This is a genomic window from Terrabacter tumescens (genome assembly GCF_014646815.1).
In the GTDB taxonomy this organism is placed as follows: Bacteria; Actinomycetota; Actinomycetes; order Actinomycetales; family Dermatophilaceae; genus Terrabacter; species Terrabacter tumescens.
Map to the genome: position 1 here is coordinate 180,394 of NZ_BMNZ01000005.1, position 115,343 is coordinate 295,736.

Here is a 115,343-nt window from a genome sequence, read left to right on the forward strand (position 1 = left end):
CGGTTTCCTCGTTCCTTGAGGGCCCTCTGGCCATTGGCAGCGGACTGCGTTTTGTCCCTTTTGCGACCGGTTGATAGCAGGCGAGCCGCTCCCCCAGCAGTTGGAGAGCCTTTCGCTTCTCGTCCAGCGATGTGTGCGCGTAGATCATCATCGTCACGTCGATGGCGCTGTGGCCCACGATCTCCTGGACGGTGTCGCTGCGACTCGCTCGGTCAGTACAAGCGCACGCAGGTGTGCCTCAGGTCGTGAAACCGAGGCAGCGGCTCGGGCAGGACCGTGCGCACCCGATACCAGCTGCGGCGCAGGTTGTCCGGCTCCATCGGGGTGCCCGCCTTTGAGGCGAACACCATGTCCGAGTCGTGCCATTCGGGACCGGCCGCCACCCGTTCCTTCCCTGGGAGATCTTGTGCGCCTTGGCTGCATCCAACGGCTTCTTCGCCTCGTCAGGGTTCAGCCCATGGCCGACGACCCGCTTGTTCACCTCGCGCAGCGCCTCGGACTCGCTCGCGCTCTTTGCCGGGACCGACGCGCCGGCAGATCGGCGCTCGTCGATCGTCAGCCACCGCTTCAGGCACGAAGGCGAGATGCCGAAGTCCTTCGCGACCTGGGCTACGGAGGCATCCGACTCCCTGCAGACCCGGATCACGTCCTCGCGGAACCCGTTGGGGAACGCCTCGGGCATGGTGCACATCCTTCCAGCGCCGAGACACATCGACGCAGATCAGACGTCACCTATCCGTTCAGCAGACCCCAGATAACGGCCATTGGATGGCGCACCGCCATGGCCGAAAAGCGGCGTGCATTGTGTCGATGTATCCCAACCAGCCGGTGAGGCTCCGTGCATCGCGGCCTGGCTCCCGACATGCTTCTCGTGTCCGGCCTGCGCGTTCTTGCGACGCGAGGGTACGAGGAGCGCAGAACTTGGTGCGACGACATGGAGGATTCGATTGTCTGACGAGGAGATTTGGTCCAGCGCCGACGCGCGGCCCAGAGCCACCAACGATGCCCGCCGGGCCAGACGCCCCTTGCTCGGCCTCCTTCTGCTGCCGGTAGTCCTGCTTCTCGCCGGATGTTCCGGTCAGGGCGGTGCAGAGAGCCAGAACGCCGTGGACGCCGCACTGCGTTTCGCGACCGCAGTGCAAGGCGATGCGGGCACGGCGTGCGACCTCCTGGCGCCCGGGACGCGTCAGGAGCTTGAGGACCAGGACGGCCCCTGTCCCACCGCGCTGCCGGACCAGAACCTGCCACGGGCGTCGGGCCCCGGCGAGGCAGAGGTGTACGGCAAGGACGCCATCGTCCGGCTGAGCGGCGACACCATCTTCCTCGCGCGATTCGACGAGGGCTGGCGGGTCACCGCTGCTGGCTGCGTGGATGCCGGCAAGGACAAGCCGTACAGCTGCAGCGTGAAGGGAAACTGACCGTGCGCACCGTCTTCGTCGGCCTGCTGCTCTTCGTCGCGGTGGGCCTGGCCTACTGCATCACCATCGGGGCGATGAGCCGATGACGCGCTTCGTCAAGGAGAGCTCGCTCACCCTCGTCTTCTTCGTGCTGCTCCTCGCCGCGCTGGTCGGGCAGGCCTTCACCGGGCAGGCGTTCTACAACGAGTCCGCCACGGCCGCGAGCCTGCCCACCCTGAGCATCGGCGAGTACGTCACGTCGTCCCAGTTCACCGTCGACGTGGCCGAGAACTGGCAGTCCGAGTACCTGCAGTTCCTCCTGTTCATCCTGCTCACCGTCTGGCTGGTGCAGAAGGGATCGCCGGAGTCCAAGCCGCTGGATAGCGTCGGCCGTGAGAGCGACGAGGACCAGAAGGTCGGGGCGCATGCCACCGACGCGTCGCCCGCGTGGGCCAAGGCCGGCGGTTGGCGCACACGCCTCTACTCTCGCTCGCTAGGGGTCGTCATGGGCGCGATCTTCGTCCTGTCGTGGCTGGCCCAGCTCATCGCCGGACGCAGCGCGTACGACGCAGACCAATTGCAGAACCTCCAGGAGCCGCTCAGCTTGGGCGAATACCTCGCCGCGCCGGACTTCTGGAACCGGACCTTCCAAAACTGGCAGTCCGAGCTCCTCGCGGTCGCCAGCATGGTTGTCCTCAGCATCTACCTGCGCGAGCGTGGCTCACCCGAGTCCAAGCCGGTGGGAGAGTCCCACATCTCGACGGGCGTCGAGAACTGAGGCGCCGAGCCTGCTTTCACGTCAGGCACGCGGGGGGCCGAGCATCGTCCTTGAGTCCTCGAGCCGGCCCTTCGACGTGCGTCGTGCCACCGCAGCTCGTTGGCGACATTCACCGAGCGGGGTGTCGAATGCGCCCGTGTCAATGACGGTCTCGGACAGGGCGGCGACCTTGATGTTGCGGTTCTGGCTCTCCCTGACCAGGAGATCCCAAGCCGCGTCCAGCGACAGTTGCCTGGTGGTCATGATGATCCCGAGCGCAACGCCGATGTGTCGGCTCGTCCGCAGCGCGGCCTTGAAGTTGTCGACATCGTCCTGACGACGCAGAGCCCGCACGGTGGCCGTTGCCGTGGCGCCGAAGAGCGTCATGAGCGACTCGTGCTCGGACGTGAACGCGTGGGGCCGCGCTGCAAACACGTTGAGTGACGCGTGGCCTCCGTCGTCGACCGGCATGATGTAGCTCAGAAGGCTGCGGATATCTGTTTCGGCCACCAGTCTCGGCCCCAGACGGGCCCAACGTGGGTCTCTGCCGAGGTCATCGACGCGTACGGTGACACCGCCGCGCAGCGCGTCGAGGATGGGCCCTTCCTGCTCCTGGTCCCGAATCATGTCCACCATGGCCGGGACGCCGCTGGTCGCGGCGATGGTGGTGATGCGTCCATGGTGGTCGCTGGCGATGGATGCATGGTCTGCACGCAAGAGCTTGGCGGCGAGGTCACAGATCAGTTCTGGGGTGTGGACGCCTTGCACGCTGTGTTCCTGCAGGACCCGGGCAGCGTCGGCGAACTCCTCGATGGTCTGCCAATTCTGATCCAGGGCGCTCGGCATGGGTGTTCACCTCCCAGCGTGTCCGGGCCGTCCTTCGACTTCGATCCTCTCGCTGCCATTATCGCGAAAATCGTCCCCACATGACAGTCACAATGGCTCGCTGCGCGGAGCCGGCGACCACGAACCCGGGCCCTATGAGGTAGATCGTCTGCGCCGTGAACTGGGGGCGGGACTTCGGCACGAGGTACCCCGGCCGCGAGCCCTCCTATCGCGGAGGCCGCCATGAGCAGCTCGAACCAGGCCTCGGGCACGTGCAGTCGGTCACGCGCGAAGAGGACCTTGGTCGAAAAAGCGATGTTGCATACGAAGTTGAACACCGCCATGCCAACGGTGAGGCGCCGCAGTTCCGCGTGGCGGCCGAGATGGCTGAGCCCTTCTCGCACAGAGCGGAGCACGGGAGCGTGCGCGGCTGTGTCCACGGGGGGCGTCATCGGCCCGAGTCCAACCAGCAGCGCGGCGGAGATGAGGAACGCGAGAGCATGGCCGAAGCAGCCCAGCCGGGCGTGAGGGAGCAACGCTCCATCCGGGGCGAATGACACGGATTCCCACCTTCTCGACCACAGGCGGGGTGCACTCTGGACGTGAGGCCTGATTCAACGAGGCCCTTCGCCAGCTCGTACCGCGGGGGACCGAGGAGGCGAGTGCTGTGCTGCACCCCAACGGAGTCGACGCGACCACCGGCGAGCACCTGCTGCCACCGTTGGTGGAGCAGGACGTGGCTGACGCCTTCGGATCCGCCCCCCTCGACCACGCCTCCATGGCGGCGCTGACGGCCCACCACCGACGCACGACCGAGGACCACCTCGCCCCCAAGCACGGCGTCGACGGCTCGGACCTGAGTCTTGCCGGGTGGGGCGTCATCGCGAGCGAGCACGCCGACCCCGCAGTCCTCGTCGCGCTCCGCCCGCTGCTCGAGCACCGACGCGAGCAGGCCGCGTCGGCTCGGGAGCACCGCTTCCGTGAGCTCACCGGTGCGGACGGCTACCGACAGGACGAGACGAAGCAGGAGTTCCAGACCCGCTTCGGCGCCGGGCCCGGGCCCGTCGACCCGGACGTCCTGCCCTACCACCTTCTCATCGTCGGTGGCCCGGACGAGGTGCCGTTCTCGTTCCAGTACCAGCTGGACGTCCAGCACTCCGTGGGCCGCGTCTCCTTCGCGACGACCTCGGAGTATGCCGTCTACGCGAGGAACGTCGTCGCCGCCGACCGTGCCGCCGGCCGTGACAGACACGACGGTCCCGTCGACGTCTGCCTCTTCGCCCCGCGCCACGACGACGACGCGGCCACCGGGCTGTCCGAGCAGCACCTCGCCCGGCCACTCGCGCACGCCCTGGACGAGGAGGCGCAGCTCTTCCGCGTGTCGCGGCTGCTCGGCGGCGATGCCACCAAGGTGGGGCTGGTGTCGGCCCTGTCGGGGACCCGTGCACCGGGGCTTCTCTTCACCGCGTCCCACGGCCTCGGCTTCCCCAGCGGTCACCCGCTGCAGACCGAGACCCAAGGCGCACTGGTCTGCCAGGAATGGGACGGACCCGGTCACGGGCCCCTCGCCGCGGGCGAGTGGTTCGGAGCGACGGACGTGAGGGCCCTGGACGCGGACCTGACCGGGATGGTCGCCGTCGTCTTCGCCTGCTTCGGCGCCGGGACCCCCCGTGAGAACGACTTCGGACGCGCGCAGTTCAGTGCCGGCCCGCTGGCGCCCGCGCCCTTCGTGGCCGCCCTCCCCCGGGCCATGCTCGGACGTGAGGGGGGAGCGCTCGCCGTCGTGGGTCATGTGGACCGGGCGTGGGCGTACTCGTTCATGTGGCCCGGCGTCGGCGCCCAGACCGAGGTGTTCCACAGCACCCTGCGTGCGCTCGCGTCCGGTGAGCTGCTGGGCACCGCCCTCGAGTTCATGGGCGACCGCCCCGCGGAGGTCGCGACCGAGCTGGCCCAGACCATCGAGCTGCGCGACCTCGGCAAACGCATCGACCCGGCCACCCTCGCGGCGCTCTGGACAGCCTACTCCGACACCCGCAACTACGTCGTCCTCGGCGACCCCGCCGTGCGCATACGGCAGCAGTCGCACACTCCCCCGGTCACCCGGCCGACGGTCGACATCGCTGCGAGCGCCATTTGCCCTCAACCTCGCCCGCCCTTCGCGAAGGAGACCGTCGAGGTCGCCACGTACGTCACCCACGACCCGGCGGCCGTCCACGTGGACCCCGCGACGGGATGTATCACCGGGGCGCGGCTGGCCCTCTACTCCATGGTCCACACGAACGGCGACGCCCAGCACGTCGTCACGACGCCGCTTCCCGGAGCGACGGCCGACGACGACGAGGCGACCGCCCTGGCGGACCTGCACACTCGCCTGCTCGACGTCAGCCTCACCGCGCAGCGGGCGTCGACGGCTGGAGGTGGCGACCCCGATGACTGACTACGCCGACCTCGAGATCGGCCTGCATGCCCGTGACGGAGTCACCTGGCGCGTCGAGCTGCGCTACAGCCAGCCGCGCGCCGACGTCGAGACCCGGCTCGACAGCCGTGGAGCCCAGTTCGCCACCATCGACCCCGATGCCCTCGAAGTCCTCGCTGACGACGAGGAGGCCTACGGGCGAGCGCTGGGCCAGGCGCTCTTCGGGGGGTCGGTCGGTGACGGCTACCGGCAGTGCAAGGCAGCCGCGCAGGCCCAAGGGATCACGATGCGGGTCCGGCTCTTCGTGGGTCCCAGCGCCCCACAGCTCCACGCGGTCCGCTGGGAGACGATCCGGGACGTCGACGACGGATCGCCACTGCTGACGGACGAGTCGGTCGTCTTCTCGCGCTACCTGTCGAGCAACGACTGGCGGCCGGTCGGGCTGCGGCCCCGGAGCCAGCTGCGAGCCCTGGCCCTCGTGGCGAACCCGTCGGACTCGGGGGACTTCGGCCCGGCCGGACTGGCACAGCTCGACGTCGGTGCGGAGGTCAGTACGGCCAGGCAGGGCCTGTCGCCGTTGCCCACGCGCGTGCTCGCCGGGCGCAAGGACGCGACGCTGGACCAGCTCTTCGACGCGCTGCGCGACGGGTGCGACATCCTCTACCTCGTCTGCCACGGCTACCTCGTCGGCGACGCGCCGGTCCTGCTCCTCGAGGACGGCGAGGGCCACGGCGCGCCGATCCGCGGCGTCGAGCTCGTCGAGCGCCTGAGGGACCTCGTGCGCATGCCACGGCTCGTCGTGCTCGCGTCCTGCCAGAGCGCCGGAGCCGGCGACGAGTCCCGGAGCGACGACGGCGGCGCCCTCGCCGCCCTCGGCCCCCGACTGGCCGAGGCGGGCGTGCCCGCCGTCGTGGCCATGCAGGGCAACGTGTCGATGCAGACCGTCGGCCGCTTCATGCCCGTCCTCTTCCGGGAGCTGCAGCGCGACGGACAGGTCGACCGCGCGATGGCCGCCGCCAGAGGCACCGTGCGCGACCGGGCCGACTGGTGGGTGCCGTCGCTCTTCATGCGTCTGCGCAGCGGGCGCATCTGGTACCAGGCGGGATTCGGCGGTTCCGGTGAGGCGTTCGAGAAGTTCCCGGCCCTGATCAACGAGATCCGCGACCAGAAGTGCACGCCCATCCTGGGGCCCGGTCTCAACGACCAGCTCCTCGGCCCGCGCCAGGAGATCGCCCAACGCTGGGCCAAGCACTTCCGCTTCCCGATGGCCCCGCAGTGGCGCGACGACCTCCCGCAGGTCGCCCAGTTCCTCTCCGTGAACCTCGGGCCCAACTTCCCGCGCGACGAGCTCGGGAACTACCTCCGCACGGCCCTGCTCGAGGGCTACGAGGAGCTCGCGACGGCATACGAGGGCCAGAACCGCACCGACATCCCCCTCGGACCACTGATGTCCCAGGCCTGGCAGATCCGCTACCCCGAGGGCAGCGACGACCCGTACGCGTTCCTCGCCGAGCTGCCGTTACCGCTCTACGTCACCACCCAGCCGTGGAACCTGCTGGCCGACGCCCTCCGGCGCGCCGGCAAGGACCCGCAGATCGAGCTCTGCCGCTGGAAGCGGCTCGACAGCGACGACCCGTGGGGCTCCGACGAGGAGTTCGACACGCCTGACTGGGCGTTCGCGACGTTCGACGACGAGGACCGGCGCCGCGAGGCCGTCCTGTCGGGCTGGCCGACCTCGGTGTTCGACCGTGAGCCCGGCTACCGCCCGACCAAGGAACGACCCCTCGTCTTCCACCTCTTCGGGCACCACGCGCGGCGCCGGACCCTCGTGCTGACCGAGGACGACTACTTCGGCTTCCTCATCGGGATCACGCGCGACAAGGACCTCGTCCCTCTCAAGGTGCGGCGCGCCTTCTCCGACACCTCCCTCATGCTGCTGGGCCAGCCAGAGCTCGGTTTCGACACCCGCGTCATCTACCAGAGCATCCTCAGCCAGGAAGGCAACCGGCGAGGCGAGCACACCCACGTCGCCGTGCAGATCGACCCCGAGGAGAGCCGGTCGGTCGACCCGAACCGCGCGCGCAGGTACCTCGAGACCTACTTCCAGAGCAGCAACTTCACCATCTACTGGGGCAGCACCGAGGCCTTCATGAAGGAGCTCCGGGACGCGTGGCGGGCCGCGTCATGAGCACCGACGCGGCCCCGGCCGTCGCTCCCGCGCGCACGAACCCCTACGTCGGACCGCAGTCGTTCCGCCGGGGCGACCAGCTCTACGGACGCGACCGTGAGGCCGCAGACCTCGTCGACCTGCTCGTCGCGGAGCGCATCGTGCTGCTGCACTCCCCCTCCGGTGCGGGCAAGACCTCCCTCATCCAGGCGCGTCTCGTCCCGATGCTCGAGGAGGAGGGCTTCGAGGTCCTGCCCATCGTGCGGGTCAACCGCGAGCCGGCGGACGTCCCCGGCGCACCTGCCGGCATCAACCGCTACGTGCTCAGCACCCTGCTGTCCCTCGAGGAGGGCCTGCCGGCGGCGATCCAGCACACGGTGACGGAGCTGGCCGGCATGACCCTGGCCCAGTACCTGGCGCAGCGCCCGGACATGGACGGCCGCCCGGGAAACGAGGTCCTTGTCTTCGACCAGTTCGAGGAGGTCATCACCGCCGACCCCGTCGACCAGGACGCCAAGGCGGCGTTCTTCACCGACCTGAGCACGATGCTGGCCGACCGGAAGCTCTGGGCCCTGTTCGCCGCACGCGAGGACTTCCTCGCCGAGTTCGCGCCCTACGTCCGCCCCCTGCCGACCCGCCTGTCCACCCGCTACCGCCTGGACCTGCTGACGGCCGACCAGGCGCTCGACGCGATGACGCTGCCGGCGCGGGCCGTCGGCGTCGAATTCGACCACGACGCGGCTCGGCGGCTCGTCGACGACCTCCGCAAGGTGCGGGTGCAGCATGCCGGCACCGTCACCGAGGAGGAGGGCCCGCACGTCGAGCCCGTCCAGCTGCAGGTCGTATGCCGTCTGATGTGGGACCGCCTGTCCCGCGAGGCCCGTCGTGTGGAGATCGCAGACGTCGAGGCGGTCGGCGACGTCGACAAGGCCCTGGCCGACTATTACGCCACCAGCGTTGCCGGGGTCTGCGGCGACACCGGGCTGCCGGAACGATCGCTCCGCGACTGGATCGAGACCGCCCTCGTCACCAACCAGGGCTTCCGCGCCCAGGTCATGCGAGGGCCTGCCGGCCCCGACGACGTCAGCGAGCGCGTGCTGCGCACCCTCACCGACCGGCACCTCCTGCGGGCGGAGTCTCGACGCGGGGCCGTCTGGTACGAGCTCGCGCACGACCGCCTCGTCGAGCCCATCCAGCACGACAACGAGCACTGGAGGCGTCGCCACCTCACCACCCTCGAGCACCGAGCCCGGGACTGGGAGGCACAGGCGCGTCCCGACCGACTGCTGCTGACAGGCCCCGACCTCGCTGCCGCCCACCGGTGGGCCGACTCCGGTTCGCAGCCCCTCACCGAGGTCGAGCTCGCCCTGCTCCACGCGTCCGACGCCGCGGAGCAGCAGCTCGAGCGGCTCACCCGGGCCAATGCCAGGACCCGACGCTGGCTCGTGGCCACCGTCATCGTCTGCGCCCTCGCCCTCGTCGCAGCCGGGCTGGCGCTCCGCTCGAGCACGCGCGCCCGGGAGGCCGCGCAGAGGGCCGCGCAGGCCGGCCTGGTCGGGCAGGCCATGGGTCGTCTCGACGTCGACAACCAGCTCGGGCTCCTGCTCGGCGAGCGGGCGACCAAGATGACCGTCCCGGGCCAGGACGGGAGCTCGTGGCAGACGGAGAACCTGCTGCAGCTGGCCCTGGACGAGACGCCCGTCATGCGCACCTTCCGCAGCAGCCACGGACCGGCGATCGCCGTGACCTACAGCGACGACGGCGCGAGGGTCGGCACCGTCGCCTCCGACGGCACGATCGAGGTGTGGGACGCACAGGGCGGCAGCGTCGTGGCGTCCAGACCGGGCATCGGCACCGCCGATGCACTGTCCTTCAGCCCGGACGGCGACCGCATCGCCGTCGGTGGTGCGGACGGACGCGTCGCCATCTGGACCCCCTCGAAGGCGTCCTTCGTCGTCGTGGTCGCGCCCGCCACCAAGGCGGGCACGGCTACGCACGCCGTCTCCTTCAGCCCTGACGGCAGCCTTCTCGCCTGTGCGTACGACAACGGCACGCTGTCCGTGCTGCGGTCCGACACCGGGAGAGAAGTCCAGCACCTCGTGCGCTCCGGCGCCGTGCGCGACGTGGGCTGGGCCGGCCGGGGGAGCAAGCTCGTCGCCGTGGACGACTCGGGAGAGCTCGCGGCGTGGGACACGGGCAGGACCCAGAGCTCTGGCAGCTGGAAACCGGTCTTCACCTCGGCTGCGTCCCAGAAGATGCCCGGGTCCGCCGTCGCGGTGGCCCTCGACGTCAGCCCGGACGGGTCCCTCGTCGCCACCGGTGCGGGCAGCCAGGTCGTGATCTGGGACGTCACGGGAGGGCGCAAGGTCGTCGTCAAGGCGCTCCGGGCCGCTGCCCTCGACGTCTCGTTCACGTCCGACCCGCGGCGGGTGCTCGCCCTCGACGCCTACGGGAACCTCTCGATGGTCGACACGGGAACAGGCCAGGAGACCGGCTTCTCGTTCTGGGAGACCGGCACGCTGCCGCGAGGCATCGCCGCCGACCCGACCCGCACGGACCGGGCCGTCGTGCAGACCGGCACGGGGGACGCTGCCGTCTGGAACCTGCCCGAGACGCACTCGGACCTGGTGACCAGCCTCGACATGACCGGGGACGGCACCGTCGTGACGGGGGCGTGGGACGGGTCGGTGCGGCTGTGGTCGGTCACCGGCGCACAGGTCACGGCCGTCTCCGCGGCATCGACGTCGGCGTCGGCAGAGGGCAGCACTCACAGCCGGCTCGTCGCACCGGTCAAGGGGCGGGGCGTCCGCATCGTCGACACGGCCGTGGACCCCGGCGGCCGCTTCGTCGTCACGGCCGACACCGCGGGCGCGGTCGTCGTGACCCCGCTCTCGCCGGACGAGACGCGGCCCCAGCTCGACGCCGCAGCGACGCCCAAGGAGGCCATCGGTGCAGCCGCCGTGGCGGTGAGCCCGGACGGCACGCTCATCGCCACGGGCGGCGCCCAGATCGACCACGTGGTGCGCCTCTGGGACGCGGCAACCGGCCTGCTGCTCAGCTCGATGGACGACCACTCGGAGGCCATCGTCGGGCTCGCCTTCGGAGCCGACGGCAAGCAGCTTGTCAGCATCTCCCGGGACGGCACGGCGATCCTCTGGGACATCGCGAGCCACCACGCCATTCGGACCCTCAACGTTGCCGAGAACGTGACCGGTCTGCCGGCTGCGCGCGCCGCCCGGTCGCGCTCCGGCAGCTCGACGGACCCGGGTCTCCAGCTGGGGGACGTCGCGTGGAGCTCCGGGTCGCAGGGCTCCAGCCGGGTCGCCGTCGCGGTCGGTACCGACGTGCAGCTGTGGGACCCCGGCACCGGGCAGCTCGAGAGGACGTTGCGCGGGCACCTGCAGCGGGTCGCCTCCGTGGCCTTCGACGCGACGGGACGACGGCTCGTCAGCGCCAGCGACGACAACACGGCAGTCATCTGGGACGCCGCCGACGGGCACGTGGTGCGCCGCATCACGCATCGCGGCTGGATCGCCGGAGCGAGGTTCGTCCCGGGCGGGGACCGCGTCGTCCTGGCCGGCCGGACCTACCTGCCCACGGTTGCGTGGCTGGATGATGACGCGCTGCTCAAGGACGCGGAGCAGCGGACGACGCGTCGGCTGTCGACGGTCGAGTGCGACCAGTTCCAGCAGCTGGCCGGGGAGGACTGGCAGTGCTCGCTGCCGACGACGCCGGGCACGCCGACCCCCGGCGTCACGCAGTGAGGTCGGTGCCGGACGGCCTGTCGACGGGACGTGGCTTCTCGTCGAACGCGGTGGCGGGCGGGGCCTTGTAGCGGGCCGGCACGACGCCGCCACGAGGGCCGTCCTCGATGTACTGGACCTTCATCCAGGCGATGTCCTCGCCACGGACGGAGACGAACGACCAGGTCGGCAGCATGACGTTCTGGTCCTGCCCCGGACGGCGGTACTGCAGCCGCGGCTGCTCCAGGACGAGCTCACGGTTCTCGAGCTTCTGGTCGGGGGTGTAGTCCCCCACGAAGCCCCACAGCTCCGTCCCGTCCTTGAGGCGCAGGTGGACCCACGGCGTCGCGCCGTCGGGCCGGTGCTGACGGAAGAGGGCGAACCAGACGCTCCCGGGCACGATCCGTCCCGGCGCCGAGCGGCGCAGCAGCCAGTCCGCCAGCAGCGACAGCCCGAGCGAGACGCCGACGAAGACGAGCACGCTCGCCGTCACCTGTCCCAGGTGGGCCGACACGTAGGCCTGTCCGTCGGTCAGCCACCGGCTGCTGTCGACCACCCACGTCGCGCCGAGCGCCTGCGCCACCGCGAGGACCGAGAGCCCTCCGAGGCTGAACAGCATGCTGGTCAGGGCGATCCGGCTCGCCTCGCGGAAGGCGGTCTCCTCGATGAAGGGACGCCGACGCTCGCGCAGCAGCTCGAAGGCGAGACCCGGAGCGATGAACGCCAGGAAGACGAGGATCGCGCCGAGCGTCTCGGGGACCATGTCGCGTCAGTCGTCGGTCGTGCCGCCGGCGGAGGAACCGCCCCCGCCGCCCGAGTCGATGCCCTCGACGTCCGGGCCGCGCGTGCCCCACGACGTCGAGAACTCGTCGAGGTCGCGGGACAGCTCGGCGTCGTCCTCGCCGGGCTCGTCGGCCACCTGCTGCTCCTGCTGCTCCTGCTGGGCGGCGGCCACCCGCTGCTCCGCCGTCTGCGCGGCCTCCACGGCGTCCTTCGTGGCCTCGCGGGCCTCACGAAGCGCGTCGCTCTCCGACCCCTGTTGCTGCTCGGTCATCGGGTCCCCCCTTCTCGCGCTGCTCCTTCCACCATCGTCCTCCCGTCCCGTGGCGTCGGTGGCGAAATGCGGACGGATGCCACGAGACGGGTGCCGGGAGCTCACCGGGTCGGACGCGGGACCGGCTCGGGGCGCGCATCGCCGGCCGGCCGGCCGCTGCCAACGTTGGACAGCGCGCCGACGCGAAAGCCGACACCGACCTAGGGTTGTCCACATGGACGTCGGCCCCGCGCTCGCCACGGTCAGCACCGTCCCGACGATCCTCGAGGGTCTGCGCGCTGGTCGCCTCCTGTCTGACGCGGCCGCTGCCGACTCTGACGAGACCACGGCTGCCCTGCTCGCGCGCGAGGCGCGCACGGGTGACCCGGTCACCGCCATCGCGGCCGTCCAGGCCCTGGGCGCCACCGGCGCCTGGTCAGCAGCGCGGGCCCTCACCGACCTGCTCACCGATGAGCGTCGCTTCGTCGCCGAGCACGCCATCGATGCGCTGCGGCACGTGCCGCTCGACGAAGCGGCTCTCCCCGCCCTCGTGGGCGCCTGCCACGACGGCGGCTTCACCGGGATGCTGGCCCAGCGCACCCTCGAACGGTGGGCCACCGCCGCTCCGGACCAGGTGCGCGCGGCCCTCATCGGCGCACTGCCAGGTGCCGTCGACGCAACAGCGCGCGCGCGCCTGGTCGAGACGCTCGGGCTGGTGCCCGGCGCGGCCTCGACGCAGGTGCTGCTCGACCTCGCCGGCAACGACGCTGAACCCCTCGCCGTCCGCACGACGGCGCTCGCCGCCCTGGGCGACGGTCCGGCAGCCGACCGCAGCGCGGAGCAGCTTCTCATCGCCCTGACCCGCACCGTCGGCCCCCTGGCCCGCACCGCCAGACTCGCCCTCCACGACCTCTCCGTGGCGCCGAGAGGGCCGTCGCCGACGGCCTCGAGACCCGCGGCCGCTCCCCCGGCGGCACCCGGTCGCGCCGGCCTCACGATCGCCCAGCTCTTCCTGCACTCCGACATCGACGGTCAGCTCAACCACGCGGGCCAGGGCGACACGGGCGGCATCGCCACGCTGCTCGTCCACCTCGGTGACGCGCTGCTGCGGCAGCCGGGCGTCGGGCGCGTCATCACCATCTCGAGTGGCACCCCCGACCCCGCGCACTTCCCCGTCGGGCGCGGTGCCGCGCCCCTCGCCGGCCAGACGCCCCCCTCCGGCCTGCTCACGCCCGGCCACCACTACGCCCACGTGCCGCGGTCGGGTGCACCTCTCGGCGTCGCGCAGGCCTGGCCGACGCGCGTGACGACACGACGCGGCATACGCAGGATCCTTCGAGCTGCAGGGCACGTCGACGCCATCCACCTGCGGATGGCCGACGTCGGGTCGATGGCTGCGGCGGAGGCCGCGGCCGAGCTCGGCATCCCGGTCGTGCTGACCCTGGCCCCCGACCCCCACGCCCTCATCGAGGCGCGCGACACGGCGGGGACCCTGACGCGCGCCACGTTCGGCGAGGCCGACCTCGTCGAGCACCTGTGGTTCCGGGACCGCCTCCTGCTCGACCTGGCCGACCGGGCCGACCACCTCGTGCTCTTCCCACGGCCCAACGTCGAGCGCGACCTGCACCGCTTCCTCGGACTCGACCTCACGACGCAGCAGGCGACCGTCGTCGGCGAGGGGATCGACGTCTCGGCGCTGGACCGCGTCGTTCGGGAAGTGCGCGACGAGACGGTGCGCGGGCCCGCCGTCTCGGCAGCCGTCGGGGAGCTCAGGCGCCTCCTCGCGACGTTGCCCGCCGAGCGTCGCGACCTGCCCGTCGTCGTGACGGTCGGCCGCCTCAACGCCGTCAAGGGGATGGCCACCCTCGTGCGCGCCTGGCGGGAGGATCCCGACCTGGCCGCACACTGCAACGTGCTCGTCGTCGGTGGCGACCTGGACCAGCCGAACGACGACGAGGCAGCCGAGCTGGCCCGCATCCACGCCGTCGTCCCTGCCGACGACGCGACCTCGCAGGGGCTGCTGCTCGCGGGCCACCGACCCAACGCCACCGCGACCGCCTGGCTCGCGGCCCTCGGTAGTGCCGCCACCGCCGGCACGCCCCGCGGCGTCTACGTGAGCGCCAGCCTCAAGGAGGAGTTCGGCATCGCCATCCTCGAGGCCATGGCGGCCGGACTCGTCGTCGTCGCGCCCGCGGGTGGCGGCCCGGCGACCTACGTCGCCCACGGCGAGACCGGCATCCTCACCGACACCTCCAGCGCGCAGTCCGTCGCCGCGGCCACCCGTGCGGCGCTCGGCCTGGCCACGTCGCCGGACGCCCCGGCGCGCGTGCGGCAGGCTCAGGACATGATCCACGCGAGGTTCGGCATCGACACGATGGCCGCAGAGCTCACTGCCGTCTACGCCCGACGCGGCTCCCGGGCCGCCCCGGGCGACCTCTCGTCGCCCGTCGCCGAGGAGGGGGCGTCGTGACGCTGCTCGTCATCAGTCCCGACTACGCCTCGCACCTCTACCCGCTCGCCACCCTTGCGACCGCGTGGCGGGACGCGGGTGAGCGCGTCGTCGTCGCCACCGGTCCCGCGACCGACGCCCTCGTGCGCGAGTTCGGCTTCGCCCGCGTGCATTTGCAGCTCGGCCGTGGCTCGAACCCCGGCGTCATCCGCGCCGAGGAGCAGCCAGAGGGTGAGGACGACTCTCTCCGTGGCTTCTTCGAGGCGACGAGGGTCGGCGCCGTCGAGACGCTCGCCTACCAGGCCCGTGCTCGCGGCGACGACCTGCTCTGGAACGCCGTGGGCGTCGCCCGCGCGGTCCACGACGTCGTCGAGCGGGTGCGCCCCGACACGATCATCGTCGACCACCTCGCCTTCGGGGCCCGGCTCGGACTCGCGAGCAGCGGCATCAGCCACGCCGACGTCGTCCTGGGCCACCCCTCGGCCCTGACGCTGGGTGACGAGGTCTACGGCTACCCGCCCGCCTGGCCGCGCGCCATCGAGCCCGATCCCGCCGCGCTCGAGGAGCTGCGCCTGCTGTCCGAGCAGGTGCGTGACGACTTCACCTCGCAGTGGAACTCCGCTCTGGCACAGCTGAACCCGGGCGCGACGCCCAGCGTCGACGCGTTTGCCGAGACCGGCGACGTCCTGCTGCTCAACTACCCCGAGGAGCTGCACGAGCCGCACCGCACGGCGCTGCTGCCGCGCCACACCTTCCTCGGGTCTTCGGTCCGCGAGGAGGCGCCCGACGCGCAGGTCGAGGCCTGGCTGGCGGGCGGTGACGGGCCGGTCGTCTACGTCAGCCTCGGCAGCTTCCTCTCGGCGCGCTCCGACCTGCTGGCGCGGATCGTCGAGGCGCTGCACGGCCTCGACGTGCGCGTCGCCCTCGCCAACGGCTCGACGCCCCGGGCGCTGCTCGGACCCGTGCCGGACTCCTGGCTGGTGCGCGAGATGCTCCCGCAGGTCACTCTCCTGCGGCACGCGTCGCTCGCCGTCTCGCACGGCGGCAACAACAGCGTCACCGAGGCCCTGACCGCGGGCGTGCCCCTGCTCCTGCTCCCCCTGTCGACCGACCAGTTCGCGGGAGCCGCCGCCGTCGAGCGGCGCGGACTCGGTGAGGTGCTCGACCCCAACCGGGTGGGCGCCTCCGAGCTGCGTGCGGCCGCCGAACGACTGCTCGGGGCCGGACCGGACCACGCCGACCGAGCGGCCGGGCTCGCCCGCCTCAGTGCGTCCCTGCGCGCGCGTCCGGGTCCTCACCGTGCGCGGGATGCCTTGTCGGACAGGGCGGTCCGACCGCACGCCTGATTCCGTATGCCGTGTGCCGCGGTCCGCGTCCGCGCGTCGGATCGCGGGGACAGCGGTTCAGACCAGCGGGGCGCGGTGGGTCTCAGCGGTCGCGGGGCCGGCGCCAGCGGCCGGCTGCGATCTGGTCGCCGCCGACCCACACGCCACCCACGTCGGAGGTGGTGCCGAGGGCGAAGACCTTGGACAGCGCATCGTTGGCGGACGCGGCATTGGCCAGGCCGACGGCGAGCGGGTCGCCGGGCTCGGGCAGCACCCAGATGGCGTCGAACTGCCGGCCCACCGACAGCACGCCCACCTCGTCGGCCAGCCCCAGGGCGTCGGCGCCGGCGGCCGTGGACAGCCAGAGCAGGTGCGCCGAGGTGAGCGGCAGGCCCTGCTCGCCGAGCAGCTGCTGCGCGAAGTAGGCCTGGAGGCCCTCCTTGAAGAGGGAGAAGCCGGTGCCCGCACCGACGTCGGAGCCCAGGGCCACCCGCACCCCGGCCTCGACGTGCCGACGCAGGGGGAACAGGCCGCTGCCGAGCGCTGCGTTGCTCGTGGGGCAGTGCGCGACCGCCGTCCCACGGCCCGCGAGGGTGGCCAGCTCCCGGTCGGTCGGGTGCACGTCGTGGGCCAGCACCGACCGCGGGGTGAGCAGGCCGTGCCGGTCGTAGGTGTCGACGTAGGCCGCACCGTCGAAAAGGCTTGCGACCTCGCGGATCTCGTGGACGTTCTCGTTGACGTGCGAGGTGAAGAACGCGCCCGGCACCTCGGCGACGGTCTGCGCGCAGGACTCGAGGAGAGCGTCGCTCGCCGACAGGGAGAAACGCGGCGTCACGGCATACCTCAGGCGTCCCTTGCCGTGCCAGCGGTCGGCGAGCTCGCGTGACTCCGCCCGGGCGCGCTCCGGTGTGGTGAGGAGGGGTTCGGGCAGGAGGCGGTCGGACGTGACGAGCCCGGTCGTCACGCGCAGGCCCCACTGGTCGGCCGCCTCGAACATCGTGTCGACCGCCCCGGCGAAGTGCGCCCCGAAGACGAGGGCGGTCGTCGTCCCGGCGTCGACGAGCCCGGACACGAAGTCGTGCGCGACGCCGCGCGCGTGGTCGACGTCCGCCAGACGCATCTCCTCCGGCAGCGCGCACTGGTCGAGCCAGTCGAGCAGCGGCAGACCGAGTCCACCGATGATGCGCACCTGCGGGAAGTGGACGTGGGTGTCGACCATCCCCGGCAGCAGGATCCCCTCGCGCAGGTTGAGGACCGGCTCGTCGGGATGCGTTGACCGGAGGGTCTCGAACGGTCCACGCGCGGTGATGACGCCCTGCTCGACGAGGAGCCCGCAGTCGTCGTCCGAGCGCAGCCGGCCCCCGGTGAAGGGGTTGGCCGGAGTGTCGAGGACGGACGCCCTGAAGAGCGTCACGACCGTGCGTCCTGGGCGGCCCGCTCGCGGTCGATGGTGGCGAGCAGGTCGGCGGCGACGGCGACGGCGATCACGGCCGGGCTCTTGCCCGCGAGACCGGGGAGGCCGATGGGCGACTGGATCCGACGCAGCGCATCCGCTGAATGGCCTTCTGCCGCAAGGCGTTGCTCGAAGCGCCGCCACTTGGCCGACGACCCGATCAAGCCTGTCGACCCGAGATGGGAGCACCTCAGGGCGGCGTCGCACAGGGCGACGTCCTCGGCGTGGTCGTGGGTCATGACGAGCACGTGGGTGCCCCGCGGGACCTGCCCGAGCACCAGCTCGGGGACCGGCGCGTGATGGAGGTGGATGCGCGCCACGGCGTCGCCCAGACCCGCGAGGCGGTCCGGCTCGAAACGGTCCTTGCGACCGTCGACGAGGTGCAGCTCGAGGTCGTGGCGGCTGAGGATGCGCGCGAGCTCGGTCCCGACGTGGCCGAGGCCGAAGACGGCGACCGAGGGGACGACGGCGAGCGGCTCGAGCAGGACGGACACCTCACCGCCGCAGCACTGCTGGCCGTGCTCGACAAGGGCGTGCTCGTTGAGGGAGAGCGACAGCTGGGTCGGCGCGGCATCAGCGGCGCCACTCCCGGCGCCACCCCCGGCGCCACCCCCGGCGCCACCCCCGGCGCCGAGCGTCCCGAGCAGCTCCCGCGCGCGATCGACGGCGGTGGCCTCGAGGTTGCCGCCCCCGATGCTGCCCCAGGTGCGCTCGGCGGAGACGACCATCTTGGCGCCGGCCTCCCGGGGCGCGTGCCCCCGCACCGACACGAGGGTGACGAGGACGCCGGGCACCCGATCCACCCGGAGCTGCTCGACCGCTGCGAGCCAGTGCACGTCAGCCACCCCGACCGGAGGACTGCGCGACCTGCGCGACCTGCTCGTCCTGTGCGACCTGCTCGGAGCGCGGCTGCAGCGACTGGGCGTCGGCATCCGGCTGCTCCGGGACGACACCGACGCCGCCCTCGAGCACCGCCACCGTGTGCGGGGGCTGCGCGCCACCGCGGGCCTGGCGCACGGCCCAGAAGACCGCCTCGGGGGTCGCCGGCGACGCGAGGTCGACGACCGTGCCGGGCGGACCGAACGCGGATGCCGCCTGCCGCAGCGCCTCACGCACCGAGATCGCGAGCATGAGCGGCGGCTCGCCGACGGCCTTGGAGCCGTAGACGACGCCGTCCTCGTGAGCGCGCTCGAGCAGCGCCACGTTGAAGACCTCGGGCATCTCGGAGAGGCTCGGCAGCTTGTAGGTGCTGGCCGACGCGGTGGCGAGCCGTCCCCTCGTCGGGCCCGACGACTCGTCCCAGCGCAGGTCCTCGAGGGTGAGCCACCCGGCGCCCTGCACGAAGCCGCCCTCGACCTGGCCGATGTCGATGAGCGGGGACAACGAGTCGCCGACGTCGTGCACGATGTCGACGCGCAGCAGCCGGTAGGTGCCGGTGAAGCCGTCCACCTCGACCTCGGCCGCGGCGGCGCCGTAGGAGAAGTACTTGAAGGGTGAGCCCGCCATCGCAGCGGAGTCCCAGTGCAGCCCCTCGGTCCGGTAGAACCCGGCGGCCCAGAGCTGGACCCGCTGGACGTAGGCCTCGGCCACGAGGTCGGACCAGGCGAGCGTCTGCCCCTCGCCGGAGCCGCGCACGAACCCTCCGCCGAAGCGCAGCTCGTCGGGCGGGACCCCCAGCCGGGCCGACGCGACGACCCGCAGGCGCTCGACGACCTGCTCGCACGCGTTCTTCACCGCTGCGCCGTTGAGGTCGGCGCCCGAGCTGGCTGCGGTCGCCGAGGTGTTGGGCACCTTGTCGGTGCGCGTGGGCGCGAGGCGCACGGACTCGAGCGGCACGCCGAGGGAGGTGGCGGCGACCTGAAGCATCTTGGTGTGCAGGCCCTGGCCCATCTCCGTACCGCCGTGGTTGACGAGCACCGAGCCGTCCTTGTAGACGTGCACGAGCGCGCCGGCCTGGTTGAAGGCGCTGAAGTTGAAGGAGATCCCGAACTTCACCGGGGTGATCGCGAGCGCCCGCCTGGTGTGCGGGTGGCTCGCGTTGTGGGTGGCGATCTGCGCCGTGCGCGCCGCCACGTCGCCGGTCGTGAGCACCTGCTCCCAGCACGCGACCGCGCGCTCGGCGTGACGCACGGGCTGGCCGTACGGCGTCTCCTGGCCCGAGGCGTAGAAGTTACGGCGTCGCAGCACGGCGGGGTCGATGCCGAGGCGCGGCGCACACCGACCGATGACGTCCTCGATGACGAGCATCCCCTGGGGGCCGCCGAAACCGCGGAAGGCGGTCTGGGACGTTTTGTGCGTCAGGGCGATCCGCCCGTTGACCCGGACGTTGGGGATCCAGTACGCGTTGTCGACGTGGCACAGGGCCCGGGCGAGCACGGGCTCGGAGAGGTCGAGGCTCCACCCGCCGTCCGACGTCAGGGTCGCGTCGAGCGCGAGCAGCCGCCCGTCGCCGTCGAAGCCGGCACGCCACTGGGCGTGGAAGCCGTGGCGCTTGCCGGTCAGGGTGAGGTCCTGGCTGCGGTTGAGCCGGAGGCGCACCGGCCGGCCGGTCAGGGTCGCTCCGAGAGCGGCGACGGCGGCATACCCGTGCGGCTGCATCTCCTTGCCGCCGAAGCCTCCTCCCATCCGCAGGCACTGCACGGTGACCGCGTGGCTCGACAGTCCGAGCACGTGCGCGACGATCTCCTGGGTCTCGCTGGGGTGCTGGGTGCTGCTCTGGACGAAGACCTGGCCGGCCTCGTCGACGTGGGCGACGGCGCACTGCGTCTCGAGGTAGAAGTGCTCCTGCCCGGCGAGGTCGAGCTCGCCGCTGAAGACGTGTGACGCGCCGGCGAGGGCGTCGTCCACGTCGCCGCGCTCGAGCCTCGGCGCGCCGCCCTGGAAGGAGTCGCGCTCGATCGCCTCGCGCACCGTGATGATCGCGGGCAGCGGCTCGTAGTCGACCTCGACGGCCAGCGACCCGAGCCGGGCTGCCTCGAGCGTCTCGCCGAGCACCCAGCACACCGCCTGCCCGAAGAACATCACCTCGGACGGGAAGAGCGGCTCGTCGCCCTTGACCCCGCCGTCGTTGACTCCGGGGACGTCGTCGGCGGTCAGCACCCGGACGACTCCGGGGACGTCCAGGGCGGGAGCCGTGTGCAGGCGGGTGACCTTGGCGTGCGTGTGCGGCGCCTGGACGGGGTGGGCATGGAGTATGCCGTGGGTGCGCACCGTGAGGTCGTCGGTGTAGAGCGCCGCGCCCGTCACATGCAGGCCGGCCGACTCGTGCGGGATGGCTTGTCCGACAACGGGGTCGGCGGGTCGGAGCGAGAGGTCACTCATGCGTGGTTCCTTCGCCGTCCGGGACGTTCTCCGCGTGCAGGCGCTGCAGGGCGGTGCCGAGCATCGCTCGCCGGTAGGCGGCGCTGGCACGGTGGTCGTCGAGGGGCGTGCCCTCGCTCTCCATGACCTCGGACGCCCTCTGCACCGTCTCGGCGGACCAGGTGCGTCCCTCGAGAGCGGCCTCGGTGGCCAGAGCGCGCACCGGCGTGGCCGCCACGCCGCCCAGCCCGATGCGGGCCCGCTGCACCATGCCGTCGACGACGTCGAGGGCGAAGGCGACAGCGACGCTGGAGATGTCGTCGAAGCGACGCTTGGCGATCTTGTGGAAGGCGGTCGTGCAGGCGAGCGGGAGGGGGATGCGGACCGCCCGGACCAGCTCGTCGGCGCGCCGGACGCTCTGCCGGTAGCCGGTGAAGTAGTCCGCCAGGGCGACCTCCCGCTCACCCTCTGCGCCCACGAGCAGGACCACGGCCTCCAGGGCGAGCAGCGCCGGCGGCAGGTCGCCGATGGGCGAGCCGGTGCCGAGGTTGCCACCGATGGTCGCCCCGTTGCGGATCAGCCGTGAGGCGAACTGGGGGAAGACCTGGTCCAGTAGCGGGACCTGTCCCGCCAGGGCGCGCTCGACCTCGGTGAGGGTCAGGACCGCGCCGATCTCGACCCCGTTTGTGGTGGCCGTGAGCTGGCGCAGCTCAGGCAGCCGGTCGATCCCGATGACGAACGGCGACCTGGCGCCGCGCAGGTTCACCTCGACCCCTCGGTCGGTCGACCCGGCGACGAGCACGGCGTCGGGGTGCTCGGCGAGCAGGCCCAGCGCCTCGGCGAGGTCCGCGGGCCGGGCGTAGGTGCCGGTCCGCCCCTCGAGCCGGGTCGCGGTCGCCTGGGGAGGCGCACTCGTACGTCGGGTGGCGAGGGGGTCGTCGCCACTGGGCTGCCCCAAGGCCCAGGCGGCGTCGCGGATCGGGCGGTAGCCGGTGCAGCGGCACAGGTTGCCCGACAGCGCCTCGAGGTCGAAGCCGTTGGGGCCGCAGGCCCGCGGCGCGTCACTGCTCGAAACGCCCGGACCGGCCTCTGCCGCGCGGCCGTCCCGGTAGTACTCGGCAGCCATCGAGCAGACGAATCCGGGCGTGCAGTAGCCGCACTGCGACCCACCCCGGACGGCCAGCTCGTGCTGCACGGGGTGCAGCTGCGCGGCCGTGCCGAGTCCTTCCGCGGTGACGACCTCCTGCCCGTCGAGCGCTGCCGCCGGAAGGAGACAGGCGTTGAGCGCCGTCCATTCCGTGCCCGAAGCGCCATCGGAACGGGCGACGAGGACCGCACAGGCACCACACTCCCCCTCGGCGCAGCCCTCCTTGGCGCCGGTCAGGCCGAGACCGCGCAGCCAGTCCAGGGCGTTGGTCGCCGGCTCGACCCCGGCCAGTTCGCGCTCGGTGCCGTTGACCGTCACCGAGAGCCGCTGCCCCGGCCTCATCCGCAAGTCCCGTCGTCCACGGACCCATGATGCACCGCCGGGTGCCGCAGTCGATCAGGGTTGGACACGCAGGTGGACCGAAGAAGCCTGCCCCACTCGGCCCGGATGGACTAGTCAAGGACGGATCATGCCCTGCCGGCAGCCATCGTCACGCTCGACCAGACCATCGCACGGGTGGGCGCACCGAGACTGCTCGACGATGCCGAGGCGGTCGAGCAGAAAGAGGACCGCCTCGGCGAAGGGGTTCCCGGACGTCTCGCGGGCCGTGCGCTCCCAGTCCACCTGTTCCCGCAAGGCACGCAGGACCGGCAGCACCGCGCTGACGTCGCAGTAGTGCTCGTCGAGCGAGGCCAGCTTGTGGATCACCAGCTCGGTGGCGTCGAGCACCGGCATCTCGACGGCAAGCACCTGCATCGTCGTGGCACGCTCGACCTCCGAGCGGTCGGTCACACGTCCCACGGGCCCGTGGATGACGTCGACCATCGCGCCGTTGGCGAAGACCTTGAAGAGCCAGTCCTCCGGTGGTTGCACCACGTCGAAACCCTGGTCTGCCAGGAACTGCGCCACCTCGTCCGCATCCTGCGCGGCGATGAGGAAATCGACGTCGTGGTCAGGCTCGGGCCCACCTCGGGCCCATGCGGCATACCCGCCCATCAGCGCGAACGGGGCACCGCTCTGCTTCAGGGCCACGGCGACCGTCTTCAGTGCGTCACGCAGGTCCGGCGCGTCCTCCAGGTCCATGCGGTCCCAGTACCCAGACGGCGTCGGCCTGTGCAGCCCGACGTCAGCCGTGAAGACATCAGGGCTCGGTGGCGTGGACGCCGTCGCGAGACGGGTACGAGCCAGCCATGCGAGTGGCGACCTTCAACATCCTCAACGGACGGGTGCCGACCGACCAGCACGTCGACCTCCAGGGGTTCCGTAGATCGGTCCGCCAGCTCGACGCAGACGTCCTGGCGATGCAGGAGGTGGACCACAACCAGCACCGGTCGGACCATGCCGACCTCACCGCCATCGCGGCCGAGGAGATGGGGGCTCGTGAGCACCGCTTCGTGGCCGCGCTGGCCGGCGGCCCCGGCGCGACATGGGTCGCCGCCACGGGCGAGGAACAACCCGACGCGGCCGCCTATGGGATCGCGCTGCTCAGCAGGTTCCCCGTCCGAGGCTGGCGTATCGTCCGACTCCCACCGGTGCCGATACCCGTACCGATGCGGTTCTCGGGCCGCCTGCGGCCCGAGCTCGTGCGTGACGAGCCGCGGGTCGCGGTCGTGGCCGACATCGAGTCGCCCGATGGCCCCGTCACCGTGGCCAACACCCACCTCTCGTTCATCGACTGGTGGAACGGCAGGCAGCTGCGTCGACTCATGGCTGACGTCGTCGACGAGACCCACCCCCTCGTGGTCATGGGCGACCTGAACATGGAGCCGAACCGCACACGTCACATCACCGGCATGCGGTCCGCCGTCGAGGCGACCACGTATCCCACGGAGGCCCCACGCCAGCAGATCGACCACATCCTCCTGCGCGGGCCGGTGCGGTCGCGGCACGGCGCGGCCATGGCGCTCCCCGTGTCGGACCACCGCGCGCTCACGGCCGAGCTGATCCTGCAAGACGTGTCGGACCACGTCTGAGCCGGACGCGCGCCTCAGACCGTTCCGCGGCGGGTCGCGACCGACTGCGAGCCCGGAGAGGTCCCGAGGTCCATCGTGTGCGCGTGACGCACGACCTTCGTGGCGAGGTAGTGCGCGTTCGCGTCGGACAGGTGCACGCCCGTGGGCACCCGGTGCGCGACGGTGACTCCGAGCCGGCGCAGCTGCTCGGCCTTGTCGGGGTTGTTGCTGAGCAGCGCGACGCGGTCGACGCCGAGCGCGCCGAGCATCTGGGCGGCCACGGTGTAGTCCCGCTCGTCCTCCCCGTAGCCGAGGGCGACGTTGGCCTCGTAGGTGTCGAGCCCGCGGTCCTGGAGCACGTATGCGTCGAGCTTGGGATACAGCCCGATGCCGCGGCCCTCCTGCCGGAGGTAGAGGAGGAAACCTCCCGACGCGTCGAGCCGTTCGACGGACTCGCGCAGCTGGGCACCGCAGTCGCAGCGCTGGCTGCCGAAGACGTCACCGGTCAGGCACTCGCTGTGCAGCCGGGTCGGTGTCGCGCCGGCGTCGCACACCGTCGGTCCGGGTGGCGCTGCCCGCTCGCCGAGCCCGAGCGCGAGGTGCTCGCGACCGTCGGCGAGGCCCTCGAAGGTGAAGACGCGCGCCGTCGTCGTGAAGCCGTCCGCGAAGGCCAGCGGCACGAGCACGTGGGTGCGGATCCGGGCCGGCGCGGGACCTGCACCCAGCGGGGCCCTCTCCCCGGCAACGTCCTTCCTCATCCCGCTGCTCATGGCGCCTCCCGGAAGCGGGGCGACAGGGCATAGCGCAGGAGCACGACGTCCCCGATCTGGCGCACCTCGGCGAGAGTCGCTCGCCTCCCCGGGTGCCACGGGTAGCGACCGTCGCCCACGAAGCGGCAGGCGGCCGAGTCCCCGACGAAGAAGGGCGCCACGACGAGTTGCAGCTCGTCGGCGAGGTCGTCGGTCAGCATCTGCGTGTGCACCGAGCCGCCGCCCTCCACCATGAGCCGCCCCACGCCGCGCTCGCCGAGGTCCTCGCACACGCGGCGCATCGTCGCGGGGTGCTCCACACCGACGACCGTGGCCACCGCGCCGAGCCGCGCACGCAGGGTGGGCACAGCGCTGCTGGGCGCATAGACCATCTTGTCGGCGCCGTCGGGCGCGAAGAACGCTGCGCCACAGTCGAGCCCGGCCTCGCGGGTCACCGTCACCTTGAGCGGCGACGGCGCCAGACCGCGTGCGACCCGTGCTGCCCGCCGCTCCGCCGACCGGACCAGCAACCGCGGGTCGTCGCGGCGGATCGTCGTGGCACCGACGAGGATCGCGTCGCTCGCGGCGCGCTCCTCGTCGACGCGGTCGAAGTCGGCGTCGTTGGACAGCAGGAGCCGCGTCGGGGTCGCCGCACTGAGGTAGCCGTCGATCGACATGCCGCAGCTGAGCAGGGTGTAGGGGCGGTCAGCCACGTGCGACCCCCTCCGCGCAGGCGAGGTCTGCCGACCTCGTCCGGTCACGCCGACCCAGCGTCAGCACCAGCGCTCCCGGCAAGCTGGAGACGAGCGCCATCACGCCGTAGACGACAGCCGTGCCGACCCCGGCAGCGGCGCCGAGCCCTGCTGCACCGAAGGCCCAGGCCGCCGCACCTTCGCGCGGCCCCCACCCGGCGACGTTGAGGGGCAGGCTCATCGCCACGAGCACGACGAGCGCCAGTGGCAACAGGCGGGTGACGGGTGCGGTCACTCCCGCGGCGCGTGCCGCCACGACGAAGGTCGCTGCGTGCCCGACCACGACGGCCGCGGAGCTCCCGATCACACCCGGCCACGTGCGCCGTCCCAGCACGCCACTGCGGAGGTCTGCCGACACGGCCCGCACCATGCGTACGACCCGAGAGTCCGGGCCGTGGGTCCGCCGGCCGACCACAAAGGCTCCGATTGTGACGCTGGCGAGCCCTGCCACGACGCAGACGACGAGGACGCCTGTGCCGGAACGCATCTCGGGCGTGACGGGCACGAGGAGCAGCACGGTGCCGGTCACAGCGGCGAGGACGACCTGGCCGGCCGAGCGCTCCCACACGACCGAGCGCAGCCCACGTCCCAGGTCTCCGCCGTCCCGGCCGTGCCGGACGCCGCGGTGCACGTCACCGAGCACCCCGCCGGGCAGGGTCACGTTGAGGAACTGGGACCGGTACGACTCCGACACGGCCGTGCGCAGCGTCAGCTCGGCACCGAGCCCGCGCGCCACGAGCACCCAGCGCCACGCCCCGCAGACGGTCGTCACCAGGGCGATGGCCGCCGCGACCGCGACCGAACCCGCATCGAGGTGGCGCACGGCGTCGACGAAGGGGCCGGCCCCGACGCGCCAGACGAGGAACGCGACGATGCAGAGCCCCCCGACGGGGCTCAGCCACGACCGGTCGCGGTGCATCTGCTCCGACCTTTCTGCCAGGACCCCCGATGGTGAGGACGTCGGGGGCACGCATCGGGTTCAGGCGTCCCGTACCCCGACGAGCACGGCCGAGACCTGCTCCACGGTGCGCGCCCACGACGACAGGTCCTGCCGGCGCCGTCGGGCCCGCCGCCGCAGCCGGTCCCGCTCGTCCGGGTCGGTCAGCCAGGACCGGAGCGCTGCCGCCAGGACGTCGGGCCGCCCGACCGGCACGAGAAGGCCGGCAGGCCCGTCTCCGGTGTGGCCGAGCGCCTCCGGCACCCCGCCGACATTGCTCGCGACCACCGGGACGCCGTGGGCCAGGGCCTCGGTGACGACCATCCCGAAGGTCTCGACGTGGGAGGGCAGCACGAGGAGGTCGGCGGCGGCATACGCCTCCTCGAGGGCGCTGCCGCGCAGCGCCCCGACGAGCGCCACCCGGTCGGCCAGGCCGGACCGGGCGAGGCGCTGGCGGAGGTCGGCGACCACGGCCGGTTCACGGTCCAGCGCCCCGGCCACGACGCACGACCACGACAGGTCGGCGACGAGCCCGAGCGCGGCAGCGAGGTCGGCGTGCCCCTTGTGCGCGGTGACGGCGGCGACGCAGAGCAGCCGACCACCCTCGTGCGTGCCCTCCGACGCGGCGCCGCGCTCGGCACCCGGCTGGGCCACGTGCACGGCGTCGACGGCGAGGGCGTAGGTGTCGAGGAGCACCCCGCGCGTCCACTCGCTCGTCGTGACCACGGCCGAGGCGGCCAGGAGCACGTCCCGTTCGCCCTGCGCTGCAACGGGATCCGACAGACCCAGCGGGAGGTGGACGAGCACGACGAGGCGCACCCGCCCTACCTCCGGCACGAGCACCGGGGCAGCACAGGACGCGACGAGCCCGTCGACGAGGAGCAGACCACCCTCGGGCACGGCGGCGACGACGCCCGCGAGCCGCTCGAGGGCCGCCGCGTCGGGTCGGGGCCACCCACCCGTCACCGGGCGCTCGGTCACCACCCACCCGGCGGCGCGGAGCCCGTCGAGGACCCGGCGGTCGTACGCGTTGCCACCGCTCACGCGGTCCGGGTCATCGATGTCGGCGGGCACGACGGCGTGGAGCTCCGGGAGCACCTCCCGACGCGCCTTCCCCGGCCCCTCCCCCTGCGCAGGCGCGTCCGTCAGAGGTCGCACTCGTAGGTCGCCCACGCGACGTGCGACTCGTGGAGCGTGACGGCGAGAGCGGTCACCTGGCCCCGCGCCGAGCCGAGGTCTCCGGCCCGCACCCGCTCGGCCACCCGGTCCGCGACGTGGCGGGCCAGCACCTCCGTCGTGGTGTTGACCCCGGCGAAGGCCGGCTCGTCGTCGAGGTTGCGGTAGCCGAGGGCGCCGACGACCGCGTGGACGTGCTCCGTGGCGAGGCCGATGTCCACGAGGATGCCGTCGGCGTCGAGCTCGGGGCCCCGGAAGGTCACGTCGACGACGAAGGTGGCGCCGTGGAGCCGCTGGGCCGGTCCGAAGACCTCCCCCCGGAAGCTGTGGGCGACCATCATGTGGTCCCGGACGGTGACGCTGAACATGGGCTCCCCGCTCAGTCGGTGGCTCGGTAGGTGATCGTGTGGCAGACGGCGGGCAGCGACCCGTCGGCGAGGCGCTGCATCACCTCGGGCAGCTCGTCGAACGGCGAGTCGCCGGTGAGCAGCGCGTCGAAGGCCTCGTCGCGCAGCAGGTCGAGCGCCAGGGCCAGACGCTGGGCATACGTGTAGCGCGAGCGCCGCGCTGCGGCAACGGAACCCACCTGGCTGGCCCTGATGCGCAGCCGGGACGAGTGGAACGACCCACCGAGCGACAGCTCGATTCGGCTGTCGCCGTACCAGCTGAGCTCGGTCACGGTGGCCTCGGGCGCGAGCAGGTCCAGCGAGAGCTGCAGACCGGCGCCCGTCGCGCTCGTGTGGACGACGAGGTCGTGGTCGCCGCGTGACGCCGCGAGGTCCTCCGGCCGCGCGAAGGCGACACCGAGCCGGGCGGCGATGTCGGCGCGGGTCGGGTCCACGTCGACGAGCGTCACGTGGCACCCGGGGATCCCGGCGAGCAGGCGGGCCACGCAGCAGCCCACCATCCCGGCACCGACCACGGCGGCCCGGTCGCCGACCCGCGGCGCCGCATCCCACAGCGCGTTGACGGCCGTCTCGACGGTCCCCGCCAGCACGGCCCGGCGGGCGGGCACACCGTCGGGCACCACGACGACCGACTCGGCCGGCACGACGTAGGCCGTCTGGTGCGGGTGCAGGCAGAAGACGGTCCGCCCGACGAGCTCGGTCGGCCCCTGCTCCACCGTGCCGACGCCGAGGTAGCCGTACTTCACCGGCGCGGGGAAGTTGCCCTCCTGGTGCGGCGCCCGCATGACCGAGTACTGGTCCTCTGGCACGGCCCCGCGGAAGACGAGCGTCTCCGTGCCCCGGCTGACGCCCGAGTGGAGGGCGCGCACCAGCACCTCACCATCCGCGGGGGCGGGCACGGCGACCGGGCGGATCTCGCCCCTGCCGGGCTCGACCACCCAGAACGCCCGCGCATCGGTGGACACGCGACCAGAGTAGATCGGTGTCCGTGAACTGTGAGGGCAACGACGGCGTCCTTGGTTCGAACCCCAATCGGTGAGGTGGAGCAGGTGCGTCAGGTGATCCCTCCCGGCCCCCTCGTCGGGCCCGTGGCCGTGCTGACGCTGCTCGCCGTGCTGCAGGAATCGTCCACCGAAGGCCTCGGGGTCGAGGGATGGGCCGTCGGACTCGCCTGCGCCGCCGCGCTGGGCGGGCTCCTCGGGATCGGCCTGCAGCGCGCCGGGCGCCGGCACCTGACGCCGGCCGACCGGGTGACCCTGACGCGCGCCGTCCTCGCCTGTGGGGTCGCCGCGCTCGTCGCCGCGGGAGTCTCGGGCACGACGGTCTCGACGGCGGTGCTCGTCATCCTCGCCTCGGTCGCGCTCGTGCTCGACGCCGTGGACGGCCGGGTCGCGCGACGCACCGGGACCGTGCACCCCTTCGGCGCCCGCTTCGACATGGAGACCGACGCCTTCCTCATCCTCGTGCTCGGCGTCCACGTCTCAGGCAGCCTCGGCTGGTGGGTTCTCGTCACCGGGGCCGCGCGCTACCTCCTCCTGCTCGTGACGGCCGCGGCCCGCTGGGCGCCGTGGTTGCGGGGTCAGGTGCCGGCCCGCCTGTGGCGCAAGGTGGTCGCGGCCTACCAGGGCATCGCGCTGACGGCCGTGACGTCCGGGGTCCTGCCGCAAGCGCTTGCCACCGTCGCCGTCGCCGCCGGCCTCGGACTGCTGGTCGTCTCGTTCGGGACCGAGGTCTCCACGCTCCGTCGTGGCTCCGTGACGCAGAGGACGTATGCCGTTCGCCCCCTGCCGAGCCCGCCTGCCCTGCCGTCGGGGGTGGTCACGGACCTGGCGTCCGCCCCCGTCGCGACCGCCCTCGACGTGCGTGCGCTCCCATGACGACAGAGCCAAAGGCCCCGTCGCAGACCTCGTCGCAGGCCTCGACGCAGGCCTCGACACAGACCTCGAGGCCGCGCCCCTCCCGGCGCTCGACGCGGCGCCGCGTCCTCGGTCACGTCCTCACCGCCGCAGCGGCACTCCTCGTGTGGGTCGCCCTGACCGCGCCGATGCCGACGCTCGGCTGGTCGCCGACACCGCTGTCGCTGCTGCGCATCCCCGTCGAAGGGATCGTCGTCGTCGCTCTGCTCCTCGCCCTGCCCGGCGCCGTCGCCCGTTGGCTCGCGCTCTCGGTCGGGCTCGTGCTCGGGATCCTCCTCGTCGTGCGGGTCCTCGACACGGCCTTCCTCGACACGCTCTACCGCCCGTTCAACCCGCTGACGGACTGGCGCTACGCGGGGTCCGCCACGGAGCTGCTCGGCGACTCCGCCGGACCGGTCACGGCGGTGCTGGCCGTCGTGGCCGCGGGCCTGCTCGTGGTCGGCATCCTCACGCTGACGCCCCTCGCCGCACAGCGGGTCGGGCGTCTCGTCCGCCGTCACCGGCGAGCCGGGCTGCGCACCGTCGTGGCTGCGGCTGCGGTCTGGGCGGTCTGCGCGGTCCTCGGGATCCGCACGGCCCCGGACCTGCCCGTGGCCGCGTCGAGCGCGGGGTCGCTCGCAGCGCACGAGGTGACCTCGTTCCGGGACGGGGTCCGGGACCGGGAGGCCTTCGCCGCCCAGGTCCCCGTCGACGCCTACCGCGACTCCCCGCCCGGCGACCTCCTCACCGCCCTCCGGGGCAAGGACGTCGTCATCGTCTACGTCGAGAGCTACGGCCGCGTCGCGGTCGACGGGAGCCCTGACGTGGCAAGGGCGCTGACGGCCGGCACGAGCGCACTGGGCGCCTCGGGGTGGACCGCCCGCAGCGCCTGGCTGACGTCCCCGACCTTCGGTGGGGTGAGCTGGCTCGCGCACTCGACGCTCCAGTCCGGGCTCTGGGTGAGCAGCCAGCAGCGATATGACCAGCTGCTCGACACCGCATCGCCGGCGAGCAGCCCCGGCGAGTCGTCAGGCAGCACAGCGAGGTTCACCCTCGCGCGCGCCTTCTCCCGGGCCGGGTGGCGCACCGTCGACGTCATCCCGGCCAACCGTCGCGACTGGCCCGAAGGGAAGGCGTTCTACGGCTACGACGAGGTCTACGACGCCCGGACGCTCGGTTACGCCGGACCGGGCTTCGGCTACGCGCCGATGCCCGACCAGTTCACGCTCGCCGCCTTCGCCCGGCTCGAGCTCCAGCGCCACGTGCCGGGCGGCCGCCCGCCGGTCATGGCCGAGATCGACCTCGTCTCGAGCCACGTCCCTTGGGCGCCACTGCCACGACTCGTCGACTGGGGCAGCATCGGCAACGGCTCGGTCTTCCTCGAGCAGGCCGGGCAGGCGACGCCACGCGACGTCGTCTGGGCCACCACGCAGGGGGTGCGGACGGCATACGGCCAGACCGTGGCGTACTCCCTCGACAGCGTCGTGTCGTTCCTGCGGGCGACCCACGACGACAACCTCGTCGCCGTCGTGCTCGGTGACCACCAGCCGATCAGTCTCGTCTCCGGCGACCACGCGAGCCACGACGTGCCCGTCAGCGTCGTGACGCGCGACGCCGCCGTCCTCGACCGCATCGCCGGGTGGGGCTGGCAGGACGGCCTGCGTCCCGGGCCGGCCTCGTCGGTCTGGCCGATGGACCGCTTCCGCGACCGCTTCCTCACGGCCTTCGGGAGCCGGCCCGGCGGCTGAACCCCCACTCGCCGCAGGTCGTCTTCAGGGAGAGAGTCCGACACCGCGACGCCATCCGGACGGCGCGGCGCGACCCGGACAGGAGCATGACCATGAGACTCCGAGTCGTGGGAGCGGCAGCACTGCTCGTCTCCGCGGGAGTGCACCTCTACCTGTGGTTCGACGGGGTGCGGAACCAGAGCGTGGGACCGATGTTCCTCGTCAACGTCGTCGCCGGCGTCGTCATCGCCGGCCTGCTGCTCCGTTGGCAGCACTGGGTGCCGGCGTTCCTCACCGCCGGCTTCGGCGCGGCGACGCTGGGTGCCTTCGTCATCGCCTCCACCGTCGGGCTGCTCGGCGTGCACACGGTCTGGGCCGGCGGGTCGGTCTGGGCGGCGGCCGTCTCCGAGGTCGTGTGCATCGTCGTCGGCGGCCTCCTGCTGCTGCGCGCGCGCCCCGTGACACCGCAGCTGGCCCTTCCCGGCCGGCGGCACGCCTCCTGAGGCTCACCCGGTCCGGGCGATGCGAGCGCGCGGCGAGCGCGGCACGGTGGGGACACAGGCAGCACGCCTGTGTCCCAGAGGCTCCCGGAGGTCGACATGCCCGCACGGCTGCGCTCGGTCCTGGCGGCCGTGCTCCTCGTCCTCGGGGTCGTGCTCGTGCCGGTCGGGGCGACCGCGACGTGGCTGCGCACCACGGTGACGGACACCGACAGCTGGGTCGAGACGGTCTCGCCGCTCGCGACCGACCCTGCCGTGGCGGCCCTCGTCGAGGACCGCGCCACCGCGCGCGTCATGACCGCGATCACCGACCAACAGCTCGTGCAGCGCGCGCTCGACGCCTTCGAGAGCCGTGGCCTGCCCGGAGCGGCCACCCGGGCGCTCGGGCTGCTGGCCGCGCCGCTCGCCGGACAGGTCGAGCAGGTCGTGCGGCGGGTCGTCACGGCCGTCGTGCAGAGCGAGCAGTTCGCCACCGCGTGGGTCGCGGCGAACCGCGTGGCCCACACCCAGCTCGTCAACGTCCTGTCGGGGTCGACCGAGGGCGCGCTCGTCGACACCGGCACCAGCGTCTCCATCGACATCGGCAACCTCGTCGCGCCCATCGAGGAGCGTCTGGTGGCCGCCGGCGTGCCTCTCGTCGACAAGCTGCCGCCCGTCACCGTGTCGGTGCCGCTGCTCGACAGCGCGGACGTCGCCGGCGCCCGCACCGCCTGGAACGCCCTGCGCGTCGGCGGCATCGCCCTGCCGGTCGCGGCACTCGTGCTCCTCGCCGCCGGGGTCGCGATGGCGCGGGACCGGCGACGAGCGGTCGTACGCGTGGGGCTCGGGGTCGCTCTCGCCTGCATCGTGCTCGTCATGGGGCTGTCGTTCGCCCGCTCGCACGTGACGAGCGGTATGCCGTCCGGCACGTCCGCGGCCGTCGTGTCCGTCGTCGACTCGGTGACCGGCGACCTGCGCCGGCTCGTGCGCCTCGTCGTGGTCGTCGCCCTCGTGGTCGTGCTCGTCGCCCTCGTCGTGGGCCCGTCGCAGGGGGCGCGCCGGGTGCGTGCGCTCGCCGCCGCGGGCTGGGCCGGCGCCCGCGGAGGTGCCGGCCGGGCCGCCGGAGCTCCCCTCGCCCTGCCGGTCGCGGTCGCGATCGCCGTCGTGTGCGTGCTCGTCGTCGTGCTGGCCGGCGACCTCGGCACCGGCTGGACCGTGCTGCTCGTCGTCGTGGCCGCCCTGGCCCTGCTCGTCGCCGCCCTCGCCGCCCGGGCAAAGACGGCGAACACGGCGAACTCGGCGAACTCGGCGAACTCGGCCGACGCGGCAGTCGGAGCCCACGGTCCGGAAGGGCAGGACGAGGCCGGAGGGTCCGACGGGCCGGACCCTTCGCCTCAGGGCGCGGCCGAGGTCAGAGGGCCGGCAGCAGGAGCCTGACGCTGGTGCCGCGGCCCAGCTCGGAGTCGAGGTCGATGCGTCCGCCGTGCCTGTCCACGACGCGCCGCGCGATGCTGAGCCCCAGGCCGGTGCCCGGCACCTGCAGGCTCTGCGGGTTGGTGCCGCGGAAGAACTCGGTGAACAGCCGCTCCTGGTCCTCCTCCGAGATGCCGAGGCCGTCGTCGGTGCACTCGAGCACCACCCGGTCGCGGCGGCTCTCGACCCTGACGGCCACCTGCCCGCCCGCGGGGGTGAACTTCACCGCGTTGCTCACGAGGTTCTGCACCACCCGCTCTAGGTCGTCCGCGCTGCCCCGCACGAGCGGCAGCCGCTCCTGCAGGTCGAAGGTGAGGCGCACCTGCTGGGTGTCGGCCCGCGGCCGGAACATGTCGACGACGTCCCGCGAGACCTCGCCGAGGTCGACGTCGGCCTCGGGCATGGCCCGGTCGGGGTCGCTGACGCGCGACAGCGTCAGGAGGTCGTCGACGAGGCTCTGCAACCGCTCGGTGTTGCGCTCGATGACGCCGAGCGACCAGTCGGGGTTGCCGTCGGGCTCCTGGCGCAGCAGCTCGACGTGACCGACGATCGAGGCGAGCGGGTTCTTCAGCTCGTGCGAGACCGTCGAGAACAGCTGGGTCTTGCTGCGGTCCGCCTCCCGCAGCTCGGCACCCACGCGTCGCTCCACGGCATACAACCTCGCGTTGCGGATGGCGCGCCCGAGGTCACGGCCCATCTCGAGCGCGGCCACGGCCTCGGCCTCGGTCCAGTCCGGGTCGTCGGGACCGCGCGTGCATGCGATGTAGCCGAAGCAGCTCGAGCCCGAGCCCATCGGCGCGACGAGCAGCGAACGCGCCCCCGCGTCGTTGAGGAAGGTACGCACCTGCGAGACGTCGTCGTCGGCCCACAGCGCCGGCGGCTCGGCGTGCTCGGTGCCGACGACCGCCACGACGCCGGCGCGCCAGCAGCTCGCAGCCATCCGTCGCGCGATCGCGACGAGGGACACGGGGGTGCGCACCGGGGCGCCGCTGCGGGCCGAGACGCTCTCGCGCTCGTCGTCGTCCTCACCGGCGAAAGCCCTGAGCCACAGGCCTGCCGAGGCGAGGCCGGCCGAGATGGGCACCGCCGCGACGTCGACGACCTTGGCGGGGTCGAGGTCCTCCTGGGCGATGCGCGCCACCGTCTGGACCGCCTCAACCAGGCGCACCCGCTCGGCCAGCCCATGCCGCTGCCGGGCACCCGAGATCGCGATTCCGGTCTGGTTGGCGAACAGCTCGAGCACGGCGCGCTGCGTCACGTCGGGACGCCGCCCCGTGAGCGGGAGGTCGACGGAGAGGATGCCGAGCAGCTCGCCCACCGCGTCGAAGAACGGCGCGATGAGCGTGTCCTCGGGGTGCCACGCGTCGGGGTCGCCGTCGGGGGTCGGGGCCGTCCAGTCGGGCGACACCCAGCCCTCGGCCGACCCGTCGGGCAGCTCGCCGGCCGGGACGAAGCGCAGGCTCCCCCAGCGCTCGGCCACGGCGAACTCGGCCTCGAGGTTGGCGCGCGGGGTGCGTCGCCCGAGCAGCTCGGCGCGCGCGTCGTCGTCGCCGGCGACGGCCACGACCTCGACGTCACCCGAGGGCACGACGAGGCTGATCGCGGCCACCTTGAAGCCGACGACGTCGGCGGCACCGTCGACGACCATGTCGAAGAGGCTCGAGAGGTCGTCCTGGGCACTGACCCGGTTCATCAGGTCGGTGAGTCGCCGGAGCGCCAGCACCTCCCACATCACGCCGTCGCGCAACCCATGTCCCCTCACGTTGCCTACCCCTGGAGCGCGGCCCCCACCGCCGCTAGGAATCGTCCTGATGGTCACGATATGTCCCAGGCGCGCTCGCGGGGGCCGGTCCGGCAGAACCCGAGACCGGAAGACTGACCGTGAAGGTCGAACCGACGTCGGGGGCCGAGTCGACCGACACCGAGCCGCCGTGCCCCTCGGCGATGGCGCGCACGATCGACAGGCCGAGGCCCGAGCCCTGGATCGCGCGCTCGTTGGCCGCGTTCGACCGGAAGAAGCGGGCGAAGACCCGCTCGTGGTCGGCCTGCGGGATGCCCATGCCGGTGTCGGAGACGACGACGCGGACGGCGTCGGGGCACCGGTCGTCCGGGTGGGCGACGAGCGTGACCCGGCCTCCGTCGGGAGTGAACTTCACGGCATTCGACAGCAGGTTGGTGACCATCCGTTCGAGCGCGGCGGGATCGCCCTCGATCCACAGCGGGCGCGGCGACACGTCGACCTCGCGCACGAGCTCACGCTGGCTCGTGACCGTCTCGACCGAGGTCCACGCGCTGGCGACGACGTCCGAGAGGTCGCACCGGCGCGGGTGCAGCTCGAGGCGACCGGCCTCGATGCGTGAGTGGAGCAGCAGGTCCTCGATGAGCGAGAGCAGCCGGCGACCGTTGCGGTCCACCCGGGCGACGAGCTCGAGCTGGCGCTCGGTGAGCGGCCCGGCGGCGCCGTCCTCGAGCATCTCGGCATAGCCGAGGACGCTCGCGAGGGGCGTGCGCAGCTCGTGGCTGACCGACGAGACGAAGTCGGACTTGGTGCGGTCGAGTGCGGTGAGCTCCTCGACCGCCTGCCGCTCCCGGTCGAGCGCGACCTGGAGGGCCACCTCGGCCTGTCGGCGCCGGGTCACGTCCTCGGCGACGCCGAGGTAGCCGGTGAGCGCGCCGCTCTCGTCGCGGATGCCGCTCATCGTCAGCGACACGGTGCGGCGCGCGCCGTCCTGGCGCACGAACGTCCAGTCGCGCGTCTCGGTCGCGGCGCCGCCGCGCACCCGGTGCACGAGGACCTCGAAGCCGGGCTCGATCCCGAGCTCGTCGGCACGACGCTCGATCTCGGCCGCGTCGTGCACCAGCGACCAGTCGCGCGTGCCGACGACCTCCGCGGCCCGCCAGCCGAGCACGGTCTCGGCGCCGCGGTTGAAGAGCGTGATGACCCCGTCGAGGTCGGTGCCGATGATGGCGGTCGCCGTGGCCGCCTCGAGGACGGCCTCGACGAAGGTGCGGGCCGCCCGCTCGTCGGTGACGTCGGCGCCGGTCCTGACGAGGTGCGTGCGGCGTCCGTCGTCGTCGGTGAGGTAGGCGTTCGTCCAGACGAGGTGTCGCACGCCGAGCCCCTCGATGTGCCAGTCCTGCTCCTCGTGGAGGGGCACCGTGCCGTCCGCGATGCTGCCCCCGCCCGGGCTTGCGGCGTGGCGCACGTCGACCGGGAAGACGTCGGCGGCCCGTCGCCCGACGAGCTGGTCCTCCGGCGCGCCGAACAGGCGCGCCGCGGTGGCGTTGAGGCGGGCGATGGTCCCTGCAACGTCGACGACGATGATGGCGCTGGCCGCCGTGTCGAGCACGACTCCGGACAGCTCGACCTCGCTGCGCAGCTCGGCGAGCGCGGCGCGGCGCTGGGTCGAGGCGACCGCGAGCGCGAGGGCCGTGACGGCCGCGGTCGCGAGGAACGCCTGCGTCAGGGCCCCGACGGTCTCGGGACGGATGGTGCCGACCTCGCGCGCGGCCGCGAAGGGTCCGCCGCCGAGGCCGGTCATCGTCACGGACACGATGCCGACGACGAGCAGCTGCATCGCCACGGTGCGCAGGCCGAGGCGCAGCGCGCCCCAGACGAGCCCCGGGATGGGCAGGAAGGCGAGGGGCAGCGGCTGGTCCTGGTGGAACACCCACAGCGTCACGCCGACGACGGCAACCCACTGGACGAGGTCCTCGGGTGCCGGCCGGCGGACGCGTCGGATGCCGACGGCGATGCCGAGCGGGGCGATGACGAGCACGGCCGCGCCGTGCGAGGAGGCCGCTGCCGACGCGGAGTCGAGGAAGCTCCCGTCGAGGACGAGGTGCGCGGTCAGACCGGCGAGCAGCCCGATGACCGCGGCCCCGGCCAGCGTCGCGGCGATGAGCCGCCAGAGGTCGTCCATCGAGGCGAGCCGGGGAAGGCGGCCTCGGGCGGTCATGAGGCCGTGCACGACCGCGACCTCGGCGGCGTTGGCCACGCCGTAGAGCACGCTGACGAGCCCGGGACGGCCGCCGAAGGCGTTGGCGGCGGCGCTCGAGACGAGGACCCCGATCACGAAGGCGGCCGAGCGTCGCGGGCCCGGGTCCGTGGCGAGCAGGAACGCCACGGCCAGTCCCGCGGCCGGCCACCAGAGCGCCACCGTCGAGCCCGGCAGCGCGAAGTGCACCGAGGTCACACCGAGCACGAAGACCCCGGCCAGGGTCAGGGCCGCCGCGGTCCACCACCGCAGCCGAGGACTCGTGACGCGGCTCATGCGTCCCCGTCGTCGACGCCCGGTCGACGGGCGGCAGCTGTCGCCTGGGGCGTGGACCTCATGCGCTCATGATGGCGCAGCGACCGGCCCAATCCGGCAAAAAGGACTTTTCAGGCGTCGTGTCGCGACAGGCGCCAGGACGAGCGGGTCACCAGCCGGACTGCATGGCGGAGCGCTCCGGGGCGGGTGCGCGGGTCAGCTGGAGGAAGCCGCCGGCCATCTCGCGTGACCGGATCATTCGCCGGGTGAGACCGTGCGCGGCCTCGACGGCCACGCCCTGGTCGACGAACGTCGGCTCGGTGCAGAGGAACTCATGTCCCTTCCACCGGATCGTGCAGCCACCAGCGGCACGCACGTTGCGCACCCAGTCCGTCCGGCGTCCCCACGGCAGCCCGATGAGGAACGTCGACGGGGTCGCGATGACGGCGACGGGCGTCGCGTAGTCCTTGCCGCTCGACCGGCCGCGATGGCGCACCACCGCCCAGATCGGCGGGAAGCGGTGGCCTGCCAGCCGCACGGCGACCTTGTTGAACTGCTTGGCTCCTGCGGGTGGACCTGCCATCCCTCCAGTGTCCTCGCCGGCGCGCGCGGATGGGCCGTTTCGGCGCCCGAGGACGTATGCCGTGTGGCCTGGTCGCGGACGTCGGGCCCGCCGTCACCGGTAGCTGACCACCACCTTCTTCGCGAGTGGGCGCACCGGCGCCTTCACCTTCAGCGTCCGCGTCGCACTGTCGTAGGTCCACGAGCTGGATGAGAGCCGGTGCCCGTCGACCTGGACCACCGCCGGCGCGTCGGCGCCGAGGAAGGTCGCGGTCCACGTGCGGCTCGGCGGCTGGCCGACGTACGTGCCCTCGGTGCGACCGATGGTGAGCCGGTGGTTCGGTCCGTTCTCGGCATAGTCGATCACGGTCGTGGCGCTCCTGCCGAGGTCGGCCGACTCGCCGTCGTCCTCGTAGAGCGACGCTCGCCCCTCGGCTCCCGTCGCGACGGTCACCGTGGCAGTGTCGAGAGGCTTCGCGGCGTCGTTGGCGACGTCGTCGGTGCGTGTCGTCACGATGCCACCGGACCGGACGAAGACGGGCATCGTCGACAGGTCGGTCGTGATCTTCGCGGTCGTGCCGCCCTGGTAGGTCTTGCCCGTGAACCAGTCGGTCCACGTGCTGCCGGTCGGGAACCACACGCTCGTGGTCGCGGTCTCCCCCGGCGAGCTCACCGGTGCGACGAGGACGTCCGGACCGTAGAGGTACTCGCTCCCGGCGAGGGCATAGGACTCCTGCTCTGCCGGGTACTGCAGGTAGAGCGGCCGCACGATGGGCGTCCCGGTCGCCGTCGCCTCGCGGGCGAGCGTGTAGGTGTAGGGCACGAGCCGCTCACGCAGGTTGAGGAACTTCGTCGCCGACGCTCCCGCGACTGCCGGATACTGCCAGGGCAGCCGGTCACTGTGGTTGGAGTGCAGTCTCTGGAACGGCTGGAACGTGCCGAGCTGGACCCAGCGTGCGTACAGCGCTGGGGAGAGCTGCGTCGAGCCCGGCTCGGCACCCGGCAGGCGCTCGCCCCCGGTGTGCCCACCGATGTCGTGCGTCACCGAGGCGTTGCCGGTGGCGACCGACTCCCCTGGGGTGTAACCGATCTCGTAGTGCAGCGTCTGCCAGTCCGAGATCGTGTCGCCGGTGAAGTGCATCGTCGTGCGCTTGTCGGCCCACGGCCCGGTCGGCACCGCTGTCGGGTTACCGTAGCCACCTGCCTGGAGCGAGCCGTAGGCCCGCGAGAAGGCGAAACCGCGCTCCGTGCTCGGAGCGGTCCTCGTGGCGTACTGCTGGTTGATCCACGCGTCCGGGGTGACGCCGGCGAGGCTGCTCGCCGACGAGCTGTCGCAGCACCAGTCGAGCCACCAGAAGTCGAGGTCGGCGTCGAGCGGCTGGTGCAGGTCCAGGTAGGACGTCAGCTGCTTCGGGTCACCCCAGTCGAAGACGTGGCAGTCGCGGGCTCCGCCTCCGCAGTACCCGGGCTTCAGGGCCCCACCGGCGGTCTGCTGTGCCGCGGCGTACCTCGGGTCGTTCCCGCTGATGCTCGGGTGGATGTTGAACGAGGTGTGCACACCCTGGCTGTGCAGGGTGTCGATGAAACCGTCGACGTCGGGCAGCTTCGCGGTGTCGACCTCCCACCCGTTCCAGGGGTTGCCGGCCTTCCAGTCCGTGTCGACGACCATGACGTCGAGCGGCATGCTCTCCTTGCGTGCCCGGTCGAGGATCGCGAGGAACTCGCTCTGGGTCCGGTCGAAGTACTCGGAGTACCAGACCCCGTAGGTCCAGCGCGGCATGAGCTTCGTGGAACCGGTGAGCGTCGAGAGGTCCTGCAACGCGGCGGGGTAGCCCTGCCCGTAGGCGAAGACGTACCCGTCCTGGTAGCCCTCGGCGCCGTGCACGGGTCGCTGGGTCACCTTCTGGGTGCCGGGGTCCCAGAGGGCCGACGCGGTGTCGTCGAGCAGTGACCACCCGTCCTGGTAGAGCAGCCCGGGGGCCGTGCGGGTCTCGCCGTCGACGTTGTCGAGCCCGCGACGATAGCCGCCGAGCGGTGCGTGCGGGGCAAGGAGAGGCGCCGACGTCGGGGTGACCGCCACGGTGTCGAGGTTGACGTTGCAGCTCGTCGTCGGGCAGCCGAGAGCGATGGTGTTGTCACCCGCGACGAGGGACACCTTGGTGCTCACGGTCCGCCAGTTGCGCCAGCTGCTCGTCGCCGGCAGCTCGACCGTCGTCGACTCGCCTCCGTCGGCGGTCACCGACATCGAGCGAGTCTGCAGGGGTGCGCTGCCGGCGAGGTAGTTCGCGTAGCGCAGCTGGAGCGAGTAGGTACCGGCAGCCGGCACTCCCTTCACCGTCAGGGTGTCCGACGACCCGACGCGCTCGAGCCCGGCGACGAACCCGTCACCCGAGTAGCCGTCGTGGTCCGTCGCCGTGCGAGCTCCTCCGGCCAAGATCCCCGAGTCGGCCTCGCAGAGCGCGCCGAAGGAGCAGTCGACCGGAGCCGGGGGCGGTGCTGCGGCCGGGTAGGCGGCTCCTCTCGGCAGCACCGCGACGTTGTCGACGTTGACGTTGCCCGAGTCCGATGACTCGCGGCTGATGCTCAGCGTGTGACGTCCTGCCGTCAGGTGCACGGGGACGCGGGCGACCGCCCACGTGTCCCAGGACGCGGTCGCCGGGAGCGAGATGCTCTGCCCGACGGCGTCGTCGACGGTGGCCGTCAGAGAGCGCGTCACGAGCTGGCCGTCACCGCCACGGTTGTTGGCGTAGCGGAGCGCGACGTCGTAGTCCCCTTCGGCCGCAGCGACGACGGTGAGGTCGAGGGCATCGCCCGTGCCGGAGAATCCGGCAGCGAACCCTGTGCCGGAGTAGCCGGTGTGGTCGGTGGCGAGACCAGGGCCGTCGAGACGCTGGTCCTCGGCCTCGCACCGCACCCCCGTCCGGCACAGCACCTCCGCGGGCCAGGGCGACGCAGTGACCGCCTGCCGCCCCGCTTCGAGGGCGATGTCGAGGTTCGCGTCGTTGAAGGGCCCGGAGTCGAGCCGGTAGCGCAACGTCACCTTCGACGTGGCGATCGTCAGCCAGCCGTCGGCCCGGGTCGTCGTGTAGGCCGTGGGGGCAAAGGCCTCGCGGCCGACCACGTTGAAGGTGCCGGCGTCCTCGAAGCGGCCGTCACCGGCGTACTCCGTACGGATCAGGGTGGGCGAGAGGACCTCGAAGCGGGCCTTGCCGGCCGTGACCGTCGCCGTCCTGCCGTCCCGCACGACCGTCGCCGAGTCGCCGCTCGACGGTGCGCCCACAGCTGCTCCCGCGCCGCCGGTCACGCTGGTCGCGACCACGGCCAGGGCGCTCAGGGCAACCCCCAGACCGGTCGCCCGCACTGCGGCTCCGGGCCTGCGTCTCGCTGCGAACATCGTCGTCCTCCTGCTCCACGACGCGCCCCAGCGCGCGCCGCCCGATCGCCATCGGAGCACGCCACAGCGTCCTCGGCCACGCCGGAACCGTTTGTGTCCGGTTGGCCTGTCCGGTGGTCAGGGCGGGAGAGCGCCGACACGCCGGCCCGGCCCGAACCGGCCGGCGTCGCGAGGACGTATGCCGTGTGGCCGGGTCGAGGACGTCGCGTCAGCCGAGGTGCCCGCGCACCGACACGTGTCCCTTGAGCAGGTTGCGGGCGATGGTGCGGCGCTGGATCTCGTCGGTGCCCTCGTAGATGCGCAGCAGCCGCAGCTCGCGGTACCACCGCTCGACGGGCAGCTCTCTGGTGTAGCCCATTCCGCCGTGCATCTGCAGCACGCGGTCGACGATCTCGTTGGCCTTGACGCCGCCGTAGAGCTTGGCCATCGACTGGGACTGGCGCGAGTCGAGGCCACGGTCGACCTGCCAGGCGGCGGTGAGGACGAGCCAGCGCAGCGCCTCGATCTCGACGGCCGAGTCGGCGACCATCCACTGGATCGCCTGGCGCTCGGCGATGGGCTGGCCGAAGGTGACGCGGTTGCGGGCCCACTCCATGCCCATCTCGACGAGGCGCTCGCACGAGCCGAGCGCGCGGGCCGGCAGCATGTAGCGGCCCTTGCCGATCCACCGCATGGCGAGCTCGAAGCCCTTGCCCTCCTCGCCGAGGATCGCCGAGTGCGGCACGCGGACGTCGTCGAACACCAGCGCTGCCGGCCCCCACTCGCCCATCGTGTCGATGGGCGTGCTCGTCCAGCCGCGGTCGCGGTCGACGAGGAAGCACGTGACGCCGCCGTCGGCGCCCTTCTCCTTGTCGGTCACCGCGAAGACCATGACGAAGTCCGCCTCGTGGCCGCCGGTGATGAAGGTCTTCTCGCCGTTGATGACCCACTCGTCACCCTCGCGGCGGGCGCTCGTGCGGATGGCTCGCGCGTCGGAGCCGGCGCCGGGCTCGGTGATGGCGAAGCACGACTTGCGCGTGCCCTCGATCGTCGGCCGGAGGTAGGTCTCCTGCTGCTCCTCGGTCGCCGAGAAGAGGATGTTGTCGGCCTCGCCGGCGAAGCGGAACGGCACGAATGACCGGCCCAGCTCGATCTCGATGAGCGCCGCGACGACGGCGCCCTGCCCCATGCCGCCGTGGCTCTCCGGCGTCTGGATGCCGAAGAAGCCGGACGAGCGCGCCTTGTCCTGAAGGCTTTTCAGCTCCTCGGCCGTCAGGCCACGCTCGCCCCGCCGCTCACGCTCGAGCACCTGCGGCTCGAGCGGCACGATCTCCTTGCGCACGAAGGTGCGCACCCAGTCACGGATCTCGCGCTCCTCGGCGCTGAGGTCGAAGTCCATCGTCGGTCCCTTCGTCGTGCGGTCGGCTGGAGTGGTCGTGCGGTCGGTGGACGAGCGGAGGTATGCCGTCCCGCGGAGGTCAGCGGGCGGCATACCTCCGCAGCTCGGCCTTGGCGAGAGCGTTCTTGTGCACCTCGTCGGGACCGTCGGCGAAGCGGAGGGTGCGGATGCCGGCGAAGGCGGCGGCGAGCTCGGTGTCCTGGCTGAGCCCGGCGGCGCCGTGGGTCTGGATGGCCTTGTCGAGGATCCACTCGACGGTCTTGGGCGTCGCGATCTTGATGGCCTGGATCTCGGTGTGGGCGCCCTTGTTGCCGACGGTGTCCATGAGCCAGGCGGTCTTGAGCACGAGCAGGCGCAGCTGCTCGATGCGCACGCGGGACTCGGCGATCCAGTCGCGCACGACACCCTGCTCGGCGATCGGGCGGCCGAAGGCGACCCGCTCGGACGCGCGCCGGCACATGGCCTCGATGGCGACCTCGGCGAGGCCGATCGAGCGCATGCAGTGGTGGATCCGGCCGGGGCCGAGGCGGGCCTGGGCGATGGCGAAGCCGGTGCCCTCCTCGCCGATGAGGTTGCTCACCGGCACGCGGACGTCGGTGAAGCGCAGCTCGGCGTGGCCGCCGTGGTCGTGGTCGTCGTAGCCGAAGACCTCCATGCCGCGAACGACCTCGACGCCCGGGGCATCGCGCGGGACGAGGACCATCGACTGCTGACGGTGCCGCTCGGCCGACGGGTCGGTCTTGCCCATGACGATGAAGATCTCGCACTCGGGGTTCATCGCCCCGGTGATCCACCACTTGCGGCCGTTGATGACGTAGTCGTCGCCGTCCCTGCGGATCGACAGCTCGATGTTGGTCGCGTCGCTGCTGGCGACGTCGGGCTCGGTCATGGCGAACGCCGAGCGGATCTCACCGCGCAGCAAGGGTTTCAGCCATCGCTCCTGCTGCTCGGCGTTGCCGAACTGCGCGAGCACCTCCATGTTGCCGGTGTCGGGAGCGGCGCAGTTGAGGACGGCCGGGGCGAGGCGGATGGAGCGGCCGGTGATCTCGGCGAGCGGGGCGTACTGCAGGTTGGTCAGGCCCGCGCCGTGCTCGCCGGGGAGGAAGACGTTCCACAGCCCGAGGTCGCGAGCCTCCTGCCGCAGCTCCTGCAGCACGGGCGCGGTGCTCCACGCCCACCGGTCGGGCAGCGCCGAGACCTGCTCGTCGAAGACGGGCAGCGACGGCACGATGCGCTCGTCCATGAAGGTGAGCAGCGACCGGCGCAGCTCCTCGGTGCGAGTGTCGAATCCGAAGTCCATGTCAGCTCTCCTTGAGGGCGGCGAGGCCGGCCGTGACGAGGGGGACGGTGGCCTCGCCGATCGTGGCGAAGCCGCCGCCGACGGTCTGGCCCTGCGTGTAGCGGTAGTGGATGCCCTCGAGGATCACGGCGAGCTTGAAGTAGGCGAGCCCGAGGTGGAACGAGAGGTGCCCGAGGTCGCGGCCGCTCGCTGCGGCATACCGCTGGCGCAGCTCGGGTCCGCTGATGAAGCCCGGCGCCCGCGAGACGTCGGAGACCGCGACGGAGTCCATGAGGAGCGGCAGCCGCTGGTAGGCCTCGAGCAGCGCGACGTCGGTCAGCGGGTCGCCGATCGTCGCCATCTCCCAGTCGAGCACCGCCGACACCTCGTCGTCGGTCGTGACGAGGAGGTTGTCGAGACGGAAGTCGCCGTGGACGATGGTCGGATCGCCTTGCGCCGGAACGGAACCCGCGAGCTGCTCGTGCAGCTCGTCGATGCCGGGCAGGTCGCGGCTGCGGGAGGCGTCGAGCTGCTGCTTCCAGCGCCGGACCTGCCGCTCGAGGAAGCCCTCGGGACGCCCGAAGTCGGCGAGACCGACCTCGGCGGGGTCGACGGCGTGCAGGGCGACGAGCGTGTCGACCATGCGCTCGCTGATGGCGCGCACCCGCTCCCCGCCGAGCGGCTGGAGCTGCGCCTCGAAGCGGTACGGCGTGCCCGCGACGCGCTCCATGACGTAGAACGGGGCGCCGATGACGTCGGGGTCCTCGCACACGGCATACGTGATCGGGACGGGGACGGCGGTGTCGCGCAGCGCGGCGATGACGCGGTGCTCGCGCACCATATCGTGCGCGGTGGCGAGCACGTGGCCCAGGGGCGGGCGACGCACGATGACGGTGCTCGTGCCGTCGCCCACCTCGTAGGTGAGGTTGGACTTGCCGCCCGCCACGACCCGCCCGGTCAGCGGCCCGTCGAGCAGGCCGGGGGCCTCACGGTCGAGGAAGCCCCGGAGCGCGTCGAGCGGCAGTCCCGGCGGGTCGGTGCGGTCGGCGTCCGTCACGTCAGTCCTTCGGTCCGCCGGCGACGTAGATGACCTGGCCCGAGACGAACCCGGCCTCCTCACGCACGAGGAAGGAAGCAGTCGCAGCGATGTCCTCGGGCTGCCCGACGCGCGCGACGGGGATCTCCTTGGCGGCGCCCTCGAGGAACTGCTCGAAGGTGATGCCCATGCGCTCGGCGGTCTGGCGCGTCATGTCGGTGGCGATGAAGCCCGGGGCGATGGCGTTGGCCGTGACGCCGAACTTGCCGAGCTCGATGGCGAGCGTCTTGGTGAAGCCCTGCAGGCCGGCCTTGGCGGCGGAGTAGTTGGCCTGGCCGCGGTTGCCGAGCGCCGAGGTGGAGCTGAGGTTGACGATGCGGCCGAACTTCGCGTCGATCATGTGCTTCTGCGTCACGCGGGTCATGAGGAACGAGCCGCGGAGGTGGACGTTCATGACGGCGTCCCAGTCGTCTGCGGTCATCTTGAAGAGCATGTTGTCGCGGATGATGCCGGCGTTGTTGACGAGCACGGTCGGGGCGCCGAGCTCGGTGGCGACGCGCTCGACCGCGGCTGCGACGGCGGCCTCGTCGGACACGTCGACACCCACGGCGAGACCCTTGCCGCCCGCAGACTCGATCTCGGAGACGACTGCGGCGCAAGCCGACTCGTCGAGGTCGAGGACTGCCACGGCATACCCGTCGGAGGCAAGTCGCTTGGCGACGGCGGCGCCGATGCCGCGTGCGGCGCCCGTGACGATGGCGGTGCGCTGGGTGGTCGTGGCGGCGGTGGTCGGCTGGTCGGTCATGCGTTCTCCTGGGTCGGGGTGGAGGTCGGGGTGGAGGTCGGGGTGGTGGAGGTCTGGGCCTGGTGGTCGAGCTTCTGCTGGAGCCGGTTCATGCCGGCGAGCCAGGCGTCGGGGTGGGCGGCTCGCTGCTCGTAGTAGCCGCTCACCTCGGGGTGCGGGAGCACGTAGAAGGCGTCGGTCGCGAGCGCCTGCCACGCGGCGTCCGCGACCTCGTCGGCCGTGAGCGTCGCGTCCAGGGTGAGGAGGTCCTTGAGCGGGCCGGAGCCGTCGAGCATCCGGGTCTGCACGCCCTGGGGGCAGATCGCCTGGACAACGATGCCGCGGTGCCGGTAGGTCGCGCTCAACCACTCGGCGAACGAGACCGCCGCGTGCTTGCTCACGGAGTAGGGCGCATCACCGAGCATCGTGAGCAACCCTGCGGCAGAAGCGGTCACGACGAGACGACCACCACCGGCGTCGAGCCAGCGCGGCACGAGGTGTCGGGCGGCGCGCACGTGGGCGAGCACGTTGGTCTCGAGCGTGCGGGCCCACTCGTCGTCGGAGGCGTCGAGCCCCTTGAGGGTGCCGATGCCCGCGTTGGCGAAGAAGACGTCGACGTGACCAAGGTGGTCGTATGCCGTGTCGACGAGGTGGCGCACGCCGGCGTCGGTCGACGTGTCGCCGGGGACGGCGAGCGCCCCCGTCTCGTCGGCCACGGACTGCAGCTCCGCGGCGTCGAGGTCGGCGACGACGACCTGCCAGCCCTCGCGCGTGAGTCGGGTCGCGATGGCGCGACCGATCCCCCGGGCGGCTCCGGTGACGACGGCGGTGTCGGGCATGCTGCTCCTCGCAAGGGGACTAAGCGCTTGCTTACCTTGACGACAGTAGCCCCTCCCCGTCAAGAGCCGCTCCCCCCTCAACCGTCGAGAGGCCACAGTTTGCGGGTCCCGCCCCGTCGAGAGGCCACAGTTTGTGGGTTCCGGCCCGTCGAGAGGCCACAGTTTGCGCGTTCGGGCCCGTCGAGAGGCCACAGTTTGCGGGTTTCGGCCCGTCGAGAGGCCACAGTTTGCGGGTTCCGGCCCGTCGAGAGGCCACAGTTTGCGGGTTCCGGCCCGTCGAGAGGCCACAGTTTGCGGGTTCCGGCCCGTCGAGAGGCCACAGTTTGCGGGTTCCGGCCCGTCTAGAGGCCAGGCTTGCGGGTCCCTCAGCCGGTGACGCGGTGGACGAACGCGACGGCCCGGTCGAGCGCCTCCCGCCCGTCCGCACTGTCGAGGTCGAACTGGAACTCGTGGCCGAGCCGCGGCTCGTGGTCGTCGGCGTAGAGCAGGGCGTCGTGGTCGACGCCGTGCCGGTCGAGAGCCTCGACGAGCGCGTGGGTGTGCGGGAGCAGCGGGTCGCCGTTGCCGGCGGAGACGAAGGTCGGAGGGAACGACGGCGTGACGTGCCCCGGGACGGAGCCCTGGCGGGTGGTGCGCTCGTCGTGGCGCCGACTCGAGCCGAGGTAGGACCAGATGGCCGTGTCGATCAGCCAGCTGCCGAGCCGGGTCGACCCTTGCGCGAGGGTGAACTCGTAGGCGCCGCAGAACAGTACGAGGCCCTTGAGCGCCTCAGCCGGCAGGTCCACGTCGATGCCGACGTCCCTTGCATATGCCGTGTCGCTGACGAGCAGCCCGACCTGCGCGGCGATCTGGGCGCCGGCCGAGTCACCGGCGAGGACGATCCGCGAGGGGTCGATGCCCAGCCGGTCGGCGTGGTCGACGAGGTGGTCCAGGGCGGCCGCCACCTGCTTGACGGGGGTGGGATAGCGCGAGCCGGGGGCGATCGAGTAGTCGACCCCCACCGTCGTGAACCCCCGGCCGGCGAGCACCCGCAGGTAGTTGGCGACGTCGGTCTTGGACCCCGACACGAATGCCCCTCCGTGGACCCAGACGACCGTGGGCAGGGCCTCGTCACGGGCCGGGCGGAAGACGTCGAGCCTCCCGTCGGGGGACGCGATGTCGTAGGCCTCGTCGACGACCTCGACGAGGTCGCCCGGGACGTGCTTCTCCAGGGCGGAGCTCGCCCGTGCCGCTCCGCGGTCGAAGACGGCCCGGATGAGCAGCGCCGACGGCCAGGGCGTCGTCCGGGCGGTCACGAGCAGCGCGCCGGCCGCTGTCGCCGTGCCCAGTCCGACCCTGCGTGCGAGACCGCGGGATCGGTCGACGATGCCTACCATGTCGCGAATCTAGTCCGGTGACCCGCAAACGTCGGCCTCTCGACGGTGGGGCACCCGCAAAGTCTGGCCTCTCGACGGTGGGGCACCCGCAAACGTTGGCCTTTCGACGGTGATGCAGGGGTTGGATGTGGGTGGGAGCGGGCAGGATCAGGTCATGCAGCTCTCGGACGTCGTCGCCACCTCGCACACCGTCGCCGCCACGTCGTCGCGCACGGCCAAGGTCGAGGCGCTGGCCACCTGCCTGAAGCGCGCCGCGGAGGACGGGCCCGAGGTGGTCGAGGTCGTCACGGCGCACCTGTCGGGCACGCTCCCCCAGCGGCGCATCGGCGTGAGCTGGCGCGGCCTGCAGGGCCTGCCCGACCCGGCCGAGACCTCGACCCTCACGGTCGAGGAGGTCGACGCGGCTGCCTCGGCGATCGCCGGCATCGGCGGCTCGGGCTCGGCGGACGCGCGCTCGGCTGCCGTCCGCGACCTCTTCGCGCGCGCCACCGCCGACGAGCAGGCGTGGCTGCGCGGCCTCATCACCGGCGAGACCCGTCAGGGCGCCGGGGACGGGGTCATGCTGCAGGCCGTCGCCAAGGCGGCCGAGGTGCCAGACGCCGCCGTCCGCCGTGCCGTGATGCTGGCCGGTTTCGCCGGTCCCGTCGCGAGCGCCGCGCTCAGCGGGGGCGCCCCGGCCCTCGAGGCGCTGACCTTGGAGGTCGGCCGCCCGCTGCGGCCGATGCTGGCAGGCTCAGCGCCCGACGTCGCCGCGGCCCTCGCCACGCTGGGAGGCGAGGTCGTCGTCGAGACCAAGCTGGACGGCATACGCCTGCAGGCCCACGTCGACAACCGCACGAGCCCCGGCACGGTGCGCCTCTTCACACGCATGCTCGACGAGGTCACCGACCGGATGCCCGAGATCACCGAGGCGCTCGCGGCGCTCGACGTGGAGACGCTCGTGCTCGACGGCGAGGTCATCGCGCTCGGTGAGGGTGGTCGCCCCCAGCCGTTCCAGGTCACGGGCGCGCGCACGGCCAGCAGCGCCGACGTCGAGCGGCTGCGCGAGGAGGTGCCGCTGACGCCCTTCTTCTTCGACGTGCTCCACCTCGACGGCGCGGACCTGCTCGACGAGCCGGCCCACGTGCGCTGGGGCCACCTCGGACGCACCGTGCCGCCCGCGTGGCTCGTGCCGCGCGAGAGCACCGACGACCCCGAGCGGGCCCAGCAGTTCTTCAGCGACCTCGTCGCCGCGGGTCACGAGGGCGTGGTCGTCAAGGACCCCGCCCTGCCGTACGCCGCCGGCCGGCGCGGTCCGGGCTGGGTCAAGGTCAAGCCCCGGCACACCCTCGACCTCGTCGTGCTCGCCGTCGAGTGGGGCAGCGGCCGACGCAAGGGGTGGCTGTCCAACATCCACCTCGGGGCGCGCGACGCCGAGACGGGCGAGCTCGTCATGCTCGGCAAGACCTTCAAAGGGATGACCGACGAGATGCTCGCGTGGCAGACGGAGCGCTTCCGGGAGCTCGCCGTCGACCCGGCCGACGAGAGCGGCTGGGTCGTCACCCTGCGGCCCGAGCAGGTCGTCGAGATCGCCTTCGACGGCGTGCAGAGGTCGACGCGCTACCCCGGCGGCATGGCGCTGCGCTTCGCCCCGGTGCTGCGCTACCGCGACGACAAGCCCGTCTCGGAGATCGACACCGTGCAGACCGTGAGGTCCCTCGCCGGCTGGTGACGCTCGGGCGGAAGTCGCCCTGAGGAGTCGCGCTGAGGAGTCGTCCGGAGCGCGCTGTCCACCGGACCGGTCCTGGCTATCTGTTGCCTACGCCTTGGTACGTAGGTAAGTTCCGCCCAGAAGGCAGAATGCGTCATTTCTTCACATCTTCTGGAGGCACCATGACCATGTCCGATCTCTCACGTCGCTCCGTCATCGCCGGCGGTCTCGCCGCGGCGGCGGCCGGTGCCGCGGCGAGCAGCGCCCGCGCCGCCTCGACCTCCTCCCCGGCGGCGCTCGCCGGGGAGCACGGCTGGGTCACCTCGACGATCGCCCGCATGACGTTGGAGGAGAAGGTCGGCCAGCTCTTCATCCAGAACGTCTACGGCAAGGACGCCACGTCGCCCGACAGCCGCAACCTGCCGCTCTACGGCGTGGCGAGCCCGGCCGAGGTCGTGCAGAAGTACCACCTCGGCGGCGTCATCTACTTCGCCTGGACCGACAGCGTGCAGAACCCCCGACCAGATCGTCGGCCTCTCCAACGGCCTGCAGAAGGCGGCCCTGACGCAGTCGAGCAAGGTGCGCATCCCCCTGCAGGTCGCCATCGACCAGGAGCAGGGCGTCGTCACCCGCATCGGCCCGCCGGCCACCCAGTTCCCCGGGTCGATGGCCCTCGGTGCGGGCCGCAGCGCGCCCGACGCGCGCACCGCCGCCGCCATCACCGGCCGCGAGCTGCTCGCGATGGGCGTCAACACCAACTTCGCCCCCGTGTGCGACGTCAACGTCAACCCGCTCAACCCGGTCATCGGCACCCGGTCCTTCTCCTCGCACCCCGACCTCGCCGCCGAGCTCGTCGCGGCGCAGGTCGCGGGCTACCAGCGCGACGGCGGGGTGTCCTCCTCGGCCAAGCACTTCCCCGGCCACGGCGACACCGCGACCGACAGCCACGTTGCGTTCCCCGTCATCACCCATACGCGCGAGCAGTGGGAGTCGATCGACGCGCCGCCCTTCAAGGCCGCGATCAACGAGCAGATCGACATGATCATGACGGCCCACCTGGCCTTCCCGGCGCTCGACGACTCGGGCAACCCGGCCACCCTGAGCAAGCCGATCATGACGGGCGTCCTGCGCGGCGAGCTCGGCTACGAGGGCGTCATCGTCACCGACTCGCTTGCCATGCAGGGCGTCCGTGATCTCTACGGCGACGCCGAGGTCGCCGTGCGCGCCCTCCTCGCCGGCGTCGACCAGCTGCTCATGACGCCGGCCATGGACGACGCCTTCGCCGCCGTCCTCGACGCCGTCCGCAGCGGCCGCATCCCGCGGGAGGACGTCGACGCCAAGGTCCGCCGCGTCCTGAGCCTGAAGTACCGCCGCGGCATCGTGGCGCGGCCCTACGCCGACCCGAGCGCCGTCTCGTCCGTCGTCGGCACCCCGTCCCACCTCGCCGCCGCCGACTCCGTGTCGGACCGCACGACGACGCTCGTCAAGAACGACGCCGAGGCGCTGCCGATCGCCCCCAAGGGCAAGAAGGTGCTCGTCACCGGCTACGGCGTCTCGACGACGGCCACCCTGGCTGCGGCGCTGACCGCCAAGGGCGCCACCGTCCAGACGGTCCAGACCGGCACGTCCCCCACCGATGCCCAGGTCGCAGCCGCCGTGGCCGCTGCCGCCGACAAGGACGTCGTCGTCGTCACCACGATGAAGGCGTGGGACACCAGCGTCACCGACAAGCGCGGCGGCCAGCAGAAGCTCGTCAAGCAGCTGCTCGCCACCGGGACGACGGTCGTCGTCGTCGCCGTGCGCGACCCCTACGACATCGCCTACTTCACGAGCGCTCCGACCTACGTCGCGACCTACTCCTACAGCCCCGTCGCCATCGAGGCCGCAGCACGCGTCATCGTCGGCGACGTCGCCCCGACCGCGTCGCTGCCCGTCGACATCCCCGTCGCCGGAGACCCGGACACCGTCCTCTACCCCTTCGGCCACGGCCTCACCTACTGAGATGAGCGCCCTGAAGCGGATGGCCGTGGCGACGGCACTCGTCGTCGCCACGGCCACGGCCACGGCCACCGCGGCGCTGCCCGCCAGCGCCGAGCTCGGCGGAGCGAACCCGGCGACCGGCCAGAGCATTCCGTCCGTTCGCGCGGTCGTCGCGACGTACAACATCCACGCCGGGGCGGGCAGCGACAACCTCTACGATCTCGATCGGACGGCCGCCGCCATCCGTGCGCTCGACGCCGACGTCGTCGGCCTCGAGGAGGCGGACGTCCGCTGGGGCGACCGCAGCCAATGGGAGGACACCGTCGCCGAGCTCGGTCGCCGGCTCGGCATGCGGACCGCCTTCGCCCCGATCTACAGCCTCGCCCCTCCGACACCGGGCGCCCCCCGTCGGGAGTTCGGCGTCGCCCTGCTCTCGCGGCACCCGATCGTCGCCGTCGAGAACCACGACCTGACGCGCCTGTCGACACAGGACCCGAACCCGCTGCCCGCGCCGGCGCCGGGCTTCCTCGAGGCGACCATCCAGATCGGCGGCGCCCGCACCCACGTCTACGTCACCCACCTCGACTACCGGGGGGACCCCACAGTTCGGCGGCTCCAGGTCGCCGACACCGTCGCCGTCCTGGGCGAGGACCCGGTAGGCGCCAACCAGGTGCTCCTCGGCGACCTCAACGCCGACGCAGGCGCCCCCGAGCTCGCAGGGCTCTGGACCCGCCTGCGTGACGCCTGGGCCGTGGCGCCGACCCGTGACGGCGAGCCGGGCCTCAGCTACCCCGCCATCAACCCCACCAAGCGCATCGACCTCGTCGCGGTCTCCCCCGGCATCGACGTCGTCGACGCGACCACCGCCCACGACCCCACCCTCGTCGGCGCGAGCGACCACCGAGCAGTCGCCGCGACCGTCCTGCTCGACCAAGGATCGGAGAGCTCCAGATGACCAACCTCAACCGCAGGCAGCTGCTCACCGCCGGCGCCCTCGGCGCCGTCGCCATCCCCGCCACCGCCGCGGGTTCCATTGCAGCGCAGACCGGCCCGACGGCATACGCCAGCAACTACCCCAACAACCCGGTGACGACGGGTGCCCAGAGCGCGGCCGCCGCGAAGTGGTCGGCCCTGTCGGGACAGAAGGTCGGGGTCATCACCAACCCGACCGGCATCCTCACCAACCTGCGCACCATCGTCGACGAGATGCACGAGTCCGGCGCCGTCGACATCGTCGGCGTCTTCGGCCCCGAGCACGGCTTCCGCGGCACGGCGCAGGCGGGCGACTCCGAGGGCAACCACACCGACCCGCGCACCGGGCTCATGGTCTACGACGCCTACGGCGCCAACGCGGCCAAGATGACGACGCTCTTCCGCACGGCCGGTGTCGAGACCGTCGTCTTCGACATCCAGGACGTCGGCGCGCGCTTCTACACCTACATCTGGACGATGTACACGGCCATGCGTGCGGCCGTCGCCGTCGGCGCCCGCTTCGTCGTGCTCGACCGCCCGAACCCCATCGGCGGCAAGGCGATCGGCCCGATGATGACGACGCCGTGGACCTCGGGCGTCGGCGCCAAGGAGATCGTCCAGGCGCACGGCATGACGGTCGGCGAGCTCGCCCGCTACTTCGACGGCGAGTTCCTCACCGCCGACGCGGGTGGCCGGCTCACCGAGCTGTCCGTCATCGAGGTCAAGGGCTGGCGACGGGACGTGCCGTATGCCGTCACGGGCCTCCCGTGGGTCATGCCAAGTCCCAACATGCCGACTCCCGACACCGCGCTGGTCTACCCGGGCACCGGGATGTTCGAGGGCACCAACCTCTCGGAGGGTCGTGGCACGACGCGGCCGTTCGAGCTCGTCGGAGCACCGTTCGTCGACTACAAGTGGGCTGAACGTCTCGCAGCGCTCGACCTCCCGGGCGTCGGCTTCCGCGAGGCCTACTTCTCCCCGACCTTCAGCAAGCACACGGGCAAGGTCTGCGGCGGCGTGCAGGTCCACGTGACCGACCCCGCGGCGTTCGACCCGATCCGTTCCACCGTCGAGATGCTCGTCGCGGCCAAGGCGCTCTACAGCGGCTTCGAGTGGCGCTACGACTCCTACGACCCGGCCCGGCCGTACTGGATCGACAAGCTGACCGGGTCGCAGCGGCTGCGCACCCAGATCTCAGCCGGCGCCCCCGCCGACGAGGTCGTCGGCGCCTGGCAGGACGAGCTGGCGGCGTTCGACGCCCGCCGCCGCCAGTACCTCATCTACCGCGGCCCGGAGGCCTGAGCGCGCACCCCACGCGTCCCCGACAATCCAGGAGTGACATGCGACTGCGCACCCTCGTCCCGGCCGCCCTCGGCAGCCTCGCCCTCGCGGGCAGCCTCGTGACGGCCGGCCCCGCCGGCCGCGCCGCGGCCGACGACTTCAGCAAGCCCGACCGTGGTTTCGCCCCGCCCAACACCGTCCTGTCCGACGCGAGCCCCGCGTCGGTCGGCCTCGGCCCGGCACCCATCGCCGAGGCCGTGGCGCAGATCCACGGCCACGAGCAGGTCGACCCGAGCGGGCACCCCCTCTTCGCCGGCGCCGTGGGGATCATGGGCCACGAGGGCCGCATCGTCGAGCGCGACGCGAGCGGCTGGGCGCTGCGCTACGCCGACGCGACCACCGAGCTCCCCCGCGACCAGTGGGAGCCGATGCGCACCGACACGATCTTCGACCTCGCCTCGGTCTCGAAGCTCTTCACCTCGATAGCCGTCGTCCAGCTCATCGAGGAAGGCCGCGTCTCCCTCGAGAGCCCGGTCGCGGCATACCTCCCCGAGTTCGCGGCGAACGGCAAGGAGTCCGTCACCGTGCGCCAGCTGCTGACGCACACGTCGGGCTTCACGTCGTGGCTCCCGCTGTGGAGCAAGTGGCCCGACAAGGCCTCGCGCATCAAGGCCGTCATGGACCGGCCGCTCACCAACGCGCCGGGCTCGACCTACCTCTACAGCGACCTCAACCTCATCACCCTCGGCGTCATGGTCGAGAAGCTGCGGGGCGAGCCGCTCGACGCCGTCGTGCACGACCGCATCACCGCGCCGCTCGGCATCAAGGACACGGGCTACAACCCGACCGACAAGGCCCGCACGGCCGCCACGGAGTACCAGACGGCCCCGCCGCGCGGCATGGTGCGCGGCGAGGTCCACGACGAGAACGCCTGGTCGCTCGGCGGCGTCGCCGGTCACGCCGGCGTCTTCTCCACCGTCGACGACCTCGCGGTCCTGTCGCAGGCCCTGCTCAACGGCGGCGCCTACCGCGGCGAGCGCATCCTCAGCCGCAAGAGCGTCGAGGCCCTCATCACCAACTTCAACGAGGCCTTCCCCGGCGACTCCCACGGTCTCGGCTTCGAGCTCGACCAGCGCTGGTACATGGACGCCCTGAGCGGCCCGCGCACCGCCGGCCACACCGGCTACACCGGCACCTCGATCGTCATCGACTTCACGTCGCGCTCGTTCGCCATCCTGCTCACCAACCGCGTGCACCCGTCCCGCAACTGGGGATCGATCAACCTCGCGCGGCGTGAGTGGGCGCACGGGCTCGCCGCGGCGATGGCCATCCGCCCCCGACACGGCGACACCGCCTGGTTCACCGGCGGCGAGAACGCGACGACGACCACGCTCACGACACCGGCCCTGCCGGTGGGCCCACGCGGCGGCCGGCTCGGCTTCGACCTCTTCCTCGACACCGAGGAGACCGACCTGCTCCACCTCGAGCGCTCGACCGACGGTGGCGCCACGTGGACGGGGCTGCCCTTCGACGTCGTCGACCGCGGCACGACCGAGACCGCCGACGGCGTCGTCTCCGGCTCCGGCACCAGGCGCTGGGTGCAGGTCCGGGCCGACCTGCCCGCCGGCTCGCAGCAGCTGCGCTGGCGGCACACGACCGACGGCGGCTACCTCGGCCGCGGCGTCGCCGTCGACGACGTCGTCGTCCAGGGCCCGGGCGGCGTCCTGCTCGACGGAGAGAAGACACCGGACGCCTTCACCGCAGACGGATGGCGCCTGTCCGGTCGCGACGCCGTAGCGTAGGCCCATGCCCAGGACCGAGGACGGGGCCTCGTCCCCCGCAGGCGCCGCGAGCGCATCGCTGCTCATCCGCCTGCGGGGGATCAAGCCCTCGCTGTCACCAGCCGAGGACCGTGTCGCCGACATCGTCCTCGCCGACGCGCGCCGCGCGGCCGGGCTCACCATCAGCGAGCTCGCCACCGCGGCGCGCACGTCCGAGACGACGGTGCTGCGCTTCTGCCGCCGGCTCGGGCTCCCGGGCTACCCCCAGCTGCGGCTCGCCCTCGCCGAGGAGTCGGCGCACCCGCGCACGATGAGCCGCAGCGGCACCGACATCAGCGCGAGCGACACCATCGACGACATCATCGCCAAGGTCGCCTTCACCGACGCGAGCGCCGTGGAGGAGACCGCCCAGCAGCTCGACCGCGAGGCCCTCGCATCCGCCGCCGCCGCCATCGCCAAGGCCGGCCGCGTCGACATCTACGGCATCGGCGCGAGCGCCATCGTCGGCACCGACCTGCAGCAGAAGCTGCACCGCATCGGCATCGTCGCCTTCGCCTGGAACGACCCCCACATCGCCCTGACGAGCGCCACCCTGCTCGGCCCGGGCGACATCGCCGTCGGGATCTCCCACTCCGGCACGACGACGGAGACCATCGAGGCGCTGGCGGCCGCGCGCTCCACCGGCGCACGCACCGTCGCGATCACGAACTTCCCGCTCTCGCGGCTCGCGTCGGGCGTCGACTTCCTGCTCACCACCGCCGCGCGCGAGACGAGCCTGCGCTCGGGCGCGACGGCCAGCCGCATCGCCGCGCTCACGGTCATCGACTGCCTCTACATCGCCGTCGCCCAGCGCAACCTGCGCCGGGCCCGCAAGGCCGTCGCCGACACGCGCGAGGCCGTCGCCGGCCACCACGTCACCGACTGACCCTCCCCGTCGAGTGCCCAGTTCCTCACGTCGGAAAATGCGCACTCGAGCGTCGAGTGCCCAGATCGTCACGTCGGGAAGTGGGCACTCGAGTGGGGTGGAACAGCACGGCGCGACCGTGACCGGAATGTTACTCATTTACAGCATTGACGCCTTAGTCGTAGGAAACTAACCTCGCTCGGGTGAGCAGCGAGGTGACCGTGGACGCCCCCACCGAGGAGCGCCATCCGGGGACGACGTCCATCGACACCCACACCTCCCTCGACATCCTCCGGGCGCTCAACGCCGAGGACGCGACTGTCGCCCGGGCCGTCAGCGAGGTCCTGCCCGACCTGGCCCGCCTCGTCGACCTGGCCGTCGAGTCGCTCCGCGCCGGCGGCACCGTCCACTACTTCGGCGCCGGCACGTCCGGCCGCCTCGCGGTGCTCGACGCGGCCGAGCTGCGCCCCACCTTCAACGCCCCCGCCGGTCTCGTCGTCGCCCACCACGCCGGCGGGCCCGAGGCACTCCTCCAGGCGATCGAGAACGTCGAGGACGACTTCGACCTCGGCCGGTCCGAGGCGGACGCCCTGCGACCCGGAGACATCGCCATCGGGCTCACGGCCTCAGGGCGTACGCCGTTCGTGGCCGGCGCTCTCGCGCGGGCCCGCGAGGTGGGCGCCGTGACCGCCCTGGTCACGGCCAACCCGGCCGCCGAGCTCGCCGTCCACGCCGACATCCTGCTCGCCGTGCGCACCGGCCCCGAGGCCCTGACCGGCTCGACCCGCCTCAAGGCCGGCACCGCCCAGAAGCTCGTCCTCAACTCCTTCTCGACCGCGGTGATGATCCGGCTCGGCCGCACGTGGAGCAATCTCATGGTCGACGTCGTCGCGACGAATGCCAAGCTCCGCGGCCGGGTCCTGCGCATCCTCCGGGAGGCCACGGGCGCCGACGCCGACCAGGCTCGCGACGCGCTGGACGCAGCGGACGGCGAGCTCAAGCCCGCGCTGCTGTCCATGCTCGCCGGCGTCGACGCCACCACGGCCCGCGACGCCATCTCCGCCCACGACGGCTCGGTCGCCCGTGCCCTGGCCTCTCTGGGCGGCCAGGTCTCGCAGGCCGCCGCCGAGCCCACCGCCTGACGCCGCACCCGCCCACACGACCCGACACGACACGACACGAAGCCTCGAGCGCGACCCCGTTACCCCACACCCCCCACCCACGTGCCCGCCCAGGCACCTCGCAAGAACCCGACAGGAGCACCACCATGACGTTCGCCTCACGCCCTCCCGGCTCGTCGCGGCGCGCACGCCGCACGGTCCTCACGATCGCCGCGCTCTCCGGAGCCCTGCTCGTGACCGCCTGCTCGCCCTCCTCGTCGGGCTCCTCGGACTCCACCGGCGCAGGTGGTGACGGCAAGGTCACCCTCACGGTGTGGTCGTGGCGCGTGGAGGACGAGGCGGCATACAACAAGATCTTCGACGCCTACGAGAAGGCCCACCCCAACGTCAACGTCGACTTCAAGGCGTTCAAGGCGACGGAGTACAACAAGATCCTCGCCACCGGCCTGGCCGGCTCGAGCGGCCCCGACGTGCCGCAGGTGCGCTCCTACGGCCAGCTGCAGGGCACCGTCGCGAGCAAGTCGCTGCTGCCCCTCGACGGCAAGGTCGACCTGACCGGCTGGGACGAGAACGTCGTCGCGAGCGCCAAGGGCAAGGAGGACGGCAAGACCTACTCCGTGCCGCTCGCCCGCCAGACGGTCCAGATGTTCTACAACCAGGGCCTCTTCGAGAAGAATGGCCTCAAGGCCCCGACGACGTGGGACGAGTTCCTCGCCGCCAACGACAAGCTCATGGGGGCCGGCGTCACGCCGATCGCCGTCGGCGCCAAGGACGACTGGACGCTGCCGATCGTGCACGAGGTGCTCGCCGGCTCGCGCTTCGGCGGCAAGGCCTTCCAGAGCGAGGTCCTGTCGGGCAAGAAGTCCTTCACCGACCCCGACTGGGTCGCGTCGGTCAAGGTCGTCGGAGACCTCGAGAAGTACATGCCCAAGAACGTCACCGGTGTCGCTCAGACCGACGCCCAGACGCTCTTCTCGGCCGAGAAGGCCGCGATGATCCCGGGCGGCAGCTTCGACCTGTCGGTCCTGCAGAAAGCCAACCCCGGCATGAAGATCGGCATCTTCCAGGTGCCGCCGGCCCCGGGCTCGCCGAGCGGCTCGAGCGCGACGACGGCAGGATGGGCCGATGGCAACTTCGCCGTCTCCGCCAAGTCGAAGCACCCCAACGAGGCCACGGAGCTCGTCACGTGGATGACCTCCAAGGAGTTCGGCCAGATGGTCAACGACGACATCAAGCAGATCTCTGCCGTGCCGGGCGTCGAGCCGACCGACCCGCTGCTCAAGCAGATGAGCGACAACTACAACAACTCCGGGTCGCCGTACCTGCTGCTCACCGACTTCCGCTACGGCGCGCCGTCGGGCACCGACCTGCTGGGCAAGGGCCTCCAGCAGATGCTGCTCGGCTCCAAGGACGCCGCCGGCGTGAGCCAGGACCTCGACACGGGTGTCAAGACCTGGTTCAAGCCGAGCGCGTGACGGATCCCGCATGAGGCGCCGCACCGGCCTGGTCTTCGTCGCGCCGGCGCTCGCGCTCTTCGCGGTGTTCGTGCTCTACCCGATGGTGACGGCGTTCTCCTACGCCTTCTTCCAGTGGCAGGGCACGACCCGCGGAGAGTTCGCGGGGGCCCAGAACTTCGTGACGCTCTTCACCCGGGCCCCCTTCACGACCGACCTGCCGCAGGCCCTGCTGCACAACGTGCTCTTCTTCCTCGGCACGATGCTCATCCAGAACACCTTCGGCCTGACGATCGCCTACCTGCTCTACAGCCGACCGCGCAGTCGGCGGATGCTGCAGACGCTCTACGCGATGCCCTACCTCGTCAGCCCGATCGTCATCGGCTACCTCTGGACCCTGCTGCTGTCGCCGACCTTCGGGCCCGTCAACACGCTGCTGACCAAGGTCGGCCTCGAGTCGTGGGCCCTCCCGTGGCTCGGCGACCCGAAGACCGCGATCTGGGTCGTCATCCTCGTCAGCGTGTGGCAGTGGATCGGCTTCCCGGTGCTGCTCTACGGCGCGGCGCTGGGTGGCGTCCCCGAGGAGCTGACCGAGGCCGCCCGCGTCGACGGCGCGACCAACCGGCAGGCGTTCTTCAAGATCACCCTGCCGCTCCTCGTGCCCGCCATCGGCACGGTCTCGGTGCTGACGTTCATCTTCGCGATGGAGGCCTTCGCCCTGCCGTACGCCTTCGGCGGTTCGACCGGAAACCCCGCGGGCGCAACGGACTTCGTGTCACTGCTCTTCTACCGCACGGCGTTCGACTCCGGCGCGACCGATGCCATCGGCAGCTCGTCGGCCCTCGCGACGCTGCTCTTCCTCATCATCTTCGGCGGCGCCTACGCCGCCACGGCCGTGCTGCGCCGTCACGAGCGGAGGATCACCGCATGACCACCGCCGTCGTCACCACCGAGGCCCCGTCGGAGCAGGCGGTCGTCCCGACGACCCAGGCCCGTCGGGGCCGGCGTCCCTCGCGGGCCAACCGTCCCGTCGGCGGCGCGGGCGCCGGCGTGCTCCTGTGGGGGTATGCCGCCCTGGCGCTCGTGCCGCTGCTGCTCATGGTGAGCAACAGCTTCCGCACGAACGCCGACCTCATCACCGACCCGCTCGGGCTGCCCACTCCCCCGACGGTGGACAGCTACGTCGAGGCGTGGACGACCGGCAACTTCGCGACGTACTTCGGCAACTCGCTCGCGGTGACCGTGGGCGCCGTCGCCATCTCGACGGCGGTCGCGACGATGGCGGCCTACGCCCTCGCGCGCGGTCGCTCGCGGATCTTCCGGTGGCTCGAGTCGCTCTTCCTGTCCGGCCTCATGCTGCCGATCCACCTCGCGATCCTGCCGATCTTCTACCTCTTCGACGGGCTCGGCCTCATCGACTCCCGCCTCGGCCTGATGCTGATGTATGCCGCGTCGGGCATCCCGTTCTCGATCTTCGTCCTCACGACGTTCTTCCGGCAGCTGCCCGAGGAGCTCGAGGAGGCAGCGGCCCTCGACGGCGCGAGCAGCTGGCAGACGTTCTGGCGGATCATGGTGCCGCTCGTGCGACCCGCACTGGCGACCGTCGCGGTCTTCCGCTTCGTGCCGATCTGGAACGACTTCCTCTTCCCCCTCGTGCTGCTGCGCCGCGAGGAGAAGTACACCCTGCCTGTGGGGCTGACGAACTTCTTCGGCGAGAACGCAACCAACTACTCGGCCGTGTTCGCCGGCCTGGTCATCACGACCATCCCGCTCATCCTGCTCTTCCTCGTCGCGACCAAGCAGATCGTCGCGGGCCTCACCGCCGGCATGGCGAAGTGACCGGGTCGCCCGCGTGAGCGAGCCGAGCACGTCCGCGACCGGCAGGGTCGTCGCCGTCGACGTCGGCGGTTCGGGACTCCGCCTGCAGTCGTATGCCGTGGGGCCGGGTCCGGTGCTCGCCGCTCCCGGCGCTCGCGTCGGGGCGGGCGGGATCGACGTGGCCGCCCTCGTGGCCGACGCCCGTTCGCTGCTGGACGCTGGTGACGGCGAGATCGCCTCAGGCGCAAGGGCGCCCGAGGTGCTCGCGTGGTCCATGCGTGGGCTGCTCTTCCTCGCCGACCGCAGCGACGTGCTGCGCACCGTCGCCGAGGGCCTGGGCGCCCGGCGCACGATCGTCGTCAGCGACGCGGTCGCGGGCCTCGTCGGCGCGACCGGCCGCGTCGGGCCCGGGGCCGTCGTCGCCGCGGGCACCGGCGCCGTCGCCTTCGGCACCGACTTCGACCGGCAGTGGCGCCGTGTCGACGGGTGGGGGCACGTGCTCGGCGACGCCGGGTCGGCCGCCGCGCTCGGCATAGCCGGCCTGCGGGCGGCCCTGCGCGCCCATGACGGGCTGCCCGACGGATCGGCCACCCTGCTGTCCGCTGCCGTCGACCTTCTCGGTCCGCCCGAGGGGTGGCCGCGACTCGTCATGACCACCGCCGACGCACCCGAGCGCCTCGCGTCGGTCGCTCCGCTCGTGACGGAGGCAGCAGGCTCCGACCCCGTCGCGCAGACCCTGTGCGTGCGGGCCGGGTCCGACCTCGCCGACTCGCTGCTCCGCGCCGCCGACGGGCTCGAGAGCCCGCACCTCGCCGCGACCGGCGGCCTGCTCGCCGCCACCCCCGTCGCGGACGCGCTCGACCGGCGCCTCGCCGAATGCGGCGCCCGACGCTCCCCCACCCACGGTGGGGCGCTCGACGGCGCCCTGCTCCTCGCCCGGCAGCTGCGCGACACGGGGCACGTGCCCGAGCACCCGGCATACCTCCTGACGCGGTGAACCACGGCCAGCTCGCGCGTGGGACGGGTGGGGCGATAGGGGCCCGTGGGGCCGCTGAGCGCGATACCGTCGCAGAGGTGGCGTAATGGGTGTTTTGTGCCGCGGCGACAGGGACCGCGGCTGGACCGTACGACTGCCGTGACGTTCGAGAGGTTCTGACATGACCGCTGCATGGTGCCGACTCACGGCTCTCGCCGGTGCTGCCGCACTGGCCCTCGGTGGCGCGACCACCGCGACGGCCGAGCCGGTCACGGCCTCGGCGCCGGCCTCGGCCTCGGCCGTGCAGGCAGCGACGGCTGCTGCCCCGGCCCTCCCCGTCGGCACGCGAGCAGTGGACTACCGCGGCGTCCGCGTCTCCGTCCCCGCCGACTGGCCGGTCATCGACCTCGACGCGGACCCCACGCGGTGCCTGCGGCTCGACGTCAAGGCCGTCTACCTCGGCCGGCCCCGCAGCCAGCAGGACTGCCCCGCGCACAAGGTCGGGCGCACCGAGACCGTCTGGCTGCACCCCGGGACCGACCTGGCGACGGCCGCCACGACGTCGGGGACCACTTCGCTCGGCAGGCTCCGGGCGCACACCGGGTCCGACCCCGTGGCCCGCACCAAGACCGCGCGGTTCGCCGCGCAGGACGTGCAGGTCGACGCCACGTGGGGCACCGCCGAGTCGGCCGTCGACGACGTCCTCGCCACCGCGACGACGAGCTCGACCACCAGCTCGACCGCGACCTCGCCCACGACCTCCTCCACCACCTCGTCCACGCCGGGCTCGCGCGCCGGCGCCTCCCTGACGACCGCGTCCACCGGGACCGCTGTCACGACCGCCACCACCGTCGCTGCGTCCGGCCCCCGCACCTTCACCGGCATGGGGTTCGACGCGTGCGCCGCCCCCAGCGTCTCCACCATGCAGTCCTGGCTGTCCTCCCCCTACCGCGCCGCCGGCATCTACATCGGCGGCTCGATGCGTGCCTGCCCCGACGGCAACCTGTCGTCGAGCTGGGTCAGCCAGGTCAGCACGATGGGCTGGGGCCTCATCCCGATCTACGTGGGCGTCCAGGCCCCCTGCGTCAACCAGACCGGGCTGGCCACCATCGACCCGAAGCAGGCTGCGGCCCAGGGCAAGGCGGCCGCTGCGGACGCGGCCGGCCGCGCGGCGTTCTTCGGCCTCGGCGCCGGGTCGCCGATCTACTACGACATGGAGGCCTACGCTCCGAGCGCCTCCTGCACCTCCACGGTCCTGACGTTCCTCACGGCCTGGACCCAGGAGCTGCACGCCCGCGGCTACACCTCCGGCGCGTACGGCAGCACCGGGTCGCTCATGGTCGACCTGTCCAAGGCCGTCGGCACGACGGGCTTCACGGCGCCCGACAACGTGTGGTTCGCCAACTGGAACGGCCTGCAGACCCTGTCCGACTCGGCGAAGTACCCCGCTTTCCGGGACAACTACTGGGCCAACGGCCAGCGGATCCACCAGTACAGCACCGGCAGCGAGACGTGGGGCGGCGTCAACATCAACATCGACGCCAACTGGGTGGGCGGCCGCGTCACCGGCAACCCGGTGCCGATCAGCTACGGCGCCGGCATCGTCGGCCCCGGCGGCCCGTCCTTCCTCTTCACCGGCAACATGTACTACTGGAAGCCCAACCAGGGGCAGGGCCTGCAGGGCCGCGCCTACTACACGTACACCACCTACTCCGCGGACGGCAGCACCGAGGAGAACGGCGCGACGTGGTCGCCCAGCCTCTCGACGGGGTTGTATGCCGTGAGCGCCTACGTCCCGGCGACCGGAGCGACCGCCAACGCCCGCTACGCCGTCACCGACGCGACCGGCACGAAGACGACGTCCCTCGACCAGTCGACCCTCTCCGGCTGGGCTTCCCTGGGCAGCTACTTCGCCCGCAACGGCACGTCCGTCCGCGTCCACGCCAGCGACAGCAGCACCGTCTCCACGACCAAGCAGGTCGGGGTCGACGCGATGCGCTTCTCGCTCGTGGCGACGGCACCGTCCGCGCCCACCTCGGTGTCGGCGGTCCCCGACAACGGCCGGGCGACGGTCCGCTGGACCGCCGCCGCCGCCAACGGCAGCCCGGTCACGGGCTACACGGTCAAGGCGTCCCCGTCGGGCGCGACGACCACGGTGTCGGGGTCGGCCGCGTCCGTGACGATGACGGGACTGAGCAACGAGACCGCCTACACCTTCACGGTCACGGCGACCAACGTCGTGGGCCCCGGACCGGCGTCGAGCCCGTCGGCTGCCGTCCGGCCGTCGTCCTTCTCGCACGTCGTCCCTGTGGCGCCTTCACGCGTCCTCGACACGCGCTACGGAACGAAGGCCAACCCGGTGCGCACACCCATCTCGGCGGGGGCCTCCCTGCCCGTCAAGGTCGCGGGCGTTGCGGGGTCGTCCGTGCCGGCCGGAGCGACAGGCGTGATGGTCGACCTCACGGCGTCGGCACCTCAGAGGACCGGCTACCTCAGTGCAGGTTGGTCAAGCGCAAGCAACAGCTCGGTCATCGACTTCACGGCCGGCCGCGCCGTCACGAATATGCATGTGGGTCGTCTGTCCTCCGGTGGCACCCTGACGATCGTCAACCACTCAGCGGGTACGGTGCACGTCATCGCCGACGTCACCGGCTACCTCACGACCAGCGGGACCACCAACCGCTGGACGAGTCCCGCCCCCACGCGGATCCTCGACACGCGCTCCGGCACGGCCAGCAACCCCGTCCGCACCGCCCTCGCCGCGGGCGCCTGGCTCACCGTCAAAGTAGCCGGCGTCAGCGGGTCGCCGGTGCCCACAGGAGCAACGGCCGCAGCCGTCCACCTGACCACGACGGCGCCACAGAAGGTCGGTTACCTCAGCGTCGGGGCTACCGGTTCCAGTGCGAGCGCGGTCACAAACTTCCCGGCCAACCGCTCTGTGACGAACCTCCTCGTGAGCCGCCTGTCGTCGTCGGGGACCTTGACCATCGTCAACCACTCAGCGGGGACGGTCCACGTGCTCGCTGATGTCAGCGGCTACGTCACAGGGGCTAGCACGTCCAACCAGTGGGCCACGACAGCGCCAACTGCCCTGCTCGACACCCGATACGGCACGAAAGCCAACCCGGTCCGCACCGCCCTCGGCGCCAATGCGTCACTGACTGTCAAGGTCGCTGGCGCCACCGGTTCCCCTGTGCCTGCGGGGGCCAAGAGCGCCGCAGTCAACGTCATCGCCCTGGCCCCGAGAAGCTCAGGTCGCCTCACTGTCGACTCCATGACCGCGAGCAGTACCTCGACTGTCAGCTTCGTCGCAGGGCAGACCGCGGGAAACCTCTACGTCGGCCGTCTCTCCAGCGCCGGCACGGTCACCGTCACCAACCACTCCAGTGGCACGGTCCAGCTCGTAGCCCACGTCACCGGCTACCTGCGATGACCGGGGGCGCTGGCCGGGTTCGCTGATCCGGGGCGCTGGCCGGGTTCGCTGATCCGGGGCGCTGCGACGGGACGCCGAGCCGGTCGACGGGCTGACGGGTCGGGCGGGACGATCGGGTACGACACCCATCGGTCCCCAACCGGCCCGAGCCCGTCGGCTCGGCCGACCCCTCCCGACGTCTGGAGCCCCATGTCCGAGCGCGACACCCCCCGACCCGGACTGGGCTCGATGCCGCACGAGGGCGGCACCGCCTTCCGCGTCTGGGCCCCGAACGCCGACGCCGTCGCGGTCACCGGCAGCTTCACCGACTGGTCCGAGGACGGCCACGCCATGGTCGCCGAGGAGGACGGGCACTGGTACGCCGACGTCGAGGGCGCCGGTCCGGGCGACGAGTACCAGTTCGTCATCACCAACGGCGAGCAGCGCCTCATGCGCATCGACCCGCGGGCCCGCGTCGTGACGAACTCGTCCGGCAACGGGGTGGTCTACGACCGCGAGGCCTTCGACTGGGAGGGTGACACCTTCGGCTGCCCGCCGCACGACGACCTCGTCATCTACGAGGCGCACATCGGCTCGTTCGTCGCAGCCGAGGGCGACGCGGGCGACCTCGGGGGCGTCGCCGGGAAGCTCGACCACCTCTCCGACCTCGGCGTGAGCGCCGTGGAGCTCATGCCGGTCACCGAGTTCGCGGGCGACTACTCCTGGGGATACAACCCCTCCAACCCCTTCGCCGTCTCGAGCAGCTACGGCGGCCCGGACGCGCTCAAGGACTTCGTCAAGCAGGCCCACCGGCACGGCATCGCGGTGATCCTCGACGTCGTCATCAACCACTTCGGTCCGAGCGACCTCGCGCTGTGGCAGTTCGACGGGTGGAGCGAGAACGAGAAGGGCGGCATCTACTTCTACAACGACGAGCGCTCGTCGACGCCCTGGGGCGACACCCGGCCCGACTACGGGCGCGAGGAGGTGCGCGCCTACCTGCACGACAACGTCCTGATGTGGCTCGAGGAGTTCCACCTCGACGGGCTGCGCTTCGACGCCACGCTCTACGTGCGCACCATCGACGGCCTCGGCACCGGCGACGTGCCCGAGGGCTGGGAGCTGATGCGCTCGATCACCGGGGCGGTCCGCGAGAGCCACCCCGACAAGATCCTCATCGCCGAGGACCTGCAGTCCGACCCGGCCATCACCACGGTCGACGACGACGGCGCCGGCTTCCACGCCCAGTGGGATCCCGGCTTCGTCCACCCGGTGCGGAACGTCCTGACCGCCGTGGACGACTCCGAGCGCTCGATGTCCGAGCTCGCCGAGGCCCTGCGCGGCAACGACGAGCCGTTCCGGCGCGTCGTCTACACCGAGAGCCACGACGAGGTCGCCGAGGGCGGCCTCCGGGTGCCCGACGAGGTCGACGGCGGCGACCCCACCGGCTGGGCGGCGCAGAAGCGCGCGACCCTCGGGCTGGCCATGACGCTGACGGCTCCCGGCATCCCGATGCTGTTCCAGGGTCAGGAGTTCCTCGAGGGCGAGGAGTTCCGCGACACCGTGCCGCTCGACTGGGACCGTGCCGAGCAGTTCCGCGACCTCGTGCGCCTCACGAGTGACCTCATCCGGCTGCGCCGCGACGCCGACGGGGTCTCGCGCGGCCTGCGCGGCGAGGGCTTCGAGGTGCTGCACCTCGACGACGAGGCCAAGACCCTCTCGTGGGCCCGCCGCTCGGGCGACGACGTCGCCGTGGTCGTCGTCAACGCCTCGGCCGAGCCGCAGGACATCACGACGGGTATGCCGTCCGCCGGGCTCTGGTCGGTCCGCTTCAACTCCGACGCCGCCACCTACAGCGCCCTCTTCGCCGGCCATGAGACGCACGACGTGGACGCCACCGACGAGCCCGTCGACGACCAGCCCGCCGGTGGCACCGTCTCCGTGGGCGCCTACAGCCTCGTCGTGCTGACGCCGGCCTGAGTCACGACGTCGACATCGGTTCGGATCGGCACCCATCCGTTCCGCATGACGTCTCCGAACCCCTGTGGACGGCCGCCGCCGCACTGAGGGGTCCGGCGGTGGCCGTGCAGGGCGCCCGGTCGCCCTGCCGTTGCGCGGGGGGACGCGCACGGAGGCCCACCTGACGCATTCGTCAGGTGGGCCTTGTGCTGCGTGCACGCCTCCGCCTGCGCCAGGGCCGGCCGGTGTGCTCCGACCGGCCGGCCCTGTCGACGGCCCTGTCGACGGCGCATCGACGGCACGTCAGCGGCGCCTCAGCGCAGCGGGTTGAAGGGCGCGAGCTGCTCGGGCGCGCGGCCGGTGACCATCTGCTCGGCGAGCAGGCGGCCGGTGACCGGGCCGAGGGTGATGCCCCACATGCCGTGACCGCCGGCGAAGAAGACCTTGGGGTTCTTCGACGCGCCGATGAGCGGCAGGCCGTCGACGGTGCAGGGGCGCGAGCCGACCCACTCGTCCTGGCGGTGGTCGAGGTCGGCGCCCTTGAGCAGCGGGCGGGCGGACTCGACGATGGCCTTGACGCGGCGGCGGTCGAGCGCGGCCTCGGGCTGGCGGAACTCCATCATGCCGGCGACGCGCAGGCGGTCACCGACCGGCGTGCAGGCCACGCGGGCGGCCGGGAAGTAGACGGGGCCGTTGGGCAGGTCCTCGACCTCGACGCTGAAGGAGTAGCCGCGGCCGGCCTGGACCACGCGCTTGACGCCGAACTCGCGGGCCAGCTTGCCCAGCCACGCGCCGGTCGCGACGACGACGGCGTCGTAGTGCTCGGCCTGGCCGAAGTCGTTGGTGACGAGGACGCCGGTCGGGGTGTCGGTGATGCGCGAGACGGCGCTGCCGGTGACGATCTTGCCGCCGCGGGCGGTGACGGAGTCGGCGAGAGCGGCGACGTAGGCGCCGGGGTTGATGAAGCGCTGGCCGTGCAGCACGATCGCGGCGCCGATCTCGTCGGACAGGGCCGGCTCGATCGCACGGGCTTCGTCGCCGGTCAGGGCGTCGAAGGTGATGTCGCCACCGGAGGCGTGGATGTGCTCGATCTCCTCGAGGAGGGTCTGGCGCTCCTCGGCGGTGCGGTAGGCCGCCGTGAACGACTTCGCCTCGTATGTCTCGGCGTCGACGCCGCCGGCCTTCAGCAGGTCGAAGCTCTGCAGCGACAGGTCGTTGACGGGCACGAGGGCGCCCATCGCCTTCTTCCACGCCGTCATCGTGCTGTGGCGGGTGAAGCCGGTGACGAACCGCAGGAAGTCGGGACGCGCGCTCGGCGGCACGTAGACGGGCGAGCTCGGGCTGAACACGGCTCGCAGGCCGTACTTGAGCACGGCGGGCTCGGGCAGCGGCGTCGCGATGCCGGGGGTCAGCCAGCCGGCGTTGCCCCAGGACGCGCCGGCGGCCACGCCGTCGCGGTCGATGACGGTGACCTCGACGCCACGCTCCTGGAGGAACCAGGCGGTCGCGAGACCGACCATGCCGGCGCCGACGACGGCGACGCGCTCGGGGACGGGGGTACCGGCGGGGGTCACGGCGGGCATTCGATCGACTCCTGTGTCAGGTCTGGTGGGTGGCCTCGACTCCATGGTGGGGCCGACCGGACTCGCCTCCGTGGTGCTGGGCAACCAACGTCTGCCCTTGTCGTTGTGCCGAGAGCACCATCGCGGGACACAATGGTTGTATGCCGTCCGCCCCGCCCCGCTCGACGCGTCAGTCCGCGACCCGCACCTCCTCGACGACACCGGTCGGCCTGCCCGTCGCGCAGCTCGTGGGCACCTTGGGCGGCGGCCTGCTCACGGTCGTCGTCGACGCCGGCGGTCCGGCCGTCGACGACGTGACCCTCGCCGAGCCCGGGTCCGGCGTCTTCGGACAGGCCGGCGACCTGCTGCTCGGGGTCGGCGTCGAGCGCCCGGCGGACGCGACCGCGCTGCTGGAGGGCGCGGCCGCGGTGGACAGTGGCGCCGTGGTGCTGCGCAGGGCCGCCGCTCGCCACCGCCAGGTGAGGGCGGCGGCGGCCCGCGTCGGCGTCAGCCTCGTGGAGCTCGCCGACCACGCGTCGTGGGCCCACGTCGTGTGGCTGCTGCGCGGTGTCCTGGACCGGGCTGCCAGCGGTCCGGCCGTGCGCGCCGAGGGGCCGGTCCTCGACGAGCTCTTCGTCCTCGCCGACGCCTGCGCGGCACTCGTCGCGGCGCCGATCACCATCGAGGACACCCAGTCGCGCGTGCTCGCCTACTCCTCGACGCAGGACGTCGCCGACCCGGCTCGCGTCTCCACGATCGTCGGGCGCCGGGTGCCCGAGGAGGTCATCGCCGGCCTGCGCGGACGCGGGGTGTTCCGGCGGCTCGCGCGGTCCGACGAGCCCTTCTTCGTCCCGGCCGGACGCGGCCTCGGCGCGCGCGTCGTCGTCCCCGTCCGCGCCGGCACCGAGTGGCTCGGCTCGATCTGGGCCGTCGTCGACGAGGAACCCCCCGAGCCGGTCATGGCCTCCCTGGCGCAGACGGCCGCGGTCGTGGCCCTGCACCTGCTGCGGATGCGGTCGCAGGCAGACCTCGCTCGCCGGGTGTCGGCGGACCGGCTCCGAGCCGTGCTGAGTGGCGACACGCACGAGGCCGAGGGCTGGCTCCCACCCGCACCCTGGCGGGTCGTGGTGCTGGCCGGCGCCCACCGCGACCGCAGTGTCGCCGCGCGCGGGGGCGCACCGCGCGATGCCGAGCGCGAGCTCGACGTCTGGGAGTCCGCCGCGCGCCGCCGGTCGTGGCGACAGCCGCTCCTCGCGATCTTCGACGGCGTGGCGCTGACCCTCGTGCGCGACGTGCCCGGAGACACCTCGCCGGGCTCGTGGGAGTGGCTGCACGGCGTCGTCGAGGAGGTCGCCGGGGTGGCCCCGACCGCCACGGCGAGTGCCGGCGGTCGGGTTTCGCGCACCGTCGACCTCGACCGGTCGCGTCGTGAGGCCACCGAGGTCCAGCGCCTGCGCGACGCAGGCCGCGTCACCGGCACGACGACCACGGTCGAGGACGCCTGGGCCGCCGTCACCAACGCCCGCGCCCTCGGCGGCATCTGGACCGAGGAGCTGCTGGGCCCCGTCGCGACCCTGCGCGAGCACGACGAGGCCCACCACACGGCATACCTCGAGACGGTGGCCGCCTGGCTCGACCACCCGGGCGACCCCCGGGCGGCGGCCGCCCGGATCCACGTGCACCCCAACACGCTCCGCTACCGCATGCAGCGCCTGTCCGACGTCGTCGAGCTCGACCTGCACGACCCCGAGACCCGCCTCGCCCTGCGGCTCCAGCTGCGCGCCCTCGGCCACTGACGCCGGCCCCGACGCCCCGTCACTAGGGTGAAAGCGTGTCGACGTCCGAGAAGCGACCCGCGACGCGCCCTCCGGCCGACGAGGAGCGGATGACCCAGGAGGACTTCGAGAGGGTCTACGGCCCGCTGGACCCCCTGTCCCCGAGCGAGCTGCGCGTGCTGCTCGACGGGCTGGACGTCCCGTGGTGGGTGGTCGGCGGGTGGGCCGTCGAGGCCTTCACCGGCGTGCGGCGCCACCACGAGGACATCGACGTCGCCGTCTTCCGGCGCGACCTGCCCGCAGTGCGCGCCCATCTCGAACCCCACTTCCACCTCTGGGCGGCCGGCGACCGGGGGCTGCTCCACCTGGCGCCCGGACGCGAGATGCCGGAGGACGCGGAGCAGGTGTGGTTCCGAGAGCACGCCCTGGCGCCGTGGCGCGGCGAGGTCCTTCTCAACCGCGACGTCGACGGACGGTGGCAGTTCAAGCGCGACCCGTCGCTCGTCCTCGACCTCGACGACGCCACGTGGCAGCGCGACGGCGTGCGCTACCTGCGCCCCGAGCTCGTCCTCGCCCACAAGGTGAGGTCGACCCGTGCCAAGGACCACGCGGACCTCGAGGCCGCACTCCCCCTGCTCGACAGCGCCCAGCGCGAACTGCTGACGCACGTCGTGAGCCAGCACGGGGCCGACCACCCGTGGCGCGAGCGGCTGGGCTGAGAGACTCAGCTCTCTCCGAGGTGCACCGTGCCGTCGGGGTCGACGTGGAAGCTCGGGTTGTGCACGAGGTCCCAGCGGAAGCCGTCGGGGTCGGCCACGCAGGCACTGACCCCGCCCCAGTTGCGCACGGTCGGCGGCGCGACCGAGGTGGCCCCGGCGGCCAGGGCCGCGGCATACAACCGCTCGACCTCCTCGGCGGCACCGACGTTGTGACCGAGCGAGACGGGCGGGGCGGACGGGCCGTGGGCGACGTCGCCGTACTCGCCCGGCATCTGCGTGACGTCCCACAGCGCCAGGAGCTGTCCGGGCGCGCACTGGACGAAGCTGATCTCGCCGTCGAGGTGGAGCACCGACCGGAAGCCGAGCCCGTCGACGTAGAACGCGCGCGACCGCTCCACGTCCCGGACGCCGAGGGTGATGGCGGTGATGTCGGGAGACGTCGTCATCCCTCCACCGTAGGGCCGGCCACCGACGTCGCCGAGCCGTAAGGCCGAGGTAACCGCCGCGTCATGGAGTTCGCGCCCGCGGAGGACTTGACTCGTGGACGAGCCGGTCAGGGTGATCGGCCGAAAGGTGGAAATCCATGTCTCACAATCCGATTCGGTCCAGCATCCGAGCGATCGCGGTGGCCGCGGTCGGGGTCACGACCGCCCTCGCCGGCGGCGCCGCAGCCCACGCAGGCGGCGTCTCCGGGCCGGCCTTCTACGTCGACCACGAGCTCTACCGGACGGTCGCGACGCCGACCGACCTCAGCCTCACGGGCGCCCCGGCGCAGGCGTGGGACACCATCTACAGCTTCGGCGCCGTCCAGCGCAGCGTCGCGACCGCAGCCCCGGGAGATCCCGGCTACAACGGCGGCCGCTGGCAGGTGCACGCCGTCTCACTCACGGGCACGTATGCCGCCGCCCTGGCCGCGGGCGACCACGACCGCGACGGCGTGCTCGACGCCGCGGACGAGGTGCAGGCCGCGATCGCCGCCGGCGCGCTCGTCGACGACGGCATCGTGAGGTACTTCGTCTGCACGGTCAACCCGGTCCCCCACGGCCAGGCCTGACCGCACACCCGCGCAGCCCGAACAACCGAGCCGGAAGCAGTCGGGGGAGGCGCACCGTGTGGCGCTCCTCCCCCGACGTCGTGACCGGCTACCCCCAACTGTTCGGTCTAGCTCAGTGCCCGCCACCCAGAAGGTCGCGAACCTCTGACTCGCGGTACCTCCGGTGCCCACCAAGGGTCCGGATCGAAGTCAGCTTGCCTGCCTTGGCCCATCGAGTGACCGTCTTGGGGTCCACTCGGAACAGGGCCGCCACCTCGGCAGGTGTCAGCAGCTTCTCGGTCTCGTGTCGATCCTGAGTCGTCATTGTCATATCCCCACCACCCTGTCGCTAGGTGCAGCGACACGCATGCGCCCCAATCGGGGCTCAGTAAAGCAAGGGTAAAGTCTCGGCCCGCCGAATGGCAGTTAAACACTGAAAAGAGTCAAATCGTCCCGGTTTCACAGGACCTGGTGTATAGGAACCCACGCCGTCGGTGGCCTCTGGACGACCTCCTGCCGGCCCGCCGTGGCCGCCGGCTCGGCAACCCGCGCGGTGGCTGTCCCGGTGGCCCCTCCGGTGGCTGCCCTGACGCCTCGGCGAGCCGTGGTCCCGCGGGCGCGGGATTTGCGCCACTCATGTAGCGTTAGGCCCACGAGAACACACACATTCCCGGGACCGCTACGCAGACATCGAAGAGCCATCCGGCACTTCGAGGGGCGATGCCGTCCCGGCACGACGCACGAGGGGGTCACGCCATGGGGCGCGGCCGAGCCAAAGCCAAGCAGACCAAGGTCGCACGGCAGCTCAAGTACTACACACCCGACACGGACTTGAGCGCGCTGGAGCGTGAGCTGCACGGGCCGTCGCAACGCGACGTCTCCAACCAGCCGCGATCCGTCGACGACGACGAGTACGACGAATACGGGAAGTGGGTCTCGGGCGAGCGCTGAGCTCGTCCTCCCCCTTCCGTCTGCACCTCGTGCGTCGGGTGTTCACACCCGGCGCGCGATCGGTGCTGCCCTCGAGGCAGCTGACGCGCCGGCCAGCAGCACCGGTCCGGTCGCGTCGGAGTGACGCATCGATGCCCGCGCACCCTCCTGGGGTGCGCGGGCTCGTCACACCTTCGCGTATGCCGTGTCGCCGGGTCCCGAGGGACGCGGGTCGTTGAGGGCCGGCCGAGTGCACTGGCCCCATGCGCGTGATCGCGCCCGAGGCCGACCCCGCGGCCCCCCTCGGGGCCTGTCTGTCAGGCGGTCGGGTGCTCGCCGACGACCTGCACCGCGCCGCCATCGACGCCCTTGGCGCCTCGCACGATCTCGACGCCGTCCGCGACGAGTCCACCGGCGTGCGCCCGCTCCTCGGTCGCGACCTCGCCGAGCCGCCAGGCCGCGATGCCCCGGGCCTCGCTCACCTCGATGGCGCGGTCGGCCTGGTCGGCGGGCAGCACGGCGACGAAGCCGATGCCCTGGTTGAGGGTCCGCTCGATGTCCGCCTGCGGCACGCGGCCGAGGTCCTGGACCGTGCGGAAGACCGCCGGCGGGGTCCAGGTGCTGCGGTCGACGCGGGCGAACATGCCCGTGGGCAGGACGCGGGCGAGGTTGGCGGCGAGCCCACCACCGGTGACGTGGCTGAGCGCGTGCACGTCGACGCCGTCGGTCGCGATGAGCTCGAGCAGCGGCTTGGTGTAGATGCGGGTCGGCTCGAGCAGCTCCTCGCCGAGGGTGCGGCCGAAGTCCTCGACGTGCCGGTCGAGCTCCCAGCCGGCGCTCGAGACGACGCGGCGCACCAGGCTGTAGCCGTTGCTGTGCAGGCCGCTGCTTGCGAGGGCCACCACGACGTCACCGTCGGCGACGCGCTGCGGACCCAGCACCGCGGCATACTCCACGACTCCGGTCGCGGCGCCGGCCACGTCGTACTCGTCGGGGTGGAGCAGGCCCGGGTGCTCGGCGGTCTCGCCGCCGACGAGGGCGACGCCCGCCTCCTCGCAGGCGCGGGCGATGCCGCCGACGATGGCGGCGATCCGCTCGGGCACGACCTTGCCGGTGGCGATGTAGTCGGTCATGAAGAGCGGCTCGGCGCCGCACACGACGATGTCGTCGACGACCATCCCGACGAGGTCGAAGCCGATGGTGTCGTGGACGTCGAGCGCCTGGGCGATGGCGACCTTGGTGCCGACGCCGTCGGTGCTCGTGGCGAGGATCGGGCGGGTCATCCGGGCGATGGCGCTCGCGTCGAACATCCCGGCGAAGCCGCCGAGGCCGCCGACCACCTCGGGGCGGGTCGCGCGGCGCACCGACGCCTTCATCAGCTCGACGGCCTTGTCACCCGCCTCGACGTCGACACCGGCGGAGGCATAGGTGATGGGGGCGTCGCTCACCCGCCCAGCCTACCGGCGCCACCGGAGCGCGCTCTCGTGCGGCCGGCGTGTGGCCATCGGGAGGTCATCGGGAGGTCATCGCATGGCTATCGTGAGGACCGATGACCCGTACGTCGGACCTGCCGGCACCCCCGTCCCCGAACGGCCGGGAGGTGGTGGTGCCGCGCTCGCGGTCCGCGTGGCGCGCCTGGCTGGCCGAGCACCCCGACCGCAGCGAGGGCGTCTGGGTCGTCTACCGCAAGAAGTCCAGCGGGCTCGACGGGCCCACCTACGACGACCTGCTCGACGAGGCGCTCTGCCACGGGTGGATCGACAGCCGCGGCGGACGGCTGGACGAGCACCGGATGATCCAGTGGTTCTCCCCGCGCCGTCCGGGCGGGCTGTGGTCGGCGCGCAACAAGCGGCGGATCGAGCAGCTGGTGCGCGCCGGCCTCATGGCGCCGGGCGGACAGGCCGCCATCGACCGCGCGGTGGAGGACGGGTCCTGGACCCAGGCCGACGAGGTCGAGGCGATGGTCGTCCCTGCTGACCTCGCGGCCGCGCTGGCCGAGGCTGCCGCGACCGGCGCCTACGAGGCCCTGGCCGACTCCACCAAGAGGCAGTACCTCTGGTGGGTCCACAGCGCCCGACGCCCGGCGACCCGCGCGGCGCGCATCGCCGAGACGGTGCGCCGGATGGGCACGACGGACGCGAGCGCCGACGCCGACCACTGACGGTCGACCGCCAGCGGCCTACGGGTGCTGGAGGGCGTTGGCCCCGCCGAGGCCGACCCCGAGGGTGACGCCCTCGACGTCGACCGAGCGGTCGTGGCCGGTGCGGACCGTGAGCGGGAGCGTCTCGAGCACGTGCTTGCCGATGAGGCCGTCCTCGGGCAGCTCGATCGGGTAGCGACCGGTGAAGCACGCCGAGCACAGCTCGTCGGCCGGCTGGTTCGTCGCGCCGATCATGCCGTCCTCGGAGATGTAGCCGAGCGAGTCGGCGCCGATCGACGCGCGGATCTCCTCGACCTTGAGGCCGGTCGCGATGAGCTCGGCGCGCGTGGCGAAGTCGATGCCGTAGAAGCAGGGCCACTGGACGGGCGGCGAGCTGATCCGCACGTGCACCTCGGCGGCGCCGGCCTCGCGGAGCATCCGGATCTGGGCGCGCTGGGTGTTGCCGCGCACGATCGAGTCGTCGACGACGACGAGGCGCTTGCCACGGATCGTGTGCTCGAGCGGGTTGAGCTTGAGCCGGATGCCGAGCTGGCGCAGCGTCTGCGACGGCTGGATGAAGGTGCGTCCGACGTAGGCGTTCTTGACGAAGCCCTGACCGAACGGGATGCCCGACTCCTGCGAATAGCCAACCGCCGCAGGCACGCCCGACTCGGGGACGCCGATGACGAGGTCGGCGTCGACGGGGTGCTCGCGCGCGAGGACGCGGCCCATCTCGACGCGGGCCTCGTGCACGACCCGGCCGCGGATGACGGCGTCGGGGCGGGCGAGGTAGACGTACTCGAAGACGCAGCCCTTGGGCTGGGGCTCGGCGAACTTGTGCGAGCGCAGGCCGTCCTCGTCGATGACGATGAGCTCGCCGGGCTCGACCTCGCGGATGACGGCGGCACCGATGGTCTGCAGGGCCGCGGTCTCGGACGCGACGACCCAGCCCCGCTCCAGGCGGCCGAGCGCGAGGGGACGCACACCCCAGGGGTCGCGGGCGGCATACAACGTCGTCTCGTCCATGAAGACGAAGGAGAAGGCGCCCTTGAGCTTGGGCAGCAGCTCGAGGGCGGCCTGCTCGGGCGTGCGGTCCTCGTCGGCCGCGAGCAGCGTCGTGACGAGCGCGGTGTCGGACGTGTTGCCTCGGGCGAGCTCGCCGGTGATGCGGGTGCCGCCGAAGTGCTCGTCGACGAGGGCCTTGAGCTCGACGGTGTTGATGAGATTGCCGTTGTGGGCGAGGGCCAGCGTGCTGCGGCCGGCGCCGCCGAGGGTCGGCTGGGCGTTCTCCCACGTGGAGCCGCCGGTCGTGGAGTAGCGCGTGTGCCCGATCGCGATGTGGCCGCGGAGCGAGCTGAGCGCGGTCTCGTCGAAGACCTGCGAGACGAGGCCCATGTCCTTGTAGACGAGGATCTTCTCGCCGTCACCGGTCGCGATGCCGGCCGACTCCTGACCGCGGTGCTGCAGCGCATAGAGCCCGAAGTACGTCAGCTTGGCGACGTCCTCTCCGGGAGCCCAGACGCCGAAGACCCCGCAGGCGTCCTGCGGGCCCTTCTCGCCGGGGATGAGGTCATGGTTCAAACGACCGTCGCCACGTGCCACTCGCCCAGTCTCCCACACCGGTGCGGTCAGTCCGTCCGCGGTGGACGCGAGCGCAGGGGCAGCTCGGCGAGCACCTCGTAGCGGGGCCGGCGCCCGCGGCCCTCGCCGAGGTGGGATTCGACGAGCGCGAGCTCCCCGACCCGCCACGCCGGGCCCTCCCACGCGTCGAGGGCCCGGATCCACCGGGTGGCCTCGGTCGGCCGGTGGAAGCGCCCGAGCGTCAGGTGCGCCTGGAAGCGGGTCCCGTCGGGTGTCGCTCCTGCCGAGGTCGAGGCATTGCGTATGCCGCCCGCCACCGCCGAGAGGTCACCGCGCACCTGCTCGACGCCCGCCCACAGGACGCGGGCGGCATACGGGTTCGGGAAGGCGCCGGCCCCGGCGAGGCGCAGCACGAGCGGGTCGCGCTTGGCGGCGGAGCGGGCGAGGGCCTCGGTGAGGTCGTCGAGGCGGCGTTCGGGCACGTCGCCGAGGAAGGCGAGCGTGACGTGCCACTGGTTGCGGTCGGTCCAGCGGATCTCGGGTCCGGCCTCCCGGCGTGGCTCGAGGTGCTCCTCGAGGTCGTCGAGCACGTCGTCGGGCGGGACGACGGCGACGAAGAGCCTCATGGCCCGTCGGAGGGGGCGGACGCGGCCCCGGAGGTGAGGAGCGCATCGACGTCGTCGATTCCCCACGCCGACAAGGCCGCTCGCGTGTCGGCCCCAGGGGCCGACGGTGGCGTGCCGAGGACGGTCGGGGTGCGCGAGAAGCGGGGCGCCGGCGCGGGCTGGACGACGCCGTGGTGCTCGACGTAGGTGCCGCGGGCCGCGAGGTGCGGGTGGCCGGGGGCCTCGGAGTAGCTGAGGACCGGCGCGACGCAGGCGTCGGTGCCCTCGAGCAGCGCCGTCCACTCGTCGCGGGTCCGCGTGCGGAAGGTGTCGGCCAGCAGGCTGCGCAGGGCCGGCCACCGGCTGGGGTCGAGCCGGTCGGGGGCGGTGTCCGTGAGGTCGAGCAGGCGCAGCAGCTCGGCGTAGAAGGCCGGCTCGAGGGGTCCGACCGCGAGCCAGCCGCCGTCGCTCGTCTCGTAGACGTCGTAGAACGGGGCGCCGGTGTCGAGCAGGTTGGTGCCGCGCCGGTCGGACCAGAGGCCGGCGGCGTGCAGGCCGAGGACGAGCGAGGAGAGGTGGGCGGTGCCGTCGACGATGGCGGCGTCGATCACCTGGCCACGACCGCTGGTGCGCGCCTCGAGGAGCGCTGCGAGCACGCCGACGACGAGGTAGAGCGCCCCGCCGCCGAAGTCGCCGACGAGGTTGACCGGGACCTGGGGTGGTCCGCCGGCCCGGCCGATCGCGTGCAGCGCCCCCGTGACGGCGACGTAGCCGATGTCGTGCCCCGCGGACTGGGCCAGCGGCCCGTCCTGGCCCCAGCCGGTCATCCGGCCGTAGACGAGCCGCGGGTTGCGGGCGAGGCAGTCGTCGGGGCCGAGGCCGAGCCGCTCAGCGACGCCGGGGCGGTAGCCCTCGACGAGGACGTCGGCCCGCTCGACGAGCGCCAGCGCCGTTGCGAGCCCGTCGGGGTGCTTGAGGTCGAGCGAGACGGACGGGCGACCCCGCCGGAGGAGGTCGGCTTGCGGCGGCAATGGAATCGGCAGCGACGGCTCACCCGGCCGGTCGACGCGGATGACGTCCGCACCGAGGTCGGCCAGCAGCATCGCCGCGAACGGCGCAGGCCCGATGCCGGCGAGCTCGACGACCCGGACGCCCGCCAGCGGGCCCGACGAGCCGTCGCCGGCCGGCGAGGTCACGACTGGTCGCGACCGGACCGGTCAAGGAGGATGCCGATGATCCCGGCGACGCCGGTGCCGATGAAGGCACCGAAGGCGCCGATGTAGAGCGCACCGGTGGTCGTCGTGTAGCCCTGCACCTCGTCACCCATGATCGAGATGACGGCGCCCACGATGAAGCCCAGGACGGCGCCCGTGATGAGGAAGCGCTTGAAGTTCGGGATGCGGGGCCGCTCGGGACGCGTGCGCGGCTGGGTGTTCGGCGAGGGCTGGGTCACGGGTCAAGCCTAAGCGAGGAGAGCGGGAGAAGGCCGTCGAGGTGTGCGCGCTGGCCGCTGGCCCGCACGCGCGCGCCGTCGACCGCGGACTCCCACGTCAGGTCGCCGACGGCCAGACGCAGCCAGGTGGCCGCGTCGGTCTCGATGACGTTGGGCGGGGTGCCACGGGTGTGGACCGGCCCCTCGATGCACTGGACTGCGCCGTGCGGCGGGACCCGCACCTCGACGGTGCGGCCGGGGGCTACCGTCGCGAGCTCCTCGAGGGTGTAGCGGACGGCCGTGGCGGTGGTCCGGCGGTCGGCGGCCCAGTCGGCCTCACGGCAGGCGAGGAGAGCAGCGTGTCCCTCGGCGACAGGCGTACGGCGGCGGGGCGGCATACCTCGCAGGCTATCCGCGCCCACCGACGCCGCGTCTCTGGGCCCTCAGACCACGACAGCTCCACCTCGGCGGAGAAGCCGCAACGGATCAGGGCCCCGCGGTCGCCACCGTCAGCGCAGGCGTGGGATGACGTCGGCGACGACCTCGTCGAGGACGTCGAGGGTGCCGAGGAACGGCTCGGTCGTGCGCGGCCAGTGCGTGATGACGTCGGTGAAGCCGAGCTCGGCGGCGCGACCGACGGCGTCCTCGAAGGCCGCGGCGCTGCTCAGCGAGAACGTGGGGGCCGAGTCGAGGTTGAGGTAGCGGCCGAAGCCGGCGCCGTCACGAGCTGCCTCAGCCAACGTGTCGTCGACCCGGCGCCCCAGGCCTGCGACGAGGGCCCACCACTCGTCGTCGGTTTCGGCGTTGCCGCCGTAGGTCATCCAGCCGTCGCCGCGCTCGACCGCGAGCCGGACCGCCTTGGGCCCGTTGGCCGCGACGACGAGGGGCACGCGGTTGCCGGTGCCGGCACCACGAACGGGTCCGGGCAGCGTGCGCACGTCGCGCGCCGAGTAGAAGCGACCGTCGGCGTCGACGTGGTCGTCGGTCAGCAGCCGGTCGAGCAGGTCGGTGAACTCGTGGAAGCGGGCGACCCGGTCACGCAGCGGCAGGTCCTCGCCCATGATCCTCGAGTCGAGGTCGCCGCCCGTGCCGATGCCGAGGAGGAAGCGCCCGCCGGAGATGTCGTCGAGGGCGAGCACCTCGCGCATGAACTGCACCGGGTGGTGGTTGTTGGGCGACGACACGAAGGTGCCGAGCCCGATGCGCTCGGTCACCGCGGCGGCCGCGGCCAGGGTCGGCACGGCACCGAACCACGGCGACTCGGGCAGGCCGCCCCAGACGACGTGGTCGAAGGTCCAGGCGTGGTCGAATCCCATCCGCTCGGCCTCGCGCCACATCGGCGCTGCCTCGGACCAGGGGTGCTCGGGGAGGATGGTGAGTCCGAAGCGCATACCTGCGACCGTAGCCTGTCGGGGTGACACCTCACTCCCCCGAAAGCTCGGCGCCCACGTCCCGCGCGCAGTGGGACGCAGCCGCCGTGCTCGCCGCCTCGGACGCCTGGTCGTGGGTGCCCGACGAGGCTCGCGTGCACCGGACCGACGAGCTCCTCGTCGTCGCCTACCCCGACTACGTGGGCACGCCGACCGTGGCCCGCAGCCTCGGGAACGCGAGAGACGCCGCCGCGCTCGTCGACGAGGCCCACGAGGCGGCGCGCGCCTTCGGGCGTGACCGCGTGTGGTGGAACGTGACCGGCAGCCGCGGGCCGGAGGGCCTCGAGGACGAGCTGCTCTCCCGGGGCGGCGAGGTCGTGCAGCGGATGGACGTGCTCGCGCTGCCGCTCGGCGACGGCGCCCCGGACCTCGGCGTCCCGCGTGGCGTCCCACACGGCGTCACCACGAGGCGTGTCGTCGACGCCGAGTCCCTCCGCGAGGCGCTGGAGGTCAGCCGGGTCGCCTTCGACGACCCTCCGGTGACCGACGACATGGTCGCCGACCACCTCGCGGAGGTGCAGCGCACGGTCGAGGCCGACGCAGGTGCCCGGGTCGTCGCCTACGTCGACGGCCGTCCCGCCTCGACCGGCGGCTTCACCCTCGCCGGCGACGTGGCTCGGCTGTGGGGCGGCGGCACCCACCCCGACCTGCGAGGACGCGGCGCCTACCGCGCCTCCCTGGCCGCGCGGCTGCAGCTCGCCGCCGGCATGGGCGCGACCCTCGCGCTGACGCACGGCCGCATCGACACCTCGTCACCGATCCTCCAGCGGCTCGGCTTCACCCGCTACGGCGAGCAGCGCCAGCTCGTCCTCGACCTGTGAGCGAGCACGTCTCGCTCGAGTGGGACGAGCGCGGCGGCGTCACCGTCCACATGGACGGCTCGCCCCAGTCGCACGTCCAGCCCGACGACCCGACGATCCTCGTCTTCGAGTACGTGCAGCACCTCGCCCTCGCCATCGACGCGCTGCCGCCGGGACCGCTCGGCGTCACGCACGTCGGGGGCGCGGGCCTGACCCTGCCGCGCTGGGTCGAGGCGACCAGGCCGGGCTCGCCCCAGATCGTGCTCGAGCCGGACGAGGCCCTGACCGAGCTCGTGCGCCGGGAGGTCCCGCTCCCGCGGCGCCACCGGATCCGGGTCCGCCCGGTCGACGGGCTCACCGGGGTGCGGGCACTCAAGGACGACTCCGCCGACGTCGTCGTGACGGACGCCTACGCGGGAGGGCGCGTGCCTGCGGAGCTCGTCGGGACGGCATACGCCCGCGAGGTCGCACGGGTCCTCAAGCCCACCGGGCTGGCGCTGTGGAACCTTGCCGACGAGCCCGGGATGCGTTGGGTCGCAAGGGTGGTCGCCACGATGTCCGCCGCGCTGCCCCACGTCGCCGTCATCGCGACGCACGAGGTGCTCAAGGGGCGCCGCTTCGGCAACTCGGTGCTGCTCGCCAGCGCGTCACCGCTGCCGGTCGAGACGCTGCGTCGCGAGGTCGCCCGCGCCCACCTCCCCACCGGAATGCGCGAGGACACCGCTCTCACGAAACTGGTGGCTGGAGCAAAACCCTTCGAAGAGAAGGGAATGCAGAGCCCGCCACCCCCCGAGACCGGGAAGTGGCGGGCGCGCTGAGCCGTTCGGGTCAGCCCCCGAAGACCGCCGGCAGCGTGAACTCGTTCGCCGACTTCAGCTCGGCGACCGACACGGAGAAGTGGCCGACGACGTCGAGGTCGCGACCGCCGGTGACGCCGATGCGCACGTGCGGGACGTCGCCGAGCAAAGCCTCGAACTCCGCGGCGTGACCCGCCGGGACCGCCACGAGGGCGCGGGCGCTCGACTCGGAGAAGAGCGCCGTGAACGCGTCGAGCGGGTTGCCCTCGCCATCGACGCCGACGTGGTCGAGGCCGTCGACGGTCACGCCGACGCCGTGGCGCATGCACGCCTCGGCGAGCGCGATCGCGAGACCGCCCTCGGACAGGTCGTGCGCTGCCTCGACGAGACCCGTGCCGGCCGCCTCGACGAGCACGCGCCCCAGCGCCTGCTCGGCGGCGAGGTCGACCTTCGGAGGCACGCCGCCGAGGTGCTTGTGCACGACGTGCGCCCACTCGGAGCCGTCGAGCTCGTCTCGGGTCGTGCCGAGGAGGTAGACGTGGGCGTCGTCGGTGCGGAAGCCGGAGCCGGAGCGCTTGGACACGTCGTCCATGACGCCGAGCACACCGATGACCGGGGTCGGGTGGATCGGGACGTCGCCGGTCTGGTTGTAGAACGACACGTTGCCGCCAGTGACCGGGATGCCGAGGAACTTGCACCCCTCGGCGATGCCGCGGATCGACTCGCGGAACTGCCACATGACGCCCGGGTCCTCGGGCGAGCCGAAGTTGAGGCAGTCGGTGACGGCGAGCGGGGCGGCCCCGGCCGTCGCCACGTTGCGGTAGGCCTCGGCGAGCGCGAGCTGCGCACCGGCATACGGGTCGAGCTTGGTGAAGCGGCTGTTGCAGTCGGTCGAGATCGCGACGCCACGGCCCGTCTCCTCGTCGACGCGGACGACGCCCGAGTCGTCGGGCTGCGCGAGCGCGGTGTTGCCGAGGACGTAGCGGTCGTACTGGTCGGTGATCCACGACTTGTCGCAGAGGTTGGGCGAGCCGAGCAGCGTCAGCAGCTGGGCCCGGATCTCCTCACCCGTCTCGGGCTTCGCGAGCGCAGCCGCGCCCGAGGCGTTCAGCTCGTCGAGGTATGCCGGCCGGGCCAGCGGGCGGTCGTACGTCGGGCCCTCGTGCGCGACCGAGCGCGGCGGCACGTCGACGATGGTCTCGCCGTGCCAGGTGATGACGAGGTGGTCGCCGTCGGTGACCTCACCGATGACGGTCGCCTCGACGTCCCACTTGTCGGTGATCGCCATGAACTGCTCGAGGTGCTTCGGCTCGACGACCGCCATCATGCGTTCCTGCGACTCGGACATGAGGATCTCCTGCGGCTGCAGGCTCGCGTCACGGAGCGGGACGAGGTCGAGCTCGACCTGCATGCCGCCGTCGCCGTTGGAGGCGAGCTCGCTGGTGGCACAGGAGAGCCCGGCGCCGCCGAGGTCCTGGATGCCGTCGACGACACCCGCGGCGTAGAGGTCGAGGCAGCACTCGATGAGCACCTTCTCGGCGAACGGGTCGCCGACCTGGACGGCGGGGCGCTTGGTCGGGCCGCCCTCGTCGAAGGTCTCGGACGCGAGCACCGAGACACCGCCGATGCCGTCGCCACCCGTGCGGGCGCCGAAGAGGATGACCTTGTTGCCGACGCCGGACGCCTTGGCGAGGTGGATGTCCTCGACGCGCATGGCGCCGACGCACAGGGCGTTGACGAGCGGGTTGCCCTGGTAGCAGTCGTCGAAGACGACCTCGCCGCCGATGTTGGGCAGACCGATGCAGTTGCCGTAGCCGCCGACACCGGCGACGACACCGGGCAGGACGCGCTGGGTGTCGGGGTGGTGGAGGTTGCCGAAGCGGAGCGGGTCCATGACGGCGATCGGGCGCGCGCCCATCGACATGATGTCGCGGATGATGCCGCCGACGCCGGTCGCGGCCCCCTGGTAGGGCTCGATGTAGGACGGGTGGTTGTGGGACTCGACCTTGAAGGTCACGGCCCAGCCGTCGCCGATGTCGACGACGCCGGCGTTCTCACCGATGCCGACGAGGAGCTTCTCGCGCATCTCGTCGGTGGTGTTCTCGCCCCACAGCTTGAAGTGGATCTTGCTCGACTTGTAGGAGCAGTGCTCGCTCCACATGACGGAGTACATCGCGAGCTCGGCGATGGTCGGGCGCCGGCCGATGATCTCGCGGATGTTGGCGTACTCGTCGGGCTTGAGCCCCAGCTCGGCCCAGGGCTGCTCGACCTCGGGCGTCGAGGCGGCGTGCTCGACGGTGTCGAGGACCGGCTGCGCCGCCGTCGGCTCGTGCGGTGCGGTCTGGGTGTCGCTCATGCGGTGGCTGCGCTCTCGAGGGTCTGCTTGATGATCGAGGTGAAGAAGCCGCGCCCGTCGAGGCTCGGGCCGTAGCCCTCCTCGACCGCGTGCTCCGGGTGCGGCATGAGTCCGACGACGTTGCCACGCTCGTTGGTGATGCCGGCGATGTGACGGTAGGAGCCGTTGGGGTTGCGACCCTCGGCGTCGGGGACGTAGCGGAAGACGACCCGCCCCTCGCCCTCGAGCATGTCGAGCGTCTTCTCGTCGGCGACGAAGCCGCCCTCGCCGTTCTTGAGGACGATGGTGATCTCCTGGCCGGCCTCGAAGTCGGAGGTCCAGGCGGTGGAGGCGTTCTCGACGACGAGCCTCTGGTCGACGCAGTTGAACTTGCGGTGGTCGTTGCGGATCAGCGCGCCGGGGAGCAGGTGGCTCTCGGTGAGCACCTGGAAGCCGTTGCAGATGCCGAGGACCGGCAGGCCGCCCTGGGCGGCGGGCACGAGCGCGTCCATGACCGGCGCGAAGCGGGCGATGGCGCCGCAGCGGAGGTAGTCGCCGTAGGAGAACCCGCCCGGCAGGATGACCGCGTCGACGCCCTTGAGGTCGTCGTCGCCGTGCCAGAGCGGGACGGCCTCGCCGCCGCACTCGCGGACGGCGCGCGCCGCGTCACGGTCGTCGAGGGAGCCGGGGAACGTGACGACGCCGACCCTCACTGCTCGCCGTCCTCCGACGCGGCCGCGTCCGACTCGGCCGAGTCCTGCTCGGCCGAGTCCTGCTCGAGCACGTGGACCGACACGACGTCCTCGATGACGGGGTTGGAGAGCAGCTTCTCGGCGGCCTCCTGAGCCGCGCCGAGGTGCTCGTCCGTGACGTCACCGTCGACGGTGAGCACGAAGCGCTTGCCCTGGCGGACGTCGGTGAACCCGTCGAACCCGAGCCGCGGCAGGGCGCCGGCGACGGCCTGTCCCTGGGGGTCGAGGATCTCGGGCTTGAGCATGACGTCGACGACGATGCTTCCCATCGGTGGTCGTTCTCCCTGCGCTGGATGGGCGGTGGCGGCGTCCCGAGGGACGGCCCGAGTCTATCGGGCGCCGCGCGAGCCCCCGGACAGCGTCTCAGCGTGACTGGAGGGCGTCGAGCGCGACGGCCATCGCCAGGCCCACGCGCCAGTCGATCGGCCGTCCGTCCGCGAGCGGCGGCAGGCTCACGTGGTAGACGTCCTTGACACTCGCCTTCTTCGTCGAGCTGAGCGCGAGCGACCCGTCGGGAGCAGCGAAGTCGAAGTGGAAGAGGAACGGCACCGGGATGTCCCCGACGACGGGCACGATCTCCCAGAGGCGCCGGGCGACGGCGACCTTGGTGTTGCGCTCCGCGCCGACGAACTCTCGCCCGTCGGGCAGTCCGAGGGTCCAGGTCGAGCTGACGAGCGAGGCCTTGAAGTGCTTCTTGAACCAGCCGATCGGCCGCCCCTGGCCGTCGGTGACGTCGTAGGTGGAGCCGAGGTCGAGACGCTTGCGGGCCTTGAAGCCGAAGAGCGGGTGCGCCTTGGCCGAGTCGGTGTAGAAGGTGACCTGCTCCTTGGCCGCCATCCGCTTCTGCTCGGCGAAGCACAGCACGCCGAGCTCCCTGCCGTTCTCGTCGGCGCGCAGGATCTCGTAGCGGTTGACCATCATGGTCAGCTTCTGGCGCAGCACGTAGCGCTCGGCAGGGGCGTCGGCGACGGGCTCGGTCATGCGGCCAGCGTCCCACAGCCGCAGGCACGAACCGATGGCGTATGCCGTGCGCTCCGGGCCGCGTGACGGTGCGACCGCGCGCCGCCCGGCCACACCGCATACGACCGGAAACGCCTGCGACAGGGACGTCCACGGCTGACAGGGTGGGCGCATGCTCCCCGACGTGCGCCCCGCCAGCCCACGCGACCTCGAGCACCTGCCCACTCTCGAGGCGGCGGCCGACGCGCTCTTCGCGGCCGCCGGCATCGGGCCGCTCCCGCCGGGCGTCGGCTCCGTGGAGGAGCTCGCCGGGGCGGCTGCCGTCCTCGTCGTCGGTGACCCGGTCGTCGGCTTCGCCCGGCTCGAGCGCGTCGACGGGCAGGCCCATCTCGAGCAGCTGTCGGTGCACCCGTCGGCCGCCCGGCGCGGCGTCGGGGCGGCCCTGCTGGAGGCCGCCGCCGGGTGGGCGGCACGCAGCGGCCACGACGCGCTGACGCTGTGCACGTTCGCCGACGTGCCGTGGAACGCCCCGTTCTACGCCCGGCACGGCTTCGTCGAGCTGACCGACCTCGGTCCCGGCCTTCGACTGCTGCGCGAGACGGAGCGCCGGCTGGGGCTGGACGCGCTCGGCCGGCGCGTCGTCCTGCGCCGAGGCGTGGGCCCGGAGGCGGTGCTCGCCGACCTCGCCGCGGGGCTCGGGGCGGCCCTGGGTGACGACCTCCTCGGGCTCTACACGCACGGGTCGCTCGTCGCCGGCGACTTCGCCCCGTCACGGAGCGACCTCGACGTGCTCGCCGTCGTCGCCCGGGCGCCGGACGACGCGATGCTGGCGGCCGTCGCGCCGGTGCACACCGCGCTGGCGGAGCGTCACCCCGGGTGGCGCGGGCGGGTGGAGGTGGAGACTGTGGCGCGGTCCACGGTGGAGGCCTACGCCGGTCGGCACGTCGATGCCGCGGCTCGGCGGGAGGACCCCATCATGCGGATCAGCCCGGGAGAGGCCCTCCACCTCCTGCCGGCGTCGAACCACCGGGTCCTCACGTGGGCGACGGTGCGCGCGACCGGTCGGGTGCTGTCGGGAGCGCCGGCCGCCGAGGTGCTGCCGGCGTGGCCCGAGCACGTCGTCGAGGAGGCCCTGCTCGACCACGTCCGGGACTGGCCCGACTGGGTCGAGACCATGACGACAGTTGGGGCGCAGGCGTACTCAGTGCTCTCGGTGTGCCGGGCCTGGTGCGCGACAGTCGGGCGTGAGCGGCTGTCGAAGCGGGCGGCCGCCGACCGTTTCGTCGGCGACCACCCGCAGGACGCCGACCTCGTCGTCTGGGCGCGGGACTGGTGGTACTCGGACGGCCCGGACACCGAGCCGAGCCGCTACGACGAGGTGCGGGACTTCGTCGTGCGCACGACCCGGAGCGTCGTGGACGCCAGTCAGAAGGCCTCGCCGGTCAGCCGCTCGTAGGCCTCGACGTACTTCGCGCGGGTCTGCTCGACCACGTGCGCGGGCAGCTCGGGCGGCGGACCGCCGGCCTTGCGGTCCCAGCCGGACTCGGACGAGGTGAGCCAGTCGCGCACGAACTGCTTGTCGTAGGACGGCCGCGGGTGCCCGGGCTCCCAGAGCTCGGCCGGCCAGAAGCGCGACGAGTCGGGTGTCAGCACCTCGTCGGCGAGGACGAGCCCGCCGGAGCCGTCGGGCGCGACCCCGAACTCGACCTTGGTGTCGGCGATGAGGATGCCGCGCTCGGCGGCGATCTCGTTGCCCCGCGCCAGGATCGCGCGGGTCAGCCGCGAGACCTCGGCCGCGACGTCGGCGCCGAGCTCGGCGTCGACCTCGTCGGGCGACATCGGCAGGTCGTGCTCCCCCACCGGCGCCTTGGTCGTGGGGGTGAAGACCGGCTCGTGCAGCTTCGAGCCGTCGACGAGGCCCTCGGGCAGCGCGACGCCGGAGACGGACCCCTTGTCGCGGTACTCCTCCAGGCCGCCGCCCGTGAGGTACGCCCGGGCGATGGCCTCGACCTTGAGCATGTCGAGCTTGCGCACGAGCACGGCCCGGCCGGCCACGGCGTCGGGCACGTCGGTCGAGACGACGTGGTTGGGCACCAGGTCGCGGAGCTGGTCGAACCACCACAGCGACAGCCGAGTCAGCACGGCGCCCTTGTCGGGGATCTCGGGCGACATCATCCAGTCGTAGGCGGAGAGCCGGTTCGAGGCGACGAGGAGCAGCTGGTCGGGGACGACCTCGCCCGTGGCGTCGAGCGGCGCGTAGAGGTCGCGCACCTTGCCGGAGTAGACGTGCTCGTAGCCCGGAAGGTCAAGCGGTAGATCGGTCACGCGCACAGCCTGCCATCTCCGCAGACGATCGGGCACGGCGCGTTCGGGTGGGGTGGGCAGTGGTGTGGGCAGGGTCATGACAGGTCCTCCTCCAGGGCGTCGATCTCGATCACGTCGGTCAGGCTCCTGCGAGCCCGGTGCAGACGGGACTTCACGGTCCCGACGGAGACGCCGAGCGCGTCCGCTGCCTCGGCGAGGGAGCAGTGCGACCAGACGACCAGCTCGATCGCCTCGCGCTGCACTGCGGGGATCCGCTGGAGCGCGCGGCGCACCTCGCTCATCTGCCGCTCGTCGTCGACGCGGGCGGCCGTGGAGGCCGCGTGGTCGGCGGAGACGGCGCCGCCGGCGTCCGCCTCGATGCGCCCCCGCAGCAGCCGCTGGCGTCGGGCCGTGCGCGCCACGTTGGCGCACTCCTGGCCGGCCATCACGAGCAGCACGGCGCGCGCCGTCTCGGCCCGCAGCGGGTCCACCGAGCCGGTGCGGGCCCGTCGCCACACGGCGGTGAACGTCGCCTGGACGACGTCCTCCGCCGCCGCCCAGGACGCGGTGCGCCGGAACGCGAAGTTGTGGACGGCGTCGCAGTGCCGCCGGTAGAGCGCCGTCAGGGCCGTGCCGTCGGCCTCGGCCAGCCGGGACCACAGCCACCGGTCGTCCGGCTCTCCGCCGGGCTCTCCGCCGGGCTGAGCCACCGGGTCTCCTCGGGTCGCAGTCAGGGTGCTCATGCCCGGAAGAGTCCGGCTCGGCCCTGAGGGTTCGCCTCAGGAGGCGGTGATCTCCCCGCGCTCGGCGCGCAGCGCGATGTCGGTGCGGTGGTGCGAGCCGTCGAGCTCGATCACGGCGACCGCGTCATACGCCGCCTGGCGGGCCTTGGCGAGCGAGGGCGCCACCGCGACGACGTCGAGCACGCGCCCGCCGGCGGAGACGAGCGCGCCCGAGCCGTCGAGGGCGGTGCCGGCGTGCAGCACCGTGACACCCGGCACCTCGGCCCCGGCGTCGAGGCCCGTGATCGGGTCGCCGGTGCGCGGCGACGCCGGGTAGCCCGCCGAGGCCACGACGACGACGACGGCGTGGTCGTCGGACCACCTGAGCCGGCCGAACTCGGCGAGGCCCCCGGTGGCGGCGGCGAGGAGCAGCTGGGCGAACGGCGTCTCGAGCCGGGCGATCGAGGCCTGGCCGTCCGGGTCGCCGAAGCGCACGTTGAACTCGATGACCTTGGGCCCGCGCGAGGTCAGCGCCAGGCCGACGTAGAGGGCCCCGACGAACGGCGTCCCCCGACGGCGCATCTCGTCGACCGTCGGCTGGGCGACGCGGCGCACGATGTCGTCGGCCAGGCCTTCGGGCGCCCACTCGAGCGGCGAGTACGCCCCCATGCCGCCGGTGTTGGGGCCGGCGTCGTCGTCGCCGACGCGCTTGAAGTCCTGGGCCGGTGACAGCGCGACGACCGTCTCGCCGTCGCTGATGCAGAAGACCGACACCTCCGGCCCGTCGAGGAACTCCTCGACGACGAGCCGCCCGTCGGGCTTGGCGAGGCAGGCCCGCGCGTGCTCGACGGCGGCCTCCCGCGAGTCGGTGACGACGACGCCCTTGCCGGCGGCGAGACCGTCGTCCTTGACGACGTGCGGGGCACCGAGCGCGTCGAGCGCCGCCTCCACCTCGTCCATCGTCGTGCACACGTGGGCGAGCGCCGTCGGCACGTCGGCGCAGGCCATGACCTCCTTGGCGAAGGACTTGCTGCCCTCGAGACGCGCGGCCGCCGCGGACGGGCCGAAGACGGCGAACCCGGCCTCACGGCATACGTCAGCGACACCCGCGACGAGGGGCGCCTCGGGACCCACGACGACGAGGTCGACCTCGTGCTCGCGCGCGACCGCGGCGACCGCGGCGCCGTCGAGGATGTCGACGGGCACGCACAGCGCGGTCGCGTCGATGCCCGGGTTGCCGGGCGCGGCGATGACCGCGTCCACCTCGGGATCGGCCGCGACGGCCTTGACGAGAGCGTGTTCACGGGCACCGGTACCGAGCACGAGGACCTTCACGCCGGTCAGCCTAGGGGGCGTCGAGGCGCGCGAGCAGGCCTGCCCGGACCGTGGGCCACTCGTCGACGAGGACCGAGTGCACGGCCGTGTCGCGCCACGTGCCGTCGGCCCGGCGCACGTCGCGCCGCGTGATGCCCTCGAAGACCGCCCCCAGCTTGAGGATCGCCGCCCGCGACCGCGCGTTGACGACGTCCGTCTGGATCTTGACCCGGCCGAAGCCGCACGTCTCGAACGCGTGCGCGAGGAGGAGGAACTTGGCCTCGGGGTTGACCTGCGTGCCCCACCAGCGCGAGCCGTACATCGTCCAGCCGAGGTGCACGTGCTCTCGCGTGGTGTCGACGTCGCCGAGCGAGCTCGACCCGACCACGGTCCCGGCCGGGCCGAGGTCGCCGTCGGCGACGAGCCTGATCGTGTATGCCGTCCGGCCCGTCCCGTCGTCCGCGCGGGCCGCGACCGCCGCCTCGACGAGCGCCTCGGTGTCGGCCGGGGTCCGGTGGGGACGCATCATCGCGAAACCTTGTTCGTAGCAGCCCGGGTCGGAGTAGACGGCGAACAGGCCGGGGGCGTCATCGGCGGTCGTCACGTCGAGTCGGACGTGGCGGCCGACGAGCGGCACGCCGGTTGGCGGGACACAGACCTCTCTGGGCATGGAGTGACAGTAGACTTGATGGTTCCCGCGCCGCCCGAGGCGTCCCTCAGAGTCCTTGGATGTCAGTGAGCACTTCGAACGCATCGTCACAGCGGAGCAGCGCGCCCGGATCCCGCGGCGCGTCGCCGGTGTCGACCAAGAGCATCCCCGACGAGCTCGCCCGCGAGATCGCCGTCGAGCAGGCGCACGTCGACCGCGTGCACGAGGAGCTGGAGAAGGCCGGCGTGCGCGCCGACAGCGTCCAGGCCGAGGGCCTCGCCCGCAGCCAGTTCGGCCGCCAGGTCGAGGTCGGCGACGCCGAGGGAGCGGCCCTCTTCGAGCGCGACGCCCTGATGTTCCACGCGGCCAAGCGGCGCACCGCCCTCGACACGCAGTACGAGGGGCTCGTCTTCGGGCGCCTCGACATCGACCACGCCATGCTGCGCGCGGCCGCCGCCGAGTCCAACGGCAACGGCCACCGTCCGGCCGACGGGTCGTCGGGCGGCGACCGCGAGATCCGCTACATCGGTCGTCTCGGCGTCCGCGACGACGACTACGAGCCGCTCGTCATCGACTGGCGCGCGCCGGCGGCCTCCGCCTTCTACCGGGCCACGCCCACGCAGCCGATGGGCGTGCTCCGGCGTCGCGTGCTCCGCAGCCGCGGCACCACCGTCATCGGCATCGAGGACGACCTCATGGTGCCGGAGGCGCCCGACGACCTCGTCGTCGTCGGTGACGGCGCCCTCATGGCGGCCCTGACCCGCAGCCGCGGCGGCACGATGCGCGACATCGTCGCGACGATCCAGGCCCACCAGGACGAAGCGATCCGCGCCAGCGCCCGCGGCATCACCGAGATCACCGGAGGGCCCGGCACCGGCAAGACCGTCGTCGCCCTGCACCGCGCCGCCTACCTGCTCTACTCCGACCGGCGCCGCTTCGAGTCCGGCGGCATCCTCGTCGTCGGCCCCTCGGGTGCCTACACGGCCTACATCGAGCGCGTGCTGCCCTCGCTCGGCGAGGACAGCGTCATCCTCCGCGCCCTCGGCGACGTCCTCGACGTCGTGCACACCGAGCGGCTCGACTCCCCCGCCGTCGCTCGCACCAAGGGCTCGACCCGCATCCGCACGCTGCTCGGTGCGGCCGCTCGTGGCCGCGTGCCCGGCACGCCGACCGAGTTCCGCGCGATGGTCGCCGGCCGTCCGGTCCGGCTCGAGGCGCGTGACCTCGACCGCGTGCGCTCGCAGGTGCTGCGCCAGCACCAGCGCAACACGGCCACCGCCGCCGCCCAGGACGCCCTCGGCGAGGTCGCGTGGTCCTCGCTCGGCATCACCGGCGACCGCGACGCGAGGGCCGAGTTCCTCGACAAGTGGGAGGACCACCTCGACGTCGAGGCGTTCATGCAGGTCTGGTGGCCGCAGGTCGACCCGCGCGAGGTCCTGCTCTGGCTCGCCGACCCCGAGCTCGTGCGCCGCCACGCGCGCGGGTCCCTGCGCGAGGACGAGATCGAGCCGCTGGCCGCGTCCTTCCGTCTCGCCCTCGAGACCGGCACGTGGTCGGTGGCCGACGTCGCGCTCATCGACGACATCTCGGCGCGGGTGGGGCCGGTGCAGGAGGCGCCCAAGGAGGAGCGCGGCTTCTACGAGATCGAGGAGCTCGAGGACCTCAGCCAGTACGGCGTGACCGAGGTGCAGCCCGTGGTCAGCGCCGCCCGCGACGCCGGCGCGCCCGTCGTGCTGACCGACCCGCACGAGAAGCTGCTGGCCGGCCGCATCGGCAAGCCCGACGAGTACGCCCACGTCCTCGTCGACGAGGCCCAGGACCTCTCCCCCATGCAGTGGCGCATGATCGGTCGCCGCGGGAGGTATGCGTCGTGGACGGTCGTCGGTGACGCCGCCCAGGCGTCGTGGCCCGACGCCGCAGAGGCCACGGCCGCGCGCGAGGAGGCGTTCGGCTCGCAGGCGCGCCAGCTCTTCCACATGAACACCAACTACCGCAACGCGCGCGAGATCTTCGACTACGCCGCCGAGGTCGTGCGCCGCCAGGTCCCCGACGCGGACATCCCGCAGGCGGTCCGCGAGACGGGCGTCGAGCCGGTCGAGGCCGACCTCGGACCCGATGTCCTGTCGGCCGTCCGGCAGTCCGTCGAGTCGCTGTTGGGCCAGGTCGAGGGGGCCATCGCCGTCATCACGCCGTCGACCCACGCCGACCTGCTCGCGCCCGTCGCCGAGCTCGGTGAGGGCCGCGTCCAGGTCATCGACCCGATGTCGACCAAGGGGCTCGAGTACGACGCCACCGTCGTCGTGGACCCCGAGGAGATCACCCGGGAGTCCCCCGGCGGCGTCCGCGTGCTCTACGTCGCGCTGACCCGCGCGGCGCACCGGATGACCGTCCTGTCCTGACATCTCGGGCGGGGACGCGCCCGTGGTGGCTCGTGTCGCGACGCGCAGGATGGGCGAGTTCGGCCTGCTTTCGGCAAGGTAAAGACTTGTTCAAGGATTCGGTGAAGCATCGACTCACCCCCGAACCGGAGGGATGATTACTCCAACGTCAAGGCGCGCGACACCACCCTCCCCGCCGTCTCCTCCCCCCTGAGACCCTTGACGGTCCGGCGAGGTCCCGCCCCCCAATGTGGAGCTCGCTCCGGGCGAGGGACGAGATGCAACCCCCCTGCATCTCGCCCCTCGCCCGTTCCCATGTCCGGGCTTGTTCCGCGGGCCTGATCTCGGTCCTGGTTGCGGGCCGGCTTGGGCGATCCGTAAAAAGTTGTTCAAGCCGGGGCAAACATTGCCCCGGTTCTCTGGCGTCGCCTCGCGGGACCGACCACTGTTGCCGCAGGTCGTCCGACCGCCCTCGGGGGCACCTCGGTAGCCAGGAGAACGCCTTGAAGAAGAGCTTCATCACGACGTCGGTCGCCACCGCAGCGATCGCCGCCACTGCACTCGCGACGATCGCCACGAGCACCGCGCAGGCAGCCACCACAGCGGCCTCGGGAGCCGGTCTCGACCGGGCCGTCGCCGCCGCCAAGGCCCACGGCGCGGCCTTCGGCCTCGACCAGGACCAGGGTCTCACCACCCGCAGCGTCGCCACCGACAAGGACGGCACCACGCACGTGCGCTTCGACCGCACCTTCAAGGGCCTGCCGGTCGTCGGCGGTGACCTCGTCGTGCACACCGACAAGGCCGGTGGCTGGAAGGGCGTGAACGCCGCCTCCACGTCGGTCCGGGTCGCCTCGACGACGCCGACCGTCGCGCCGGCGACCGCGGCCGCCACGGCCGCGCGCTCGGTCGACTACACGGTCAGCACGAGCAAGCCCACCCTCGCGGTCTACGCGATGTCGGGTCCGGCCCGCCTCGTGTGGAAGACCCAGGTCGACGGCGTCGGCCCCCACGGCGAGCCGGCCGGCACGGTCGTCTTCGTCGACGCGCGCTCCGGCTCGGTCGTCGACTCGTGGGCCACCGAGATCAACGACGCAGGCACGGGCGCGAGCCTCTACCTCGGCACCGTCACGCTGCAGACGACGCTGTCGGGCGGCAGCTACCAGATGATCGATGCGACGCGCGGTGGCGCCCGCACCGAGGACGGCAACAACGGCTCGACCTCCTCGACGACCGGGACGCTCTTCACCGACGCCGACAACGCCTGGGGCACCGGCTCCAACACCAACCGCCAGACGGCTGCCGTCGACGCGGACTTCGGCGTCGGCGCGACGTGGGACTTCTACAAGAACACCTTCGGCCGCAACGGCATCAAGAACGACGGCAAGGGCGCCCGCAGCCTCGTCCACGTCGGCACCAACTGGGTCAACGCCTCGTGGAGCGACACGTGCTTCTGCATGCGCTACGGCGACGGTGACGGCGTCAGCTACGGCCCGCTCGTCTCGCTCGACGTGGCCGGGCACGAGATGACGCACGGCGTCACGTCGGCCACGGCCGGCCTCGCCTACCGCCGCGAGTCCGGTGGCCTCAACGAGTCCACGTCCGACGTCATGGGCACCATGGTCGAGTTCACGGCCAACACGACCGGCGACCCGGGCGACTACCTCATCGGCGAGACCTTCGCGCTGAAGTCGACGGTCAAGCCGCTGCGCTACATGGACCAGCCGAGCAAGGACGGCGCATCGGCCAACTGCTGGAGCAAGACCGTCGGCAGCCTCGACGTGCACTACTCCTCGGGCGTGGGCAACCACCTCTTCTACCTGCTGTCCGAGGGCAGCGGCGCCAAGACGATCAACGGCGTCAGCTACAACAGCCCGACGTGCAACGGCAGCAGCGTGACCGGCATCGGCCGCGACGCCGCCGCCGCGATCTGGTACCGCGCCCTGACGACGTACTGGACCTCGTCGACGAACTACGCCGGTGCGCGCACCGGGATGCTCTCGGCGGCCAAGGACCTCTACGGCGCCGGCAGCACGCAGTACAACGCGACCGCCTCCGCCTGGTCCGCCGTCAACGTCAACTGACCCACAGGCCTGACGCGCGAAAGTGCCCACTCGACTCCCGTCGAGTGGGCACTTTCGTTCAGAAGCTAGGCGCTCGTCAGTGACCGACGAGGGTGCGGACGCGGTCGGCACCCACGGCGAGCAGCAGCGTCGGCAGGCGCGGGCCGGTGTCTTTGGACACGAGCAGGCGGTAGACGAGGACGAAGAACGCGCGCTGGGCCGCCGAGAGCTCGGGGTCCTTGACCTTGGCCTCGGGGTCGATGCCGCGCTGGATCTTCGGCACGCCGTAGACGAGGTGCGTCAGCCCGTCGAGCGACCAGTGCTCGTCGAGGCCGTCGGCGAGCAGTCGCAGCGACTCCTGCTGCGACTCGTCGAGGCTGCCGAGCAGCTCCGTGTCGGGCTCGGTGCGCACGATCGTGCGGTCCTCGGCCGGGACGTAGCCGAGCATCCAGCGCTCGGCGCAGTCGAGGCGCGGACGCAGGTCGTCGGTCGAGGCGACGGGGTTGTCGGGCTCGAGCTCGCTGAGGATCCGGACGGCCTGCTCCTCGTCGCCCTGCGTCACGTCGATGACCGACGCGATGGTGCGGAACGGCATCGGACGAGGCGTCGTGGGCAGCGGACCCCTGGCGGTCGAGGTCGCGCGCAGGTGCGCGGCCAGGTCGCCGGCCTGGGCTGAGCCGTCGGCGACCTTGCGGCCCAGGGCATCCCACTCGTCGTAGAGACGCTGGAGCTCGGGGCCGAAGGCGACGTCGAAGCTCTGGTTGGGCCGGCGGCGGGCGTAGAGCCAGCGCAGCACCGGCGCCTCCATGACCTCGAGCGCGTCGGTCGGGATCGGCACGCCGCCCTTGCTCGAGCTCATCTTGGCCATGCCGGCGATGCCGACGAAGGCGTACATCGGCCCGACCGGGCGCTCCCAGCCGAAGATCGGCGCGAGGTCCTTGCCGACGACGAAGCTGCTCCCGGGGCTCTGGTGATCGACGCCGGAGGGCTCGAAGAGCACGTGCTCGTGGCCCCAGCGCATCGGCCAGTCGACCTTCCACACGAGCTTGCCGTTGGTGAAGGTGTCGAGGTCGACGGTCTCGGAGTGGCCGCACTTCGTGCAGTCGTAGGTCAGCTCGTGACTGTCGTCGTCGTAGGCGGTGACGGTCGTGAAGTCCGTGCCGCACGAGGAGCAGAACGGCTTGAACGGGTAGTAGCCCGCCTTGCCCTCGCTGCCGTCGTCCTCGCTCGCCGCGCCCGAGCCGCGCTCGGCCCCGGTGGCCGCGGCGGCCTGCTCCTCGGTGAGCTTCGCGGCCTTCTGCTGCTGGCCCTTGCCCTTGCCGCTCGACTTCTGGCGCGCGGCCTCGACGGCCTCGAGCGTGCGGTACTGGTCGAGCACCTTGTCGATGGCGAGACGCTCACGCATCGCGAGCAGCACCTGGTCGCGGTAGACGCCCGCGCGGTACTGCTCCGTCTGGCTGATCTGGCGCACCTCGATGCCGGTGGCCTCCATGGCCTCGATGAGCGGCGCCTTGAAGTGGTCGGCCCAGCTCGCGTGCGGCGAGCCGGCGGGCGGCGGCACCGCGGTCAGCGGCATACCGATGTACTGCTCCCACGAGTCGTCCACTCCCGCAAGGTTCTTCGGCACGCGACGGAAGCGGTCGAAGTCGTCCCAGCTGAGGATGTGCTCGCAGTCGATGCCGCGGCGCTTGATCTCGTCGGCGACGAGGTGCGGCGTGATGAGCTCGCGGAAGTTGCCGAGGTGGATCGGGCCCGAGGGGCTAATGCCCGACGCGCAGACGATCGTCTCGCCGGGGTTGCGCTGCTGCGCCTCGGCGATCACGTCGTCGGCCAGACGCGTGACCCAGTCGATCGGGGTGACCTCTTCAGTCATGGGTTTCCTTCAGTTCCAGACGCTTTCGTATGCCGTGTGCTCGGGTGACGCGTGGATGCGTCAGCCCGCGACGGCCGGCTTGAGCGGGAAGCGCTCGATGATCTCGTCGCGGCCGGGGCCGACTCCGATGGCCGAGACCCGGGCGCCGATGAGCTCCTCGACGCGCAGGACGTAGGCCTGGGCATTGGCCGGCAGGTCCTCGAAGGTGCGGCAGGCGGTGATGTCCTCCCACCACCCGTCGAGCTCCTCGTAGATCGGGGTCGCGTGGTGGAAGTCGGTCTGGTTGACCGGCATCTCGTCGTGGCGCACGCCGCCCACGTCGTAGGCGATGCAGACCGGGACCTTGTCGAGGCCGGTGAGGACGTCGAGCTTGGTGACGACGAAGTCGGTGACGCCGTTGATGCGCGTCGCGTAGCGGCCGACGACGGTGTCCATCCAGCCACAACGGCGCGGACGGCCGGTGGTCGTGCCGTACTCGGCGCCCGTCTTGCGGAGGAACTCGCCCTTGTCGTCGTGCAGCTCGGTCGGGAACGGGCCCTCACCGACGCGGGTCGTGTAGGCCTTGAGGATCGCGATGACCGAGTCGATGCGGGTCGGCGGCACGCCCGAGCCGGTGCACGCGCCGGCTGAGACGGCGTTGCTCGACGTGACGTAGGGGTAGGTGCCGTGGTCGACGTCGAGCAGGGTCGCCTGCCCGGCCTCGAAGAGCACCGTCTCGCCCCGGTCGAGCGCCTGGCTCAGCACGAGGCTCGTGTCGGCGACCATGGGAGCGAGGCGGGCGGCATACGACAGCAGCTCCTCGACGACCTCGTCGACCTCGGCGCCGCGCGTGTTGTAGATCTTGGCGAGCAGCTGGTTCTTCAGCTCGAGCGCGGCCTCGACCTTCTGGCGCAGGATGCGCTCGTCGTAGAGGTCCTGGATGCGGATGCCGACGCGGTTCATCTTGTCGGCGTAGGTCGGGCCGATGCCGCGGCCGGTCGTGCCGATCCGGCGCTTGCCCAGGAACCGCTCGGTCACCTTGTCGATGGTGCGGTTGTAGCTCGGGATGACGTGCGCGTTGGCGCTGACGAGCAGCTTGCTCGTGTCGACGCCGCGGGCCTCGAGGCCGTCAAGCTCCTCGAAGAGCACCGACAGGTCGATGACGACGCCGTTGCCGATGACCGGCACGCAGTTGGGGCTGAGGATGCCCGAGGGCAGCAGGTGCAGCGCGTACTTCTCGCGCTTGCCGTCCTTCTCGATGACGACGGTGTGGCCGGCGTTGTTGCCGCCGTTGAACTTGACGACGTAGTCGACGCTGCTGCCGAGCAGGTCGGTCGCCTTGCCCTTGCCCTCGTCACCCCACTGCGCTCCGACGAGCACGATTGCCGGCATCGGTCTGCCTTCCGGTTGTGGTCAAAGCCAACCGCAAGGTTATCGGTTCGAGACCGATGCCCCGGACCCGGCTTCTCCGCCCCGGCAGAGTTGTGGCGGCAGATCGGGCCCCCCGCCCCCGATTCCTCCGCCCCGGCGGAGAAGGTGAGGCGGATCAGGCCACCCGACCCGGGATTGCTCCGCCCCGGCGGAGTTGTGGTGGCGACGATCGCCTCGCCACCCATCGTGCAGTGCGCAAGCGACGAGCCGATGCGGTCCAGGTGCGCAGCGGTCAGTGCGAGGCGAGCCAGTCCTCGAGGTACTCCGCGACGCCGTCCTCGCGGTGGTGGCCCGTGACGACGTGCGCGGCATCGAGCGCCGGCTCGACCGCGTTGGAGACGGCCACCGCCGTGCCGGCCACCTCGAACGCCGAGACGTCGTTGTGGTTGTCGCCGAAGAAGACCGTGTCGGCGAGGTCGATGCCGAGCTCGTCGGCGAGGGCCTGCAGCCCGTCGCCCTTGGAGCAGGCGGCGTTGGCGATCTCGAGGTAGGTCGGCTTGGACCGGTAGGTGACCATGCCGGGGCGTCCGGCGAGTGCCGCCTCGAGCTCGTCGACGAGCGCCGGCTCCCCCATCGCCATGACCTTGTGCGGCGGGTGCGTGTCGACGCGCCCGCTCGAGACGTAGTCGTGCGCCGACTCGAGGCTCGGGTCGACCGCCGTGATCGTCGCCTCGCGCTCGGTCCACTCGTCGGGCCCCCAGGCGTACCAGTCGTCACCGGCGAAGAAGCTCGCGTGCAGTCCGAGACGCGAGCACACGGCATACGCCTCCCGGGCATCGCCCGGCGTGATGGGAACGTCGGTCACGACGGTGCGGTCGGCGCGCAGCACGAGACCGCCGTTGTATGCGATGAGCGGGGTCGGCTCGACGCCGCAGAGCCGCTCGAGCCCCTCCAGGGACGCCGGCATGCGCGAGCTGCACAGCACGAACGTGTGCCCCGCCGACCGCACCGCCCGGATGGCGGCGACGGTGCGGTCGGAGAGGGTGCGTCGGTGGTCGAGCAGCGTGCCGTCGACGTCGGAGCAGAAGAGCGTCATGCGGTCGTGCGAGCCCTCAGAGACCGAGCTCGCGCGCACCCTCGGCCGAGCTGTCGCGCAGGAACTGCGTGCAGCGGGCCTCCTCGTCGCTCTCGCCGATGGCTCGCGCCGCACGGGCGAGCGCCGCGAGCGCGCGGAGGAAGCCACGGTTGGGCTCGTGCGACCACGGCACCGGGCCCTGGCCGCGCCAGCCGGACTTGCGCAGGCTGTCGAGCGCGCGGTGGTAGCCGGTGCGGGCGTACGCGTAGGCCTCGACATCGCGGTCACCGTCGGCGAGCGCGTCCTCGGCGAGGACCGCCCAGGCGAGCGAGCTCGCGGGGTAGGCGGCCGCCACCTGGACGGGGTCGACGCCGGCGTCGAGCTTCTCGGCCGCCGGGTCGACCGCGAGGCGCGTCTCGGGGATGCCGAGCAGGTTGTCGCTCACTGGTGCGTGCCTGCCGAGCGCAGCGCGGTGCAGGCCTCGACGATGCGCACCGCCATGGCCTCCTCGGCCGCCTTGCCCCAGGCGCGCGGGTCGTACTGCTTCTTGTTGCCGACCTCGCCGTCGACCTTGAGCACGCCGGCGTAGCCGGAGATCATCCAGTCGGCGATGCGACGGGTGAAGGCGTACTGCGTGTCGGTGTCGACGTTCATCTTGACGACGCCGTTGTCGACGGCGGCCGAGATCTCCTCGGGCAGCGAGCCGGACCCTCCGTGGAAGACGAGGTCGAAGGGGCGCGCGTCGTCGGACAGGCCGAGCTCCTTGGCGGCGGCCTGCTGGGCCTGCAGGAGGATCTCGGGGCGCAGCTTGACGTTGCCGGGCTTGTAGACGCCGTGGACGTTGCCGAACGTCAGGGCCGTCAGGTAGCGACCGTTCTCGCCGGCACCGAGCGCCTTGATCGTGGCGATGGCGTCCTCGGGCGTGGAGTAGAGCTTCTCGTCAATGGCGCCCTCCACGCCGTCCTCCTCGCCGCCGACGACGCCGACCTCGATCTCGAGGATGACGTTGGCGGCCTTGGCCAGGGCGAGCAGCTCCTGCGCGATCGACAGGTTCTCGTCGAGCGGCACGGCCGAGCCGTCCCACATGTGCGACTGGAACCACGGCGTGCCACCGGCCTGGACGCGCTCGGTGCTCGCCGCGAGGAGCGGACGCACGAAGCCGTCGAGCTTGTCCTTGGGGCAGTGGTCGGTGTGCAGCGCGATGTTGACGGGGTAGTTCTTGGCCACCTCGTGCGCGTAGGCGGCGAACGCGAGCGAGCCGCTCACCATGTTCTTGATGCTCGGGCCGGAGAGGTAGTCCGCGCCGCCGGTCGAGACCTGGATGATGCCGTCGGAGCCGGCGTCGGCGAAGCCCTTGAGCGCGGCGTTCAGCGTCTGCGAGCTCGAGACGTTGATGGCGGGGTACGCGAAGGAGCCGGCCTTCGCGCGGTCGAGCATGTCGGCATACACCTCGGGTGTGGCGATGGGCATTGCTACTCCTGCAGTCTCGTGTGCGGCTTTGAAGATCCGTCGGAAATCCTGCCACGTATGCCGTCCGGTGCCCACGGGTGCCCACCCATCGGTGAGCGACCGCTCAGAGCAGGCGCGCGACGAGCACGGCGAGAGCCCGCTGCTGCTCCCCCTTCTCCCAGCCGCTCCCGTCGAGGGCGGCCCACACGAGGTGCGGGCCGCGGCGCAGCAGGACGACCTCGGCCGAGCCCGCGCCGTACTCCGAGCGCACCGTCCCGACCAGGGCTCCGACGCCTGCGACGGTGCTCGGGGTGGCCTTCGCGCAGGCCCGGAAGGCGACGTCGAGGTGGTCGACGAGACCGCCGGGGTCGCCCGCCACGAGGTCGACGAGGCTGAAGGTCACGACCTTGGTGCCCGCGGAGCTCTCGGGCGGGGCCTGGTTGCCGGCCTGCTTCGGCATCGTGAGGAGGTAGCCCCCGACGATGCGCCGCGCCCCGCTCGCGGGGACGAACTCGTCCGGGAGCAGGTCGGTCCAGGGCACGAGGCCGTCGCAGTGCGGCTCGGCCGGCAGCTCGCCGGGGCAGCGGGTCCGGTCGGCCGCGTCGGGACCCGGCACCGTCTCCTTCGGGTCGGACGTCGCGCTCGTCTCGGCGCCGGGGAAGACGGCGTCGAGCGGCACCTCGCCCTTGCCGGTGAGTCGGCGCGTCGTGGTGCACCGCGCCGCCGCCTCGATCGGGGTCATCCCCGGGTCGGGCTGGGCCGTGGAGGCGCCCGAGCCCAGGGCGGTGGGCGCGGACGCCGTGGATCCTCCCGCGACCGGGTCGAGGGTCTCCGAGGTGCAGGCGCCGAGCGCCGAGGCAGCCAGCGCCAGGGCGGCCAGGGCGGGGACGGTGCGCAGACGTCGTGCCCGCGTCGCCGGTCCTCGACGCGGCACCCTCTTCCCCCTCGTCACCTCAGGAGTGTCGCACTGGGCTCAGAGAGCGGGGTCGAAGACGTAGGGCGTCGTCGTCGCGACGCGGTGCAGCCCGAGCCGGCGCAGGATCGGCTCGGAGTCCGGCGAGGCGTCGACGCGGACGTGGTCCTTGCCGCGCGCGAGACCGAGGCGGGCGCGGTGGAGCAGCGTCGCCCGGTAGAGGCCGCGGCCGCGCCACTCCGGCAGCGTCGACCCGCCCCACAGGCCGCTGAAGCCGCTCTCGTCGTACTCCGCGCGGGCGGCGCAGAGCACCGGCCCCGTGCGGGACTCCTCGACGACCACGACGTCCATCGACGACGGGTCGGTGCGCCACCGGGGCAGCAGGGACTCCACCACCCAGGACTGCGGCTCGTCCCAGACGAGCTCCAGCATCTCGGCCATCCGCACGAAGTCCTCGTCGGAGTCCGCGGCGCGCACGACCACGCCGTCGGGGAGGTCGAGGTCCTGGGCCGCGAGAGGCGCGGCTTCACCGAGGATGAGGGCCTCGTCGTCCTCCTTGACGAAGCCCGCCCTCAGGAGGCGCTCGCCGAGGTCGGCCGGCTCGTCGTAGTCGTAGGTCTTCCACTCGACGCGCAGGCCGAGACCGGCGAAGAAGTCACGCTGTCGCGCGATGACGGCGTCCCACTCGTCCGGGTCGGGACCGAGGCCGTCGGGGCTCTCGATCATGTTCCAGTGGCCGCCGTCGATCTCGTACTCGCGCCGCACGAGGCCGTCGAGCTCGATGGGGCGCTGCGAGGTGCCGAGCCGGATCGGCGCGCGGGTCTCGTCGTGGAACACCTGCAGCAGTCTCTGGGCCACGGACTCTGGATCGCTCTGGAACGAAGAGGGGTTCACAGGCAGCAGCCAAGCATGGTCTGATCCGTCTCGTCATGCCTGTTTTCCCGCTCTCGCCCCGCGCCGCCGCCGCGCTCGCCGACGCCCGCCCCGTCCCGTTCTGGACCGACCGGCCGGAGCGCCCCGACCCGCGCGCGGCCCTGACCGGCGCCGCGCCCCGCACCGACCTGCTCGTCGTCGGCGGCGGGTTCACCGGGCTCTGGGCGGCGATCCAGGCCAAGGAGGCCGACCCCTCGCGCGACGTCGTCGTCGTCGAGGCGGGACGCCTGGCCGACGGCGCGTCCGGTCGCAACGGCGGCTTCATGGCGCCGTCCCTCACGCACGGTCTCGCCCAGGGCGTCTCGTGCTGGCCCGACGAGATGGAGACGCTCGAGCGCCTCGCGGCGGAGAACTTCGCGGCCATCCAGAGGTCGGTCACGGCATACGGCATCGACGCTGACCTCCACGTGCCCGGCGAGCTGACCCTCGCCCTGACCGAGCACCAGATCCCCTCTGTCCGTGAGTCGTTCGAGCTGCACCGCTCGCACGGGGTGCCGGTCGAGCTGCTGGACGCGGACCAGGCCCGCGCCCGGGTCGACTCGCCGCGCTACCTCGCCGGCATGTACGACCCGGAGGTCGCGCTCGTCGACCCGGCCCGGCTCGTCTGGGGTCTCGCGCGCGCCGCGGAGTCGCTCGGCGTCCGGCTCCACGAGCACACGCGCGCAACGGGATTCGACTCCGAGGGTGATGGCGTGCGGGTCACCCTCGACGCGGGCTCGATCCATGCGCGACGCGTCGTCATCGGCACGAACGCATCCCAGGGCGTGCTCAAGCGCTTCAGCGCCTGGGTGTTGCCGGTCTACGACCACGTCCTCATGACCGAGCCGCTGACGCCCGCTCAGCTCGATGCCATCGGGTGGCGCGGCCGCGAGGGACTCACGGACGCGGGCAACCAGTTCCACTACTACAGAAGGACGCTCGACGACCGAGTGCTCTTCGGCGGCTACGACGCCAACTACCACTTCCCGGGACGCATCGACCCGGCGCTCGAGCAGAACGACGCGTCGCACGGCCTGCTCGCGGACCACTTCCTCGACCTCTTCCCGCAGCTCGAGGGCATCCGCTTCACCCACCGGTGGGCCGGCGTCATCGACACGACCTCACGCTTCACGCCCGTCTTCGGCACCGCCCTCGGCGGACGGATGGCGTATGCCGTGGGCTACACCGGACTGGGCGTCGCCTCGACCCGCTTCGGTGCGGCCGTCGCTCTCGACCTCGTCGACGGCAAGGACACCGAGCTGACCCGGCTGGGGATGGTTCGGCACAAGCCGATCCCCTTCCCTCCCGAGCCGATCCGGTATGCCGCGGTGCGGGCCACGCGGTCCTCGCTCGCTGCCGAGGACCGCACCGGCAAACGGAACGTGTGGCTGCGCACGCTCGACCGGATGGGCGTCGGCTTCGACTCCTGACGCCGGTCGGTGTGACGACGGGGCCACTCGACGGGCGTTGGGGGTCGGTGAGTGTGACGACGGGGCCACTCGAGCGTGTGACGACGGGGCCACTCGAGGGTGACGAAGGCGGGGGGGTCCTCGGGTCAGAGGACGGCGAGGTCGGTGGGGCGGGTGTTGAGGCGCTCGACGCCGTGGACCGTCACGGCGACGATGTCCTCGATGCGCGCGCCCCAGCGACCGGAGAGGTAGACGCCCGGCTCGATGCTGAAGGTCATCCCGGCCTCGAGCGGCAGCTCGTTGCCGGCGACGATGTAGGGCTCCTCGTGGACGTCGAGCCCGATGCCGTGGCCGGTGCGGTGGATGAAGTGCTCGGCCAGCCCAGCCGCGGCGAGCACGTCCCGCCCGGCGCGTTCGACGTCCTGACACGTGACGCCGGGGCGCACGGACGCGACGGACGCCCGCTGCGCCGCCTGCAACGCGGCGTAGGCCGTGGCCACGTCGGGCTCGCGAGGGGCGCCCACGGCATACGTCCTCGTGCTGTCGGAGTTGTAGCCCGACGGCAGCGGGCCGCCGATGTCGACGACGACGACGTCACCCTGCTCGATGACGCGGTCGCTGACGGAGTGGTGCGGGCTCGCTCCGTTGGGACCCGAGCCGACGATGACGAACTCCGCTGCGGCGTGGCCCTCCTCGACGATCGCGGCCGCGATGTCGGCTGCCACCTCGGCCTCGGTGCGACCGGCGCGCAGCCACTCACCGACCCGCGCGTGCACCCGGTCGATCGCTGCTCCCGCTGCCCGGAGCTCGGCGAGCTCCGCCTCGTCCTTGCGCATGCGCAGCTCGCGCAGCACCGGACCGGCGAGCTGCTGGTCGACCGCGCCGGCGTCTCGCAGCTGCAGCAGGTGCAGCGCCGGCGTCATGTCGGACACCGCGACGCGGCCACCGGGCACCCCGCCGAGCGCCAGCGCGTAGGGGTCCTCGCCGTCGACCCACGTGCGCACCTCGACGCCGAGGTCGCCGAGCGGGACGTGCCCCAGCCCGGCGTACTCCAGCGCAGGCGAGACGAAGACGGGAGCGACCGCGGGGTCGCTCGGCACGACGAGGGCCGTGAGCCGCTCGAACGACGACCCGGCCACCCCGGTGAGGTAGCGCAGGTCCGACCCCGGCGAGACGACGGTCGTCGTGACCCCCGCATCGGCAGCGTGCCGACGCAGCCGGTCGAGCCGTGAGCGCATGGTCGTGACGTCGAGGACCGTGGAGGTGACACCCATGGGGCCGACCGTACCGCCGACGCCGGCTCCCCCTCGAGGGGGAGCCGCACCGCCGGCCGGCCTGCCTAGGGTGGAGCCCATGGACGGCCGGTGGACTGCCCTCGTGGCGCGGGTGCAGACGTACTTCGGCGTCGACACCGACTGGGAACGCGTGCCGGCCGACCGCGCCCACGTGCGGCGGGTCGACGCGTGGCTCGCCCTCGCCTTCCTCGTCACCGGGTCTCTGGGGGTCGAACTGCTGCGCAGCATCGACGCCCTCGGCTCGTTCCAGGACTCGTGGCTGTGGCCGCACCTCGTGGTCCTCGCCGGCACGGTGCCTCTCGTCTGGCGGCGGCGCTGGCCGCTCGCCGTGGCCGCCGGCCTGTCGCTTCACTTCTTCGGGGTCGGCATCGTCATGCCGGGCGTCGCGGCGTCGGTGCCGATGCAGGTCGTCTACTTCGTCGCGATCTTCACCGGCGTCGCCTGGGCGCGCGACCGGCGCCTCATGATCGGTGTCGTCGTCGGGATCGTGCTGCTGATGTTCGGCTGGCTCACCTGGCAGTTCGCCGTGGGTTCGGGCATCGAGCAGGCTCTCAGCCACGACGGCCGGATGCCCGAGCGGCAGGGCCTGTTCGGGCCGGCCACCGCCTACGTCGTCTACAGCCTGCTCATCAACGCCTTCTACTTCGGCGGCGCCATCGTCGGGGGCCAGGCGGCCTGGCGCTCGGCGCTGCGCCGCGACCGGATGGCCGACCAGGCCCGGACCATCGAGACCCAGGCGACGAGCCTGCGCCGGCAGGCGGTGGTCGAGGAGCGCCTCCGCATCGCCCGCGAGCTGCACGACGTCGTCGCCCACCACATCTCCGTCATCGGCATCCAGGCAGCCGCGGCGCGCCGGGTGCTGCGCCGCGACGCCGACGCGGCCGAGGGCGCCCTCCGCTCGGTCGAGACCTCCTCGCGCGACGCCGTCGCCCAGATGCGCGGCCTGCTCGGCACCCTGCGCACGGACGACACCGAGTCCTCGGGAGGTCCTTCCGGCGGGCCGTCCGACGGCTCCTCCGACGATCCCGCCGGCAGCGGCTCCGTCCCGCAGCCACGCTCCAGGGCTCCCGAGCCCGTGCTCGCAGACGTGCCGGCGCTCGCAGAGGAAGCCGCAGCGCACGGCCTCGACGTCCGGTGCCACGTGGTCGAGGACTCCGTCGGCGCCGTGACGTCCGTGCCCGCACCGCTGGGCCTCTCGCTCTACCGCACCGCCCAGGAGGCGCTCGCGAACGTCCGCCGGCACTCGACGGCGTCGTCGGCGACCGTCTTCGTCCGCGTGGACCGACGGCCCGAGCACGGCTTCGCGCACGGCTACGCCGAGGTCGAGGTGCTCGACACCGGGCGGCCCCGCTCGGGCACGTCGGGCACCGGGCTGGGCCTGCTCGGGGTCCGCGAGCGCCTCGCGACCCACGGCGGCGTCAGCGAGATCGGCCCGCGCGTCACCGGCGGCTACCGTGTCCGGGTGCGTATGCCGCTGCCCGAGGACGCGTCGTGACGCCGCCCACCCGCGTGCTCCTCGTCGACGACCACCGCCTCGTGCGCTCCGGCTTCTCGCTCATCCTCTCCGTCGAGGAGGACCTCGAGGTCGTAGGCGAGGCCAGCGACGGGGCCGAGGCCGTCCGGCTGACGCACGAGCTGCGCCCCGACGTCGTTCTCATGGACGTGCAGATGCCGGTCATGGACGGCATCGAGGCCACCCGCCGGATCGTGGCCGACGACCTCGCCAAGGTCGTCATCCTCACGACGTTCGACCAGGACGACTACGTGTTCGCGGGTCTCGGGGCGGGGGCCAGCGGCTTCCTGCTCAAGAACTCCGATGCCGAGCAGCTCGTCCAGGCGGTGCGCGCCGTCGCCGGCGGTCACGCGCTGCTCGCGCCGGAGGTCACGCGGCGCGTCATCGCGCAGATGGCCGCCGCGCCGGTGCCGGCGGCCCGTCCCGGCGTCCCCGGTCGGCAGGACCAGCGCGACCCGCGGCTCGACGAGCTGACCCCGCGCGAGCTCGAGGTGCTGGGCCTGGTGGGTCGAGGGCTGTCCAACGCCGAGGTCGCCGCCCACCTCTTCGTCGGCGAGGCCACCGTCAAGACCCACCTGTCCAACGTCTTCGCCAAGCTGCACCTGCGCGACCGGGTCCAGGCCGTCGTCCTCGCCTACGAGGCCGGGCTCATCCTGCCGGGGGACGTCGCGGATCCCCCGCGCGACTGATCCGCCGGACGCCCGTCCACGCCTAGCGTGGGGCGCATGAGCGCATCCGGGGAACGACTCACCAGACCACGAGCCACGGCCGACATCGAGCTGCGGCACCTCTCCCGCACGTTCGGCGAGATCCGCGCCGTCGACGACGTCAGCTTCGACGTGCCGGCAGGACTGCTCACCGGCTTCGTCGGCGGCAACGGCGCAGGCAAGACGACGACGATGCGGATGCTCATGGGGGTCCTGTCCGCCACGGCGGGCGAGGTGCTCTGGGACGGCCGGCCCATCACCCAGCTCGACCGCCGCAGCTTCGGCTACATGCCCGAGGAGCGCGGTCTCTACCCGAAGCAGGCCGTGCTCGACCAGCTCGTCTACCTCGGCCGGCTGCGCGGGCTCTCCGCCGCCGCGGCCCGTGCCTCGGTGACGAGCCACCTCGAGCGCCTCGGCCTCGCCGACCGCGCCAAGGACCACGTCGAGAAGCTCTCGCTCGGCAACCAGCAGCGCGTGCAGATCGTCGCCGCGCTGATGGGTCACCCACGCGCCCTCGTGCTCGACGAGCCGTTCAGCGGGCTCGACCCGGCAGCTGTCGACAACATGGCCGACCTGCTGCGCGAGCACACCGCCCGCGGCGTCCCGGTGCTCTTCTCCTCCCACCAGCTCGACCTCGTCGAGCGGCTCTGCGAGCGTCTCGTGGTCCTGGCCCGCGGCCGCGTGGTCGCGTCCGGCACCCCCGAGGACCTGCGCTCGCACTCCGTCGCCCGGCACCGTCTCGTGCTGTCCGGCGACGCGGGCTGGGTGCGCGGGGTCCCCGGCATCCACGCCGTCGACGTCGAGGGCTCGACCGCCCTGCTCGAGGTCGTCGAGCACGGCGCCGAGCGGCGCCTGCTCGAGGAGGCGCTGCGCCGCGGCGAGGTGCACGAGTTCTCACCCCAGCGACCGAGCCTGGCCCAGATCTACCGTGAGGTGACGGCATGACCACCACCGACCAGCGCCCCACCGACCGCGAGCGCGGCCCCGTCGCGGAGACCGCGCTCGCCGACACCACCGACACGGCGGCAGGCGGGCGCGCCTGGGCCGTCGTGGCGGCGCGCGAGATCGTCGTGCGCTTGACGAACCGCGCGTTCCTCGTCTCGACCCTCATCACGCTCGTCTTCATCGCCGGTTTCGGTGCCTTCTCGGTGTGGGAGGGCAGCAGGACGACGACCTACACCGTGGCCGTGGCCGGCTCCGACGGCCGTGCACTCGTCGAGCGAGCCGCGGTGTCGGCGCGGCAGGACGACGACAAGGTGTCGGTCGTCGCGACGTCCGTGTCGGGCGAGCCCGCGGCGCGCACCCTTGTCGACGAGGGGTCGGCCGACGCCTGGCTGCACGAGACGGGCACCGGTTGGACGCTGACGTCGGCCGACGACGCCGACCTCGCCCTGCGCACCGCCGTCGAGAGCGCGTTGCGGAGCACTGCCCTCGAACGCAACGCCGCTGCGGCCGGCACGACCGTCCAGGCCCTCGAGCAGGGCACGACGCTGACGACGACCCGCTTCGACGGCCAGGTCGGCAACAGCGGCTTCGTCAAGGGGGCGACGTTCGCCTTCGCGCTGCTCTTCTTCATGGCGGCGATGATGTTCGGCCAGCAGATCTCGGCGAGCGTCGTGGAGGAGAAGCAGTCCCGCCTCGTCGAGATCCTGGCGACCGCGATCCCCTTGCGGCAGCTGCTCGCCGGCAAGATCCTCGGCAACTCGGTCATCGCGCTGGGCCAGGTGGTGCTCTTCGCCGCCGTCGGCCTCGTGGCCGTGTCGTTCACCGACCTCTCGACGCTGCTGCCGAGCCTGTCGACGGCCGTCGTGTGGTTCGTGCTCTTCTTCGCGGTCGGCTTCTTCGCCCTCGCGTGCCTCTACGCCGTCGCCGGCGCCCTCGCGTCGCGCACCGAGGACCTTCAGTCGACGACGGCACCGATGACGACGATCCTCATGGCCGTCTACGTCGCGAGCTTCGGACTGTCGGGCAAGGCGCTCGAGGTGGCCTCCTTCGTGCCGATCGCGTCGGTCGTGTCGATGCCGGGGCGCCTGCTCGCCGGTGACGCGGCCTGGTGGGAGCCGGTGGTCGCCCTCCTGCTCATGGCCGGCTTCTCGGCGGTGACCGTCGTCGTCGGCGAGCGGATCTACCGTCGCTCGCTCATGCAGTCCGGGGGCCGCGTCTCGTGGAAGCAGGCGCTCACGGCTCAGGACTGACCGGGGCGGCTGCTCCTCCCCGCTGGTGCTCGCCCTCGCCCGTCACGTGACGGTAGGGCGAGCACCAGAGGATGAGCGCCGACGCGGCGAGCCCGACGACGGCCGCCGCGATGGCGGTTCGATTGCCCCACGTGGCCGCCACCCAGCCGCCGAGTGGGGCGGCCACCGCGATGGACCCCCAGTTGAACGAGCGGATCGTGGCGTTCATCCGTCCTCGCAGCCGGTCGGGTGTCACGAGGTTGCGATAGCTCATCTCGAGCGGCCCGCGGACGCCCATCGCGAGTCCGAAGAGCGCGTTGGCGACCAGTGGCCAGAGGAGCGCTGACGGCCCTGGCTGCGCGAGCAGCAGGAGGGCGTATGCCGTGGGGCTCAGCCACTCGGTCGTCGTGACCACCCGCCCGGTCCCGAAGCGCCGTCCGAGGCGCGGGGCGAGCCCGGCGCCGACGACACCGGTGACCCCGGTCGCGGCGAGGACGAGCCCGACCGCGATCGGGCCCAGCCGCAGCTCGGTCGTCGCGAAGTAGACGAGCACCGTCGTCACCATGGCGTTGGCGAAGAACCACAGGTGCAGGGCGATCGCGTACGGCCCGAGGGTGACGTGGCGATAGACCCACGCCGCTCCCTCGCGCAGCTCGCTCCGGAGGTGCCGCTCGGCGGACGGCTCCGGCCTCGCCTCCTCGACACGGAGCGTCGCGAGCACGACGGCCGACACGGCATACGACATCGCGTCGACGAGGATGGCCACGGGCGCGGAGAGCAGTCGCACGAGAGTCCCACCGACGAGCGGCCCGAGGGACTGCGTCGCCGAATACGTCTGTGCCAGGCGGGCATTCGCCGATGCGAGTCCGGGCGCTGGGACGATCGTCGGCAGCAGTGACAGGTGGGCAGCGGTGAAGAACATCGACGCCGAGCCGGTTGCGAAGACGAGGACGGCGAGGATCGGCACCGTCAGGTGGCCGGTCAGCGCGAGCACTCCCACCGCCCCGAGCAGCACGGCGCACAGCACGTCGACCACGACGAGGAGCGGACGCCGGCGCATCCGGTCGACGACGACGCCGGCGAGCAGGCCGAAGAGCAGGTAGGGCAGCCACTGCGCGGACCGCACGATCCCGAGCGCCGTCTGGTCGGCGTGCAGCGTCTCGATGAGGAGCAGCTGCAGGGCCAGCGTCGAGACGAAGGTCCCGAGGTTCGAGACGGCGTCGGCGATCCAGAAACGGACGAAAGCCCCGGACCGGGACGTATCGACCGTCGATCGGGACACGCGTGCCCCCTCCTTACGTGCAGCCGACGATTCCTTGACACCACCTTGTCGAGTTCTGACCTGAACGTCGACCCGACGCGTCGGATCTGCCCTACCGTGGACGTGACGTTCGGAGGGCTCCGGGCGACGAAACCAGCGACCGGATGCTCCCCCGGTCGCGCCGAGCAGGCCCCGGCAACCGGATGCGTCGGGGCCTGCTCGATGCCCTCTCCCGGGCGCGGCGACTCAGGCCGGCAGCGGCGTGCGCGTGCCGGTCGGCACGGGCTGGGGCGGCGGCGGTCCCACGTAGCGCGCGGCGGGCCGGATGATCTTCGGGTCGCGGCTCTGCTCCAGGACGTTCGCCGTCCAGCCGACGACCCGCGCGACGCAGAACGTCGGCGTGAACATCGACGGGTCGAGCCCTGCCAGCTTCATGACGACGCCGGCGTAGAACTCGACGTTGGCGTGCAGCTCGCGACCGGGCTTGAGGTCGGCCAGCGCCTGCTCGATGGCGTCCTCCACCCCGACGGCGAGGTCGACGAGCGGGTCGTCCCAGCCGCGGGCGACCGTCTTGAGCATCTCCGAGCGCGGGTCGCGGGTGCGGTAGACGGCGTGGCCGAACCCCATGATCCGGGCGCCCGACGCGATGCGCTCGCGCACCCAGCCGTCGGCCCGGTCCAGCGTGCCGATCTCGTCGAGCGCCTCGAGCGCGCGGCTCGGGGCGCCTCCGTGCAGCGGCCCGGAGAACGAGCCGATGGCCCCGACGAGGCAGGCCGCGAGGTCGGCGCCGGTGCTCGCGATGACCCGGGCCGTGAAGGTCGAGGCGTTGAAGCCGTGGTCCATCGTCGCGACGAGGTACTGCTCGACGGCCCGGGCGTCGCCCGCGGCGGGCAGCCGTCCGGTCACCATGCGCAGGTAGTCCTCGGCGTGGCCGAGGCTCGGGTCCGCGGGGATGGGCTCGAGGCCCTGGTGCAGCCGGTGGGCCGCAGCCAGGATCGTCGGCGTGATCGCGACCGAGGCCATCGCGGCGGCGAGCTTCTCGTCCTCGTCGCAGTCGTAGAGGGGCCGCAGGCCGGCGATGCCGCCCCACGCCGACAGTGCCGTGCGCAGCACCTGGAGCGAGTCGGTCGTCGTCGCGCAGATGGCCGGCAGCAGGTCGGCTAGCGCGGCCGGAAGGACGCGCAGCCGGCCGATCTCGGCCGTGAACGTCGCGAGCTCGTCGGCGTCCGGGAGGTGGCCGCGCTCGAGCAGGTGCCAGGCCTGCTCGAAGCCGACCTTCTCGGCCAGCTCGACGGCGGAGTACTGCCGGTAGTGGAAGAAGCCCTCGTCGCCGCGGACGTCGCCGAGCTCGGTGTCGGTGACGACGACCTTGGCCAGGCCCTTCGGGACGGTGATGAAACCGGTGGGGTTGGTGGACATGGGGTGCTCCTCTCGGGTTCACTCGTCACTCTCAGCGATGTTGATCAACACCGTCAATGTTGATCGCGTCAACTGTTGACCCGATCAACCCGGAGGCGACATGGCGATGACGTCAGGCACGTGGATCACGACGACGGAGGCTGCCCAGCGGCTCGGCGTCAAGCGCGCGACCCTCTACGCCTACGTCAGCCGTGGGCTGCTCCGCAGCGAGCGCCGACCCGGCCAGCAGGAGAGCCTCTTCGACCGCGCCCAGATCGACGCCATGGCTTCGGCCACCCGGCCGCCGGGAGGTCCGCAGCCGGTCCTGCGCTTCCGCAGCATCGCGACGTCGGTGAGCAGCCAGACCGAGGGCGACCTGCTCTATCGCGGGCACCCCCTGTCGGAGGTCGTGTCCCTCGGGTCGCTCGAGGAGGCGGCTGCCATCGTGCTGGGATCCGCTGTGGCGCAGGGAGTTCCGGGCCCGGACCCCTCGGTGCCGGCCGGTGTCGACCTCTCGAGCCTGCCGCTCGAGCGCCGGATGCCGGTCGCGGTGCAGCTGCTCGCCGCGGCCGACCCGTTCGCGTCCGACACCGACCCCGCACGGGTCAGGGCCGCGGCCGTGCCGACGCTGCGCGCTGCGTTGACGCTGCTCGCCGGGGGTCAGGGCCAGTCGGACCTGGCGGCGCTCGCGCTGGCGGCACTGGGCGGGTCACCCTCGGCACGCGCCGACGTCGCGGCGCTCCGGGTCCTGCTCGTCGCCCTCCTCGACCACGGCCTGACGGCCTCGACGGTGGCGGCCCGCGTCACCGCCTCGACGCGCGCGGGACTCCACGACTGCCTCTGCGCCGCGTATGCCGCGATGGCCGGGCCGCTCCACGGTGCGGCGCCGGTCGCCGCCCACGCCCTGCTCACGGACGGCGTCGACCCGGCTGTCCTCGTCGCGCGCTCGCTGCGCGAGCGTGGTGCGGTGGCCGGCTTCGGCCACTTCCTCTACCCCGACGGCGACCCGCGCGCCGACGTCGTCCTCGAAGCCCTGTGGCGCCGACGCGGCACCACCCGGCTGCGGCGCCGCGTCGAGAGCCTCGCCGCTCTCGTCGCCGAGCGCACCGGCGCGCTGCCCAACATCGACCTCGCGAGCGCGGCCGTGCTGCACGCGTTGGGCCTGCCTGCCGAGTCCGGCGAGGTCGTCTTCCAGGTGGCCCGCACCGTCGGCGTCGCCGCGCACGTCGCGGAGGAGTATGCCGAGGAGCCGCTGCGCTGGCGGGGCCGCGACCCGCAGGGCTGAGCCAGCGGCCGGCGACCGGCGGCCGGCGACCGGCTAGACGTGCTGGTCGAACACGTGCCGACGCACCCACGCGTGCATCGCCACCGCCGCGGCCGCTCCGGCGTTGATCGAGCGGGTCGAGCCGAACTGCTCGATGTGCAGCACGGCAGCGCACTCGGCGCGCATCGGCTCCGAGAGGCCCGGCCCCTCCTGCCCGAAGACGAGGACGCACCGGCGCGGCAGGTCGAAGGTCTCGAGCGGCACCGAGCCGGGCAGGTTGTCGATGCCGATGACGACCAGTCCCTCGGCAGCCGCCCAGGCCGCGAGCGCCGCGGCGTCCGGGTGGTGGTGCTCGTGCTGGTAGCGGTCGGTGACCATCGCCCCGCGGCGGTTCCACCGGCGCCTGCCGACGATGTGGAAGGCCTGCGCGCCCATGGCGTTGGCCGTGCGGATGACCGAGCCGATGTTGAAGTCGTGGCCCCAGTTCTCGACGGCGACGTGGAAGTCGTGCCGCCGGGTGTCGAGGTCGGCGACGATCGCGTCGTGCCGCCAGTAGCGGTACGCGTCGACGACGTTGCGCCGGTCACCGTGCTCGAGCAGCTCGGGGTCCCAGTGGTCGCCGTCGGGCCAGGGGCCCGGCCACGGTCCGACGCCCACCTCTGGTT

At 72.3% G+C, this 115,343-nt stretch carries 96 protein-coding genes (1 of these 96 running past the window's edge); 41 read left to right on the top strand and 55 right to left on the bottom strand.

Annotated features, from left to right (window positions below; genetic code table 11):
- Window positions 1–238 precede the first annotated feature (238 nt).
- Window positions 239–682 carry a transposase gene (locus IEY30_RS14030; protein ID WP_162181008.1) on the bottom strand — a complete coding sequence of 148 codons (444 nt, stop codon included), beginning with the start codon at window positions 680–682 and terminating at the stop codon, window positions 239–241.
- 265 nt (window positions 683–947) lie between these two features.
- On the opposite strand from IEY30_RS14030, the gene IEY30_RS14035 reads away from it, so the two are divergent.
- Both IEY30_RS14035 and IEY30_RS14040 read left to right on the top strand, forming a co-directional pair.
- Window positions 948–1,418, top strand: a complete 471-nt coding sequence (locus tag IEY30_RS14035) for a hypothetical protein (protein WP_052358594.1) — start codon at window positions 948–950, stop codon at window positions 1,416–1,418.
- Between the two features lie 82 nt (window positions 1,419–1,500).
- Entirely contained in the window at window positions 1,501–2,175 is a 675-nt protein-coding gene (locus IEY30_RS14040) for a DUF6766 family protein (RefSeq protein ID WP_030199381.1), read from the top strand.
- A gap of 21 nt (window positions 2,176–2,196) precedes the next feature.
- Here the strand turns inward: IEY30_RS14040 and IEY30_RS14045 are convergent, their stop codons facing one another.
- Entirely contained in the window at window positions 2,197–3,000 is an 804-nt protein-coding gene (locus IEY30_RS14045; RefSeq protein WP_030199379.1) for a GAF and ANTAR domain-containing protein, read from the bottom strand.
- Window positions 3,001–3,646: 646 nt separating this feature from the next.
- On the opposite strand from IEY30_RS14045, the gene IEY30_RS14050 reads away from it, so the two are divergent.
- The 3 genes from IEY30_RS14050 to IEY30_RS14060 are packed head-to-tail and all read left to right on the top strand — an operon-like array spanning window position 3,647 to window position 11,326.
- Complete coding sequence (locus IEY30_RS14050) at window positions 3,647–5,416, top strand: C25 family cysteine peptidase (RefSeq protein WP_052358593.1); 1,770 nt, start codon at window positions 3,647–3,649, stop codon at window positions 5,414–5,416.
- Window positions 5,409–7,583, top strand: a complete 2,175-nt coding sequence (locus IEY30_RS14055) for a CHAT domain-containing protein (RefSeq protein ID WP_156035333.1) — start codon at window positions 5,409–5,411, stop codon at window positions 7,581–7,583. The genes IEY30_RS14050 and IEY30_RS14055 overlap by 8 nt, the downstream gene beginning before the upstream one ends.
- A complete protein-coding gene (locus tag IEY30_RS14060) occupies window positions 7,580–11,326 on the top strand; it encodes a WD40 repeat domain-containing protein (protein WP_156035331.1) in 3,747 nt (1,248 codons plus the stop codon). Before IEY30_RS14055 ends, IEY30_RS14060 begins: the two co-directional genes overlap by 4 nt.
- Here the strand turns inward: IEY30_RS14060 and IEY30_RS14065 are convergent.
- On the bottom strand, window positions 11,316–12,068 hold the full coding sequence (locus IEY30_RS14065; protein ID WP_030199367.1) for a DUF6338 family protein: 753 nt from the start codon (window positions 12,066–12,068) through the stop codon (window positions 11,316–11,318). The genes IEY30_RS14060 and IEY30_RS14065 overlap by 11 nt on opposite strands.
- Window positions 12,069–12,074: 6 nt before the next feature.
- Window positions 12,075–12,359: a hypothetical protein gene (locus IEY30_RS14070; RefSeq protein ID WP_030199365.1), complete on the bottom strand. Its 285-nt coding sequence runs from the start codon at window positions 12,357–12,359 to the stop codon at window positions 12,075–12,077.
- Between the two features lie 214 nt (window positions 12,360–12,573).
- Here IEY30_RS14070 and IEY30_RS14075 point away from each other — a divergent pair, with 214 nt between their 5' ends.
- Window positions 12,574–14,808: a glycosyltransferase gene (locus tag IEY30_RS14075; RefSeq protein ID WP_052358590.1), complete on the top strand. Its 2,235-nt coding sequence runs from the start codon at window positions 12,574–12,576 to the stop codon at window positions 14,806–14,808.
- Window positions 14,805–16,133 (top strand): nucleotide disphospho-sugar-binding domain-containing protein, encoded by a 1,329-nt coding sequence (locus IEY30_RS14080; RefSeq protein ID WP_030199361.1) that lies wholly within the window; start codon window positions 14,805–14,807, stop codon window positions 16,131–16,133. Before IEY30_RS14075 ends, IEY30_RS14080 begins: the two co-directional genes overlap by 4 nt.
- 82 nt (window positions 16,134–16,215) lie before the next feature.
- On the opposite strand, the gene IEY30_RS14085 is transcribed toward IEY30_RS14080, so the two are convergent.
- From IEY30_RS14085 to IEY30_RS14105, 5 genes are all read right to left on the bottom strand, one after another.
- Window positions 16,216–17,526: a guanine deaminase gene (locus tag IEY30_RS14085; protein WP_030199360.1), complete on the bottom strand. Its 1,311-nt coding sequence runs from the start codon at window positions 17,524–17,526 to the stop codon at window positions 16,216–16,218.
- A complete protein-coding gene (gene xdhC, locus IEY30_RS14090; protein WP_081920541.1) occupies window positions 17,523–18,401 on the bottom strand; it encodes a xanthine dehydrogenase accessory protein XdhC in 879 nt (292 codons plus the stop codon). Before xdhC ends, IEY30_RS14085 begins: the two co-directional genes overlap by 4 nt.
- A 1-nt stretch (window position 18,402) precedes the next feature.
- Complete coding sequence (xdhB, locus tag IEY30_RS14095) at window positions 18,403–20,886, bottom strand: xanthine dehydrogenase molybdopterin binding subunit (RefSeq protein ID WP_030199353.1); 2,484 nt, start codon at window positions 20,884–20,886, stop codon at window positions 18,403–18,405.
- Window positions 20,879–22,354 (bottom strand): xanthine dehydrogenase small subunit, encoded by a 1,476-nt coding sequence (locus IEY30_RS14100; RefSeq protein WP_030199350.1) that lies wholly within the window; start codon window positions 22,352–22,354, stop codon window positions 20,879–20,881. The genes xdhB and IEY30_RS14100 overlap by 8 nt, the downstream gene beginning before the upstream one ends.
- A 114-nt stretch (window positions 22,355–22,468) precedes the next feature.
- Window positions 22,469–23,095, bottom strand: coding sequence for a nucleotidyltransferase family protein (locus IEY30_RS14105; protein ID WP_081920511.1), 627 nt, complete (start codon window positions 23,093–23,095; stop codon window positions 22,469–22,471).
- Window positions 23,096–23,202: 107 nt separating this feature from the next.
- Here IEY30_RS14105 and IEY30_RS14110 point away from each other — a divergent pair, with 107 nt between their 5' ends.
- Entirely contained in the window at window positions 23,203–23,985 is a 783-nt protein-coding gene (locus IEY30_RS14110) for an endonuclease/exonuclease/phosphatase family protein (protein WP_030199344.1), read from the top strand.
- A 14-nt stretch (window positions 23,986–23,999) separates the two neighbouring features.
- Here IEY30_RS14110 and IEY30_RS14115 read toward each other — a convergent pair whose 3' ends face one another.
- The 6 genes from IEY30_RS14115 to IEY30_RS14140 are packed head-to-tail and all read right to left on the bottom strand — an operon-like array spanning window position 24,000 to window position 28,950.
- Entirely contained in the window at window positions 24,000–24,722 is a 723-nt protein-coding gene (locus IEY30_RS14115) for a GTP cyclohydrolase II (protein ID WP_052358589.1), read from the bottom strand.
- Between the two features lie 8 nt (window positions 24,723–24,730).
- Window positions 24,731–25,426, bottom strand: a complete 696-nt coding sequence (locus IEY30_RS14120) for a RibD family protein (protein WP_030199338.1) — start codon at window positions 25,424–25,426, stop codon at window positions 24,731–24,733.
- Window positions 25,419–26,384: a lysylphosphatidylglycerol synthase transmembrane domain-containing protein gene (locus tag IEY30_RS14125; RefSeq protein WP_052358588.1), complete on the bottom strand. Its 966-nt coding sequence runs from the start codon at window positions 26,382–26,384 to the stop codon at window positions 25,419–25,421. The genes IEY30_RS14120 and IEY30_RS14125 overlap by 8 nt, the downstream gene beginning before the upstream one ends.
- 60 nt (window positions 26,385–26,444) lie before the next feature.
- Window positions 26,445–27,500, bottom strand: coding sequence for a glycosyltransferase family 4 protein (locus tag IEY30_RS14130; RefSeq protein WP_030199332.1), 1,056 nt, complete (start codon window positions 27,498–27,500; stop codon window positions 26,445–26,447).
- A 47-nt stretch (window positions 27,501–27,547) separates the two neighbouring features.
- Window positions 27,548–27,946 carry a 6-pyruvoyl trahydropterin synthase family protein gene (locus IEY30_RS14135; protein WP_030199328.1) on the bottom strand — a complete coding sequence of 133 codons (399 nt, stop codon included), beginning with the start codon at window positions 27,944–27,946 and terminating at the stop codon, window positions 27,548–27,550.
- Window positions 27,947–27,957: 11 nt separating this feature from the next.
- Window positions 27,958–28,950, bottom strand: coding sequence for a zinc-dependent alcohol dehydrogenase (locus tag IEY30_RS14140; protein ID WP_030199326.1), 993 nt, complete (start codon window positions 28,948–28,950; stop codon window positions 27,958–27,960).
- 84 nt (window positions 28,951–29,034) lie between these two features.
- On the opposite strand from IEY30_RS14140, the gene IEY30_RS14145 reads away from it, so the two are divergent.
- The 4 genes from IEY30_RS14145 to IEY30_RS14160 all read left to right on the top strand — a co-directional run bounded on the left by IEY30_RS14145 (window position 29,035) and on the right by IEY30_RS14160 (window position 33,523).
- On the top strand, window positions 29,035–29,862 hold the full coding sequence (locus tag IEY30_RS14145; RefSeq protein ID WP_081920540.1) for a CDP-alcohol phosphatidyltransferase family protein: 828 nt from the start codon (window positions 29,035–29,037) through the stop codon (window positions 29,860–29,862).
- Complete coding sequence (locus tag IEY30_RS14150; protein ID WP_229675008.1) at window positions 29,859–31,628, top strand: alkaline phosphatase family protein; 1,770 nt, start codon at window positions 29,859–29,861, stop codon at window positions 31,626–31,628. The genes IEY30_RS14145 and IEY30_RS14150 overlap by 4 nt, the downstream gene beginning before the upstream one ends.
- Before the next feature lie 92 nt (window positions 31,629–31,720).
- Window positions 31,721–32,110 (top strand): hypothetical protein, encoded by a 390-nt coding sequence (locus tag IEY30_RS14155; protein ID WP_229675009.1) that lies wholly within the window; start codon window positions 31,721–31,723, stop codon window positions 32,108–32,110.
- Window positions 32,111–32,206: 96 nt separating this feature from the next.
- Entirely contained in the window at window positions 32,207–33,523 is a 1,317-nt protein-coding gene (locus IEY30_RS14160) for a hypothetical protein (protein ID WP_156035325.1), read from the top strand.
- Here the strand turns inward: IEY30_RS14160 and IEY30_RS14165 are convergent.
- From IEY30_RS14165 to IEY30_RS14210, 10 genes are all read right to left on the bottom strand, one after another.
- Window positions 33,498–35,306: a GAF domain-containing sensor histidine kinase gene (locus IEY30_RS14165; protein WP_156035323.1), complete on the bottom strand. Its 1,809-nt coding sequence runs from the start codon at window positions 35,304–35,306 to the stop codon at window positions 33,498–33,500. The two genes, IEY30_RS14160 and IEY30_RS14165, sit on opposite strands and share 26 nt — an antisense overlap.
- Window positions 35,307–35,355: 49 nt before the next feature.
- A complete protein-coding gene (locus IEY30_RS14170; RefSeq protein ID WP_052358587.1) occupies window positions 35,356–37,833 on the bottom strand; it encodes a sensor histidine kinase in 2,478 nt (825 codons plus the stop codon).
- A gap of 148 nt (window positions 37,834–37,981) precedes the next feature.
- Window positions 37,982–38,395 carry a nitroreductase family deazaflavin-dependent oxidoreductase gene (locus tag IEY30_RS14175; protein ID WP_030199303.1) on the bottom strand — a complete coding sequence of 138 codons (414 nt, stop codon included), beginning with the start codon at window positions 38,393–38,395 and terminating at the stop codon, window positions 37,982–37,984.
- Window positions 38,396–38,488: 93 nt separating this feature from the next.
- On the bottom strand, window positions 38,489–41,767 hold the full coding sequence (locus IEY30_RS14180) for a TIM-barrel domain-containing protein (protein WP_081920510.1): 3,279 nt from the start codon (window positions 41,765–41,767) through the stop codon (window positions 38,489–38,491).
- A gap of 208 nt (window positions 41,768–41,975) precedes the next feature.
- Window positions 41,976–43,238, bottom strand: a complete 1,263-nt coding sequence (locus IEY30_RS14185) for an acyl-CoA dehydrogenase family protein (protein WP_229675010.1) — start codon at window positions 43,236–43,238, stop codon at window positions 41,976–41,978.
- The gene (locus IEY30_RS14190; protein ID WP_030199296.1) at window positions 43,225–44,445 is read right to left on the bottom strand and encodes an acyl-CoA dehydrogenase family protein; all 1,221 of its coding nucleotides are present in this window, start codon (window positions 44,443–44,445) and stop codon (window positions 43,225–43,227) included. The genes IEY30_RS14185 and IEY30_RS14190 overlap by 14 nt, the downstream gene beginning before the upstream one ends.
- Window position 44,446: 1 nt before the next feature.
- Window positions 44,447–45,481: a phosphotransferase family protein gene (locus IEY30_RS14195; protein ID WP_030199294.1), complete on the bottom strand. Its 1,035-nt coding sequence runs from the start codon at window positions 45,479–45,481 to the stop codon at window positions 44,447–44,449.
- 1 nt (window position 45,482) lies between these two features.
- On the bottom strand, window positions 45,483–46,265 hold the full coding sequence (fabG, locus tag IEY30_RS14200) for a 3-oxoacyl-ACP reductase FabG (RefSeq protein ID WP_043416868.1): 783 nt from the start codon (window positions 46,263–46,265) through the stop codon (window positions 45,483–45,485).
- On the bottom strand, window positions 46,262–47,083 hold the full coding sequence (locus IEY30_RS14205) for an SDR family oxidoreductase (RefSeq protein ID WP_043416866.1): 822 nt from the start codon (window positions 47,081–47,083) through the stop codon (window positions 46,262–46,264). Before IEY30_RS14205 ends, fabG begins: the two co-directional genes overlap by 4 nt.
- Window positions 47,084–47,448: 365 nt before the next feature.
- Window positions 47,449–48,459: an alpha/beta hydrolase gene (locus IEY30_RS14210; protein ID WP_052358585.1), complete on the bottom strand. Its 1,011-nt coding sequence runs from the start codon at window positions 48,457–48,459 to the stop codon at window positions 47,449–47,451.
- A gap of 154 nt (window positions 48,460–48,613) precedes the next feature.
- Here IEY30_RS14210 and IEY30_RS14215 point away from each other — a divergent pair, with 154 nt between their 5' ends.
- Window positions 48,614–50,170, top strand: coding sequence for an ATP-dependent DNA ligase (locus IEY30_RS14215; RefSeq protein ID WP_030199276.1), 1,557 nt, complete (start codon window positions 48,614–48,616; stop codon window positions 50,168–50,170).
- A 133-nt stretch (window positions 50,171–50,303) separates the two neighbouring features.
- On the opposite strand, the gene IEY30_RS21935 is transcribed toward IEY30_RS14215, so the two are convergent.
- Window positions 50,304–50,522, bottom strand: coding sequence for a hypothetical protein (locus IEY30_RS21935; protein ID WP_229675011.1), 219 nt, complete (start codon window positions 50,520–50,522; stop codon window positions 50,304–50,306).
- A gap of 206 nt (window positions 50,523–50,728) precedes the next feature.
- Here IEY30_RS21935 and IEY30_RS14220 point away from each other — a divergent pair, with 206 nt between their 5' ends.
- The 12 genes from IEY30_RS14220 to IEY30_RS14275 all read left to right on the top strand — a co-directional run bounded on the left by IEY30_RS14220 (window position 50,729) and on the right by IEY30_RS14275 (window position 67,828).
- The gene (locus IEY30_RS14220) at window positions 50,729–52,150 is read left to right on the top strand and encodes a glycoside hydrolase family 3 protein (protein WP_229675012.1); all 1,422 of its coding nucleotides are present in this window, start codon (window positions 50,729–50,731) and stop codon (window positions 52,148–52,150) included.
- Window position 52,151: 1 nt separating this feature from the next.
- A complete protein-coding gene (locus IEY30_RS14225) occupies window positions 52,152–53,084 on the top strand; it encodes an endonuclease/exonuclease/phosphatase family protein (protein WP_030199272.1) in 933 nt (310 codons plus the stop codon).
- Window positions 53,081–54,403, top strand: coding sequence for an exo-beta-N-acetylmuramidase NamZ family protein (locus tag IEY30_RS14230; RefSeq protein WP_030199268.1), 1,323 nt, complete (start codon window positions 53,081–53,083; stop codon window positions 54,401–54,403). Before IEY30_RS14225 ends, IEY30_RS14230 begins: the two co-directional genes overlap by 4 nt.
- 38 nt (window positions 54,404–54,441) lie before the next feature.
- Window positions 54,442–56,184, top strand: a complete 1,743-nt coding sequence (locus IEY30_RS14235) for a serine hydrolase domain-containing protein (RefSeq protein WP_030199265.1) — start codon at window positions 54,442–54,444, stop codon at window positions 56,182–56,184.
- A 4-nt stretch (window positions 56,185–56,188) separates the two neighbouring features.
- A complete protein-coding gene (locus IEY30_RS14240; RefSeq protein WP_030199261.1) occupies window positions 56,189–57,088 on the top strand; it encodes a MurR/RpiR family transcriptional regulator in 900 nt (299 codons plus the stop codon).
- 182 nt (window positions 57,089–57,270) lie between these two features.
- Window positions 57,271–58,209 (top strand): N-acetylmuramic acid 6-phosphate etherase, encoded by a 939-nt coding sequence (locus IEY30_RS14245; protein ID WP_030199258.1) that lies wholly within the window; start codon window positions 57,271–57,273, stop codon window positions 58,207–58,209.
- Window positions 58,210–58,334: 125 nt separating this feature from the next.
- Window positions 58,335–59,663, top strand: coding sequence for an ABC transporter substrate-binding protein (locus IEY30_RS14250; RefSeq protein WP_030199255.1), 1,329 nt, complete (start codon window positions 58,335–58,337; stop codon window positions 59,661–59,663).
- Window positions 59,664–59,673: 10 nt separating this feature from the next.
- Window positions 59,674–60,573: a carbohydrate ABC transporter permease gene (locus IEY30_RS14255; RefSeq protein ID WP_030199253.1), complete on the top strand. Its 900-nt coding sequence runs from the start codon at window positions 59,674–59,676 to the stop codon at window positions 60,571–60,573.
- The gene (locus tag IEY30_RS14260) at window positions 60,570–61,481 is read left to right on the top strand and encodes a carbohydrate ABC transporter permease (protein ID WP_030199250.1); all 912 of its coding nucleotides are present in this window, start codon (window positions 60,570–60,572) and stop codon (window positions 61,479–61,481) included. The genes IEY30_RS14255 and IEY30_RS14260 overlap by 4 nt, the downstream gene beginning before the upstream one ends.
- Before the next feature lie 13 nt (window positions 61,482–61,494).
- Window positions 61,495–62,457, top strand: a complete 963-nt coding sequence (locus IEY30_RS14265; protein WP_030199248.1) for an N-acetylglucosamine kinase — start codon at window positions 61,495–61,497, stop codon at window positions 62,455–62,457.
- 160 nt (window positions 62,458–62,617) lie between these two features.
- Window positions 62,618–65,869, top strand: a complete 3,252-nt coding sequence (locus tag IEY30_RS14270; protein ID WP_052358584.1) for a glycoside hydrolase domain-containing protein — start codon at window positions 62,618–62,620, stop codon at window positions 65,867–65,869.
- A 189-nt stretch (window positions 65,870–66,058) separates the two neighbouring features.
- Complete coding sequence (locus tag IEY30_RS14275; protein ID WP_030199243.1) at window positions 66,059–67,828, top strand: alpha-amylase family glycosyl hydrolase; 1,770 nt, start codon at window positions 66,059–66,061, stop codon at window positions 67,826–67,828.
- Between the two features lie 293 nt (window positions 67,829–68,121).
- Here IEY30_RS14275 and IEY30_RS14280 read toward each other — a convergent pair whose 3' ends face one another.
- Window positions 68,122–69,390: an NAD(P)/FAD-dependent oxidoreductase gene (locus tag IEY30_RS14280; protein WP_030199240.1), complete on the bottom strand. Its 1,269-nt coding sequence runs from the start codon at window positions 69,388–69,390 to the stop codon at window positions 68,122–68,124.
- A 140-nt stretch (window positions 69,391–69,530) separates the two neighbouring features.
- On the opposite strand from IEY30_RS14280, the gene IEY30_RS14285 reads away from it, so the two are divergent.
- Window positions 69,531–71,165, top strand: a complete 1,635-nt coding sequence (locus IEY30_RS14285) for a PucR family transcriptional regulator (RefSeq protein WP_229675013.1) — start codon at window positions 69,531–69,533, stop codon at window positions 71,163–71,165.
- 35 nt (window positions 71,166–71,200) lie between these two features.
- Window positions 71,201–71,863, top strand: coding sequence for a nucleotidyltransferase domain-containing protein (locus IEY30_RS14290; RefSeq protein WP_052358583.1), 663 nt, complete (start codon window positions 71,201–71,203; stop codon window positions 71,861–71,863).
- Window positions 71,864–71,868: 5 nt separating this feature from the next.
- Here IEY30_RS14290 and IEY30_RS14295 read toward each other — a convergent pair whose 3' ends face one another.
- Window positions 71,869–72,309, bottom strand: coding sequence for a VOC family protein (locus IEY30_RS14295; RefSeq protein WP_030199232.1), 441 nt, complete (start codon window positions 72,307–72,309; stop codon window positions 71,869–71,871).
- 137 nt (window positions 72,310–72,446) lie between these two features.
- Between IEY30_RS14295 and IEY30_RS14300 the strand changes: the two genes are divergently transcribed.
- Entirely contained in the window at window positions 72,447–72,917 is a 471-nt protein-coding gene (locus IEY30_RS14300; RefSeq protein ID WP_156035321.1) for a hypothetical protein, read from the top strand.
- A 112-nt stretch (window positions 72,918–73,029) separates the two neighbouring features.
- On the opposite strand, the gene IEY30_RS14305 is transcribed toward IEY30_RS14300, so the two are convergent.
- Complete coding sequence (locus tag IEY30_RS14305) at window positions 73,030–73,221, bottom strand: BldC family transcriptional regulator (protein WP_045191048.1); 192 nt, start codon at window positions 73,219–73,221, stop codon at window positions 73,030–73,032.
- 431 nt (window positions 73,222–73,652) lie between these two features.
- Between IEY30_RS14305 and IEY30_RS14310 the strand changes: the two genes are divergently transcribed.
- Window positions 73,653–73,847 (top strand): DUF3073 domain-containing protein, encoded by a 195-nt coding sequence (locus IEY30_RS14310; protein WP_030199226.1) that lies wholly within the window; start codon window positions 73,653–73,655, stop codon window positions 73,845–73,847.
- A 296-nt stretch (window positions 73,848–74,143) separates the two neighbouring features.
- On the opposite strand, the gene purM is transcribed toward IEY30_RS14310, so the two are convergent.
- Entirely contained in the window at window positions 74,144–75,274 is a 1,131-nt protein-coding gene (purM, locus tag IEY30_RS14315) for a phosphoribosylformylglycinamidine cyclo-ligase (RefSeq protein ID WP_030199221.1), read from the bottom strand.
- A 101-nt stretch (window positions 75,275–75,375) separates the two neighbouring features.
- Here purM and IEY30_RS14320 point away from each other — a divergent pair, with 101 nt between their 5' ends.
- Window positions 75,376–75,987, top strand: coding sequence for a YdeI/OmpD-associated family protein (locus IEY30_RS14320; RefSeq protein ID WP_052358582.1), 612 nt, complete (start codon window positions 75,376–75,378; stop codon window positions 75,985–75,987).
- A gap of 18 nt (window positions 75,988–76,005) precedes the next feature.
- Here the strand turns inward: IEY30_RS14320 and purF are convergent, their stop codons facing one another.
- The 6 genes from purF to IEY30_RS14350 form a co-directional block, all read right to left on the bottom strand.
- Window positions 76,006–77,568: an amidophosphoribosyltransferase gene (gene purF, locus IEY30_RS14325; RefSeq protein WP_030199214.1), complete on the bottom strand. Its 1,563-nt coding sequence runs from the start codon at window positions 77,566–77,568 to the stop codon at window positions 76,006–76,008.
- 26 nt (window positions 77,569–77,594) lie between these two features.
- Window positions 77,595–78,173 (bottom strand): RNA 2',3'-cyclic phosphodiesterase, encoded by a 579-nt coding sequence (gene thpR, locus IEY30_RS14330; protein WP_030199211.1) that lies wholly within the window; start codon window positions 78,171–78,173, stop codon window positions 77,595–77,597.
- Window positions 78,170–79,348, bottom strand: coding sequence for a CaiB/BaiF CoA transferase family protein (locus tag IEY30_RS14335; protein WP_052358581.1), 1,179 nt, complete (start codon window positions 79,346–79,348; stop codon window positions 78,170–78,172). The genes thpR and IEY30_RS14335 overlap by 4 nt, the downstream gene beginning before the upstream one ends.
- Complete coding sequence (locus IEY30_RS14340) at window positions 79,345–79,605, bottom strand: hypothetical protein (RefSeq protein WP_030199205.1); 261 nt, start codon at window positions 79,603–79,605, stop codon at window positions 79,345–79,347. The genes IEY30_RS14335 and IEY30_RS14340 overlap by 4 nt, the downstream gene beginning before the upstream one ends.
- Complete coding sequence (locus IEY30_RS14345) at window positions 79,602–79,982, bottom strand: sterol carrier family protein (RefSeq protein WP_030199201.1); 381 nt, start codon at window positions 79,980–79,982, stop codon at window positions 79,602–79,604. Before IEY30_RS14345 ends, IEY30_RS14340 begins: the two co-directional genes overlap by 4 nt.
- A 111-nt stretch (window positions 79,983–80,093) precedes the next feature.
- Entirely contained in the window at window positions 80,094–80,975 is an 882-nt protein-coding gene (locus IEY30_RS14350; protein ID WP_030199199.1) for an LLM class flavin-dependent oxidoreductase, read from the bottom strand.
- A 23-nt stretch (window positions 80,976–80,998) separates the two neighbouring features.
- Here IEY30_RS14350 and IEY30_RS14355 point away from each other — a divergent pair, with 23 nt between their 5' ends.
- Window positions 80,999–81,835, top strand: a complete 837-nt coding sequence (locus tag IEY30_RS14355; protein WP_156035319.1) for a GNAT family N-acetyltransferase — start codon at window positions 80,999–81,001, stop codon at window positions 81,833–81,835.
- Window positions 81,832–82,632, top strand: a complete 801-nt coding sequence (locus IEY30_RS14360) for a spermidine synthase (protein WP_030199189.1) — start codon at window positions 81,832–81,834, stop codon at window positions 82,630–82,632. Before IEY30_RS14355 ends, IEY30_RS14360 begins: the two co-directional genes overlap by 4 nt.
- 10 nt (window positions 82,633–82,642) lie before the next feature.
- Here the strand turns inward: IEY30_RS14360 and purL are convergent, their stop codons facing one another.
- From purL to IEY30_RS14380, 4 genes are all read right to left on the bottom strand, one after another.
- Window positions 82,643–84,967 (bottom strand): phosphoribosylformylglycinamidine synthase subunit PurL, encoded by a 2,325-nt coding sequence (purL, locus tag IEY30_RS14365; RefSeq protein WP_043416863.1) that lies wholly within the window; start codon window positions 84,965–84,967, stop codon window positions 82,643–82,645.
- On the bottom strand, window positions 84,964–85,659 hold the full coding sequence (purQ, locus tag IEY30_RS14370; protein ID WP_030199187.1) for a phosphoribosylformylglycinamidine synthase subunit PurQ: 696 nt from the start codon (window positions 85,657–85,659) through the stop codon (window positions 84,964–84,966). The genes purL and purQ overlap by 4 nt, the downstream gene beginning before the upstream one ends.
- The gene (gene purS / locus IEY30_RS14375; RefSeq protein WP_043416862.1) at window positions 85,656–85,967 is read right to left on the bottom strand and encodes a phosphoribosylformylglycinamidine synthase subunit PurS; all 312 of its coding nucleotides are present in this window, start codon (window positions 85,965–85,967) and stop codon (window positions 85,656–85,658) included. Before purS ends, purQ begins: the two co-directional genes overlap by 4 nt.
- Before the next feature lie 94 nt (window positions 85,968–86,061).
- Window positions 86,062–86,679: an LURP-one-related family protein gene (locus IEY30_RS14380; RefSeq protein ID WP_030199178.1), complete on the bottom strand. Its 618-nt coding sequence runs from the start codon at window positions 86,677–86,679 to the stop codon at window positions 86,062–86,064.
- A 151-nt stretch (window positions 86,680–86,830) separates the two neighbouring features.
- Here IEY30_RS14380 and IEY30_RS14385 point away from each other — a divergent pair, with 151 nt between their 5' ends.
- Window positions 86,831–88,114 carry a GNAT family N-acetyltransferase gene (locus tag IEY30_RS14385; protein WP_081920508.1) on the top strand — a complete coding sequence of 428 codons (1,284 nt, stop codon included), beginning with the start codon at window positions 86,831–86,833 and terminating at the stop codon, window positions 88,112–88,114.
- Here the strand turns inward: IEY30_RS14385 and IEY30_RS14390 are convergent.
- The 4 genes from IEY30_RS14390 to IEY30_RS14405 form a co-directional block, all read right to left on the bottom strand.
- Window positions 88,084–88,989, bottom strand: coding sequence for a phosphoribosylaminoimidazolesuccinocarboxamide synthase (locus IEY30_RS14390; protein WP_030199176.1), 906 nt, complete (start codon window positions 88,987–88,989; stop codon window positions 88,084–88,086). The two genes, IEY30_RS14385 and IEY30_RS14390, sit on opposite strands and share 31 nt — an antisense overlap.
- A 68-nt stretch (window positions 88,990–89,057) precedes the next feature.
- Entirely contained in the window at window positions 89,058–89,705 is a 648-nt protein-coding gene (locus IEY30_RS14395; protein WP_030199174.1) for an RNA polymerase sigma factor, read from the bottom strand.
- Between the two features lie 36 nt (window positions 89,706–89,741).
- Window positions 89,742–91,019: a phosphoribosylamine--glycine ligase gene (gene purD / locus IEY30_RS14400; RefSeq protein WP_030199170.1), complete on the bottom strand. Its 1,278-nt coding sequence runs from the start codon at window positions 91,017–91,019 to the stop codon at window positions 89,742–89,744.
- 10 nt (window positions 91,020–91,029) lie between these two features.
- On the bottom strand, window positions 91,030–91,668 hold the full coding sequence (locus tag IEY30_RS14405; protein WP_030199166.1) for a GNAT family N-acetyltransferase: 639 nt from the start codon (window positions 91,666–91,668) through the stop codon (window positions 91,030–91,032).
- Between the two features lie 59 nt (window positions 91,669–91,727).
- On the opposite strand from IEY30_RS14405, the gene IEY30_RS14410 reads away from it, so the two are divergent.
- Complete coding sequence (locus tag IEY30_RS14410; protein WP_444545795.1) at window positions 91,728–94,046, top strand: HelD family protein; 2,319 nt, start codon at window positions 91,728–91,730, stop codon at window positions 94,044–94,046.
- A gap of 482 nt (window positions 94,047–94,528) precedes the next feature.
- Window positions 94,529–96,106 carry a M4 family metallopeptidase gene (locus IEY30_RS14415; RefSeq protein WP_030199160.1) on the top strand — a complete coding sequence of 526 codons (1,578 nt, stop codon included), beginning with the start codon at window positions 94,529–94,531 and terminating at the stop codon, window positions 96,104–96,106.
- A gap of 76 nt (window positions 96,107–96,182) precedes the next feature.
- On the opposite strand, the gene lysS is transcribed toward IEY30_RS14415, so the two are convergent.
- The 7 genes from lysS to IEY30_RS14450 form a co-directional block, all read right to left on the bottom strand.
- On the bottom strand, window positions 96,183–97,958 hold the full coding sequence (gene lysS / locus IEY30_RS14420) for a lysine--tRNA ligase (RefSeq protein ID WP_030199157.1): 1,776 nt from the start codon (window positions 97,956–97,958) through the stop codon (window positions 96,183–96,185).
- A 60-nt stretch (window positions 97,959–98,018) separates the two neighbouring features.
- On the bottom strand, window positions 98,019–99,329 hold the full coding sequence (locus IEY30_RS14425) for an adenylosuccinate synthase (protein ID WP_030199153.1): 1,311 nt from the start codon (window positions 99,327–99,329) through the stop codon (window positions 98,019–98,021).
- A 271-nt stretch (window positions 99,330–99,600) separates the two neighbouring features.
- Window positions 99,601–100,404 carry a Cof-type HAD-IIB family hydrolase gene (locus IEY30_RS14430; RefSeq protein WP_030199151.1) on the bottom strand — a complete coding sequence of 268 codons (804 nt, stop codon included), beginning with the start codon at window positions 100,402–100,404 and terminating at the stop codon, window positions 99,601–99,603.
- A 16-nt stretch (window positions 100,405–100,420) separates the two neighbouring features.
- Window positions 100,421–100,828: a DUF3151 domain-containing protein gene (locus tag IEY30_RS14435; RefSeq protein ID WP_030199148.1), complete on the bottom strand. Its 408-nt coding sequence runs from the start codon at window positions 100,826–100,828 to the stop codon at window positions 100,421–100,423.
- Window positions 100,825–101,853: a class II fructose-bisphosphate aldolase gene (fbaA, locus tag IEY30_RS14440; protein ID WP_030199144.1), complete on the bottom strand. Its 1,029-nt coding sequence runs from the start codon at window positions 101,851–101,853 to the stop codon at window positions 100,825–100,827. The genes IEY30_RS14435 and fbaA overlap by 4 nt, the downstream gene beginning before the upstream one ends.
- A gap of 103 nt (window positions 101,854–101,956) precedes the next feature.
- Window positions 101,957–102,784, bottom strand: a complete 828-nt coding sequence (locus IEY30_RS14445; protein ID WP_156035317.1) for a hypothetical protein — start codon at window positions 102,782–102,784, stop codon at window positions 101,957–101,959.
- Between the two features lie 21 nt (window positions 102,785–102,805).
- Window positions 102,806–103,603, bottom strand: a complete 798-nt coding sequence (locus tag IEY30_RS14450) for a GNAT family N-acetyltransferase (protein ID WP_052358579.1) — start codon at window positions 103,601–103,603, stop codon at window positions 102,806–102,808.
- A 71-nt stretch (window positions 103,604–103,674) separates the two neighbouring features.
- Between IEY30_RS14450 and IEY30_RS14455 the strand changes: the two genes are divergently transcribed.
- Complete coding sequence (locus tag IEY30_RS14455; RefSeq protein ID WP_030199133.1) at window positions 103,675–105,087, top strand: NAD(P)/FAD-dependent oxidoreductase; 1,413 nt, start codon at window positions 103,675–103,677, stop codon at window positions 105,085–105,087.
- A gap of 125 nt (window positions 105,088–105,212) precedes the next feature.
- Here the strand turns inward: IEY30_RS14455 and IEY30_RS14460 are convergent, their stop codons facing one another.
- Window positions 105,213–106,340, bottom strand: a complete 1,128-nt coding sequence (locus IEY30_RS14460; RefSeq protein ID WP_030199130.1) for a M24 family metallopeptidase — start codon at window positions 106,338–106,340, stop codon at window positions 105,213–105,215.
- Window positions 106,341–106,419: 79 nt separating this feature from the next.
- Between IEY30_RS14460 and IEY30_RS22135 the strand changes: the two genes are divergently transcribed.
- The 4 genes from IEY30_RS22135 to IEY30_RS14480 are packed head-to-tail and all read left to right on the top strand — an operon-like array spanning window position 106,420 to window position 110,776.
- Window positions 106,420–107,856: a sensor histidine kinase gene (locus IEY30_RS22135; RefSeq protein WP_030199127.1), complete on the top strand. Its 1,437-nt coding sequence runs from the start codon at window positions 106,420–106,422 to the stop codon at window positions 107,854–107,856.
- Entirely contained in the window at window positions 107,853–108,563 is a 711-nt protein-coding gene (locus IEY30_RS14470) for a response regulator (protein ID WP_030199123.1), read from the top strand. The genes IEY30_RS22135 and IEY30_RS14470 overlap by 4 nt, the downstream gene beginning before the upstream one ends.
- Window positions 108,564–108,599: 36 nt before the next feature.
- On the top strand, window positions 108,600–109,526 hold the full coding sequence (locus IEY30_RS14475; protein WP_052358578.1) for an ABC transporter ATP-binding protein: 927 nt from the start codon (window positions 108,600–108,602) through the stop codon (window positions 109,524–109,526).
- On the top strand, window positions 109,523–110,776 hold the full coding sequence (locus tag IEY30_RS14480; protein WP_043416860.1) for an ABC transporter permease: 1,254 nt from the start codon (window positions 109,523–109,525) through the stop codon (window positions 110,774–110,776). Before IEY30_RS14475 ends, IEY30_RS14480 begins: the two co-directional genes overlap by 4 nt.
- On the opposite strand, the gene IEY30_RS14485 is transcribed toward IEY30_RS14480, so the two are convergent.
- Together IEY30_RS14485 and IEY30_RS14490 are read right to left on the bottom strand one after the other, a co-directional pair.
- Window positions 110,760–112,037, bottom strand: coding sequence for an MFS transporter (locus IEY30_RS14485; RefSeq protein WP_052358577.1), 1,278 nt, complete (start codon window positions 112,035–112,037; stop codon window positions 110,760–110,762). The two genes, IEY30_RS14480 and IEY30_RS14485, sit on opposite strands and share 17 nt — an antisense overlap.
- Before the next feature lie 225 nt (window positions 112,038–112,262).
- Window positions 112,263–113,435, bottom strand: coding sequence for a citrate/2-methylcitrate synthase (locus tag IEY30_RS14490; RefSeq protein WP_030199110.1), 1,173 nt, complete (start codon window positions 113,433–113,435; stop codon window positions 112,263–112,265).
- A 100-nt stretch (window positions 113,436–113,535) separates the two neighbouring features.
- Between IEY30_RS14490 and IEY30_RS14495 the strand changes: the two genes are divergently transcribed.
- Window positions 113,536–114,699, top strand: a complete 1,164-nt coding sequence (locus IEY30_RS14495) for a citrate synthase (protein WP_229675014.1) — start codon at window positions 113,536–113,538, stop codon at window positions 114,697–114,699.
- A 33-nt stretch (window positions 114,700–114,732) separates the two neighbouring features.
- On the opposite strand, the gene IEY30_RS14500 is transcribed toward IEY30_RS14495, so the two are convergent.
- A protein-coding gene (locus IEY30_RS14500) for a TrmH family RNA methyltransferase (protein ID WP_030199103.1) crosses the window boundary here: on the bottom strand, window positions 114,733–115,343 show its 3' portion. It continues 4 nt past the right edge of the window; 611 of the gene's 615 nt are visible here — the last part of the coding sequence; its start codon lies off the right edge, out of view; it ends in the stop codon at window positions 114,733–114,735.

What these genes read in the sequence shown, in the direction of transcription:
- IEY30_RS14030 (WP_162181008.1), bottom strand. Translation starts at nt 682, where the DNA reads ATGCCCGAGGCGTTCCCCAACGGGTTCCGCGAGGACGTGATCCGGGTC.
- IEY30_RS14040 (WP_030199381.1), top strand. Translation starts at nt 1,501, where the DNA reads ATGACGCGCTTCGTCAAGGAGAGCTCGCTCACCCTCGTCTTCTTCGTG.
- IEY30_RS14045 (WP_030199379.1), bottom strand. Translation starts at nt 3,000, where the DNA reads ATGCCGAGCGCCCTGGATCAGAATTGGCAGACCATCGAGGAGTTCGCC.
- IEY30_RS14055 (WP_156035333.1), top strand. Translation starts at nt 5,409, where the DNA reads ATGACTGACTACGCCGACCTCGAGATCGGCCTGCATGCCCGTGACGGA.
- IEY30_RS14060 (WP_156035331.1), top strand. Translation starts at nt 7,580, where the DNA reads ATGAGCACCGACGCGGCCCCGGCCGTCGCTCCCGCGCGCACGAACCCC.
- IEY30_RS14065 (WP_030199367.1), bottom strand. Translation starts at nt 12,068, where the DNA reads ATGGTCCCCGAGACGCTCGGCGCGATCCTCGTCTTCCTGGCGTTCATC.
- IEY30_RS14070 (WP_030199365.1), bottom strand. Translation starts at nt 12,359, where the DNA reads ATGACCGAGCAGCAACAGGGGTCGGAGAGCGACGCGCTTCGTGAGGCC.
- IEY30_RS14075 (WP_052358590.1), top strand. Translation starts at nt 12,574, where the DNA reads ATGGACGTCGGCCCCGCGCTCGCCACGGTCAGCACCGTCCCGACGATC.
- xdhB (WP_030199353.1), bottom strand. Translation starts at nt 20,886, where the DNA reads ATGAGTGACCTCTCGCTCCGACCCGCCGACCCCGTTGTCGGACAAGCC.
- IEY30_RS14100 (WP_030199350.1), bottom strand. Translation starts at nt 22,354, where the DNA reads ATGAGGCCGGGGCAGCGGCTCTCGGTGACGGTCAACGGCACCGAGCGC.
- IEY30_RS14105 (WP_081920511.1), bottom strand. Translation starts at nt 23,095, where the DNA reads ATGGACCTGGAGGACGCGCCGGACCTGCGTGACGCACTGAAGACGGTC.
- IEY30_RS14110 (WP_030199344.1), top strand. Translation starts at nt 23,203, where the DNA reads ATGCGAGTGGCGACCTTCAACATCCTCAACGGACGGGTGCCGACCGAC.
- IEY30_RS14115 (WP_052358589.1), bottom strand. Translation starts at nt 24,722, where the DNA reads ATGAGGAAGGACGTTGCCGGGGAGAGGGCCCCGCTGGGTGCAGGTCCC.
- IEY30_RS14125 (WP_052358588.1), bottom strand. Translation starts at nt 26,384, where the DNA reads ATGCACCGCGACCGGTCGTGGCTGAGCCCCGTCGGGGGGCTCTGCATC.
- IEY30_RS14135 (WP_030199328.1), bottom strand. Translation starts at nt 27,946, where the DNA reads ATGTTCAGCGTCACCGTCCGGGACCACATGATGGTCGCCCACAGCTTC.
- IEY30_RS14150 (WP_229675008.1), top strand. Translation starts at nt 29,859, where the DNA reads ATGACGACAGAGCCAAAGGCCCCGTCGCAGACCTCGTCGCAGGCCTCG.
- IEY30_RS14155 (WP_229675009.1), top strand. Translation starts at nt 31,721, where the DNA reads ATGAGACTCCGAGTCGTGGGAGCGGCAGCACTGCTCGTCTCCGCGGGA.
- IEY30_RS14160 (WP_156035325.1), top strand. Translation starts at nt 32,207, where the DNA reads ATGCCCGCACGGCTGCGCTCGGTCCTGGCGGCCGTGCTCCTCGTCCTC.
- IEY30_RS14170 (WP_052358587.1), bottom strand. Translation starts at nt 37,833, where the DNA reads ATGAGCCGCGTCACGAGTCCTCGGCTGCGGTGGTGGACCGCGGCGGCC.
- IEY30_RS14175 (WP_030199303.1), bottom strand. Translation starts at nt 38,395, where the DNA reads ATGGCAGGTCCACCCGCAGGAGCCAAGCAGTTCAACAAGGTCGCCGTG.
- IEY30_RS14180 (WP_081920510.1), bottom strand. Translation starts at nt 41,767, where the DNA reads ATGTTCGCAGCGAGACGCAGGCCCGGAGCCGCAGTGCGGGCGACCGGT.
- IEY30_RS14185 (WP_229675010.1), bottom strand. Translation starts at nt 43,238, where the DNA reads ATGCCGCCCGCTGACCTCCGCGGGACGGCATACCTCCGCTCGTCCACC.
- IEY30_RS14190 (WP_030199296.1), bottom strand. Translation starts at nt 44,445, where the DNA reads ATGGACTTCGGATTCGACACTCGCACCGAGGAGCTGCGCCGGTCGCTG.
- fabG (WP_043416868.1), bottom strand. Translation starts at nt 46,265, where the DNA reads ATGACCGACCAGCCGACCACCGCCGCCACGACCACCCAGCGCACCGCC.
- IEY30_RS14205 (WP_043416866.1), bottom strand. Translation starts at nt 47,083, where the DNA reads ATGCCCGACACCGCCGTCGTCACCGGAGCCGCCCGGGGGATCGGTCGC.
- IEY30_RS14210 (WP_052358585.1), bottom strand. Translation starts at nt 48,459, where the DNA reads ATGGTAGGCATCGTCGACCGATCCCGCGGTCTCGCACGCAGGGTCGGA.
- IEY30_RS14215 (WP_030199276.1), top strand. Translation starts at nt 48,614, where the DNA reads ATGCAGCTCTCGGACGTCGTCGCCACCTCGCACACCGTCGCCGCCACG.
- IEY30_RS21935 (WP_229675011.1), bottom strand. Translation starts at nt 50,522, where the DNA reads ATGAAGAGCTGGCCGACCTTCTCCTCCAACGTCATGCGGGCGATCGTC.
- IEY30_RS14225 (WP_030199272.1), top strand. Translation starts at nt 52,152, where the DNA reads ATGAGCGCCCTGAAGCGGATGGCCGTGGCGACGGCACTCGTCGTCGCC.
- IEY30_RS14230 (WP_030199268.1), top strand. Translation starts at nt 53,081, where the DNA reads ATGACCAACCTCAACCGCAGGCAGCTGCTCACCGCCGGCGCCCTCGGC.
- IEY30_RS14235 (WP_030199265.1), top strand. Translation starts at nt 54,442, where the DNA reads ATGCGACTGCGCACCCTCGTCCCGGCCGCCCTCGGCAGCCTCGCCCTC.
- IEY30_RS14240 (WP_030199261.1), top strand. Translation starts at nt 56,189, where the DNA reads ATGCCCAGGACCGAGGACGGGGCCTCGTCCCCCGCAGGCGCCGCGAGC.
- IEY30_RS14250 (WP_030199255.1), top strand. Translation starts at nt 58,335, where the DNA reads ATGACGTTCGCCTCACGCCCTCCCGGCTCGTCGCGGCGCGCACGCCGC.
- IEY30_RS14255 (WP_030199253.1), top strand. Translation starts at nt 59,674, where the DNA reads ATGAGGCGCCGCACCGGCCTGGTCTTCGTCGCGCCGGCGCTCGCGCTC.
- IEY30_RS14260 (WP_030199250.1), top strand. Translation starts at nt 60,570, where the DNA reads ATGACCACCGCCGTCGTCACCACCGAGGCCCCGTCGGAGCAGGCGGTC.
- IEY30_RS14270 (WP_052358584.1), top strand. Translation starts at nt 62,618, where the DNA reads ATGACCGCTGCATGGTGCCGACTCACGGCTCTCGCCGGTGCTGCCGCA.
- IEY30_RS14275 (WP_030199243.1), top strand. Translation starts at nt 66,059, where the DNA reads ATGTCCGAGCGCGACACCCCCCGACCCGGACTGGGCTCGATGCCGCAC.
- IEY30_RS14280 (WP_030199240.1), bottom strand. Translation starts at nt 69,390, where the DNA reads ATGCCCGCCGTGACCCCCGCCGGTACCCCCGTCCCCGAGCGCGTCGCC.
- IEY30_RS14285 (WP_229675013.1), top strand. Translation starts at nt 69,531, where the DNA reads ATGCCGTCCGCCCCGCCCCGCTCGACGCGTCAGTCCGCGACCCGCACC.
- IEY30_RS14295 (WP_030199232.1), bottom strand. Translation starts at nt 72,309, where the DNA reads ATGACGACGTCTCCCGACATCACCGCCATCACCCTCGGCGTCCGGGAC.
- IEY30_RS14300 (WP_156035321.1), top strand. Translation starts at nt 72,447, where the DNA reads ATGTCTCACAATCCGATTCGGTCCAGCATCCGAGCGATCGCGGTGGCC.
- IEY30_RS14305 (WP_045191048.1), bottom strand. Translation starts at nt 73,221, where the DNA reads ATGACGACTCAGGATCGACACGAGACCGAGAAGCTGCTGACACCTGCC.
- IEY30_RS14310 (WP_030199226.1), top strand. Translation starts at nt 73,653, where the DNA reads ATGGGGCGCGGCCGAGCCAAAGCCAAGCAGACCAAGGTCGCACGGCAG.
- IEY30_RS14320 (WP_052358582.1), top strand. Translation starts at nt 75,376, where the DNA reads ATGACCCGTACGTCGGACCTGCCGGCACCCCCGTCCCCGAACGGCCGG.
- thpR (WP_030199211.1), bottom strand. Translation starts at nt 78,173, where the DNA reads ATGAGGCTCTTCGTCGCCGTCGTCCCGCCCGACGACGTGCTCGACGAC.
- IEY30_RS14345 (WP_030199201.1), bottom strand. Translation starts at nt 79,982, where the DNA reads ATGCCGCCCCGCCGCCGTACGCCTGTCGCCGAGGGACACGCTGCTCTC.
- IEY30_RS14350 (WP_030199199.1), bottom strand. Translation starts at nt 80,975, where the DNA reads ATGCGCTTCGGACTCACCATCCTCCCCGAGCACCCCTGGTCCGAGGCA.
- purL (WP_043416863.1), bottom strand. Translation starts at nt 84,967, where the DNA reads ATGAGCGACACCCAGACCGCACCGCACGAGCCGACGGCGGCGCAGCCG.
- purS (WP_043416862.1), bottom strand. Translation starts at nt 85,967, where the DNA reads ATGGGAAGCATCGTCGTCGACGTCATGCTCAAGCCCGAGATCCTCGAC.
- IEY30_RS14380 (WP_030199178.1), bottom strand. Translation starts at nt 86,679, where the DNA reads ATGACCGAGCCCGTCGCCGACGCCCCTGCCGAGCGCTACGTGCTGCGC.
- IEY30_RS14385 (WP_081920508.1), top strand. Translation starts at nt 86,831, where the DNA reads ATGCTCCCCGACGTGCGCCCCGCCAGCCCACGCGACCTCGAGCACCTG.
- IEY30_RS14395 (WP_030199174.1), bottom strand. Translation starts at nt 89,705, where the DNA reads ATGAGCACCCTGACTGCGACCCGAGGAGACCCGGTGGCTCAGCCCGGC.
- IEY30_RS14405 (WP_030199166.1), bottom strand. Translation starts at nt 91,668, where the DNA reads ATGCCCAGAGAGGTCTGTGTCCCGCCAACCGGCGTGCCGCTCGTCGGC.
- IEY30_RS14410 (WP_444545795.1), top strand. Translation starts at nt 91,728, where the DNA reads ATGTCAGTGAGCACTTCGAACGCATCGTCACAGCGGAGCAGCGCGCCC.
- lysS (WP_030199157.1), bottom strand. Translation starts at nt 97,958, where the DNA reads ATGACTGAAGAGGTCACCCCGATCGACTGGGTCACGCGTCTGGCCGAC.
- IEY30_RS14425 (WP_030199153.1), bottom strand. Translation starts at nt 99,329, where the DNA reads ATGCCGGCAATCGTGCTCGTCGGAGCGCAGTGGGGTGACGAGGGCAAG.
- IEY30_RS14430 (WP_030199151.1), bottom strand. Translation starts at nt 100,404, where the DNA reads ATGACGCTCTTCTGCTCCGACGTCGACGGCACGCTGCTCGACCACCGA.
- fbaA (WP_030199144.1), bottom strand. Translation starts at nt 101,853, where the DNA reads ATGCCCATCGCCACACCCGAGGTGTATGCCGACATGCTCGACCGCGCG.
- IEY30_RS14455 (WP_030199133.1), top strand. Translation starts at nt 103,675, where the DNA reads ATGCCTGTTTTCCCGCTCTCGCCCCGCGCCGCCGCCGCGCTCGCCGAC.
- IEY30_RS14460 (WP_030199130.1), bottom strand. Translation starts at nt 106,340, where the DNA reads ATGGGTGTCACCTCCACGGTCCTCGACGTCACGACCATGCGCTCACGG.
- IEY30_RS22135 (WP_030199127.1), top strand. Translation starts at nt 106,420, where the DNA reads ATGGACGGCCGGTGGACTGCCCTCGTGGCGCGGGTGCAGACGTACTTC.
- IEY30_RS14475 (WP_052358578.1), top strand. Translation starts at nt 108,600, where the DNA reads ATGAGCGCATCCGGGGAACGACTCACCAGACCACGAGCCACGGCCGAC.
- IEY30_RS14480 (WP_043416860.1), top strand. Translation starts at nt 109,523, where the DNA reads ATGACCACCACCGACCAGCGCCCCACCGACCGCGAGCGCGGCCCCGTC.
- IEY30_RS14490 (WP_030199110.1), bottom strand. Translation starts at nt 113,435, where the DNA reads ATGTCCACCAACCCCACCGGTTTCATCACCGTCCCGAAGGGCCTGGCC.
- IEY30_RS14495 (WP_229675014.1), top strand. Translation starts at nt 113,536, where the DNA reads ATGGCGATGACGTCAGGCACGTGGATCACGACGACGGAGGCTGCCCAG.